This window comes from Arcicella gelida, from assembly GCF_034931025.1.
Taxonomy (GTDB): domain Bacteria; phylum Bacteroidota; class Bacteroidia; order Cytophagales; family Spirosomataceae; genus Arcicella; species Arcicella gelida.
The window spans coordinates 1-115,343 of the sequence record NZ_JAYGIL010000012.1 but is presented as its reverse complement, the minus strand read 5'-3'; the positions used below and the strand labels follow the sequence as shown (position 1 = coordinate 115,343).

The following is a 115,343-nucleotide window of genomic DNA, read 5'->3' as shown; positions in this document are numbered from 1 at the left end:
TTACCTTTCGACTGAGTATAATCGAATTTTTGTTTTTTATCGAAATCATACAAAGCCGTCAGAGCTTTATCAATCTGTATTTCTGCATCCGATAATTGGCAACCGATACCATCGGCTTCATCTCCACCCAGAATTAACCGCCATTTTTTGAGTTGTGTTTCGTTTTCCATTATATCCCCATTAACATTTCCAACACAGGCAAAACCATTGCTGCTCGTTTTTCGTCTAATTCTTCTGCTGTATTTGAAGTACTTGAATAATCATCTGTAATAATTCCTTCTTTGGCTTTTTCGCCAATTTGGCGACGTTCGGCGTATTCAAATTTGGAAAATGTTCTGCGTAAAATGGGTAATAATTCCATGAAAACATCTTCTTGAATTTGGGCTACCCAACGGTAAATCAGGTTCCAGAGTTTATGGTCATAAATCAAAATCATTCCACTGCCTTTCAAAAATCCTTCAACCCAAGCGGCTACTTCAATCGGGTCATTATTCACGGATAATGAATAATATAATTGTTTGTCTGTTTCTTCTTCTGAAAGATATTGTGCATCCAACAATAAGCGACAAGTACAGCCTTTTATGAGCTGATTTACGCCTGATTTTGCTAATAATTTACTCAAAGCGTCCATCCATAGTTGGTCAATTTCGGGTTTGTCGCTCAATTGTACAGCTTCGTTTACTTGTCCAATTTTTTGAAACATCTTCTCGGCATTGGCTTCGTCTAATCCATAACAAGCATTTGGTAAACCAATCGCTATTTTGGTAATGAGGCTTTCAACAATTCCTTGAATCATTGAAAGGTCTGTTTTACGAACATTCCCATAACGACTTACTTGCACCAAAGGCGGGTAAGCAAACATCAAATCCATGATGTCGGCTGAAATCGTAGCGAGGTCGTTTACTTTTTGTAGCAGTTTTTCGATGATGTCGAATAATTCAGCAGGAATGGTTTTTTGAATTAATTCGGATACTTTTCCAACAGAAGTTTCATCTACTAATTGATAAAGAATTGTTTGTTGAGTCGCCAATTGTATTGTATTGCCAAAAAATGCTTTGTCAATCAATGAAATCATCATTTCAGGCTCCCACTCCAACTTCCAAGATTCTTTGAAAGTACCTTTACTATTGCTTCCTATTCGTTTTGCCCAAGTAATTTGTAGTATTTCCAGACGATGCAAGAAAACACTTCTTTTTAAATCATTTTCATTGCGTAAATCCAAGTCATATTGTTTGGCATTGGCAGTAAGGGGTAAACGAAGCGATTTGATGGTTCGCTCAAAATCTTCTTGTAAAGGTACTTTTGGAATATCTGAAGGTACTTTCCCTAATTTTTTTCCTATAATTAATTCCTCACGAACTAAATTTAGCATGATGGCATCGCCCATGCACATAACAGCCAAGACGGCTTCATTGAGTTCGTCTAAACTGACTTTAGGCGAATTGCGGAGAGCAGCCAAACTTTCTGCCAAACGAACGGCTTCAATAATATGAGCCGTAGAAATATCTACATTTTTATTTCTGAAAATTGCTGCTACTTTGGTCAGCCAATGTAAATCATACTCTTGAGGTGTTTGCCAGAGATGTTCAAACCATCCCGGCGAATAAATACCTGCTCCATAACCCGACTGTATCGAAAGACGCTGATTTGTCCACGGAATCCAAGTTGCCAATACTTTGATTTTTGTTTTGGGTAAAGCCTTTAAAATCTTGGTATCAGCTTTAGCCGATTTATCTAACTCTTGAAGAACAGGTGCGTGCCAAGCCCCACAAATCACGACGATATTGCTAAATAATTCATTTTGTGCTTTCCGAATAATTTCACGCATATAGGCTTCACGATAGACGTTCTCTTCGTCTAAAGAGGATAAAATACCTTGTTCTCTGAGTGAACACATCGCTAAAACAACAGCTTCAAAATGTTCTATTTCAGCATCTTTGAGGTAGTTTTTTTCAAAATGATGTTCCCAAAAAGCTTCTCCAGAACTAAAGCCAGATACTTCGGCTAAATAGCTAAGTGGGTCACGTGGGGAAACCTTATGAGGAATATCTGGCACATTAGCCTCTTCTGTTTCATTAATTTGTTCAGTAATTGCCTGAGCTTCCTCTTGTTTCAAATTATCTATCTGAAACCCAATGGCAGCGGGTAAATCCATTGCCCGTAAAGGAATGTTATTTTTATTGGCATAAACGGCGGCAACCCATTCTGGAGAATAAGCAGCAAAAGGATAAAAGGATGACTGTCTGGGGTTTTCGGTATTATAAATCATTACCGACACAGGCGGTTTCAAATCAGGATGTCCAATTTGTGCTAAAGCGGTTGAAATTTCAGGTGGACCTTCAATCAAAATCATATCAGGACGCAATTGTTCCAAGCGTTCAGCCACATTTTTTGCCGAACCCACCCCATGATGACGAATACCGAGGATTGTTAGAGGCATAGTTTAAGTAGCTTGAATGAGTTTATCAATATCAGCAATTACTTCTGAATAAAATATAGGAGGAATATCTTTGAGTGTAATTTTGTCTTGCCAATCTTTTCCCATAAAATAAATATCCCTTACAGTAGCGGTTGCTGTTCCGCCTTGATACCAAGCATATAAACCTTCAATATTTACAGATGCCTTAACATCATGTTGTTTGAATTTCTTTGTAAGTTCCGTTCGTCCGCCATCACCATTTGATTTAATCCAGCCATATTTTTCGATCGTAGAGGCAACAAAATCTGCTCCCTTTGGAATATCCATATTAGCAAGCATCCGAGTATAGCTTTTATCTTTCTCTTCGTCGAGGATACGAAAAACTTTCCTTTCGAGCTGTGGGAATATACCATTGAAACCCATTTTGTAAATTTTATCTTTCCAAGCAATTAATTGGTCTGTAGTTAGATAAATTGGGTGTAAAATTCTAATGGTATCGGTCTGATTTAATGTTATTTCTTCATCATTTTCATCATAAAGGGAAGTATCATCTGAGCAATAAAAGACATTTTTTAAGGTGTCATTTTCATCAAATACACCCCAAAGAAGTTTCATTGCATAGACAAACATAATTGGATTCTGTAAGAAAAACGTTTGCCATTGCTCAACATCCCAAAATCTTGCTTCTGTCAAGTATTTTTCTAAGCGACCACTCTGTGATTTTACTATGTCTCTAATTTCCTTTTCAATTTCTTTAAACTCTTTTTTTAAATCAGAAGGTGTATCTTTTGGAATAGACTTCCGCATTTTATTATCCTCATCGAAAAAGCAAAGGTTAAAATCTGCATTGATAAAAGCACGGTATTCATCTCCTCCAACCTCAAATAATTTAAATAAGCCATCAAAGCCAAAGTCTGGAACTATTCTATCTGCTAACTCATCGGCAGTTATATTTAATTCCTGTGCGGCAGCCTCCAGTGCTTGTGTTGCACTATCACTTACGGAAGGACGTTTACTTGCAAACTTCCTCGAAATCACCTCAACGCTTCGTAGTGCTTTATTCGTACCAACCATTGCCATTGCTTCCACGGAATATTCAGCCATTTTATAGCGTTTTTCTTCCATACTTTTCCTAAAAATGGTATTCAATATGGGTAAAATTTCATTTCCCCCCATTTGACCTCCAGTAGTGAGATAATACTTTAATTTTGTATTAGAGCCACTTTCAGAGAAAGCCTGAACCAATTTCTTAGCAAATTCACCACATTTACTTTTATCCAACGCATTGATTACTTGGCGAGCTTCAATATCAGAATTTAGCCCTTTGCTTCGAGCCATCCGATAAAAGAGAAATCTAATTTGTGATTGATTTAGTTCTGTGCCATTTTCCTCCCAAAAGAGTTTGGGTAATGTACTTTCATCAACCCATTTTTCGGTAAACTTGCCAAGTTTACCTCGCTTTTCTGCTTTTTGTATTAGTTCTTGAAGTTGCGGAAGTGTTAGTTTTTCCCCGTAAAGTTGTTCTGAAAGTGTATCTAAAATTATATCACGAGTATCATCATTTTTCTCTGTGTCAATAACATCTTTGAGTGCATTTAAAGCGGTATTCGTATTCAAGTACGATAATACTAATGCTCCTGTGATACGGCTGTCGGCAGTTTTTGCATTTAATAATCCTTTAGCTCTTTCAAAAACAACATCACCTAATTTACTAAGCGTTTGAGCGGCTAATATTCGATTGGCTTTAATAATATGATTTTCAGCAAAATCCCAAACCTTATCTTCGATAGATTGGAAATTATACTTTTCTAATTCAACCAAAATTCTTGAAAAGTATTCTTTTCTTACGTACTTGGCTGATTTTTGTAATGCATTTCCTAAATATTCTAAGCTATTTTCTTTAAATTCTATACTTAAAAATTGTATAAACTCTGGATATAAAAAATCTGAAGTTAGAACGTATTTATGTATTTTATCGTGGGCATTTTCAGTATCATATTTCAATAAAAATTTTGTCATAGCGACACTCAAACTGTAATATGTTTGTTCATAAGTGGTATGACTATCGTACATCATATTCCATGTTTTATCACCATAAAAAGTAGATTTAGCTCTTGTATTCATGTATTCCTCAATGAGTCTAAGTGCATTCGCTTGATATTTGTCTGGAAAACTTTCGTTCAGTTTAGCATAAATTGAAAACCGCTCATGAAATCGAGACTTGGCTTTGAACATGGTATTTAAAACTATCTCTTCATGTTTTTGAGCATCTTTATTAAGGATAAAAAGGGCATTTTGTAAATTAAATTGAAGTATTGTCTTATTATCATAAGTTTGGGAATGAGATATATACTTCTCATATTTACCTTCCAGCCCTTGAGGGTAATATTCGTATAAAAATTCAAGTGTAGTATCCCTCAATGAACTTGAATTGTAGTCATCAAATACTGCTTTATCCACTAAATCTATATAATTTTCCCCAAAAGAAATCCCAAGAATATTATTGTTTTCCTTTAGAAGTTTGAGTAAGAATTTAGCAAAAGAGGTTAATTTTCTTTCCGACTTTCCATCATTATTATATATATCCCTAAAATATGTATTATGATATTGATACTGAAGTACATAATCCACAATTTGTTTTTTTGAGAATCCTTGTTTTTGCAAAAAAACTAAAAAATCATCAGAATTATCGGTTTCAGAATATACTAGTTTATAAAAAATGAATGCTTTTACTAGCCAAAATACTCGTGAGTTTTGGTTAGCAGGTCTTATTAGGCTTTCAATGATAGGGTCTTTATAATCCCAAAATTGATAATTTTGAGAAACAGCACTATTTAAAAAGTCAACTAGGTTATGATTATCAAAGCCAATAATCATATCTCTAAAATTGGCTGGTACAGGTACTTCACCCAACAAAATAGATTTTAAATTATCCAATAATTTTGATAGCTCCTTAGCTTCATTTGGGTTGCTGTGTTCAATTTGCCAAAGAGTTCTATCATAAGCTTGTTGAATAGCGTGTTCTTTCGTGTTCATAAGGTTAAAATTAATATGGCAAATAAGTGATATATGGTTACGACAACTCCCTACAAGCCCGATAAATATCTTTCCATTCTTCTCTGCTTTTTATGACTGTTTCTAAATATTCTTTCCAAACGATTTTATCTTGAACTGGGTCTTTTACAATTGCACCCATGATGCCTGCGGCTAAGTCTTGGGCATTCATATTTCCATCGCCAAAATGAGCGGCTAAAGCCAAGCCATTATTCACTACCGAAATGGCTTCGGCAGTACTGAGCGAACCTGTCGGCGATTTTAGTTTGGTTTTTCCGTCTTCGGTTACTCCATTTCTTAATTCTCTGAAAATCTTCACAATACGCTGAATTTCCTGTAAAGCAGGAGCTTGTACTGGTAAATCTAAACTTTTAGCAAGGCTGGCTACTCGCCTACGCACAATATCAACTTCTTCTTTGGCACTTTCTGGAAGGGGCAAAATAACGGTATTGAAACGTCGCTTTAATGCTCCCGAAAGTTCATTTACGCCTTTGTCTCGGTTATTGGCAGTAGCTATGACGTTGAAACCTTTAATCGCTTGTACTTCTATACTCAGCTCAGGAATCGGCATTGTTTTCTCTGAAAGTACCGTAATCAAAGTGTCCTGTACATCAGCGGAAATACGGGTTAATTCCTCGATTCTAGCAATTTTTCCATCTTTCATAGCGGTCATCATGGGTGTTGTGACCAATGCTCTTTCGGTTGGTCCTTCTGCCAAAAGGCGAGCATAATTCCAGCCGTAACGAATGGATTCTTCGCCTGTGCCTGCCGTTCCTTGAATTAATAAAGTAGAATCGCCTGAGATGGCGGCGGCTATATGTTCTGAAACCCAAGACTTAGCTGTGCCGGGCAAACCGTAAAGTAATAAAGCTCTGTCTGTGGTAAGTGTTGCCACGGCAATTTCCATTAAACGACGGTCGCCAATATATTTTGGAGAAACCTCAAAGCCATTTTTGAGCTTCCCACCCATTAAATACGTCACTACTGCCTGTGGCGTTAATAACCAGTTGGCAGGGAAATGTCCAGTATCTTGTTTTTTTAGTTCGGCTAATTCTTCCGAAAATTGTACTTCTGCGTGTTGGCGTAAAAGATTCATGCGATGATTGTTTTAAGATAAAGACCTTGCTCGGAACGTCCTAACTGGTTTAAAATATGTCCTATAAATCTATTCTTTGTTTTATTTTTAAGGCTGTTACGATAGCTTCTACAAAATGTTTTTCCCAATGTTTGATGTAATAAGGGTTTGTAGAGGAAGGATAAACATTTTCCTTGAGTAGAAAAATACTGGCTGATGGATGCAAGTGTTTTACCATAAAAACAGCAAGTTGCTCAGGAATATAAGTATTCCGCTCGATGATGGTAGCATAGCATTCTCTAACGATTGTATTTGAAAAATCAGCAGACCAAGTACCATTAAAATTACCAAAACAAGCTTCTAAAGCTTGAAGAGAAGTTAATTGTTTGCTTGAAAGAATATACTCTTCCCGCTCATTTTCAGTCAATAAAGCCAAAAGCGGAAGCTGGTCGTTCAAAGAAGTAATTTTCAAAAGGGCTTTTGCTAAAACTATATTTTTGTGGTGAAGTGCATTATTGATAAGTGCATTTAAAAAAACGGCTAATTTTTTCCCTGATAATTTTACCGTAAATGCTTCTGAAATAAAGTACTTTACCGTTGCTTCAATGTCTTTTTCTAAATGCTGAGTCCAAAAATCAAAAGGTAAATATTCCAGAAAACAAGCAAACCAATAATACTGATTTGTTGTAAAAATGGCAATGTCTGGAGATTTTTCAAAGCCATATTCAGAGTCCATCGTGCTGATATTCAAAAAGCTATCATCTTGTTCTGGCAATAATAATACTTTATTTTCTTTGCCAATCCACCCCATCATCCCTTTGGCTTTTTCATGGCTGAAATATCCTTCTAAGGCTTTTGTCGTGCGTGCATAAGTATCTGTATTCACAATGCCCATCAGCAAGCCTTTTAGCATTTGTCTGATTTCTTTTTGTGTCTTACGTTCTTTTGCTTTAAAAGTAAATTCAGGGATAAGACTTTCGATAAAAACGATATCCGACGATTCAAAAGTTGTTTTTATGACCTCAATAAAAGCTTTTTTATCATTGAGTGATTCTTCTTTCCAAGTATTTTCTAATAAGGTTAAAGCTTTCTGAGGATGCTCTTTTCTAAGCTCAATAAACAATTCACGTCGTTCTGCAAGTTTTCCTTCTTGCCAAATTTGTTCTGCGGAAAGTTGCTCTTTTTGTGTAATACTTGTTTTGAAAGCCAATAAATCTAAACCATTTTTACTAAGTACTTTAATGATTTTAGGATGAAACTTTTTAGGTAAACTCTCTGCCAAACTCAACAGCGATACTGTGTTTTTAGCTGTACAAATCTGTTTTCGCTCTATCAATTTATCAAGCCAAAGGGCTAATAAATCATTTCTAAAGTAGTATTGTATTTCCAGAATGTCATTTAAAATAGTAGCAAACTTTTGTGGTGCTACCTCAGCAAACTCATCGTGGATTTCTATCGGAAGTTCCCCTACAAAACGCTTTGGTTTTTGTCCTGATACTTCATAAAATGCCAAGAGTGCTGCTGTTTTAAAAAACCGTGCTTCTTTGTCTGTCTCTGGCATTTTTTCAATGATATTACGGATACTTTCTGGCAATAGTTTTTCATCAAATACCATTTTATCTGTGCCAAGTAGTGCCGTATTAATAAGTTGTTGTAACATATTTATAACATTAAGTATGTGTCTCCATTAAAAACCCCCAAAGGCAAAAAGCCGTCATGTCTAAAAACGCCTGCTAAATTCACAGGTGTATTTCCAGCATAAGCATAAAGAGTTAGCATTTTATCTTCTGCCCAAGAAAGACTAATTTCATGATAGTGCATGGTGCTGTCGCAGAGAATAGGTTGTTTTTTGCCTAAAACAAAACGTAAATCTTTGATTATCATCGGAATATCATTCACAAATGGATACTTACTTAGCTGTTCTGAACGGAATTGAAAAGCCGCTGTCCAATCATTGAGCATTTCGGGGAGGATTTCTAATGTTTCCACAAACCCTTTTTGTAGATTAATAATAGCCCGATGTGGCAATACAGAGGGGAAAAAAGCCAATTCTGCTTCTATCAAAGCTCCTGGCAAAACGGCATTTTCGAGTGGAGAAAAGGGTGTTCCAAAATTGAGAATTAAGGCAGAACGATTGGTTTTTGTAGCCCCAAGCCAATTTCGCTGTACAATAATGCCTTCAGTTTCTTGTTGTTCTTGTCCCAACACAATCCAAATATCTTTTACTTTTTCTGCCTCATGATTTTGCAATAAATCCTTTGATGATTGATTCCAGCCTACTAAATTTTTAAGACTTTGTTGCCATTCAAGAGATAGCTTTGAGGCATTTTTAAAGGCTTCAATCAACAAAAACAATTCGGCAGCAATCCGAAGCGATTCTTGTTGCCAATCATTATTTTGCTGATAATTTAAGGCTTTAAAAGCCCGAACTCGTCCTGCCAAACCTGTTGCTTTTGCATCGACCATACGAGCTGCAATTTGTTCAAAGAAACGAGAATCTTTATTTGGTAAAGCTAAAAAACCTGCTCTTAACAAATCTTTAAGCCATAACTCCAACTCAGCTACACCGCCTTCTACTTGTAAAAGGCGTTCTGTTTGGCGTTTTTCTTTACTCTTTTGGGCTTTTTCATCGGTGTTTGATGAAGACTCAGACTCAATCTTTACTTCTATTTTTTCGGCTTTGGAGATTCTTTTATCAATCCATTCCTTTACCCAATCTGGTTCGAGGTCTGATTTTGAAAACAGCGTTGGTTGTTTCGCAAAAGCCAACATCAAGCCAATACCATGTTTACAAGGGAACTTGAATGAAGGACAAGAACACTTATAAGCGATATTTTGTAAATCAATTTGAGTACGGTAGGGTTTTGAACCACTTCCTTTGATTTCGCCCCAAAGTACACGGTCACTAAATTGTTTTGCCAACCACTGATTGGCATTAGATAATGCTCTGCCTGCTTTTAAAGAAGCGGCATCTGGAGCAAGGATTTCTACTTGTTGTTCTGAAAAGTTCAAGGTGAGGGTTTTAGTAGGTTTTATAGGTTCAAATAAAGGAATTGTTCTATATATTTCCAAATTGGAACAAAAAAAGATATTTTCTTCAAATGGTCAAAATGACCATTTGAAGAATTAGGGTTTTCCCAACCATAAAAGTCCATCAAGTATCAATTGGCTTTGTATTTTATTCTGAAAAGTATTTGATAAATCTGCGTTTGTTTTGTGTTCATAATCAATATCGTTATGACCCATATTGACGTAAATCATTTTGTACTTTTTATTCGTCCAAACCACAGGATAGTCGCCACTGTGCCAAATTTCATGCGCTTTTGGACCTGTTCCCAATGGAAAACTATCAGGATGAATAGCAATTAATACTTCGATAGAAGGATTTTTTCGCAAATCATTCGTCCAACGATACCACTCATTTGGTGCGGAAGCGAAGGTTTTTGGCAAATGTTTTGCAATTGGATGCTTTGGGTTTTCTACTTTTAGTATTGCCGAAGTTGGTCGCCAAGTGTTGCTTTTGTATTCGCCTGAACCCAAGAAATTTTCGTGATACCAATCCCAATTTTGCGGATAAGTAGAATTATTGAGGGCAAAACCTGCAAAATGAAAACCCATCCAAGCTCCTCCATTTTCCATGTATTGCTGGAAAGCGATTCTTTGTTCAGGTGTTTCGGGACGAGTGTCCAAAAAGAGTACAACTTGATATTTTGAAAGAAAATCAGGATTCAGGTTTTGCCAATTATTAGTAGAATCATAACTGAAATGATGTTTTTTCGCCATTTCAGCAAACCATTTATTGGCTTCGTGTACATAACTAATATGGGCTTGGTCGTTCTTGGCAGTGTAAAAACCTATCACGTTAAAATTGGAATGTGTTTTTTGAGCAGTAATTCCTGAAAAAGTGAAAATGTTTAATAGCAAAAAGAGTAAAAATGAAAGTTTGTGCTGAAACATTTGAATGCCGTTTATGAAGATTAATTGTCTAAATTTAAACGTATTCATTACTCTTTTCTATCCTCTTTTAATTGGTGTAAAACAAAAAAGTCAATCAAGGTTTCCCTTAATTGACTTTCTATCTCTAAAAATAAAAGTATTAAACAGCTACTTGTAATTGTAGAGCTTCTGCTGTTTGCATTCTTATATTTTCGCTTAATTCAGCATTTTTGCTCAAAGATTCACCGAATGAAGGAATCATTTGCTTTAGTTTTTCTTGCCATTCTCCTGATTTTAATTGTTCTGGATAACAACGTTCTAACAAAGTAAGCATAATTGAAACGGCAGTTGATGCACCCGGAGAAGCACCTAATAAAGCTGCAATCGAACCATCGGCAGCACTTACTACTTCTGTTCCGAATTCAAGAATTCCACCATGTTTTGGATCTTTCTTAATTACTTGTACACGCTGACCAGCCGTTTCTAATTCCCAATCTTCCATTTTGGCATTTGGCAAATAGTCTCTAAGTGCTACCAAACGGTCTTCTGGCGATTGACGAACTTGGTCAATTAAATATTTTGTCAAAGGAATATTATCTAAACCAGCCGAAATCATCGGGTAAATATTATTTGGTTTGATAGACAAAGGTAAATCTAACAAAGAACCATTTTTCAAGAAACGAGTCGAGAAACCAGCGTAAGGACCAAAAAGTAATGCTTTTTTACCATCAATCATACGAGTATCCAAGTGAGGAACCGACATTGGCGGAGAACCAACGGCAGCTTTTCCATATACTTTAGCGTTGTGACGCTCGATAATTTCTGGATTTACACATTTCAACCATTGTCCACTTACAGGGAAACCGCCAAAACCTTTTCCTTCTGGAATTGCAGCTTTTTCTAATAATGGTAAAGAACCACCACCAGCACCGATAAAGACGAACTTCGCTCTAACAACTCTTTTATCGCCAGTTGTCAAATCTTTTACTTTGATTTTCCAAAAACCGTCTTTTTTCTTCAGCTTTCTTACTTCATGATTGAAATGAATCGAAACATTTTGATTATGTTGTAAGTCTTCAAACATAATTCTGGTTAAAGCACCAAAGTTTACATCTGTACCCAAATCCATTCTGGTTGCAGCCACTTTTTCCTCTGGATTTCTACCTTCCATTACCAAAGGCATCCATTCCGAAAGCTCTTGTGGGTCTTCAGAATAAATCATTCCGTTGAATAAATGAGATTCCTGTAAGCGAGTAAAACGCTTATGTAAATAATCTACATTTTTTTCGCCCCAAACAAAACTCATGTGCGGAGTACTTTTGATAAAAGCCTCTGGCGACACATCATTTCTTTTCTGTACAAGATAAGACCAAAACTGTTTTGATACTTCAAAAGACTCTGCAATTGCAATTGCCTTAGAAATTTCAACAGAACCATCAGCTAATTGAGGCGTATAGTTTAATTCACAAAAAGCCGAGTGCCCAGTTCCCGCATTATTCCAAGCATCCGAACTTTCGGCTGCAGCAATGTCTAAGCGTTCAAACACTTCTATACTTAAATCTGGTTGCAGTTCTTTGAGTAATGCCCCTAAAGTGGCACTCATAATTCCTGCTCCAATCAATACTACATCAAGAACTTCGTCTGAATTATTATTTTTACTAGTCATAAATCAATTAATTTTTGGACAATTCTAAAAGAAGAAAAAATGGATTTTGCCAGTTTGAAAATTGGAGATTCATAATAGGATTTATCCAATATTTAGTTCACCAAACAAAGTTATTACCTCAAATATCCTAAACAAACAGCTAAGGGTAATCTTATAAGTTATGTCCAATTACTCATTAGAATTAATCTATAATTTGCGGAAAAACTTTACAATGCCTTTACAGTTTTTATAAAAATTTTACTTTGAAGAAAAATGAGAGGAATATAGATTGTACTTGTTTAGCTCTTTGTGAATCAGCAATTAAGCGGAGACTGAATTTTATCAAATACCGATTGCCATCAGCAATAATGGTAGAAATAACAGGAATTTGTATAACAACATCTTCTAAAAAAGGTAAGAACTTTGTTTTCAAGGTTTCGTCAATCTCAAATTTGCTGAAATTTGAGGGAGGTTTATAATGTATTGGAAGCCATTTCTAATGCTTAGTATCTCATAATTCAACATGTAGTAATAAACTCTTTTGAAGAGTAAGCATTGATGTAGAACGTATTTTTTAGAAAGAAAAGATGCTATCAATAAAGTGCAAAAATCCTATTTTATAAAAAATAGACAACAAAATTGACTATTTTTTTCAATTCATGAACGAATATCATTTTTTATAGGTTATAAAGTCATGTTATTATCCAAAAAAATCAGTAAACCCGTTTATATTTATTCAAAACAATTTATTTTACCTATCAAATTCATGCGTCAGACTAGAAAAATACTATCAATGATGTTGCTGACAACGTTATTGGTTTTAAAAATTCCCTCGAATCTATACTCCCAAACGGTTGTTCAAGAAAATTCGTCGGAAAAGCTTGTGGCAACGCCCAAATTAGATGATGCCACGCTTGAGAATGTAGTACAATATGCGATTAAAAATCATCCACAAATTCAGCAGTCATTTATCGACCAGCGAATCGTTGAAAATACCATCAAGAGTAAGTTAGCCGATTGGTATCCGCAAATCAATTTCAATTACAATCTACAGCATAACTTTTTGGTTCAGACAAGTATTATCGGCGGAAACCCTGTAAAATTGGGCGTTGATAATACTTCGGCAGCACAGTTTTCGCTTTCACAAAACCTTTTTAATCGTGATGCACTTTTAGCCAATAAAAGTCAAAATGATGTGCGTTTGCAAGCGAGCCAAACAACAGCGAATGCTAAAATCAATTTAGCGGCGAATGTTTCCAAAGCATTTTATGCAGTATTGGCAACGAAACAACAAATAAAAGTAACCGAAGGCGACATTATTCGTTTACAGAGAAGTTTGAAAGATGCTAAAAATCAATACAATGCAGGAACGACTGATAAAATCGACTACAAAAGAGTAAGCATTACTTTGAACAATACTTTGGCTTTGAAGAAAAGTAACGAAGAATTATTGAAAGCAAGATTACAAAACTTGAAATCGTTGATGGCATATCCTGAAAATGAAGAATTGGTGATTGTATATGATACTTTACAGTTAGACAGAGACATCGTGATTGATACTTTACAACAATCAGATTTTACTTCACGCATCGAATACAAGCAATTGGCTACGTTAAAAAACCTTCGTGAAGCGGAATTGAAGTATAATAAATGGAGTTATTTACCTTCGGTTTCTTTCAACGGAGCGTACAATCTTAACTTTTTGAATAACTCGTTTACAGATTTATATTCAAATAATTATCCGAACTCTTTCGCCAACATAACGCTTTCTTTACCGATTTTTCAAGGAGGAAAACGAAAGGCAAATATCAATTCTGCTGAATGGCAACTCAAGCGTGTAGATTTAGACGTTAAAAATCTGAAATTGAGCGTCAACTCAGAATATCAACAAGCTTTGGCTACTTATAAAAGTAATTTGGCTGTGTTTTTTTCACAAAAAGAAAACATGGAGTTGGCAAAAGAAGTCTATGATTTAATTCAATTGCAATATCGTTCGGGCATTAAAACGTATTTGGAAGTAATTACTTCTGAAACGGATCTTCGGACGGCAAGAATCAATTATTATAATTCATTGTACTTGGTATTATCTAGCAAAGTAGATGTACAAAAATCATTAGGACAACTTACATATTAATGCTGAGTTTTGAGTGTGGATTGCGGAATAAATATGCCTATACTCATTGTAAACGAATTAAAATCTTCTGGTAAAACAGCAACGAATAACAGACAAATAAATGAACAGAATCAATATGTTTTTCGATAAATCAACACAATTATCAATCATTGCCGCTTTGTTTTTATTAAGCTCATGCGGTGATAAAAAGGCAGGACAAATGCCAGCGTTGCCTCCCGTTCCTGTAACGATTGAAGCAGTACAAGTAACAGATGCTTCGTATCATGATGAATATCCTGCTACCGTAACGGCTTTGGATGTGGTAGAATTACGACCACAAGTAAGCGGTTTTATTACGGGCGTACATTTTAGCGATGGTTCAAGAGTACGCAAAGGACAATTGTTGTATTCAATTGATACACAATTATATGAAGCCAATTACGACCAAGCCGTTGCAAATTTGAGTGTACAAGAAGCCAATTTAGCAAAAGCACAAAAAGATGCGAACCGTTTTCAAGAATTAGCAAAAAATGATGCCGTAGCCAAACAATTGGTTGATAATGCAGATGCGGCTTTGGAAGTAGCCAAAAAACAAGTGGAAGCTTCAAAAGCAAATATCAAAGGCGTACAAACCAATGTGCGTTATACCAAAGTATATGCACCTTTTGATGGAACAATTGGTATTTCTTTAGTGAAAAAAGGAGCAGCTGTAACGGCAGGACAAACGATTTTGAATACGGTTTCTACGGATAATCAATTAGCAGTTGATTTTAACGTTGACCAAAAAGATATTTACTACTTCAGCAACTTAATCCAAAAAGGGAAAGCCAACAATGATTCTACTTTTACACTTGCATTTGGGGGAGATATTTATCCACACACAGGAAAAATCCTTTTAATGGATAGAGCCGTTGACCCACAAACTGGAACGATAAAAACTAGACTGGCTTTCCCTAATCCTAAAAATTTACTTCGTTCGGGGATGACAGGAACTGTTAGAGTATTGAGTACTTCAAGCAAAGCCGTTGTGATTCCTTACAAAGCAATTTCTGAACAATTAGGAGAATTCTTTGTGTACGTACCGGGCGATAGCAGTAAAGTAACGCAAAAAAGAGTACAACTAGGTACAGCTTTGGGTACGAATATCATCGTAAAAGATGGTTTGAAAGAAGGCGATAAAATTATCGTTGAAGGAATTCAAAATTTACGTGAAGGTGCTGTTTATACAACAGAAGTTCCTTCGGCTACACCAGCGAAAAAATAAGCTTATTGAGAGTGCATGAGGTTGAGGTTTATGAGTACAAAGTCTATGAGTTCAAAATCATAAACATGTCTTATAAACTTTAAACTCATGAACTCAGCACTCATAAACTTATCAATATAAAGACTCAAAAAAATTAAAAAATATAGAAATGATAGCAGATGTTTTTATAAAAAGGCCAATCACCGCAATTGTTACCTCATTGGTGCTTGTCATCGTAGGAATCATTGCCTTGACTACATTGCCTATCTCACAATATCCAGATATTACGCCTCCAACCGTTACTGTTTCAGGTAACTTTACAGGAGCAGATGCCCAGACGGTGGAGCAAACCACCACCACACCGATTGAAACGCAAATCAACGGTACGCCGGGCATGACGTATATGTCGAGTAACAGTACCAGTAGCGGACAAAGTAGTATTAACGTTACTTTCGATATTGGTACAGACGTAAACATTGCTGCACTGGATGTGCAGAACCGTGTAAGTGTGGCACAACCAACTTTACCAGATGCGGTAAAACGTTTAGGATTAACGGTTCGTAAGCGTAATCCAAGTATCATGATGGCATTGGCTTTGTACTCGCCAAATGGCACGCATGATGCAAAATTCATCGGAAACTTCGCTAATATCTACGTAAAAGATGCTCTTCAAAGAGTAAAAGGAGTAGGAGATATTGTATCAAGAGCGGATGATTTTGGGATGAGAATCTGGTTGAATCCAGAAAAATTGGCAGCCATGCGTATGACTCCAAGTGATATTACAGCGGCTTTAGCAGAACAAAACCTACAGATTGCAGCAGGTACAGTTGGTGGAAATCCACAACCGTCAACGCAAGCTTTTGAATATAGCGTTTTGACAAACAGTCGTTTAAACACAAAAGACCAGTTTGAAAATATTATCGTTCGTACTGTACCAGCTACAGGAAGTATTGTGTATTTGAAAGATGTTGCCAGGGTAGAATTAGGAAGATTTGATTATGGTGTAAATGCCTTTGTTTCGGGTAAACCAGCAGCTTTTGTAATTATCTACCTAGCACCAGGAGGAAATACCTTGAAAACATACGAGGGAGTTGTAGCGGCTTTGACAGAAATGAAAAAGACTTTCCCGAAAGATATTGACTACGTTGTGCCTTTAGAGTCTGCTTCAGTGGTAAAAGTTTCTATTGAAGAAGTAATTCATACTTTGGTTGAAGCTTTGATTTTGGTAATTCTGGTTGTATTCTTATTCCTTCAAAACTGGAGAGCTACTTTGATTCCAATCTTGGCGATTCCAGTTTCATTAATCGGAACGTTTATTTTCTTTATTCCATTTGGGTTTACGATTAATACTTTAACGTTGTTTGCCTTTGTATTGGCAATTGGTATTGTGGTGGATGATGCCATTGTAGTGGTAGAAGCCGTACAGCATAATATGGATGAATACGGAATGACGCCAAAACAAGCAACGAAGAAAGCCATGAAAGACATTTCTGGTCCAGTAATCGCTATTGCTTTAATTCTTGCTGCGGTGTTTGTACCGGTAAGTTTTGTGCCGGGTATCGTTGGTAGATTATATCAACAATTTGCTATTACTATTGCGGTTTCAGTAATTCTTTCAGCATTTGTAGCACTTTCTTTAACGCCAGCATTGTGTACAATTATGCTGAAACCATCAAAAGATAAAAATGCACAAAAAAATGCTTTAGAAAAATTCTTCGCTTGGTTCAATACTAAATTCGATAGCCTTTCTCATTCTTATACAAGAGGTGTGGCGAAGTGGATTAAAGCAACGCCAATGGTTTTGGTGATGATGGTTTGCTTATTTGTTGGTTTAGGATATTTGTTCAAAACAAAGCCAACAGGCTTTATTCCTACTGAAGATGAAGGACGTTTGTATGTAACTTACGAAATGCCAGAAGCTACTTCTACCAGCCGAAACGTGGCTTTGTTTCAAACTATTATGAAACGTTTGGAAGTATTGCCAGAAGTAAGAGTAGTCGGTGGTATTGCTGGTTTGAACATCGTAAGTTTCTCTAACAAAACAAACGTTGGTACTTTCTTTGTGAACTTAAAACCTTGGTCGGATAGAGAAGGGAAGGAGCATCAAGTACAAGCAGTGATTGAAAAAATTAAAAAGAGTACGGCTGATATTAAAGAAGCCAGAGTCCTTGCAATTGCACCGCCAGCAATTCCTGGATTAGGGCAAACGGCAGGTTTTACTTTTGAACTTTTACAGACAACCAGTCCCGATAATGTTCAACAATTTGAAAAAGTAGCTCGTAAATTTTTGGCGGCAGTCAATCAGCGTCCAGAAATTGGTATGGCGTTTACTTTCTTTAGTTCACGCACGCCAAGTTATCAGATTGATGTAGATCGTGACCAAGCCAAAAAACAAGGTGTACAAGTATCTGATGTTTTTGGTACGCTTTCTACTTTATTGGGTAGTTCGTATATCAACGACTTTACTTTATATGGTAGAAACTTTAGAGTAATGGTGCAAGCGGATAGTAGCTACCGTTCTTCTTTAGAGAAAATCGAAAAGTTTTATGTAAGAAATAACGTTGGAAACATGGTGCCATTGAAAGCTTTAGTAAAAGCAAAAGTGGTGGAAAATGCTGCCTTGATTTCGCATTATAACGTTTATCGTTCTATTGAAATCAACGGTTCGCCAAAACCTGGTTTTAGTAGCGGACAAGCCATTACGGCTTTGAAAGAAGTCGCTGCAACTACTTTACCAACAGGTTATTCGTATGAATTTTCAGGAATGAGTAGTGAAGAATTAAAGGCAGGCGATAGCACAACATTAATTTTTGGAATTTCTATCGTGTTCGTATTCTTGTTTTTGGCTGCTTTGTATGAAAGCTGGTCTATTCCATTCTCAGTATTGTTTGCCGTGCCGATTGGGGCTTTTGGTTCAATCTTAACGCTTACTTTCTTACCGAATCTTTCGAATAATATTTATGCCCAAATCGGTTTGATTACCCTGATTGGTTTGGCAGCGAAAAACGCTATTTTGATTGTAGAGTTTGCCAAAGAACGTGTTGACAAAGGAATGGAATTAATTCCTGCTACTTTAGAAGCCGTACAATTACGTTTACGACCAATTATTATGACTTCCCTAGCCTTTATTCTTGGCGTTTTACCTTTGGCATTTGCCAGTGGTGCAGCGGCTGAATCTCGTAAAACCATTGGTTGGACAGTATTTGGTGGAATGTTGGCCGCAACCTCTTTAGCGATTTTCGTCGTACCAGTACTTTTTGTATTGATTGAAAAAATAGCAGGAGGAAAGAAAAAGAAGGAATCAGCAACTGATTTAGCAATAGAGTAAAATAATATTTTGAATTGAAAAAGGCTTCACCGTGAAATTGTTTCACCGTGAAGCCTTTTTTGTTTTTTGGGATTCAAAAATGCAATAGCATAGATTACATGTAGTTGAAACCTTTATTGTTACCGTTTCTTATCTCAATTAATTGTCAATCGGTAACTGCAAGAGTTACCGCTACATCATACTTTATCCTAGGAGAAAATACCTTAAAACTTTTGTACACCTACTTAATCTTTACAAGGTTATTTTACTTCTCTACAACAATTTTTCATTACAAAGAGTATTAAATCAAAAAATCGTTCTATTTAAGGAATATAGTATTTGTAAATGGCAATTAGTCAGGATTAGTTTACCCCCTAATTTTGACGAAAAACCAGACAGCATTATGCTTTCTACTTTATAAATTTGTATTATTCAATACAATTGTTGAATAATCACTTTGTCTGTAGAGGTGCTAAATCTTTGTATTCTATTATTTAATTAATAAACACTCAATGTCTATTACTTTCGCTAAATACAGTTTATATCTAGGAGCATTTCTAGGTTTAAGCTCTCTTACCCATGACGCTACGACCACGCAAGTAAAAGCCGAGAAGGCTCAGGTGTGGGCTGATACGCTAAACCGACCTGAAGAAAATCGCTTTACAAAAAGCGTACTTTCTAATGACCTCAACGAACCGATGGAATTGGCAGTTGCACCCGACGGTCGTGTTTTTTTTGTAGAAAGAGCTGGAAAATTTTATGTGTATGACCCCGTACAGAAAAAAACAAGATTATTGTACGATTTCCCTGTAAAAGCGGTTGATAAATATTTGAATGGTTTATTAGGGATGACAATTGACCCTAATTTTGCCCAAAATCATTATCTCTATTTTTTCTATACGATAGAAGACAAAGGACAAACCAAACAGAGAATCGGAAGATTTAAAGTAAATGACGATAGTACGCTTGATATTGAAAGTGAAAAATCTATCATTGAATTTCCACTTGATTTAGAAGTAAGTGCGCATACAGGTGGTTCTATGGCTTGGGATGCTCACGGTAATTTGTTTATTTCAACAGGTGATAATACAGTGCCTTTTGAATCAAACGGACATGCACCTATCGACGAAAGAGAAAAAAGACCAATTTTTGATGCACAACGCTCGGCTGGAAATCCGAATGATTTACGTGGAAAAATTCTTCGTATTCATGTAGAATCAGATGGTTCATATACGATTCCAGAAGGTAATTTATTCCCGAAAGGAATGGAAGGTACTCGTCCTGAAATTTATGTAATGGGATGTCGTAATCCATACCGTATTTCAGTTGACCCAGCTACTTCAATTTTATATTGGGGTGAAATCGGTCCTGATGCTGGAACAGATGGCGTACAAGGCCCACGTGGTTATGACGAATTCAACCAAGCGAAAAAAGCAGGGAATTATGGTTGGCCATATTTTGTAGGCGACAACAAAGCGTACAATCAATATGATTTTGCGACTAAAAAAGTAGGGACTCCTTTCGATGCCAATGCTCCAGTGAACAATTCTCCTTATAATACAGGGATGAAAAATTTGCCTCCAGCACAAAAAGCAATGATTTGGTATCCATATAATCAATCTGCTGAATTTCCAAAATTAGGAGTAGGTGGTAGATGTGCGATGGGTGGTCCAGTTTATCATTATGATGCTTCTGTGGCAAACCCAAGTAAATTGCCTGCTTATTATGATAAAGCTTTATTTGTGTATGACTGGATGCGTAACTGGATTTATGCAGTACGTTTAGACGAACAACAAAATTACCAATCAATGGAAGCATTTATGCCAACTACAGGTGATTTCCGTCGCCCAGTAGATATGGAAATTGGTCCAGATGGTAGCGTTTATTTATTAGAATATGGCTCAGTTTATGGGATTGATAATGAAGATGCTCGTTTAGTGAAAGTTGATTTCAATAGCGGTAACCGCACGCCAGTAGCACAAGCAATTGCTGCGGATACCATCGGACTAGCACCTTTTAAAGTAGCGTTTACAGGAGATAAAAGCCATGATTTTGATAAAGGAGATAAATTAAGTTACCAATGGAAATTTGAAGGAAAGGCAATTTCTAACGAAGTAAATCCAACTTATACTTTCAGTAAAAATGGTATTTATAAAGTTTCGCTTACTGTAAAAGACCAATTAGGAGCAAGTAGCACAAGTACTATTAATATTAAAGTGGGCAATACCGTACCAGAAGTAGCCATCGCTACAACCGACAACAGTACTTTCTTCATTCCAACACAAACGCCTTTTAAATATGCCGTAAGTGTGAAAGACAAAGAAGATAAATTGATTGACCCGAAACGTGTAAAAGTAGTATTGAATTATATTCCAAAAGTGAGCAAAGAACCATTGATGGGACATCAACAATTGACTTCTACTTTCAGTTTAGGAAAAACATTAATTGCAGGTTCAGACTGTAAGGCTTGTCACCAAGTAAATGCAAAATCGGTTGGTCCATCATTTACCGAAGTTTCTAAAAGATATAGAGACGATAAAACGGCGATTGCTAAATTGGCAAATAAAATTATCATTGGTGGTGGTGGCGTTTGGGACGAACGTGAAATGAGTGCTCACCCACAACTTTCTCGTGAAGAAACCACTGAAATGGTGAAGTATATTCTGTCATTAGGCAACGAACCTATTGAAAACAGAATTCCTCAAAAAGGTTCGATAACGCTTAAAGAACATGTTGGAAAAGAACAAGAAGGACGTTACGTGCTGACGGCTTCATATACTGATAAAGGTTCTTTAGTTGCACCACAAGGCAAAACAAAGACGGTATTATCCTTGAATAAAACAGATGTGTTGGTATTGCGTCCAACAAAGGTTTATGGTAGCGAAGCAGATGAGTTGAACAACGTTAGCAGACAAGGAAAACGTTTGGGAAGTATTCATAATGGTTCATACTTTGTGTTGAAAAATATCGACTTGAAAAATATAGAACAATTAACTTACCGTTATTCTTCAAGAGATAAAGGAGCAACAATTGAGGTACATGCAGATTCACCAACGGGTGCTTTGCTAAGTACTTTAAACTATGAACCAACAGGAAACTGGAATACTTATGTTGAAAAAAGTGCTACATTACAAGCAACGAATGGTAAGCACGATTTGTATTTTGTATTTGTAAAAACAACAATGCCAAACAAAGATTTATTCAGTTTAGAATGGATAGATTTTGTACCAACTGCTGCCCAGAACCAATCACCAAAAGCAACGGTTGGAAAGTAAACCTTAGAATGTTTTGGTAGAAAAAGATAACTCATTTTTCATTAGGGCTGGACTTAAGTCCAGCCCTAATGAAAAATGAGTTTTAATCCTTCTTAATCTTCACCTCCGAGCCTTCTCTCACTTCTTCGGTCGCTACTTTTACCAATTGGTCGCCTTCTGATAAATCACCGTAGATTTCTACTTTTCCATCGGCTTCTCTGCCTTTTCTTACTTCTACCCATTCAGCTTTTCCATTGACTATTTTTACGACAAATACTTTTTCTGGGGCATTCGCAACGGCAGCTTTTGGCACAACAAAAGTTTTTTCAGTAGCTGGAAATGTAATTTTTACTTCGGCAACCATGCCCGGCAATAATTTCTTTTGACTATTATCAATGTCCATTTCAATGCGTTCTGAGCGAAATTTTGTGTCTAAAGCACCCGCCAAACGATTAATTTTAGCTTTGAATACTTCGCTCGGAAAAGCTTTTACCGTAAAAGTAATCTCATTTTTTTCGCCTAAATACGAAGTATAAGCTTCTGGAATCAAGACGATTAAACGAAGTTTTTTCTGGTCTTGTAAAGTGAACATCGGAAATTCAGAACCTTTTCCAGAAGGGCCAACATAAGCCCCAACACTGATATTACGAGCCGTAATAAAACCACTGAATGGCGCTCTGATTGCCAAGTAATTCTTATTGTCGGCAATTTCTTTATAGCTTGATTTGGCGGCTTCTAATTGTGCCAAATCCGCATTTTTACGTGCCAAAGCTTGGTCTAACTCATTGGACGAAATCGTTCCTGCGGTTTTGCTGGTTTGTAAAAGCCTGTCGTACAAAGCTTTACTTGCCGAATACATCGCTTCTTGCGATTGTAATCTTGAAGCCGATGCCGATAATTGCGAGGAAAGTTCGGGTGCTTCCATCGTTACCAACAATTGTCCTTCTTTTACTTCTGAGCCAACGTCAACATTCATTTTTTGTACAAAACTGTTTACTTTGGCATAAATATCTACGCTGTGTTTGGCAATTAATTCCCCCGGAATTTGAATTTTGGTGGACATCATGCCTTTTTCCAACGAAAATACTTCAACACTGTGTACGGTTGCTGCGGTTGATTTTTCTTCTTTTTTCGCTTCCGAATGTCCGCAACTATTGAATAATATCGTGGCAGAAAATAAGCCAGCGACAGTTAAAATTGATTTGATAGCTTTTGATTTCATGGTTGTATTTAGCTTTTAGCTAATAGCTGTGAGCTAACAGCTATTTATATTTTTTTAATTCATCATTCAAAACTTATTACTAATAATTAGTCGAGTACGAAAGTTTTAAGGCTATTTGGGATTTCTGATTTCGGAAATTTTATAAAACTTTTCTAAGAAAAGCGTTTTGCAAATCGGAAATCAACAATTTTATAAAGACTAATTCCTAATTCAAAACTCCTCACTCAAAACTCAAGACTCCTCACTCACTCATTCCACTCTCATAAATCGTAGGAATATAATGTTTGCTTTCCTTGTCTTCTGGGTCGAGCGAAACAGATTCTGTGGACGTTTTTTCTTGAAACCAAGCGAAAACCAAAGGAAGTATAATTAAAGCGGCAAAAGTTGAGGCAATCAATCCGCCAATCACGGCACGAGCCAGCGGTGAAGTTTGGTCGCCACCTTCGCCCAAACCCGAAGCCATCGGAATCATCCCCACGACCATCGCCACAGAGGTCATTAAAATCGGACGAATACGCAAGGCTGCTGCTTCTTTGGCGGCTTCTAAAGCATTTCCTGTTATTTTTCGGAGTTGCTCGGCATTCGTAATCAGCAAAACCGCATTGGCAATGGATACTCCAACAGACATGATAATGCCCATGTACGATTGTAAATTCAAAGTAGAATTCGTTAATTTCAGCATCAATAAAGCCCCTAAAATTACGGCTGGAATGGTGGTAAGAATAACGATAGAAACTTTAAATGATTGAAAATTAGCCGCTAACATCAAGAAAATCACCACAATGGCAACTAATAAACCAGCTTGTAAACTATCTAAAGTTTCTGTCAATACTTTGCTTAAACCGATAGGTTCAATGGTTAAACCTCTCGGTAATTCGCCCAGCGAAGCAATGGCTTTTTGTACATCTTCTGTTGCCGTTCCTAAATCTTGTTTGTATAAATTGGCAGTTACTGAAAGCGTTGGTAAAGCCCCCAAATTATCATTTTCACCATAAATTGTATCGCTTTGAATCGTTGCTACGTCGCTCAGAACAGGTCTTATCGCATTTCTTTGTAAAGAAATTTCGCCGATATCGCCAATGCTGGTCATTTTATTTTCAGGAATTTGTACTTGCACACTGTATGTCAAACCTGATTTTTCATCGACCCAAACACTTTTATCAGTATAACGAGACGAAGAAGTTGAGGCAGTAAGGGTGCGAGAAATTTCACCCATATCTACTCCCAATTGCGAAGCCCGTACTCGGTCGATATTAATATTAATCGCTGGATATTTGATGGATTGCCCCAATTGTACGTCTCTCAAATAATTGATTTCACTTAATTTGGCAATCAATTTTTTGGCATATTCTTCATTGTTTTTCTTACTTCTTCCTATCAAACGTACTTCAATTGGCGTTGGCGAACCTTGGCTCAGGATTTTATCTGTCAATTCAATTGGTTCAAAAGAAAGCTTCAAATCTGGCATGGTTGCTTTGATTCTCTTTCTGAAATCATCTTTTAGCTCTTCTAAATCTACTTTAAAATGTTCGTTGAGTTGCACTTGTAAAACGGCTTCTTGTGGACCACTCATAAACAAGTAAATCGGACTGGTAGAGAAAAGTCCGGGGTGTTGCCCGACGAAAGCAGAAGTAATTTCTACGTTTTCTTTGCCAACCATTTTTTCAAGAATGGCGATAGATTGAATCAGTTTTTGTTCGGTTCGTTCAATTCTTGTTCCTTCTTTGGCTCTTAAACGTACTTGAAATTGTCCGCCATTGGTTTTCGGTAAAACGTCTCGTCCAATAGTACTTAACAGTAAAAAAGCAAAGCCAGAAATCACGACTAAATAGGCTACAACCAATGCTTTACGATAAGGAAAAATCTTTTCAAGCATTGATAAAAATGAATTTTTGAAGCGGTCGAAAATACTGATTTTTTTAGGAGGATGTTCTACAAAATCCTTTTTCTGAGTAATCTGATTGAATTCAGAAGCGACACTTATTTTAGAAGCAATGAAATCTTCATTATCGGGTAAATTTGTACTGTGTGGGCGTTCGTGCGTTTTCATCAACCAGTTTGCCATAATTGGCACAAAGGTTTGTGACAAAAGGAATGAAACCAACATCGAAAACCCAATCGCTAAAGCTAAGGGTAAAAACAAAGCTCCTGGAATGCCCGTCATCGTAAAGGCTGGGGCAAAAACTGCCAAAATACAGAAGAGAATCAACAATTTAGGAAAGGCAATTTCCTTACAGGCATCCCAAATGGCTAAAGCTTTGGGCTTGCCCAAATCTAAATGTTGGTGAATATTTTCTATCGTTACGGTGGATTCATCAACCAAAATACCAATCGCTAATGAAAGTCCACTTAGCGTCATGATATTAATTGTTTGCCCGCATAACTGTAAAAAAAGTACACCCGCAATAATAGAAGTCGGAATCGTCAGGATGACAATCAAAGCCCCTCTGGCATCGCCCAAAAAGAGTAAAACCATTAAACCTGTTAAAATTGCCCCGATTGCTCCTTCGGAGAGTAAACTTTTTACGGCATTGATTACGTAAACAGATTGGTCGAATTCATAAGAAAGCGTAACGTCTTCGGGTAATTGACTTTGCAGTTTAGGTAAAGCTTTTTTCAGATTCTGGACTACTTCCCAAGTAGAAGCATTGGCAGATTTGGTAATTGCCAAGTAAACCGAACGTTTGCCATTGATTAAAGCATAACTTCCTGTAATATCGGCGGCATCTTCCACCACGGCGACATCTCTCAGAAAAAGGTTTTGTACGCCACCTTTAAACAAAGGGATTTTTTCAAAATCTTTGATGCCTTTTATCGTCGTGTTGGCTGGCGTCATATAATTATAATCGCCCACTCGCACATTTCCAGAAGGAGAAGTTTGGTTATTGAGACGAATGGCTTCTACAATTTGATCGACCGTCATATTATGCGAACGCATCAATTCTGGGTCGGCTTTTATTACTACTGTTCGAACGTTTCCACCAAATGGAGCTGGCGAAATCAATCCCGGAATCGAACTAAAAGACGAACGAACATAAGTATTGGCAAGGTCTGATAATTCATTATTTGAACGGATGGGGCTACTCAAAACCAGTTGCCCAACGGGTAAAGTAGAAGCATCAAAGCGTATAATAAACGGCGGTTGTGAACCAGGCGGGAAAATAGCCTGCGCTCGATTACTAAAAGCAGATACTTCTGCCGCTGCCTGAGCCATGTTTGTGCCTTGATAAAAAGTAAGTTTCATTAAGGTCAAACCTTGTATATTTTTGGTTTCTATGCTTTTAACACCCGAAACATAGAGTAAAAGATTAACGTATTGTCGCCCAAAAAAAGACTCCATTTGTGTAGGCGTATAACCACCAAATGGGTGTGAAATATAAATCACGGGCATATTCATATCAGGGAAAATATCAATTTTGATATTCCTGATGGCATTGATACCAAAGAACAACAAACCCGCCACCAATACAAGTATCGTGATAGGTTTGCGTAGGGCTGTTTTGATTAAATTCATTATTATCTAGCTTGTTTGATGAGTAAATCGATGTCTCCGTTGCTGGCAGCTTTCAAAACTAAAGCTTGCCAAACGTTGGCATAGGCAACGCTGATATTGGTTTCTGCCCTGTTCAAAACGAATAGTGCTTGGGTAAGGTCGATGATATTTGAAAGTCCGTTTTTATACAGTACTGCTTTTTGTTCATAAGCATTACGGGCAGCTTCTAATTGTATCGGCGATTCCTTGTAGCTCAATAAAGCATTTTCAATGCGTTGGTCGGCTAAAATCATTTGGTTTTGTAATTGATTTTCTATTAAATCATATTCATTTTTCAAGCCTTCACGCATAAATTGTTGTGCTTGAATCTGATGATTGATTTTGGTGGGAGACATAAAATTCCAGAACATTCCAGCTCCAATAATAAAATTACTTCTGGAAGGAGCAATGCCAGAAAAGTAATTTTTATCAACATGATTATTGGTTGGAGAGTAGTCGTAGTCGAAACCCGAAGCTTTCGATTGAAATGAACCAAATACACTAATTACGGGTAATTTATTTCTGCTTAGGAGTTTTTGGGTATTTTCAGCAATGTTAATGCGTGATTTTACCAATTGAAGTGTCGGATTATTTTCTATTGCTAAAGTAGAACCCAATTGCTCAGGAATTTTACTGAAATACAAAGTATCTAATTGAAAATGCTTTGTTGGCGTATTCAATAAAATTGCCAATTGGTTGGTCGCCTGTAATTCAATATTTTGTGCTTCAATTTCGCCCAGCTTCGCATTAGAAACCTCTGCGTTAGTAATAGAAGAATCCACGCCAGCATTCAAACCATTCGCTGTTCTTGCTTTGATTACATCACGCAAAGCCGATACTCTTTTATGGTTTTGTTTGCTAATTTCTACGAATTTTTGTGCTGTTAAAAGGCTGAAATATGCTGCGGTGATTTTGATAGCATGAGCAAATTTTTCTTGTTGCAAATCCAATGAATCTCTTGAAACTTGTGAACGGGCAATGTCCACACTCGCTTTTAAACGACCAAAAGTATATATATCCCAATTGACGTTCGAGGCGTACAAAGCCCCAAAAGCAGTATTCCAATTTTGGCTTGCGGAACTTGGTCCAGCCGCTGCCATCCCAACGCCCCTGTAAGGATACAAAGAACCAAATTGTCCGTTGGCTGTGCCATAATTGTTTTGTATTGCCGCAGTTACATCTGGCAAAAATTGTTTCTGAGCATTTATCACCAATGCTTCCGAAGCCTTTAGGTAATTCTTTTTGGCTTTGATAGAATTGTAATTTTCTAAGCCAAGCTGAATGGCATCCGATAATTTCAAGAAAGGCTCTTGTGCCAGAGAAGACCCAGACGCCAATATGCAGGATAAAAACACTAAAATGCGTCGGTATTTTTGGAACATCATCATATTAAAATTTGCTATTGAATTGAAGCGCACACTTATTAGTCTATTGAGTTGACCAAATATATTCAAACATTTTGGTTTGTTTTATAGGCTATTGTACCATTTTGATATATTTATGCTTACGCTGAATGATAAATCAATAAGACAATTTGTTCAATTGAATTATTAGTAGAAAAAATAAAAAAATATAAATAAACCAAGAATTTGAATTTTAGAAATTTCTGAAAAATCTTTAGTCTTTTAACATGGCTCGGCTCATTGATTAATTTTCTGGTAATAATTCCCTAACATGGCAAGGATACTTTTGCATTTTTAAAACCATTTCTTTTGTCAACAACATGAAAAAACATTTTTTCCTTTTTCTTGCAATGCTTTTAGGAACAAAAGCCTTGGCTCAGCCAGCGGCTTATTCCATGAAAAATACTCATGCTCACAATGATTACTTACACGATTTACCTTTTTATGAAGCCTATTCTTTACATTTTGGGATGATTGAAGCTGACCTTTTTAAACAAGGGGAAGAATTGGTCGTTGCACATGAAAAAGAATCCATCCGTTTGAATCGTACTTTCAAAACTTTATACCTTGAACCATTGCTCAAACAAATTGCACTGAATGATGGAAAATCATATAAAGATGGGCAACGCCTACAATTATTAATTGACATTAAAGAAGATGGCGAACAAGCTTTGAAGCTTTTAGAAAAGCAATTAAAGCCTTATCGTAATTATTTTGATGTTAAAAATAACCAAAATGCCGTTCAAATCGTCATCAGTGGCGATATGCCCCAAAGTACTGATTTTGATAAATTTGATGAGATTTTTTACTTCGATGGTCGCCGAAACCAAAATTATTCTTCTAAAAGCTTCGAACGTGTCGCTTTGCTAAGTACAAGTATCACAGATTTTACTCGTTGGAATGGCAAGGGACTTATCACCGCATCACAATATTTAAAAGTGAAAAACTTTGTGGATTCCGTCCATCGTATTGGTAAACCTGTTCGTTTTTGGGCAGTTCCTAATTCGTTGACGGCATATAAAGCTTTGATGAAATTGGGGGTTGATTATATCGGTACGGATAATTTATCGGAATTGGCAAATTATATCAAAAATTTGGAGGCTTTTTCTGCTAAACCAATTGCTCAACACATTCCGTATTTACCGACCTATCAAACTGATGGTATTCAAAAGAAATCAAAAAATATCATTTTCTTGATTGGCGATGGCATGGGATTAGCCCAAATTTACAGCGGCATTGCAGCCAATGGTGGAAAACTTAATTGGACGAATTTTAAACATATTGGTTTTTCGAAAACCAATTCGGCGGACAGTTTCTGCACGGATTCTGCGGCGGGAGCGACGGCTTTTTCTACAGGGGAAAAAACGAACAATCGTTACATCGGCATGAATACGAAACAGCAAGCTTTAGAAAATATTTCAGAAATACTGGACAAGAAGAATATTAAAGTTGGCTTGGTGGTTTCCGAAGAAATTACGGGAGCTACGCCAGCTTCTTTTTACGCTCATCAGCCAGAAAGAGATTGGTTTCAATTGATTGCAGATGATTTACCGAATAGCCCGATTGCCTTAACAATTGGGGCTGGCAAAGAATCATTCAGAAAAGAAACGCTTGAAAAGCTCAGTAAAAAAGGTAAAATCTTCACAACAATTGAAGCCTTGAAAGAAGCCAAAACGAAAGAAAAAGCTTATGTTTTTGTCGATAAAAACGAAGTACGCCCCAAACACGAAGGGAGAGGAGAGTATCTTTCAGAGGCTTTTGAAGCTGCAGTAAAACAATTGGAAAGTACTTCGCCAAACGGTTTTTTCTTGATGTTGGAAGGTTCAAAAATTGATTGGGGCGGACACGCCAACCAGTTGAATTATGTAACAAACGAAATGTTGGATTTTGATAAAGTAATCGGAAAGGCTTTGGAATATGCCGATAAAAATGGCGAAACCACCATTATCGTTACTGCCGACCACGAAACAGGCGGTTTGTCATTATTGGAAGGTGATTTCAAATCAGGGAAATTAGAAGGGAATTTTAGTACCAACGACCACTCAGGCATTGCCGTTCCAGTAGTAGCTTATGGCCCAAATGCACAACTATTCACGGGTTTTTATGAAAATAATACTATTTTTGAGAAGTTGCTTAAATGTTTGAACTTGAAGCGATAGGCTTTAGGCTATAAGCATTAGGCGATTTAAAAAGCTTAAAGCCTAATGCTTACAGCCTAAAGCCCCATACAATGTTTCCTCGTCAACTAACATATACTTTTGAAAATCTTCAACTTTCAAATCTTACTTACCTTACGATTTTAAAGCATAGTTCATCACTTGTTTCAACGGATGAAAAAGGTTTTTTTGAGCTTCAGCCCGAAAAAATCGACTTGAATTATGTAGAAATGCCCGTTTATTTGAATCGACAAGATTTTTTAACGGTCACCGTCAAGCAAGAAAATGATAGGCTCGACATCGCTTGTGAATGCAATGCCGCCATTAAAAACCTCTGCGAACACCAAGTACAAGTACTCCTCAATCTAACCGAACGCCAACATTTACGCATTTTTTTTGATGATGCTTTACGCCACAACAAAATGTTGGCTGTTGCCAAAGACTATGGTTTAGAAAACGAAAAAGCTTTAGACGAGTACTTTCAAGTAGAATATCATCCTTTTAAAATTCAGATAAAACCCAAACTCAAAGAACTGATAGCGGTCAATCAAGCTGCGAATGAGTATTTGAGTACCAATTTATTGCCAAAAATGACTTCGCCAAATGGTTATTTTGACCATTTGGGAGAAAGTCAAAAAATGTTGATTGTAATCGCCAAACATCGCTATTACGACCACCTGATGGTTGAACTTTACCAAGCTCCTTTTACGAAAGAAGGTAAACTCAAAAATCCTCTAAAAACGCTTAATCCATTAGATTTTATCTGGAAAACTACTGAAATAGAAGAAGTTAAGTTTTTTTCAAGTGTGCTAAAATTTCAGCAACCCAATGGCGAAAAGGCTTCAAAATTACTTTTTGAAGGACTAAAAGCTTTGGCAAAAAATCCGCTGAATCTTGAAGTATTTTACCATGAACCTAAAATTTCAGAGAAAGTAAATGCCAGTTCTGTTTTGCCAATTCATTTGAAATCACTGAAAATGGACATGAAAATGCAAATTGATTACAAAGATATTTTTCATGAAGTTTCGGCTGAATTATTGATAAATGATAGGGCTTATTCATTAGAAAACCTTGCGGTTAAATTCGATTATTTTGTTCAAATCACCGATACTTTGTACTTGATTGAAAATCAAGATTTTCTGAAAGTCATTACTTTCTTCAAGCAACATAACCATAAAATGTTGGTGCATCGCTCTAAATTTGAAGAATTTCAAAAGAATATTTTATACAAATTGGAGAACAAAATTCGAGTACATTATTCCTACATTCGCCCCGCTACGCCTGCTCAAATTGAGGAAAATACTTTTGATGTAAATCAGCAAAAAATCATTTATTTGTCTGATTCAGAGGATTATATCTTGATTACGCCCGTGATAAAGTACGGGAAAATTGAAGTGCCGATTCTGTCAAAAAAACAGATTTATGTTTCGGATTTTAATGGAAATGTTTTTTCATTAGACAGAGACGAAAAGGCAGAAATTCAATTTACGGCAGATTTAATCCGGCAACATCCAGATTTTGAAGACCAGCTCGACCTTGATTATTTCTATTTGCATCGAGGTCAGCTTTTAGATGAAGACTGGTTTTTAGAGGCTTTTGATACTTGGCAAAAGCAAGGCATTACCATTTTGGGCTTCAACGAATTGAAAGAAAATAAGCGAAATTATCATAAAGCAGTCGTAAACGTCAGCGTAACCAGTGGCATTCGTTGGTTTGAAACAGAGCTTTCGGTTTTGTTTGGCAAGCAGAAAGTTCCTTTAAAACAATTGCAAAAATCGCTCAAGCACAGAAGTAAATATGTGCAATTGGGCGATGGTACTTTGGGAATTTTGCCGACAGAATGGCTACAAAAATTCACGGAATATTTTGAAGCTGGCGAAATTGTTGAGCAAAAAATCAGGATTCCGAAGAGTAATTTTTCGGAAGTAAGAAAACTATTTAAAGAAGAGTTTTTAGCAGATGAAGTAAAACAAGATTTGAAAATTTATGCTGAAAAACTGAAAAATTTCGAGCAAATCGAAAACGTAGCAATTCCCGAAGGTCTGAATGCGACTTTGCGAGATTATCAAAAACAGGGCTTAAACTGGCTTAATTTCTTAGATGAATTTGGCTTCGGCGGTTGTTTGGCGGATGATATGGGCTTGGGGAAAACGATACAAATTATTGCTTTTATTTTATCGCAAAGAAGTAAAAAAGTACAAAATACAAATCTGGTAGTAGTTCCTACTTCCTTGATTTTCAATTGGGAAGCAGAAGTTGCCAAATTTGCCCCTTCTATCAAAATACTAAGCGTTTATGGCGTAAACCGAGAAAAAAGTACTGCCAATTTTGATGAGTACGAAATCATTTTAACGTCTTATGGAACACTTTTGTCGGACATTACTTTCTTGAAAAAGTATCATTTCAATTATGTTTTTCTGGATGAATCTCAAGCCATTAAAAACCCTAATTCTCAGCGTTATCAGGCGGCTCGTTTGTTGTCGGCTCGCAATAAAATTGTGCTGACAGGTACGCCCATCGAAAACAATACTTTTGATTTGTACGGTCAGTTGTCTTTTGCTTGTCCGGGTTTGCTTGGCGGTCTTCAACACTTCAAAGACCATTATTCAATGCCGATTGATAAGTTTAAAGACTTAAAAAAAGCGAAGCAATTACAAGAAAAAGTAAGTCCTTTTATTTTACGAAGAACCAAAAAACAAGTAGCCAAAGAATTGCCCGATAAAACCGAAGTAGTAATTTATTGTGAAATGGGCGAGCAACAAAGAAAAGTGTATGATGCTTACGAAAAGGAATTTAGAGACTTTTTGAATCATAAAATTGAAGGCGATATTCCCAAAGAAAGCATGCACATTTTGTCGGGTCTGACGAAGCTCCGACAAATCTGTGATTCGCCTGCTTTGTTGAACGACGAAGAGTTTTATGGCGGAGAATCGTCTAAAATTGAGGCTTTGATGGAAGAAATTGAAATGAAATCTTCCGAACATAAAATCTTAGTTTTTTCACAATTCGTCACCATGTTGGATTTGATAAAAAAAGAACTGATAAAGCGAGGCATTTCATTTGAATACTTGACAGGACAAACCAAAAACCGTGAAGAAAAAGTAAATGAATTTCAAGGTAACGAAGCAGTAAGAGTATTTTTAATCAGTTTAAAAGCAGGCGGAACAGGTTTGAATTTGACCGAAGCCGATTACGTGTATTTGGTTGACCCGTGGTGGAATCCTTCGGTTGAAAATCAGGCAATTGACCGCTGTTATCGTATCGGACAACAAAAAAATGTAGTGGCGGTAAGGTTGATTTGTCCGAATACACTTGAAGAAAAAATCATGCGTTTACAGGAATCCAAAAAAGATTTAGTTGGCGATTTAATCAAGACAGATACCTTGATGTTGAAGTCGTTCACCAAAGAAGATTTATTGGCATTAGTAGGAGGTAAGCCGTAAAACGGGATTTCATCCCGTTAAAAATTGAGTGAGTGAAGGAAGGAATGAGTGATTTAATGATTATTTTAGTAAAAAATATAAACACTTCTGCTTATGAAAACACCAACCATCAATCTTGATGAAATTGAAATCAAACCGATTACCAATCAAGCTGATTTTGAGCGTGCTTCAGCTTTAATTGATGCTTTGGTTGATGCTGATTTAATAGAAGATGAAGCAACAAGGAATAAAGCTTTAGATATTTTAGAAGCCATTACAATTCTGGCGATAGATTATGAGAAGAAACACTTTCCAATTGAAAAGCTTGATATAATTGAATCAATTAAGCAAAGAATAGAAATGCTGAATCTTTCTCAAAAAGAAGTAGCAGAGTATTTTGGAGGCGAGAATCGAGTTTCAGAAGTACTCAATAGAAAAAGACCACTTACATTGAAAATGGTAAAAAATCTTTATCATGGTTTAGGGATTCCAGCTGAAGTACTTTTAGCCTAAAAACAAATAAGGCGAGATGGAATCTCGCCCTACGGTTTTTAACAAACACCCTCTTTTACTTTTTCTCTTAGAAGCTCTGTCGCTTTAATCATATTTTTCAAAGCTAATTCTGTTTCAGCCCAACGGCGAGTTTTCAAGCCACAATCTGGGTTTACCCATAAATTTCGGGCTGGAATATTCACCAAAGCTTTCTCTAATAAAGCTAACATTTCTTCGGTTTCGGGTACTCTTGGCGAGTGAATATCATACACGCCTGGCCCGATTTCATTTGGATATTTAAAATCAACAAAAGCATCCAATAATTCCATTTGCGAACGAGAAGTTTCAATTGTAATCACGTCGGCATCCATGTCGGCAATGTGTTTGATGATGTCATTAAATTCAGAATAACACATGTGCGTATGAATTTGCGTTTCGTCTTTCACGCCTGAAGCACTCAAACGAAAAGCCTCAACAGCCCATTGCAAGTAATTTTCCCAATCGGCACGACGTAGCGGCAAGCCTTCACGAATGGCAGGTTCATCAATTTGAATTACTCTAATGCCCGCTTTTTCTAAGTCTAATACTTCATCCCGAATCGCCATCGCAATTTGGAAAGCCGTGGTTTTGCGAGCTTGGTCGTCTCTTACAAATGACCATTGCAAAATCGTAATGGGGCCAGTAAGCATACCCTTCATCAACTTTTCTGTTTTAGACTGTGCAAATTCCGACCAGCGAACCGTCATCGCCGTAGGGCGTTCCACGTCACCGTAAATAATGGGTGGTTTCACACAGCGACTTCCATAACTTTGTACCCAACCATTCTGAGAAAATACATAGCCAGATAATTGTTCACCAAAATACTCTACCATATCGTTGCGTTCAAATTCGCCATGTACCAATACATCCAAGCCGATTTGTTCTTGCCAATGGATAGATTTTTCAATTGCTATCGCAATTTGTGCATCGTATTCTTCTTGAGAAATTACTCCTTTTTTAAGGTTCGCTCTCAATACTCGTACATCATCCGTTTGTGGAAACGAACCAATGGTTGTAGTCGGGAAAAGTGGCAATTTTAAGGTTTCTAATTGTAAAGCTTGGCGAACGGCAAACGGACTTGGGCGATGTGAATCCTTTGCCGTCAAAGCGGCTACTCTTGCTTTTACTTGTGGCTTATGAATCAGATTTGAATCTTTTCTACTTTGAATCGCCTTTTGATTTTCAGTAAATTGTTGAGCAAACAATGGAGCAGATGTTGGTTCTGCAAGCTTTCTTAGTACGTTTACTTCATTCAATTTTTGCTTGGCAAAAGCCATCCAATTTTTGATTGTTGGTGTAAGTACTTGTCCGTTTTGCTCTAAATCCAAATCGCAAGGCGAATGTAATAATGAACACGAAGGAGCAATCATTACTCTTTCGTGTCCTAAAACATCAATCGCTTTCTGAATGATTTTCAGAGATTTAGCATAATCGTTCTTCCAAATATTTCTACCATCGACGACACCTAGCGATAATATTTTTTTGGTTTTGGCAAAATCTGTTTGCTCAAAAATATCGTCTAATTGCGAAGGACAACGCACCAAATCAAGGTGCAGGACATCAATGTCTAAAGTAGTGGCTACATAAATATTTTCCCCAGTACATTCAAAATAAGTAGCGACCAAAATATTTAAGTTTGGAACTGCCTTTTTGATTTTTTGATACGCTTGTTGGAAAGCAATTTGCTCGTTTTCGGTTAAATCCAAAGTCAAACAAGGTTCATCTAATTGAATCCATTTTGCCCCACGAGCCGCCAATTCTTGTAAAATATCAATATAAATTGGCAACAGTTTCTCTAATAAATCAATGCGATGAAAACCTGATTCTTTTTCTTTTCCAAGCAAAAGAAATGAAACTGGACCAACCAAAACAGGTTTGGTAATGATTCCCATTTGTTTGGCATCTTCAAAATCAATGATTATTTTATCGGAATATCTTTTAAAGTGTTTATTTTTAGTGAATTCAGGAACGATATAATGGTAATTTGTATCAAACCATTTGGTCATTTCCATGGCTGGAATATCAAGTCCGTCACGCTGTACACCCCTCGCCATCGCAAAATAAATATCTAATTCACGGTTGGTTTGTCCGTCCACCAAAGCATGATAACGCTCAGGAATCGCTCCGACCAACATGGCAGTATCCAGAATGTGGTCGTAAAGTGAAAAATCATTAGAAGGAATCAAGTCAATGCCAGCCTCTTGTTGAAGTTGCCAGTTTTGTCTTTTGATTTGGCGACCAATCCAAAGTAATTCATCTTTGGTACTTTTTCCAGCCCAAAACTGCTCGCAAGCACGTTTTAATTCTCTTTTGCTACCGATACGTGGGTAACCCAAATTGTGTGTAAACATCGTAATTGTTGTTTTAAGGTTCGTACTTTGTCGATTTTCGATAAAGTATTTTGGTGCGTTTTATCAGCACCGATGAAACTTGAAAACACCACAGCCGCCATGCGAAAAGCATAAGTACACGCTATTTCAGGGAAAGAAATAGACAATATTCGACAAGTATTTGTAAAAAATCAATGCGTGAACTAAGCCCTAATCGTGAGGGAATAGTCATTGAGAAGGTAGGCAAGTCTCCTGACTTATAACATTTTCTTCGTCCTTCTCATTCTTAGAAAAGAACAATGGACACAAATAGAAGAAAACTCGTTTCTGAACGAAACCGTTACTTACAGTAGCACGTCTGTTCGTGATTTTCACACGATTCCTTTTTAATCTTCGGTAAAAACAAAATACTTCTACCTAAAACCAACCTTCTGATTGACGGGTGTTTGCTGTTACGAAGCAAAGGTATCAATGAATAATCTATCATAGATATATTAACCTAAAACAATATTAAAATATAGATATTTTGTCTATATTTTAATATTTTATAAGACAAAATTGTTTGTGAATATTGATTTTTATGATATATTATCTTTTACAATCTTGTTCAGATTATTTCATGCTATTTAAAAATAGATAAGTATAAATTAAGACTATGTTAAGAAAAAATCATGTTTTGATAACACTGGCTTTACTTTCCAGAAATCTTGCATGAATAACTTGCGCCCTCAATTAAAAACCTAATCCTTATTTTTCTTTTTTGTTTGCAATTTAATTATATTGTGATAAAATAAGAATATTCCAATTTACAACACAACAACAATGAACAAAAAACCTTTTTTTAAGACTCAATCGAAGCTTATCCTTGGAGTCTTAGTTGGGGCAACGGTTGGCGTTTCTGCTAATCCAACTTTTGCCGGTCATGTTACTCTTCTTTCAACAACCAAATCTTATGCTTATGAACAAACAGTACTTAATAAAGCAGTAAAAGAAATTACTGTAAAAGGAAGAGTAATAGATGCGAAAACCAAAGAGCCTTTGGCGGGTTGTAACATCCTTGTAAAAGACAGCAAACGTGGCGTAAATGCTGATGCCAATGGAAATTTTAGCATCATGGCAGATGAAAAAGCAACATTGGTATTTTCATTTATTGGATATGAAAAACAAGAAATTGCGATTGCAGGGAAAAGTACGATAGAAGTAGCACTTGTTTCAAGTGCTTCAGATTTAGAGCAAGTGGTAGTAGTTGGTTACGGAAGTTCAACGAAAAAAGATATTACAGGTTCAGTAAAATCATTAAAACCTGCTGAGTTCAACCAAGGGATTATCAACTCGCCAGAACAACTTTTACAAGGTAAAGTATCGGGTGTGAATGTTACTTCGGCAAGTGGTGAACCGGGTGGTATTCAGAATATTAGCGTGCGTGGACCAGGCGGAGTAAGAACAGGAAGTACACCACTTTTTGTAGTTGACGGTTTGGCTTTGGATAACTCAAGTAGCGGTGGTGCAACAAATCCATTGAACTTTTTGAATCCACAAGATATAGAATCAATTGATGTATTGAAAGATGCTTCGGCAACAGCCATTTATGGTTCAAGAGGAGCGAATGGGGTTATTTTAATCACGACTAAAAAAGGAAAAACAGGTTTTTCTTCTTTCAATTACTCTACAAGTTATGGTTTTTCAACGATGGCGAGAGCATTACCTGTTTTCTCTGCGGATGAATACCGTAAACAAGTACCAGCTTTAGGAGGTGTTTTAGAAGATTTGAAAGCTTCAACGGATTGGCAGAAAGAAATTTCAAGAACAGCTCTTACTAAAAATCATAATATTTCATTGGGTGGTGGTGCTGAAAAATTGACTTACTATGCTTCTTTCGGAATTCAAAACCAAGAAGGTATTCTGAAAAATAATCAATTAGACCGTTACACGGGTCGTATTAACGTAACGCAAAAATTATTAGAAGACCGTGTGACGGTCGATGTAAATTTGAATGCAACTAATACAAACAATGTACGCCCGCCAATTGCAGGAATTATCGGAACGGCTATTTCTACGAACCCAACTTATCCCGCTTATGACGACAAAGGACAGCCGTACTCATATGTAAACGGTGTGAATCCTTTGACTACTTTGAAGTTGGAAAAAGATGCTACTTCAATTACTCGTATCATCGGAAATATTTCTCCTTCTATCAAAATCATTGATGGTTTAGTGTATAAATTGAATTTCGGGATTGATAATTCAAGCTCTACTCGTGATTTACAATCGTTGGCAAGTGCAGTGCCTTTGCAAGATGGTCGTTTAGAAACAATCAATATTACCAATACTAACCGATTGATTGAAAACTATTTGACTTATACCAAAGCAATCAAAGACCATAGTTTTTCAGCTTTAGTTGGACATTCGTATCAGAAATTCATGTTTCGTGGACGTGCTTACAGTATCAACAAATTCCCGATTTCTGATATTGAACCAATTTATAACCCAGGTTTAGGACAAGACCTTACTTTGGCGAATAACAAACCATCAGGTTATGCCACAAACGATGAATTACAATCGTTTTTCTCAAGAGTAAATTATCAGTTCAAAGACAAGTATTTGTTGACAGCTACTTTAAGAGTTGATGGTTCTTCAAAATTTGGAGCAAATAATAAATACGGTGTTTTCCCTTCTTTCTCGGCAGGTTGGAGAATCTCTGAAGAAGAATTCTTGAAAGGTTCTGCTTTGAGTAATTTAAAAGTAAGAGCAGGCTGGGGACGTACTGGTAACCAAGAAATTCCTTCAAAAATCACGCAGGCAAGATTTACTTCTGTTGTTTCAGCAAGTACTTCTTATCCATTATCAGAAACTGGTGCATTTCCAGCAGGTACTTCTTATACAAGATTGGCGAACCCAAATATTCAGTGGGAACAGTCAACACAAACAGATTTAGGGATTGATTTTGGTTTCTTAAATGGTGCTTTAACAGGTACAATTGATGTATTTAATAAAGTATCAGGCGATATTTTATTAGAAGTAATTCCTGCCGACCCAGTGCAACCAGCAGGTACTTTCTGGACGAATGTAAAAGACATGACGATTACTAACAAAGGTTTAGAATTAGAATTAAACTATCGTCATGCGGCTACAGATGGCTTTACTTATGAAGTAGGCGGAAACGTTACTTTTATTGATAACGTTGTTAAAAATTCTCCTTACTCAGTAATTCCTTCGGGTTCAGCTTCGGGTTCTGGTTTGACTTCAGCAACAATCAATGGTTATGTGAGCGGACAACCAATCGGGACTTTCTTCTTGAAAGAATTCACAGGATTTGATGACAAAGGAATCAGTACTTTCCGTGATGTAGATGGCGATGGAATTGTAACGGATAAAGACCGTATCGCTGCGGGAAGTGCTTTACCAACGAAACAGTTTAACTTCTTTGGTCGTGCTAACTACAAAGGATTTGATTTGTCAGTCAATTTCAATGGCGTTTCTGGTAACAAAATCTATGACAATACTGCTAACGCAAACTTCTATAAGTTAAGATTATCAAAAGGTATCAACACAACGGCAGAAGCCATTGCTTCAAGTAACGAATCAGTAAATAACTCTGCACCAGTATCGACACGATATTTGAAAGACGGTGCTTTCCTTCGTTTGAATAACTTGACTTTAGGCTATAATGTAAATACCAAAGCTTTAGGAATCAGCAAATGGGTTTCTACTTTAAGACTTTCGGTAACAGGACAAAACTTAGCAGTATTTACAAAATACGATGGTTTTGATCCAGAAGTAAATACTGATAGAACGGTTAATGGTATTACTTCTTACGGAATCGATTACCTAAGTTATCCAAAAGCTAGATCTGTCATTTTTGGCTTAAATATTTCATTTTAATTGACTGTACTGTTATCTGAAAGCAGTTAACCGTTATCTGTTCAATCTTTGGTTGATGCGATGATTGAGAAAAAATCATTTTCAAATCTTCAAATTACCAAATTTTCAAATTACAAATCATCGAAATCATGAAAAAGAAAATATATGTTTTATTCGCCCTGCTGGGCATATTATCCATTGAAAGTTGTACCAATCTTGAAGAAGTAGTATTGGATGAATCTTTCACTTCAAACCTTTCTGAAAAACAAGCTGCCGACGGTATTATGGCGCCAGTCTATGCAAGGCTTCCAGATATTTTTACACATACCAATTACTTTGCGATTCAAGAAATCTCTACGGATGAGGCAATTTTACCTTACCGTGGTGGAACAGACTGGGGCGATAATGGTATTTATTTGGCTTTGCATGCACACACACAAACAAGTACTGACCCGAATTTAAGAAATACTTGGAATTTGATTTTGCAAGGAATGTCAAGATCAATCACGGCAATCAATACTTTGCCAAGTTCTAAAGACCCAATTGCAAAAACTTATTTAGCAGAGGCAAGAGGAATGAGAGCTTATTATTCGATGCTGACTTTAGACCTTTTCGGTTTAGTGTTTGTGAAAAATGACATTGGTGAAACGTCTTCTATTCTGAGAGGTGATAAAGCTGTTGAGTACATCAAAAGTGAATTATTAGCAGTTGAACCAAATTTAGAAACAACTGTTGGTCCAGGAAGATTAACAAAAGGAGCCGTTTGGGGTTTGTTAGCAAGATTATATTTGAATGCAGCGGTTTATCGTGACCCTTATGCAACAGCAACTACTTTCAAAAATGAAGATTTAGACAAAGTAATTGAATATACTGATAAAATTATTGCTTCTGGACAGTATCAATTATCAAGAGATTATTTCTCAATTTTCAATTCTGATAATCATACGAACAAAGAATTGATTTTTGCGGTTGATCAACGTGCTGAATTGAATGGGCATAACCGTTTGGCGTACTTCTCGCTTTCGGGTGACCAATTTCCTTTGCCAGCTTATCCAAATGCAAACGGTACTGATGGCCCAGGGATTACTTCTGATTATTATCGTACTTGGGTAAATGCTTATGCACCACAAGACCCAACGGTTGACCCAAGATTCTATAAGCAAAACTTGTCGATTTATTCAAACCCTGCGGATTCTTGTGTAGCGGCTGAAAACTTCAACATCAACCGTGGAATTTTGAGAGGTCAGCAATATGGTTTGATTCGTAAAAATGGTGTTTTTGTAAAATGTGCTGATGGTAAAATGAAGGTTGGAAAACTATTCTATGATACTAGAAACAAGCCAACCTTAGCCGTAGATTTCACTGAAAAAATTGATTACTCGGTAGAAGGAAGTAATTATAACACTGGTTACAGAGTAGAAAAATATGAATTCAGTAAGAAATCAGTAAGTGGTAGAAATTTTGGAGAAGCAGACATCGTAATCTTGCGTTTGGCAGATATTTACTTGATGAGAGCGGAAGCAAAATTGCGTAAAAGTAACGATATAGCAAGTGCTTTGGCAGATGTAAATACGGTAAGAGCTTCAAGAACGGCAAGTACGCCAGCACCAGCTTTGACTGCTATGTCTTTAGATATATTATACCGTGAAAGAGGTTTTGAATTTTATTGGGAAATGTTACGCCGTACAGACATGATTCGTTTTGGAAAGTTCGAAGATAAATGGACGGAAAAAACAAATACCGATAAAAACAAAAGAATCTTCCCAATTCCACAAACAGCCATTGACGGAGCATCTAATATTCCGGGATATTTAGTGCAGAATGCTGGGTATTAATTAACAAGAGTCTTCTTGAATTTTAAATCATAAAAAAAGCGGTTGGAAAATTAATTCTGACCGCTTTTTTATTATTTTTCTTTCGCCATTTTAGCTCTTACTTTACTAAGGAATTCTGCTGAAATACCAAGGTATGAAGCAATATAATGTTGTGCTACTCTCTGCGGAATTTTCGGGTATTTTTTCAAAAAATCAGCGTATCGTTCATGAGCAGTTTGAGCGATAGAGTTAATCAACCTACTTTGTGTTGCCGAAAGATTTTTTTGTACCAATAACCTAAATTGTCTTTCAAATTTGGGTGCTTTGGCGAGTAAATCTTCTTTTCTGTCGGGCGTCAAAACTAAAATCTCACAGTCTTCTAATGCTTCAATAAACAAGTCTGAAGGTTTTTGGTCATGAAAACTAGCAATGTCACTTACCCACCAATCTTCAATGGCGAATTGTAAAATTACTTCAAAGCCATTTTTGTCGATATAATACTTTCGCATACAGCCTTTTATGATGAAGGCTTCGAAATTACAGATTTCACCTTCCTGCAATAAAAAGGTTTTTTTCTTGATGGTTTTGTATTGAAGATGTTCGTTGAAAATGCGTAATTCTTCTTCCGAAAAAGCTACATTTTTACAAACATTTTTATTGATTTGGTCGAAATAAGTACTTAAAGGAGCGTTTGAGTTCATTGTAAGATGACAACTTTTACGTTGCAAAAGATTCAGGTTCTCCTCAAAAATACAAATAATTTCCAATTATCTTAACCAAAACGCTCTACATCAAAAGCCTTTATATCAATACTTGTTGGTTGTTCGTTCACCAATTCTGAAACTAATTTTCCTGTTCCCGGACCAAGGCTTAAACCCATCATCGAGTGTCCAGTGGCAATTACAACGTTTTTATGTTTCTTCGTTTTGCCAATATAAGGCAAGCCATCGGCAGAGCAAGGACGATAACCATACCAAATTTTATCATTACTTGGTCGCTGAATATCAAATGCTGGGAAAAAGTCTTTTACCGATTTTAAAATACCTTCTACTCTATGATATTGTGGTGGTGTTTTGGTAGAAACCACTTCCATCGTACCACCAAAGCGGATTTTACTACCATCCATTGGCGTTACGGCTACTCGTCCTTCCGCCAAAATAATAGGATGATTTACTTGATAAGGAGAATCTTCTAAAGTAATAGAATAACCTCTTCCCGGCATTAAAGGTAAATTTACGGCGACCATTTCTGCCAATTCTCTAGTCCATGAACCTGTCGCAATTACAAAATCGTCGGCTTCATAAGCTTGTTTTGGCGTAATTACTTTTGTGATTTTTCCATTATTTTTTTCAAAACGAATTACTTCTTCGTTCGCTTTCAACACAACACCTTTGCTTGCGAGGTCTTTCAACAATACTCGCATTAATTTATCTGGATAAAGATGTGCGTCACATTTAAAGAATAATGCACCCAATCCGTTAATTTGTGCTTGAGGTTCTAGTGCCTGAAGTTCTTCGTAATTCAATAAAGTAACGTCTAGTCCTAATTCTTGTGCTTTTTCAACGGTATGATGTGCGTGTGCTTGTACGGCTTCTGTTTGAAATACTTCTAGCATTCCTTTGTGTTCGTAGGCGAAATCGAAATGGGGTAAACATGCCCATTCTGCAAATTCATGCTGGCTGAGTAGCGAAATATCTCTTAATGGAATGGCTGAATTGGCTACATTTTTTTCGGTAGCACTTTTCATAAATTTCAAACCCCAATCCATCAAAGCAGGATTCAAAGAAGGTTTTACATAGAATGGACTTTTAGGATTCAGCATCCATTTCAAACCTTGCCAAATAATGCCAGGAGCTGCCAAAGGAATAAAGTGACTCGGACAAACATAGCCCGCATTTCCGTAAGAACAGTTATCTGAAAAATCGCCTTTATCGATTACTGTTACCTGATTACCAGCTTTTTGTAAATAATATGCGGTACTTAACCCAATAATTCCACCACCTATAACTACTACACTTTTCATATCTTGAATAATTAATTGCTTATTTGAATTTGTAAAAACGCCAATTTGTCTTAAAGTCTTTTTCTAAAGATTGCTTCGTTAAAATAGCCCTAATCATCTCAATCGGTAAGGAATTTTCTTGCATTACAGCATCATGAAATTGTTTGTAGGACATTTTTCCAGTATCAACCAATTCATTTTTTAAGGCTCTGAATTGTAAACCGCCAATCATGTATGCAATTTGATAAAGTGGATCATAACCACCCACAAACGAACGTCTTACTTCTCCTTCGGCATTGGCTTTTTCATGCCCAACTCGGTCGATTAAGAAATCAATACATTGTTGTGGTGTCCAGTTTTTTGTATGATAATTGAGCGAGAAAATAATTCTAGCACAACGGTGCATTCGCCAAAAAAGCATTCCGATTTTATCTTCTGGCGATTGCGGGAACTTCATATCATACAATAATAATTCCCAATACAATGCCCAACCTTCCATCCAAAACGGTGTGTCGAATTGGCGATATACTTTGTTTCTATTCAGCATAAAATACTGTAAAGAATGTCCTGCAATTAATTCATGGTGAACGGTCGCTCTTGAAAAATGTGGATTGTTGCCACGCATACTCATCAACTTCTGGTCTTCCGTCATGGTATTGGTTGGGTACGAAATGATAAATTCTTCTCCACCCAAGAAAAAGGGATTAACCAATTGCCTTTCTGGCGACATCATATTCATTCGCCAACCTTCTTCTGTCAAAGCGGGAATCGTTATTAATTGATTTTTCTTGAGGAAATCAAGCGATTCATTGTAAAGCCTCATCATTTCTTGCGGTTGTTTCGATGGCTCTACATACTTCGTTTTAACGTATTCAAGGGCGGCTTTCCAATCGCTTCCAAAACCTAATTCTTTACTTGCCTTTAGCATTTCGGCATCACACCAAGCAAATTCTTTATTGGCAATATCCACCAATTCTTCAGGAGAATAGGGAATCATTTCAAGCTGTAAGCGACGAGTAATTTCCTCTTTTCCAATCGGATTACCAACAATTCCGCTAGCATCTGGTTTCTGAGTAGAAAGATTTTTACCTTTTCCCTGAAAATTATTGGCATATATTTTCAACAAAGAATCCAAACGATTGTAAGGTTGTGGCATCCACCAAGTAAACAGCGGGTCGTAGCCATTATAAAAGCCATAAACTGATTTAATGGCTTTTTGTAAACTCCTAGAAAGATTTGCACCACGTTTGCCTAAATTTTCGGTAATGCTGCTGTCTTTGCTTAATTTACTGTTTAATGAAGTAATTTGTTTTGCCATTTCATTGAATTGAAAAGCCCATTTTGGAGCGTCCAATGGCGTTCCTCTTCTTCTTATTTTTTCTACAGCATACAAACTATCGGCAAAAGGAAACCATTTTTTAATGGCTTCATACTCTTTTTCTTCTATAGTAAATTGATACAATTCTTCGCTTAAATTTCTTTTGAAAAGTGTATAATCCACTTTTGCACCAATATTTAACTGATTGAAATTGAGTTTTGTTAACTGGTTTTGATAGTCGAGAATCAATTTTTTTAAGCGTTCTCGTCTTTCTGGCGAATGTTCAACGAAGTAAAATCTAGTCAATATTCCTTTGTCGGCATAATATTGCGTCATGATATTGTTTACTTCGCTCGTTTGTAAGTACAAATCTGTTGCAGCAACTTGTGCAAAATTGACTGAACGACAAGCGATTAGGCAAAAAACAATCAATAAAAACTTTTTGAAGAGTGGTCGATATTTTTTCATTTGTTGCTGAAATTGTGGCTACTGAATTGTAGCAAGTAAAAGTATAAAATTGTAGTCTTCATCAGTTCATACATTTTATCTATACCTACTTTAAAATTAACTTGAATGTTATGTAGAAAAAAAGAAAGGTACTTTTTCATGATCTTTGCACGAAAAAGTACCTCAAATATTTTTTGAAAAGCATTAGAAACTAATCCCAACCGTAGCTTTCAAGAAAAATGGAAAGCCTGGAGTAAAGTGAATTTCTTCAACAGGATTTACTTCATTTTGTAATCTGGATTCGGTGGCGAATTGTGTTTCGTTCCATTCCACATCGAAAAGGTTTTCGGCAACTAAGCCAAAATTTACTTTCTTGAATTTATAATTTACGTTGGCATCTGTAACGGTATAACCTTTGGCAACGATAGAGTAATCTTCATTTGCTGCACGATTGCCCAAATGTCTCACTCGCAAACCGCCAGAAAAACCAGAAGGATGTGTTACGCTCAAACCGCCTGTTAAAGTAAAATCTGGAGCGAGCGGAATATAATTTGCTCCTTCGGGTTCGTCGATGCTTCGGGCCAAAGTATTAGTCATGTCGGCATTGAAAAATAACCAATTATTGATTTGATAACGAACGCCTAAATCCAAACCTTTTCTTACTGATTTTCCACTGGCTTCAATCACGGCTTCGTCGCCAACATAAACAAATTCTTGGTCGAGATGCAAGTACCACAATGCCATATTCAGAATTAAACGTGATTGTGGTTTCCAAATCATGCCCAAATCTGCTCCATAAGCGGCTGGCAATACTTCTTTGCTATTGCTGGCTAAACTACTGACACGAGTATCGTTGGAATGAAAACCTTTGCCTGCTTTAAAGAACAATTGAATGTCGTGGTCGGGATTATAAATGATATTTAACTTCGGACTGACAATTGCTTTTGCTACCGATTGCACTTGATTATTGTTGAGTTTATCAAGATAATTGAAGTTGAAATAATCTAATCTCAAAGCTGGATTAATCAACCAATTACCACGGTGATACTCTATGCCCGTAAAGCCAAAAGCATTGGTTTCTTTCACATTGCCAAATTTGAGTCTTTCCAAAATCGTTGTACGGTTGAGTGTATGCGAAAGTTCAATATCATTTACGGCATCGTATCTAAAACCTACGCCCGACTGCCAAGAGAGACTTCCCGACGAAAGTGAATAATATTTATGAATTTCAGACTGCATCCCCAAAATATCTCTGGATTCTTTCTGCTTGATTTGGTCGCCATTGATAGAATCATTCAAGAAAAAAGTAAAGTTGGAATACAGTTCAAAATTATAATGACTGTAATAAGCTGTATTTTTAATCAAAAGTGATTCACCAACCTTTTTTGTATGCTGAAAATTCACATTGGTTCTACTGGTATTTCCGCCTTCTTTGTCGTCGATTGCCCCAAAACGAGTAATCAAACCTTCGTCAATGGCACGTTGTGGTACTTGTCCCGAAGCATTCCATTTACTACTAAAATGTGCAGCCGAAAAGTTGATTTTATGCTGATTGGGCAATTCCAAAGCGTATTTTCCCATCACATTTACACGATTGAATTTTTGTGGAGAAATAAAAGGGCCATCAGAATACAAAAATTCACTGGCGATATAAGCAGATTGTTTTTCTTGCTGTCCTAATAAATTCACCAAAGCCATTGTTCTGAAAGTATTGAACATTCCAGCATTTACCGAAACCTGACTTTCTTTGATTCGCTCTTTGGTCTGAAATTCAACATAACCAGCGGTAGTTAAATTGCCTTTATTGGCAAAGTACGGGCCTTTTCCATAATCTATTTTTTCAATGGTTTCAGGAATCAAAAAATGTAAATCGGCATAGCCTTGCCCGTGTGCGTGCGAAACCATATTGACAGGCATTCCATCAACAGAAATATTAATGTCTGTCCCGTGGTCTAAATCAAATCCACGCAGAAATAGCTGCTCAGCTTTGCCACCGCCAGCATGCTGACCGATAAACAAACCCGGTACTTTTCGTAAAATTTCTTGGGAAGAATTGACAGGATAAGTCTTTAAATCAATTTTTGAAATGATACTTTGGGCATTTACTTCGGGGCTAATCGTTACTTCGTTCAACTGAAATACACTTTCTTCCAAAACGATTTTCAAGAACTTTTGAGTTGGTTGATAGACAATCTTTTGGGTTTTGAAACCTATGCAAGAGATTTCCAACGTATCGCCTGTGCTAACTTTTTCCAGTACAAAATATCCCAATTTGTTAGAATGTGAATGTTTATCAATCCGTTTGTTTAAGACAAAACCGCCTTCGATTGGGTTTTTGTTACTGTCTGTAATTGTGCCTTCAAGTTTTTGGGAAAAGGAATAAAATGATAGAAATAAGAGAATGAGCGTAATGATGTTTTTCATAAAATTGTGATGAATGTATGGGTAAAGTTCAGATTATTTGACAAAGTTAGCTTAAAATTCAATAGGGTTGGACTTAAGTACAACCCTATTGAATTTGATAAAAATTTGAAGGAAATATCCTGTAAAACGAAAAAAAATTACTTCAACGAAATGATACTTTGATAAATTTCTTCAAAACTTGGACGAGCCAAAACTACTTCGTTCATGCAACTTTTTACTATATTTTGAAGTGTAATTACTGTGTCTTGGTCGGTTTCATCGGCTTGAATGTGTCTTAATAAATCATCCAACAAGCAAGCAAAAGCTCTTACTTCTAAACGCTGAATGGCAGCGGCTTTACTTGAATGTACATGATAAGTACTTCCTGCTCCGAAATCACCAAATAAAGTGTTGGCTTTTTCATCCACCAAAGTATTATGGGCATAGAGGTCGCCATGCGAAACACCCAATGCGTGCAAATGTTTTCCCACACTGGCGATTGAGGCTGAAATTTTTATTACTTCTGCCAAAGTAAAAACCGTTTCAGGCGGATAAGTATCTCTGGTACAGGTTTCAAAACTTGGCGGGCCACCCAAATTTCTGAAATTCGCAGGAATCAATTCCATCAATAAACCATGTTTATCGGCTGGATGTTCTTTGATTTTACCCAGTACTTTTACCAAATTCGGATGATTCCCTGCCGAAATACAAGCGTTCATTTCGTCGCTTGGTAGTCCGTCGCTGGTTACTTCTCCTTTATATATTTTTACGGCAATGGTTTTATCTTGCGTAGTCCATTCGGCTTTAGCAATATTACCAGAAGCTCCTTCGCCCAATTGTTCTTTGATCTCCAATTCATGCCAAGCAATTTCTTCTAAAGCAATTTGTTCTTCGGTACTTTCCGAAAATGGATTTCCTGCAAAAGCCAACCATGAAAGTTGAGGAAATGAAAGTAATTCTTCAGGAAATACGTCGATTTGATTCGCTGAAATACGAAGTAATTGTAAATTCTTACAAACTGATAATTCTTTGGGTAAAGCTTTTAGGCGATTTCCTGCCAACATTAACTTTTGCATTCGAGTACATTTACCGATTGAAGCAGGAATACTTTCGATAGCATTGTTGGTCAGAATCAGCCAACGAGTAGTAGAAGGAATGGCATTTTCGGGAATGGTTTTGATAATATTCGCTTTAAAACCAATCATTTCAAGATTTTGACATTCACCCAAAACTGCTGGAAATTCAGTGAATAGATTATCAGAAAAGAAAGTGATTTTTAGATTTGTTAAAATTCCAAAATCATCAGGAAGAGCTGAAAGTTCATTCCCTGATAAATCTAAAATTTCTAAAGTATCAGCCAGTTGATAGATTTCTTTGGGAAAGCTTTTTAAGCCACAAGATAATTTTAAACGAGTTGTTCCTAATAGTTCTCCTGAGTACAATTGTTGGAGTGTCTGCATGAATGGCAAAGGTTTATTTTTTCAAAGATAGCTTGTGAGCTTTTAGCTTTGAGTCATGAGCTTTGTTTTTCTTTTAAAAACAATAGGGTTGAGAATGATCCCAACCCTATTGATAAGAAAATAAGCTATATAATTATTCGTCGTACTCAGTAGTCTAATTTTACATTCTTGCTTTTTCCAATAAAGCCTTCGTTGCTCTGATGCCAGCATCTTCGTCCAGATAATTTTCTTTCGCCCCCATCATTTTCATAAAGCCTCCTTCATATTCTATTCCGACAAAACCTTTAAAGTTTTTGCTCAAACCTTTGTTGACAATCGGCATCATTTTGGCAAAATCGGTATCTGTACAAGCTCCACTTTCATCAAAGAAATGCGTTTTGGCACTTACTCCTTTGGCAAAAGGCATGAGTTTTTTTACGCCATCATATTTGTCGTATTCATGAATTACTTTGGCATCTCTGAAACCTTCCATCGTCATGGCTTTTGGTTTTTCTCTTTGGATAAAATTACCAAAATCAGGCAAACAACCAGCATAAGGATTATTTACTTGTTTCAATAAAGCCACTAACCAATCTGGATTCGTAGAAATGGTAATATGATTTTCGATAATTACTCCAATACCCGCTTTTTGTCCGTAATCTACCAATTTTCCGTAGCCATCTACACCTGCTTTCATGATTTCTTCGGGCGTGCCGTCGCCATCCATGTTGACACGGATAGAGTGACAACCCAAAAATTTAGCAGCATCCACCCATTTATAATGATTTTCAACAGCTTTCTGACGAGCTGCTGCATCACTTGCTCCTAAGTCGCCTTCGGCATCCACCATAATTAGTACGTTTCGAATTCCTAAATCAGATGTTCTTTGTTTTAATTCATTGAGATAGGCTTGGTCTTTGGCTTTGTCTGCCCAAAACATCGAAACATATTCAACCGCATTGATACCAAAATCATTTTTAGCTTTGGCTGGAAAATCCATATTTTTCAATTTCCCACTAAATAATGAACCTGCTAAAGAGAATTCGGCTAAAGAAATTTCAAAATGTGGTTTGGCTGCACCAAAAACGGTTGCAGGAAGAAAACTCGCCGCTGTTAATAAGCCCAATTGACCCATGAACTCACGACGACTTGTATGATTTTGTGCTAAGTTTTCCATTGATTTTGAAATAAAACCTCATCCCCCAGCCCCTTCTCCTGTAGAGAAGGGGAGAAGGCTTTTTGATTAAAAGCTCTCCTCTCTGACGGAGAGGGGTTGGGGCGACCGTCGCTACGGGTGAGGTATGTTATACTTATTCTTTTTTTCCATCAAAAGCCATTCCCATCGCTTCTAACTTCATTGTAGCAACATTACCAGTATCATTTTTTATAAAACTAACTGTTCCTTTACCACCTGCATCAAATTTATCTGGCGTATCAGTCGCTGTTAATTCACCAACATTTCCACCAGCATCAATGATTAACTTACCGTCTTTTACCGAAATCGAAATAGATTCAAATGGTAAACCTGTCATTTTATATTTACCTGCATAAATATTCAAATCTGTCTTCGCTTCAGGTGCTGTAACGGCTATTGGAGCTGAATCACCAATTTCTGATTTAAACTCTACACCCATTACGACCATTAATGATTGTCCTTCAGCTTTTGGATTTTGGAAAACTACATACAAATCATGTGTTCCTTCCGTTGGTGTAACCGTAATAGCAACAGGTTTTCCTGCAAAACTCATTTCTTCTGTTGGTGCAAGGAAAGGAGATGCTCCAATTACTTTACCCGTTGGCGAATCAATACGAATTTCAATTACGCCACCTTGAGCATTCAATTGCGGTTTTGGCGTAATGGCTAAGAATGCTATTTGCTTAATTTCACTTAAATCAATTTTAGAAAGTGAAACATAAGAGCCAGATTTTGAAGGAATTGCTAATTCATTTCCTCCGAATGACATTTTTGAAACTGACTCATATTTGTCAAATTTGTGTGGACTCATTTTAGCATTACGCAAAGTAAATGTTTGTTCAGAAGCCAATGAAGGAATTCCTTTTGCACCTTGATCTTGGTAAGAAGCACGTAAAATATATACGCCTTGTCCTTTATCATTCGCAGGCAATTTCGCTGTGTAAGTACCTTTTATTGGTAAAGAATTTACTTTAGCTTTTTCTTGAGACAAGCTCAAAATATACTTCACCATATCCGAAGCATCCGAAGCTGAAAGTTGTGGATGACCACTCATTGGTACTTCTCCCCAAACGCCACTTCCGCCAGAGATTACTTTCTTCGTTAATCTTTCTAAAGCACCTGCATCATTTTTGTATTTCGCTGCAACTTCTTTGTACATCGGACCAACTGATTTTTTATCAACACTGTGACAAGCCTTACAGTCGCTCGCTTCCATCAATTTTTTACCCGATGCAAAACTTGCCGAAGCATCTGCCGAACGGTGTCCTTGTGCAATAGCGATTTTATCAAAGCCTTCTGCTAAATAATCAATACTTACTGCTACTTGCTCTGGTTTGATTTTTCCATTTGCCAAGCTACCATCTTCTTTATCGTTTACTTTTACTTCATAATCAAATGGTTTATTCGGGAAGTAAAACGTTTTGTTACTTTTCGGTAAATCAAAAGCCAAGGTTGGCGGTTCGTTTCCTGCCGTCAATTCCATTGATTGGCTATTGCTTTCACCTTTTCCATCTGAAACCGTTAACGTAGCTTTATAAACTCCAGCTTTTGTTAAAGTCAAACTAGCTTCTGGCGTATTGATTACTTTTACAAAACCTTTTTTATCGGTAATTTTCCAAGAATATTTCAAAATGTCGCCATCTGCATCTACTGTTCCTTTTGAGCTAAGTGTTACTTTAAAAGGAATAGCTCCGCCCATTTTATCCGCTGCAATTTGTACAATTGGCTTACGGTTTCCGCCATTGTATTCGATACGAATTAAACGAGCATCATCATTGGCAGTAAACCAACCCGAACCGTATTCTAACATGTATAAATCGCCATTTTCAGCAAATTCCATATCCATCGGATTACTGAATTTATAGCTTGGCATAAAGCGTTCCATCGAAACATAATTTCCTTCTTTATCCAAAGTAACTGCCATAATCCAACCACGCATCCATTCGTAAATCAATACTTTTCCATCATAATATTTCGGGAAAGCATGATTCGCATTTTTGAAAGCATCACTGTAGAAAACAGGGCCAGCCATGGCATTTCTGCCGCCACTACCTACTAATGGGAATTCTGGAGATTCTCCATAAGGATACCATATAAATGCTTTTTGTGCTGGTGGTAATAATTTTAAACCTGTATTGTTTGGCGAAGTATTCGTTGGTGCATTGGCATCCCACAATTCCAATGATTTGTTATTCACAAAATCAAATTTATTATAAGCCTTATTATCGCCTACAAAATGTGGCCAACCATAATTACCTGCTTTGCGTGCTTGTCCTACTTCATCATGTCCAGCTGGGCCACGGTCAGCTGCTGGTTTGTTAGCATCTGGACCAACTTCTCCCCAATAAAGATTACCATTTTTCTGGTCAACTGAAATACGGAAAGGATTACGGTGTCCCATTGTATAAATTTCAGGACGAGTATTTGGCGTACCTTTTGCGAATAAATTTCCTTCTGGAATAGTGTAAGAACCATCAGCAGTAGGTTTAATTCGGATGATTTTACCTCTTAAATCGTTGGTATTGGCAGAAGATTTCTGAGCATCCCAAGCACTGCGGTCTGGGCGTTCGTCACTTGGACTATAACCACTTGAACCGTGTGGGTTTGTATTATCACCTGTTGAAAGGAAAAGGTTGCCCATTTTATCCCAAGCGATAGAGCCACCCGTATGGCAACATTGTTCTCTTTGCGTTGGAATTTCTAACAATACTTTTTTAGAATCTAAAACCAATTCATCTCCACGCAACTCATAACGTGTCAGGATATTTTTCGCTTCGTCACCTGCTGGAGAATAATATAAATAAATCCAGTGGTTTTGAGCAAAGTTCGGGTCTTTACTTAAACCCAATAAACCATCTTCCGCCTCTGAAATTTTACCTTCTTTATCTTTATATTTTGTACTTACTGGAATGGAAGCAATCGTTTTCAACTGTTTAGTTTTAGTATTATACAAACGAACATCTCCACGGCGTTCGATGAATAATATACGACCATCGTTTAATACGCTCAATTCCATTGGTTCGCTTAATTTTTCTTCTAAAACTACTTTCGCAAAGCGGTTTTCTTCAGGACGAGCCTTTGTATAATCTAAGGGTTTTGGTGCATCTCCACCAATTACATAATTCAAACCAGCCCAAAGGTGTGCTAAGAAAAGTGGTTCAGAAAAAGTTTGGTCGGTATGTCCCATCGCTGTATAAAACGAGCGACCGCCATCAAATTCATGATACCAACTAATTGGGTGATTGTCCCCATTTTTTCCACCTTGATAAGTTTTCTCATCCAATTTCACCACAACATTGATTGTCGGATTAATGTTTTTAAAACTGTAAAATTCATCTTCACGCTCAAATTCATCAGGTAACATTTTAGTTGCCCAGTGATTTTTTTGTGACACATAAAATTTACCTTTTTGTACATTGTTTGGCATTGGATGATCTAAGAAGTACGCACCCGCCAAACGACCATACCAAGGCCAATCATATTCTGTGTCCGTCGCAGCGTGAATTCCTAAGTAACCACCACCCGCTTGGATATAGCGTTCAAATTCTACTTGCTGTTCAGGATTCAATACATCACCTGTTGTGCTTAAAAACACTACTGCATTATAGCGTTTCAGATTGAGTGCATTAAAAGCAGTAGCATCTTCCGTTAAATCCACAACAAAGCCTTTTTCTTTTGCCATTTTCTGGAAAGCAGCTTGCCCTGCTTCGATAGATTGATGGCGAAAAGCTGCCGTTTTACTAAAGACCAATACTCTTGGCGCATTTGTTTGCCCAATAAGTACCCTTGAACTCAATAAAAAAATACCCAATATCAAGAAAAGAGTATTCATCAAGCTGGGAAATTGGTAATGTTTTTTGTTCATCTTGAATGATTGTTTTGAAATAGATAATAAATTAAATGATTGAAAATGAATGCTGTTATTTATTTTTTACTTTAAAAATGAGTAAAAAATTAAATAATTAATTGATTAAGTCTTATCATTGTTTCATGATGGAACAATGATAATTCATTTTCTTGAATCCACCAAGTATTTGTACTATTTTTGTAAAATGTTGAATCTAAAAGGAAGATGATGGAGTCCGAAAAAATAATTATTGACGAAGGGAAATTCATCCCACATTTATCCGTTGACTGTGTAATTTTTGGGTTTCATGGCGAGCAATTAAAAGTATTATTACCTAAAGTAAAGAATTTGAATCTGTGGTCGTTGCCGGGTGGCTATGTCATGAAAGATGAGGATATTGAAGCAGCAGCACAAAGAATTTTAGAAGAAAGAACAGGCGTAACAGATATTTATCTTGAGCAGTTTTACATCTTTGGCAAAGCTAATCGTTCAACGGGTGAAACCCTCAAGCAAGTATTTTTGGCAAATAACTTTGCGATTGATGAAAAAAGTTGGGTTTTTGAACGTTTCGTTTCAGTAGGCTATTATGCTTTGGTAGATTTTTCGAAAGTGAATACTAAAATCGGTATTTATGACGAAGCTTGCGAATGGCACGATATTCATCAATTACCAAACTTGGCTTTTGATCATGCTGAAATTACGTTGAAAGCTTTGGAAACACTTCGATTTATGTTAGATGATAAACTAATTGGACTTAATTTATTGCCTGATACGTTTACCATGAAAGAACTCCAAATGTTGTACGAAACTATTTTGGATAAACCTTTAAGAAGAGATAATTTTCAAAGAAAAATATTGTCGATGGGCATTTTGGAAAGAATAGAAAAGAAATTTACAGGTGCTGCGCACAAAGCTCCTTATCTTTATAAATTCAAAAAGTAATAATTTATTGATTTTAGTTGTTGTTCTATAAGTAATTTACCTCTTAATTTCCCTTATTTATTAAATATGTAGCACATTGATGAAAGTGCTGAAATCAATCACATGGATAATATCAACAAAATCATGCTTCAATCTGCTGAAGCATTTAAACAATACCGTAAGGTTTCTGGAAAACAAAAAGCTGTTTTTTTAAGAGCCATCGCCGAAGAAATTGAAGCGTTGGGCATGGAGCTTATTCACACCACGATGGAAGAAACCAACCTTCCTGAAGCTCGCTTATTAGGCGAACGTGGACGGACGATTTTTCAATTAAAAATGTTTGCTGACCTTTTGGAAGAAGGTTCATGGGTAGAAGCTCGTATTGATACTGCTCAACCAGACCGCAAACCTTTACCCAAAGTAGATATTCGTAAAATGTCTGTGCCTATTGGAACTGTAGTGGTTTTTGGGGCAAGTAATTTTCCTTATGCTTATTCAACCGCTGGTGGCGATACCGCTTCGGCTTTAGCTGCTGGTTGTCCAGTAGTTTTAAAAGGTCATCCCGCACACGCTCGTACTTCTGCCATGGTTGCGGATGCTGTCTTGCGTGCTGTAGAACGCACAGGAATGCCAGAAGGTACTTTTGCACACGTTGATGGAGGTAATGGTTTTGAAATTGGAAAAGCCTTAGTAATGCACCCAGTGACCAAAGCTGTTGGTTTTACGGGTTCATTTGCTGGTGGAAAGGCTTTGTTCGATATGGCGAATCAACGTCCTGAGCCGATTCCTGTATTTTCAGAAATGGGAAGTGTCAATCCAGTTGTGTTAATGCCAGAAAAATTATCAACAAGTTCAGAGAGTATTGCCAAAGATTATGCAGGTTCGATTACTTTGGGCGTTGGGCAATTTTGTACCAATCCTGGTTTGATTTTGGGAGTTGATAATGCTGACTTACAAAGCTTTATCAAAGTACTTGCTTCTGAAATTGAAAAAATCACACCTGCAAAAATGCTAAATGCAGGAATTTATCAAAACTATGAAGGCAAGAAAACAGTCGTTTTAGCACAAGATGATGTAACAACAGAAGCAGAATCGCTTGTTGAAAAAACAGATACTATTCAAGGTTTGGCGACGGTCGCTTCGGTAGATGCAGAGGCATTCTTGGCAAATCCTACTTTGCATCAAGAAGTATTTGGTCCTTTCTCTTTAGTGGTTAAATGTAAAGATTTAGCACAATTAGCAAGCGTTATTCAGCACTTGGAAGGACAGCTTACAGCTACTTTGATGGCGACAGAAACGGAATTACAAGCGAATGACGACATCGTAGAAGCACTTAGAAATATCAGTGGACGCTTAATTTTCAACGGAGTTCCGACAGGAGTAGAAGTATGTTATGCGATGCACCACGGCGGACCGTTCCCATCTTGTACGGATGCTCGTTTTACTTCAGTTGGACCAGATGCTATCAAACGTTTCGTTCGTCCAGCTAGTTATCAGAGTTTTCCTGATAGTCTTTTGCCAGCAGAATTACAGGATGCTAATCCTTTAAACATTTGGAGAATGTTTGATAACGAATGGATGAAATAATCAATATTTTTCATTAATCGGAAATATATTTCCAGACAAGTATATTTTACAATTTTATCAAAATTCCATCAAATCGGTTAAAATCTTTAATTTTAACCGATTTGATATTTTAAAGCTCTTCTTATCAATACTTCTTATTAGCTATCACGCTTCCTTTTCCCAATATTTCCTGTCTAAAAATATTCTAAATATTGTACTTTATCCTGTCAAAATAGACCTTATTTGCTTTTTTGTGCATTTTTTCAAAAAATCTATCTTTTATTTCCGATTTTTTTGGCTTGTGAAATCCCTCTTTTCACATTAACATTAGATATTTTTTAAAAAACGGTAATATATTTCATAAATAATTATTTTACTGTTTGTTGATTTTTTATTTTAAATATCATTAGGTACTATAATTCATTTGTCTTTAAGTTTGCATGTCTTATTTCAAAACTAAGAAATGTTTACTCAAAATTGTTATTAAAATGATTGAAGCAACTGAAGCCATAGAACTAGAAAAGGAAACCATCTCTCTGGAAAGAGTACCCACTAAAATTTATAAAGATGCCGCTGAAGCCTCAAAAGCAGTGGCACAAGAAATTGCCAAAATTATTCGCAAAAAAAATGCTTCAGGAAAACCAGCAGTTTTAGGGTTAGCTACTGGCTCAACACCTAAAAAAGTATATGCAGAACTTATCCGTCTTCATAAAAGTGAAGGATTGAGTTTTGAAAACGTAATTACCTTCAATTTGGATGAATATTATCCAATGCAACCTGATGCAGTACAGAGTTATCACCGTTTCATGAAAGAACAATTGTTTAATCATGTAAACATTGCTCCTGAAAACTGCCATATTCCAACTGGAACTTTACCTTTAGAAAAACTCGCTATCTTCTGCAAAGAGTACGAAGCACAAATTGAAGAATTGGGTGGCTTAGATATACAAATTTTGGGCATCGGTAGAAACGGACATATCGGTTTCAACGAGCCTGGTTCTTTGGTGAACTCAAGAACAAGATTAATGACGCTTGATATTACGACTCGTATGGACGCTTCTGGCGACTTTGGCTCTATGGTAAAAGTGCCACGCAGAGCAGTAACGATGGGCGTAAAAGCAATCATGGAGGCGAAAAGAGTAGTGCTTTTGGCTTTTGGAGAACATAAAGCACAAGTAATCAAAGAAGCGATTGAAGGACCAGTTTCTGAAAAAATTCCAGCTTCATATTTACAAGGTCACCAAAATGTACGATTCATTTTAGACGAAGCCAGTGCTTCTGAATTGAGTAGCCGTAAAAAACCATGGTTGTTTGACGAAGTAATTTGGGATAAAATGATGGTGAAAAAAGCCGTTACTAATTTGGCTTTAAGCTTAGATAAACCGATTCTGAAATTAACCAATCGTGATTATAATGAAAACGGATTAAGTGATTTACTTGCCAATTACGGTCAGGCTTACGATATTAATTTACAGGTTTTCCAAAATCTTCAACATACTATTACGGGTTGGCCGGGTGGAAAATCATTAGCAAGCGATGCCAACAGACCAGAAAGAGCTTTCCCTGCACAGAAAAGAGTATTGATTTTTAGTCCACATCCCGACGACGATATTATTTCGATGGGAGGAACATTCCAGCGTTTGGTTGACCAAGGGCATGATGTACACGTGGCTTATCAAACGTCAGGAAATATTGCCGTTGCTGATGACGAAGCTTTGCGTTTTATTGATTTTATTGATGATTTCAATGAAAAATTCGACATCGAAAGTAAAAAATACAATACTGTTTTTGAAGAAGCAAGAGAGTTTTTAAAAACCAAAAAAGACAGCGAAATTGATATTCCTGCGGTACGTTATGTAAAAGGAATTATTCGTCAGGGAGAAGCAAAAGCTACTTGCCGTTTTGTTGGAATTCCTGCTACCAATGTTCACTTTTTGGATATGCCTTTTTATGAAACAGGTGCCATCCAAAAAAGTCCATTAGGCGAAGCTGACATCAAAATTGTTTCTAATATTATTGCTGAAATAAAACCACATCAGATTTTTGCGGCAGGTGATTTAGCCGATCCACACGGAACACACAAAGTATGCTTAGATGCCATTTTCGAATCGTTAGAACGTTTGAAAAAAGAAGATTACATGAACGAGTGCTGGGTTTGGTTATACCGTGGAGCTTGGGCTGAGTGGGATATTCATGAAATTGAAATGGCGGTACCGATGAGCCCAACACAAGTATTGCAGAAACGTCACGGGATTTTCAAACATCAATCACAAAAAGATGGAGTGGTTTTCCAAGGAAACGATTCAAGAGAATTCTGGCAACGTGCAGAAGACAGAAACAGTGCCACAGCTGAACTATACAATAAACTAGGTTTTGCAGAATATGCAGCCATTGAGGCTTTTGTGCGATACCACTTTTAATATTATGCTTGGGGTCTTAAGATTCCAAGCATTACTTCATTCACAAACTTGAAAATTTAGTTAGAACTGGTTATATATTAATAATGCTTGAACATTAAAATTCACTACGGGCGATGCCTGTAGTGAATTTATTTAATATGAACCTTTCAAGAATTTGTTCCTTACTTTATTTATATATTTTGCCCCAAACCAACCACCATTATGACTAAAAGTAAATCATTTTTTTCTCCCATCGTGATTATCGGAATGTTATTTTTCATCTTCGGTTTTATCACTTGGCTCAACGGTACGCTTATTCCATTCCTCAAAATTGCTTGTGAACTTGAATATGCCCAAGCACTTTTGGTAACTTTTGCCTTTTACATTGCTTATGTTTTTCTAGCGATTCCTTCTTCAATGATTCTGACGAAAGTTGGTTTTAAAAACGGTATGGCTTGGGGCTTGGTGGTGATGGCGATTGGTGCCATTATTTTTGTGCCAGCGGCTCAATCTCGTTCATTTGTACTGTTTTTAACAGGATTATTTATTCAAGGTGCAGGAATTTCTTTACTCCAAACAGCCTCAAATCCTTATATCAGTATTTTAGGACCAATCGAAAGTGCAGCACAACGTATAAGTATCATGGGTGTTTGTAATAAAATTGCTGGAGCTTTGAGTCCACTGATTTTAGGAGCAATCATTTTAGACGGAGCGAGCGACATTGAAACACAATTAAAAACAAGCTTGGCTGCTGAAAAAGAAGTACTCTTGAACGAATTGGCGGGAAGAGTAATCGTTCCCTACATTGTGATGGCAATTGCTTTAGTGCTTTTGGCATTTTTGATTTATAAATCTAGCTTACCAGAAATTGACACAAGTAAGGATGAAAACGAAACGCTACAAGAAACAGGAGAGAAGAGTGTTTTACAACACGCCAATTTAGTATTTGGTATTTTAGCTATTTTCTGTTGTGTAGGTGTTGAAGTAATTGCAGGCGATACCATCGGACAATACGGAAGCTCGTTAGGCATTAGTTTAGATGTTTCTAAAAACTTTACTTCGCTAACGTTGATTGCTATGTTAGTTGGTTATTTTGTTGGGATTGTAGCGATTCCGAAATTCATTTCACAAAATAAGGCTTTGATGTATTGCGGAATTATTGGCTCAATTTTCACGCTTGGTATTGTGTTGACTGCTGGTTTTACTTCGGTAGCATTTGTAGCGATGCTTGGTTTAGCTAATGCTTTGATGTGGCCAGCGATTTTTCCGCTTGCGATTAAAGGTTTAGGAAAGAAAACAGAATTTGGTTCTGCTTTACTCATTATGGGTATCGGTGGCGGAGCGATTTTACCATACTTCTACGGAAAATTGGCAGAATCATTTGGCATTCAAGAAGCATATTTGATTTTGATTCCTTGTTACTTATATATTTTGTTCTTTGCGACGATAGGTCACAAAAGACAATCGTGGTAGAATGATATTGAGTGATTGAGTGAATTGTGAGTTAGTGATTAGCTATAGAGTAAAAATCACAATTCACTAAATCGCTAATTCACCAAATAAGTAAAAAGTACCATAGACAGCTTGTTAAATACCATTGTTTTGGGTAGTCCTTCTCTAGCTTTGTTGTATGATTATTAAATGATAAATGTCATTTACTTTCAATAAAACAATAACGTTATGAGCCAGTATCAGACCTTAAAATTAGACCATCATCCTTCTCGTTTTCAAGCCATTGCAGAGGGGAAATGCCCGCAATGTAGAGAAGGAAAAATGTTTAAATATCCATTTTTTCGAGTAGATAAGTTTGACGACATGCACACCAATTGTCCTGTTTGTAATTTACGTTATGAAGTAGAGCCAGGTTTTTGGTATGGAGCAATGTTTGTGAGTTATGCTTTTTCTATTTTAATTCTAGCAGTTTTGGGTGTGATATTATATTGGTTTTTCAATGATCCACCAATTATGGGTTACATCATTCCTATTACAGTCGTTTCTTTAATTTCTGTTCCTTTCAATTTCAGAATCTCAAGATCTGTCTTTTTACATCTCTTCGGTTTTGTGAAATACAAACCTGTGAGGTAGTAGTGATTTTTGATTTAGTGATTGAAAAGGCGATTAATCAAAATTGAGTTCCCAAAAATTCATTTATGTTCAATGTTTTCAAAAGAAATCACTCATTCACAACTCTCTCAATCACAACTATTTATATAACCTGCAATTTGCTATTTTGATAGGCAGATAATTCTGGTGAATTGGAGGGCAATTCAGTAATGAGGTAGTCGATTTCTTGTAAGTCGGCTACTTTCATTTTCATGACAGAATTCAATTTTTCTGAAATTGCCAACACAGCTACTTTATCGGAAGCTTTCATCATCGCCTTTTTCACCTGAACAGTTTCCCAGTCAGAATCCGTTACTCCTCCCTGAGCATCCAAAGCATTTGTTCCTAAAATACACAAATCGGCTTTCATTTCTGAAAGTCGGTGATGTACTTCTCCACCAATCGACATTTGGCTATATCGTGATACTTGTCCGCCAATCAGGATAATTTCAATATTAGGTTTGTCTAATAACTCTACAGCTGTCAAAGGATTGACCGTCATGAAAGTAGCTGAAAAATCTTCAGGAATCAGTTTCACAAATTCACGGATGGTTGTACCACCACCAATCAACACCAACATGCCTTCTTTCAATAAAGAAAATGCTTTTTGTCCGATTTCTACTTTATGAGAATGCGCATAGGTTTCCTTGAGATTTGAAGAATGATGATACGCTTTCGACATCGCACCGCCTCTAATCTTAATAATTTCACCTTCTTCGGCTAATTCATTAATATCTCTTCGAATGGTATCTTCCGATACATTCAATGATTCTACTAATTCCCCTAAAGATATTCTTGTATGAACATTGATTTCCTTCAAAATCAAATCTTTACGTTCTTTCTTTAATAAGCTAATCGACATTATAATAATTACATTTTTTCAAATTGAGTAGAACAAAGATATAGAAAAACTGCAAATTATCCGTGGTTTTTGCTGTAAATTATATTGCAAATTTTGCAATAATTGAGATAAAATACTCAATTTTATTACTTACTGATAATATTTTTTTAACAAAAGCCTTTTTTTCTACGAAAAGTTTATATGTTTGTGCAATAAATGCAATATTAATTTGCATTTATTGCAACAATCCAATTTACCATAAAAAACTTTTAAGCATGAAAAAAATTAGACTATTAAAAGGCTCTCAACGCTTATTATGGCTTTCTATCATCGGAAGTTTAGCAATAAGTGGCAATTCGCATGCTAATGTGAATAAAAATACCGCTACTTATCTGCCGAAATCAGCAAGATTGAGTATTGTGAAAGAGATTGGAGGGAAAGTTATTGCTGCAAAAGATGCAAGTCCAGTGATTGGTGCTGCGGTTTTTATCAAAGAAAATCCACGAGTTGGTACAACTACTGATGCAGAAGGAAATTTTAAATTGAATTTGCCAGAAAATTTTGCTTCTAAAAACATTACATTAGTTATTACAAGTATTGGTTTTGAAAAATTTGAAGCAGCAGTTGTAGCGGATCAAAGTTCAATTACTGTTACTTTAAAAGAAAATGTACAGCAACTTAATGAAGTTGTGGTAACGGCTTTGGGTGTAAAAAAAGATAAAAGAGCCTTAGCATATTCTGTATCAGAAATTAATGGTTCGGACTTTACCCAAGCACGTGAAAACAATGTTGCGAATGGTTTAACAGGTAAAATTGCAGGGGTAAATGCTACAGGTTTATCTACTGGTCCGGGTGGTTCAAGCCGTGTGGTAATTCGTGGTAATGGTTCATTAACGGGTAATAGTCAACCATTGTACGTAATCAACGGGATGCCAATTGATAACAGTGTTCCGGGCGGAAGCTCATTACCAAATGGTTTAGGAACGAAAGCTGGTACAGACCGTGGAGATGGTATTTCGGCAATCAATCCAGACGATATTGAATCAATGACTGTATTGAAAGGTGGTGCTGCCGCAGCATTATACGGGTCACGTGGGGCAAATGGCGTAATCTTGATTACAACGAAAAAAGGGAAAGCTCAAAAAGGCATCGGTCTTGAATACAACAGTACTTTTACTATGGAAAACGTATCTGTTTTTCCAGATTTCCAATATGAATACGGACAAGGTGATGGCGGTGTAATGCCTACAACTTTGGCTCAGGCTCAGGCTACGGGTCGTCGTTCGTTTGGAGCAAAAATCGATGGCTCTACTAATTATATGGCAGCCGACGGTAAAAATCACCCATATCTTGCTCAGAAAGATAATTTGAAAAATTTCTATCAGACAGGAACAACTTTTACGAACTCAGTTGCTTTGTCTGGTGGAAATGATGCCATTCTCTACCGTCTTTCTTTAGCCGATTTAAGTGCAAAAAGTGTATTGCCATCTAATACTTATAATCGTAAAACGGCTAGTTTGAATATTTCAGCTAAACTTAGTGAACGCCTTAGAGCAGAAGCAGTAGTACAATATAATCTTGAGGAAGGAAATAATCGTCCGATTGCTGGAGATGCTTTGGGCAATCCAAACTGGATGGCTTATGAGGTGGCTAATACTGTTGATGTTAGATGGTTAGCACCTGGACATGATGCAAACGGTAATGAGATTTTCTGGAACGATGCAGGTATCGTAACAAATGGTTATTTCTTCATTAATAAATTCAAACAAACAGATACAAAAGATCGCTTTATCGGTCAAGCATCTGTTTCTTATGATTTATTGAAAAATCTAACTTTAAAGGCTACCACTACTCGTGATTTTTATAATTATAATTTCACCAGTATTATGCCAACTGGCGGACAGTATATTCCTCAAGGTCAGTACGATGGCATTAAATCGGATGTGTCAGAAACCAACAGTATGATTACTGCTGCTTATAATACCAAATTTGCAGAAACAATAGGCTTATCGGTTTTGGGTGGTGCAAATACTCGCCAGTTTAAAAACAATCAATTTGATTTCTATGGACAAGGATACACCATTCCTTACTTCTATAGTTATGCAAACTTGGCTACTTCTACGGCAACGCCAGTATCAAGCAATATCAAAACAAACTCAGTTTTTGGTTCAGCAGATTTAGATTACAAAGGCATTTGGTTTCTAACTTTAACGGGTCGTCAGGACTGGTTTTCAACATTAAGTCCTAAAAACAATAATGTTTTCTATCCAAGTATTGGTACAAGCTTAATGCTTTCGGATGTGATAAGCATGCCACGAGTTATCGACTATTTAAAATTACGTGGTTCATGGGCACAAGTAGGTGGCGGTGGTCCTGACCCTTACGCTATCAACTTAGCATACAGCAATGTGCCAAGTGCAAGTGGTGTGCCATTACAAAACGTCAGTTCAGCTTCAATTACCAACGCAGGATTGAAACCATTTACTTCTACCACGCTTGAGCTTGGTTTAAGTACAAAATTATTCGGAGGACGTTTGAATTTTGATGTCGCTGTATATGACAAGAAATCATCTAATGATATTGTAAGTGTACCGATTTCAGGTGCATCAGGTTATACAAGTGCCATTCTGAATTCAGGTGAATTAAGTAACAAAGGAATAGAATTATTGCTAGAAGGTACTCCTATTAAATCTGCTAATTTTTCATGGAATACTAGCTTCAACTTTGCCTACAACAAAAGTGAAGTATTGAAATTAGCTGATGGTATTAATACTTTTTCAATTGGTAACTCTGCGAATGGTAACGCCTTCATTAACAACCAAGTAGGAATGCCATTCGGAGGTATTTATGGATACCGTATGAAAAGAGATGCTGCTGGGAATATCATTTATGATACCAACTCAAACCTGCCTTTACAAACTGACAACAATCAATATTTAGGCAATGGAGTTTCACCATATACTATGGGTTTGAATAATACTTTCAAATACAAAAACTTCTCTTTAGACATGTTGGTTGATGGTAAATTTGGCGGAAGTATTTTCTCAGTAATGGAAGTATATGCTACTCGTTTGGGTTTAATGAAATCTACTTTGCCAGGTCGTGAAAATGGCTTAGCACTGAAAGGAGTAACAGCCAGTGGAGATGCTTATTCTTATACTGTACCTGTGGCGAATTTGCGTAGTGCCTACTACAACAACCTTAACCGTTACACAGAATTATTTGTACATGATGCAAGTTTCGTAAAACTACGTCAGATTATTATTTCTTACCGTTTACCAGCAGGTTTCTTGAAATCTTTAGGCGTACAATCGGCAAGTGTTTCATTAGTTGGTCGTAACCTTCTGATTTTATACAAAAAGACCGACAATTTTGACCCTGAGCAAGGCTTGACCAACGGTGCAGCACAAGGAATTGAGTCGATTGGTTTGCCACGTACTCGTTCTTATGGTTTGAACTTGAATCTGAAATTCTAAAAAAGCAAGACAATGAAACAGTTATTTTCAAAATATACATTTCCTTTATTGGCAGCGTGTAGCATGACGCTATTTACGGCTTGCGATAAAGATTTCGCAGAAATCAATACCAATCCAAATGCCGTTTCGGTTCCAACTACTGCTTACATTTTTAGTAAAGCTTTGTACGATGGTGCAGCCAATAGTGGCAACAAGGGCAGTCTTTTGTTTGGTTTGATGCAATATACTACCAGCTACAACGATGTAGAAGGTTTCGGTTCTAAATATACGGCTTCACAAGTAAATGCCACAGGTGGTGTTTTTACCAATTCATATCCAAATCAGATTAATGAAATTGGAGAGGTAATAAAAGCTGTAAAAGACGACCCAACAAAAGTAAATTTGTACGCAACAGCTCGTATCTGGCGAGTGTATTGTTTCAGTCGTTTGACTGATTTGTATGGCGACATCCCTTATACTGAAGCAGGACAAGGCTATAATCTCTCAATTTTTCAACCTAAATACGATTCTCAAAGTGCAATTTATGCAGATATGCTAAAAGAATTAGAAGCATCTGCAACAGCTTTGACTACTGCTAATACGACAACTTTCGGTAATTCAGATTTAATTTATCAAGGAAATGTTACGCAATGGAAAAAGTTTGCCTACTCGTTGATGTTACGTTTGGGTATGCGTTTAACAAAAGTTGATGCGGCGGCAGCACAAAGCTGGGTAACTAAGGCCATCGCTGGCGGTGTCATCAGAGAGTATGCAGATATTGCTAAAATGGCTTATACTTCTGGTGGACAAAATATCAACAAAAATCCTGTGGCTTGGCAATTGTTGAACGATAATTATCTTCGTGCAGACGGTACCAACAATACAGAAGGTGGTAAGTATCAAGATGTTTTCATCAACTCTTTGAAAACCAATAACGACCCACGTTTGGGCGTACTTTCTGTGGTGTATGTAAACGGTGCAGCAAGTTCAGATGAAAGTATTCAGAAAGGTATGCCTGCAACAATCAATGGTACAAAACCTTCTGATTTCATTACTTATTCAGAACCAAAGCAAACAACAGTCTTGAAAGTTGATGCTCCTTTGTTATTATTCACAGCAGCAGAATCTAATTTCCTATTGGCAGAAGCTGCTTTGAGAGGTTGGTACAATGCAGAAACGGCTACGAATTTATATGAAACAGGCATCCGTGCTGCGATGAAACAATGGGATTTGATTAGCGGAACAACGAGTACAATCGCTCAGGCACGTATCGATAGTTATGTAGCCGCTCATGCCCTCAAAACCAGTAGCTCGGTAGCTGTTCAAACTGAACAAATTTACAATGAAGTTTGGGTTGGGCTTTTCCCTGATGCACAGGAAGTATATAATAATTACCGTCGCACGGGTTATCCAGCTTTAACGCCAAATGTATATCCTGGCAATGCTACAGGTGGTAAAATTTTCCGTAGATTCTTGTATCCTGTTTCAGAACAAACACTTAACAGGACTTCGTACAACGAAGCTGTACAAAGACAAGGTGTTGACGATTTACTAACTCGTGTTTGGTGGGATAAGTAAATGAATGCTGAATTGTGAGTTTTGAATGATGAGTACTTTCGCTACGTTTTTTTCATTTAAAAGCAGTCTCAATCCTAAAAGCTATTATCCAATTTTAAATTATAAAAGAAAGAACCTCATCCCCCAACCCCTTCTCCTGTTGAGAAGGGGAGCCCAAAAAGTGGAGTAAACTCCCCTTCTCAACAGGAGAAGGGGCTGGGGGATGAGGTTTTGTTTATTTCTCCAACAAAATTTGTAACTTCATAGATTGCTCAATAACAATCGTTTAACACAATCTCATGTTTTCAAAAAAGTTTTTAATACTCTTGATTTGTACTTGTTTTACGATACAAATTCAAGCACAAAAAGTACAAGTAAATAATAAACCCGAACGAGTAAACTGGTTTCAAGATTTAGCTTTCGGGATGTTTATTCACTGGAATGTAGATGTTTCTTTAGGTGCTGTAATTAGCCATTCAATGGCTGGAGCTTCAAATGAATACGTTGAAAAATACATTAACGAATTACCAAAATACTTTAATCCTAACAAATTTAACCCTACTGAATGGGCAAAAAGTGCCAAATTAGCAGGAATGAAGTATGTGGTTTTTACAACAAAACATCATTCTGGTTTTTGTATGTTCAATACGCAAACTACGCCTTTTAATGTAATGAATACTCCTTACGGAAAAGACATTACGAAAGAAATTATCGACGCTTTTCGTAAAGAAGGTGTTGCTATAGGAATTTACTTTTCGCCTGAAGACTTCAATTATTTTCATAAAAACAATATTCAAATCGGTCGTTTACAATTGCCTGAGCATTTTCCTGCAAACAATAAAGGTTTGATGGATTATGATAAAAGACAATTGAAAGAATTGTTGACGAACTACGGGAAAATAGACATTCTTTTCATCGACGGCCCCGGCGATGGCTTGCGTGAATATGCTTGGAGTTTGAACCCTGATTTGGTCATTACTCGCGATATTATGACTACTCCAGAACAAAACACACCCGACGAACCAATAGCTCGTCCGTGGGAAGCTTGCTACACGATGGGAACGGATTGGCAATATAAACCCACCAACGACCCACACAAATCTGGTACAGAAATTATCAATATGCTTACTGAAATCAGAGCCAAAGGAGGTAATTTTTTATTGAATGTTGGACCAAAACAAGACGGTGAATTACAGATTGAGCAACAATCACTTTTACAAGAAATTGCCCTTTGGAATTTTGCCAATGCTGAAGCCATTCACGAAGTAAAACCGCTTTCAGTAGTTCGTGAAGACAATATTTGGTTTACCCAGTCGAATGATGAAAAGTATATTTATGCCATCGTACAAAGAAGTGGCTACGAAGATTGGAAGTACGGAACACGCAAAAATTTTGTATTGACGCACATCGAAGGAAATGCCAATACCAAAGTGAGTATTTTGGGATATAAAAGTGAATTGGTAGAGTACAAAAAAGATTTTGATGCTAAAATTTATACCGCTCCAACCAACATTGGCTTGGTAGTCAGTGCTGTAAACGGACAACGTTTTTACACGAATAATCAATGGAAAAATGCGGTGGTTTTGAAAATCGAAAATGCTAAATTCAGAAAACTCAACACGCCCAAAGCGAGCCAAAGTAATATGGATGGAGCGAAGTAAAAGACGTTATCTGAAAACAGTTATCGGTTAATCGTTGGATTGATTACTGATAATTTCTTTTATAATTGTATATAATTGTAGCGGCAACCGCAAGGGTTGCCGCTACAACAAAAATAAGATTCGGTCAACTCAAAACTCATCATTAAAAAGGGTAACACTTTTTAGTAAATTTTAAACCTTGCCAATACGAAGAAAACCTTTGTTGTTTTCTTCATCATCAAAAACAATTTGAAACAAAAAACAAGAACAATTATGAACACACTTGAATTACTTTCACCTGAAATCTCTTTTGAAAGCCTTGGACTTTCTTTACCTCCTGCACCACTTCCTTTGGGTGTTTATAAACCATATTTGATTGATGGCAAATACTTATTCTTATCGGGTCATGGCCCAGTAAGAGACGATAAAAGCTTGATTATTGGTAGAATTGGTAAAGATTTAGACATTGAAGAAGGGAAATTGGCGGCTCGTCAGGTTGGTTTAACCATGCTTTCAACCATCAAAACACATTTGGGAAGTTTAGACAGAGTAAAGCGTGTGATTAAAATTTTGGGTATGGTAAACTGCGTTTCAGAATTTGAACGTCATCCTTATGTCATCAACGGTTGTAGCGAACTTTTTGCCCAAGTGTGGGGAACAGAAAACGGTATCGGCGTAAGAAGTGCGGTAGGTATGGGAACACTTCCAGACAATATTCCTGTGGAAATTGAAGCATTGTTTGAACTCCATGAAGACTGAGTTATGAGTAACAAAACGATTGAGTACAACATAAAAAATATTGAAACGCTTGATACGCCTGCTTTGGTGGTTTTTCCGAGTATCGTAAAACAGAATATTCAAAAATTACTGGCTTCAATTGATGACGTAAATCGCTTGCGACCACACATCAAAACGCATAAAACCAAAGACGTAACCAAGCTTTTGCAAGAAGTAGGCATTCAGAAATTCAAATGTGCGACGATTGCCGAAACCGAATTATTGGCGACTTGCGAAGTAGAAGACGTACTCTTAGCGTATCAGCCAGTGGGAGCGAAGCTCTTACGTTTGATTGATATCATCAAACATTTTCCAAAAACACATTTTGCTTGTTTGGTCGATTCTGTGGCAGTTGGCGAAGTAATGTCAAAAATTGCTTTGGAAAACCAGCTCACTTTATCGCTTTATATCGACTTAAATGTAGGTATGAACCGCACGGGAATTGTACCCGAAAAGGCTTTTGATTTGGCAATTGCTTTACAAAAATTGCCAACTATAAAGCTTGAAGGCTTACATATTTACGACGGACATATTCGTGATTTTGACCTTGAAATTCGTACTAAAAACTGTAACACAGCTTTCCAAGCCGTAGAAAATTTAGTAGAAAAGCTAAAAGAAGAAGGTATTCAAAACCTCAATATTGTAGCAGGTGGAACGCCAACTTTTCCAATTCATGCTCAAAGAACAACGGTAGAATGCAGTCCGGGCACTTTTGTGTATTGGGATAAAGGCTATCAGGATGCTTATCCAGAACAAGATTTTGAAACGGCCGCTTTGGTAATTAGCCGAGTAATTTCTTTGCCAGATAAAGATAAAATCTGTCTGGATTTAGGACACAAATCTGTGGCCGCCGAAAACCCTTTAGATAAAAGAATATTTTTCTTAAATGCTCCAGATGCAATTTTTATCGGACAAAGCGAAGAGCATTTGGTACTGGGTTTTCCCGAAAATCATACTTATCAGATTGGCGATGTATTTTATGGTTTACCCATTCATATTTGTCCGACTTGTGCTTTGTACGAAAGGGCGAATGTTATTGAAAATGAAGTATTAACAGGCGAACAATGGAAAACAATTGCAAGAGATAGATTCATTTCCATGTAGCCGTAAAACGGGTTCTCAACCCGTAAATTTATCTTTTCTGACGGGTTGAAAACCCGTGTTACAAAATATGTTTACAATAGACGCACATCTTGACCTGAGCATGAATGCGATGGAATGGAATCGTGATTTAAGATTATCGGTCGCAGAAATTCGTGCAAGAGAAAAAGGCATGACCGACAAGCCAGACCGTGCGAAAGGAACGGTTACTTTTCCTGCATTAAGAGCAGGAAATATCGGTTTGGTCGTTGCCACACAAATCGCTCGCTTTGTAAAACCAGACAGTACATTGCCGGGTTGGGCTTCACCCGAACAGGCTTGGGCTCAAACACAAGGACAAGTAGCATGGTATAAAAGCATGGAAGAATGTGGCGAAATGGTTCAAATCAATAATCTTGAATCTTTAGAAAAACATTTACTGCTTTGGAACGACGGCACGCCCAACGACAATAAACCCATTGGCTATATTTTAAGCTTGGAAGGAGCAGATTCACTCGTAACAATTAATCATGTTGAGAAAGCCTATCAATATGGTTTACGTGCTATCGGTCCAGCTCATTATGGCCCTGGGCGTTACGCTCAAGGAACAGATGCGACTGGTTTTATGGGAAAAGCTGGGCAAGATTTATTGAAAGAAATGGAAAGGCTAAACATCTTTTTAGATGCGACGCACCTTTGTGATGATAGTTTTTGGGAAGCCATGGATCATTTCAATGGAGCGGTTTGGGCGAGCCATAATCTTTGTAGAAGTTTAGTAAACCATAATCGCCAGTTTAGCGATGAGCAAATTAAGGAATTGATTAGCCGTGATGCTGTAATTGGCGGAGCATTAGACGCTTGGATGATGGTGCCAAATTGGGAAAGAGGAAAATCAACTCCAAAAGAAATGAACTGTAATTTGGCAGTGATGGTTGACCACCTCGACCATATTTGTCAATTGGCTGGAAATGCCTTGCACGTAGGCATTGGTTCGGATTTAGATGGAGCTTTTGGCACAGAACAAGGCCCTTTCGATTTAGATACCATCGCCGATTTACAAACGATTCCGTCTATTCTTGAAAAAAGAGGTTATACCCAAACCGACATCGAAAACATTATGCACGGCAACTGGCTGAGGTTTTTGAGAAAGAATTGGAGTAAGTAAAATCTGTAAAAACTCGTAGGGGCAATCCCTTGCGGTTGCCCTCGTGTACAATATTTACAGTGGGCAACCACAAGGGATTGCCCCTACATTTTTATTTTATTATTTTCTTCCAATGCCAAAGACAAAATTATTCTTCATATTCTCCTTGATGTATTTTTTTACATCAAACTATTCGTTTTCACAAAGTATTTCCATTATTCCTAAGCCTGTTTCTGTACAGCTTACGCAAGAAAAATTTACGTTAAATTCATCTACTTCAATACTTCAAACGTCGGCTTCTTTCAGTAAAAATGTACAATTTTTACAAGAAGCCTTGCATTCTTTAACGCCATTTTCTTTTCCAATCCTTGAAAATACTCCTTCTAATTTTATACAAATAAGTATTGATACCACTAAAGTCTCTCAAAAAGAAGGCTATCAATTAGTCATTTCAAAAAATTCTATTCAATTGACTGGACACGATGAAGTAGGTGTTTTTTATGGCATACAAAGCTTAATTCAAATCGTTTATCAATCTAAAAATCAAGGCTTTAACTTGTCTGGCTGTCGCATCGACGATTATCCGAGATTTACTTATCGTGGCTTGCATTTAGATGTTGGCAGAAATTTCTTTCCGCTTTCTTTTCTGAAAAAATACATTGATCTACTCGCTTTTTATAAAATCAATACTTTTCATTGGCATCTTACCGACGACCAAGGTTGGCGAATTGAAATCAAAAAATATCCACGTTTGCAAAGCGTTGCAGCTTTTCGTGATGAAACCATTATTGGACATAAAAAAGATTCTCCACACCGTTTTGATGGCAAAAAATATGGAGGATTTTACGGTCAAGATGAAGTAAAAGAATTGGTAAAATATGCTTCAGAAAAGTACGTAACCATCATCCCAGAAATAGAAATGCCAGGGCATGCTCAGGCAGCGTTATCGGCTTATCCGCATTTGGGCTGTGTGAGTGGCTCGTATAAAACAGCTACTTTTTGGGGTGTTTTTGATGACGTTTTTTGTGCAGGAAACGACAGTACTTTTACTTTTTTACAGGATGTTCTGGATGAAGTCATTCCACTTTTTCCTTCAAAATACATTCATATTGGTGGAGACGAATGCCCAAAAACTCGTTGGAAAGTTTGTCCAAAATGCCAAAAACGCATCAAAGATGAGCATTTAGCCGACGAACACGAATTACAAAGCTATTTTATCCAAAGAATGGAGAAATACTTAAACAGTAAAAACCGTGAATTAATTGGCTGGGATGAAATCTTGGAAGGTGGTTTAAGCCCGAAAGCAACAGTAATGAGTTGGCGAAGCGAAGCGGGAGGAATTGCAGCCGCCAAGCAGAAACATGAAGTAATCATGACACCCGAAAGTCATTTGTATTTAGATTATTATCAATCGCTTCATGCGGATGAACCAACGGCGGCGGCAAGCTTTACACCGCTTTCAAAAGTGTATAGTTACGAGCCTTTTTCTTCGGAATTAAATCAGGATGACGAGCAGTACATCAAAGGCGTGCAGGCAAATATCTGGACAGAATACACGCCTCAACCCGAACAGGTAGAATATATGGTTTTTCCAAGAGCCTTGGCTTTGTCGGAAATCGCTTGGTCGCCAAAAACGCATAAAAATTATGATGATTTTCTCAGTCGCTTACGTCAGCATCGCAATATTTTACAACAGAAAAAAGTAAACTTTTTCGACAGATTTGAAGAAATTACATACCATTTCTCAATGGAAAAATCAGGGAAAAGTATCGTTCATTTTTCGACCACTTTACCCAATGCCAAAATTCATTATACTGTCAATGGAAAAGCTCCTACATCGAATGATAAAGTATATCAAAATCAGCTTATTATAAATAAAAGTGGCATTTTGAAAGCTCAAATATTTGTCGGCAAAAAAGCTTATGGAAAAGTATTTGAACAAGCTTTTGAATACCATAAAGCCATTGCCAAAAACGTCATTTTGAAGCATCAGCCTAAAGCAAATTATAATCCTACCACGCCTTTTGCTTTGACCAACGGATTGACAGGAAACGCTCGTTACAACAATTCGCAATGGGTTGGTTTTAGTGGCGAAGATGTAGAAGCAACAATTGACTTGGGAAATATTCAAAGTATTTCAACCGTAGGATTAAACTTGCTGAAATACCATTGGCAAAGAATGTGGGAACCCAATGTATTGATTTTTTCTATTTCGGAAGATGGGAATTCTTATAAAGAAGTATATCGTACAAGTAATTTCCCTGCGAATGGTATCAATCAAATTCGGGCAAAAATTACGCCAGTGAAAGCCCGTTTTATCAAAGTACAAGCCGAAAACAAAGGCATCATTCCAGCAGGTGAATACGGTGCAGGAGGGAAAGCTTGGTTGTTGATTGATGAGATTTATGTGGATTAAGCAGTACGAATAATTAATTAAAAAGGTAAATGTAGCGGCAAACCCTTGCGGTTGCCGTTTCGGGTACGGCAACCGCAAGGGTTTGTCGCTACACAATAGGATTTGCGTTTTCGCTTTTACGCCGTTGGCGTAAACATTACAATTCAATTTTAAACCCAAGAACGATGAAAAAATACTCACTCATTTTATCAATCTTAATATTCTCATTTTCAGCAACAAATGCTCAAAATCTCAAGCGTTTTATTTCTTTTGATGGAATAAATATTGCTTATGAAGATACAGGCAGAGGCAAGGCTGTACTCTTGCTACACGGTTTTATCAATACGGGAGCAAATTGGCGAAAAACAGCTTTGTACAAAGATTTAATTGAAAAAGGTTTCAGGGTAATTGTCCCCGATATGCGTGGAAATGGAGCTTCAGATAAGCCACATGAAGACAAATTTTATGAAAAAGATGCCGAAGTAAAAGATTTGATGGGCTTGATTACTTCACTGAAAATCAAAGATTATACATTGGTTGGCTATTCCAGAGGAGCGATTGTTGCCGCCAAATTATTGACCAAAGACAAAAGAGTAACAAAAGCCATTTTAGGCGGTGTAGGTCAACATTTCACCAATCCTGATTGGGACAGAAGAAAAATGTTTGCGGACGCTTTTAGCGGAAAAGCTCATTTGCATCCTGAAACGGCTGGAGCTGTTACTTATGCCAAATCAATTGGTGCAGATACAATAGCTTTAGGTTTTCTGCAAAAGTACCAGCCTGTTGCTTTACCTGCGGAGTTGATGAAAATTAAAAATCCTGTTTTAATCATTTGTGGCGACGAAGACCTTGATAATGGCGACCCAAAAGTACTACAAAGCTATTTCAAAAATGCCCAATTGAAATTAGTGAAAGGCAATCATAACGGTACTTATCGCACGCAGGCTTTTGCAGATGCAATTATGGATTTTATCACAAAATAACCCAAACTTACTTGGCTTCTCGATTGAAATAACGCTCTACATATTCGCTAGGCGACTGATTTGTAATGCGTTTGAATACTCTGTTAAAATTCGTAATGCTGTTAAAACCACAGCTATAAGCCACGTTGGCAATGGTTTCGTTATTACTGTTTGTTAATTTTTTACAGGCTTCGTTGATTCGAACTTCGTTGAGAAATGACAAAAAAGTATGACGTGTATGTTTTTTAAAATACCGACAAAAAGCGTGTGGCGTCATGTGGGCTTTGTTGGCAGCATCTTCAAGCGTGATAGGCTTTTCGTATTCCTGCATGATAAAATTGTAAATATTGCTAATTCTCAAGCCTTCATTTTCGCTATAATTCTGTGGCTGCGTACTCATTGAAAGCGGTAAAAGCGAAGGAATTGCGGCAATACTTTTCAGTAAATCCATAAAATGAATCATCTGACTCACACCATTACTTTTATTGAGCAAAACAATTTTATTGGCTATTTCCGAAACATTTTCTTGCGGAATTTTGAATCCGTTGGAGTGTTGCTGTAAAAATCTTTTAAGTGTATTGATCTCTGGTAAATCAAAAAAAGAAGATAATTGTCCACTTGGATTAAAGAAAATAGCAATCGCTGATACTTTCTTTTTACTTTTTGGATGAAAATAAGAAGCTTCACTTTTGAAAAGATGAGGCTGATTCGCACCCAACCAATAAATTTCATTCGAACGAAAACGGTGCATATTGTTATCAGCAATCAAAGTGCCTTCTCCTTGCTGAATCCACATCAATTGAATTTCCTGATGTCTATGTAAATGCGGATAAAAGTGCGGTAGAACGTCTTTTTGAACAATAATCGTTTTATCGTGAGGAACTGGAATGGTAAATGGAAGTACTTTCATAAGACTTGGTATTGTGAATGAAGTAGAAAATTAATTTTCTATTTACATAAAAATAAAACATTAGCTTTATTTTAACAAATACCAACCTAAATATTTAGAAATAGTGTTAATTTTTGAGTAGTTATATTCATCCAATTGGATGAAAAATGATGAAGTAAGAACAAAACTTACCTCATCATTTTCAAGCACTTCTTATAAAGCTTTTACTTTCAATTTACGCCATTTTACTTTAATGCCACCGCCACTGTGAATCTGTAAAGCAATGATTCCTGCACGTCCGCCGATTTTTTCATCATTGAGCGTAATCATCTCTTGTCCGTTTACGAAAGTAGTTACTTGGTTACCTATCACTTTCACAACCATCGTATTCCATTCGCCCATTTTTAGGGCTTTGTCTTTATCATCAGTTGGTTTAATCAACCAACCTCTTCCATAAGACTCATAAATTCCGCCCGTCCAATGCCCTGGAGGAGCTACTTCTGCTTGCCAGCCAGTTATTTTTGTGCCATCAATACTTGAATGGAAAAACACGCCACTGTTGCCATCGGCCTCTTGTTTAAACTGAAGACTTAGCTCAAAATCTTGAAAACTTTGTTCTGTTCCTAAGTAACCGTATTCTTTATCAGGACCACTTTCGCAAATCAATTCCCCATTTTCAACGTACCATTTTTCAGTACCATAAATCTTCCAACCACTTAAATCTTTTTGATTAAAAAGACTAACCCATTTCCCTTTTTTAGGCGTTTGTGCTTGTGAAACAAAAACCAATAACAAGCTAAAAATCAATAAGTAAGCATTTATTTTTTTCATATTTTTTAATTTTAAATCCATAATATTTCTCTTCTATTTTTTATAATTACTCCTCATTCAAAACTCCCAACTCCACACTTTAAAGGTTTCCTTTTCTCAATTCTTTCACTGCATAATCTGCTGCACGAGCCGTAATTGCCATAAAAGTTAATGAAGGGTTTTGAGTTGAAGTAGAAGTCATACAAGCTCCATCCGTCACAAATACATTTTTACAAGTATGTAACTGATTCCACTTGTTTAATAACGACGTTTTAGGGTCTTTTCCCATACGCACGCCACCCATTTCATGAATATCCAAACCGGGAGCTTTATTCGGTTTATCATGCGTTTGAATATTTTTGAAACCAGCTTTCGTCAACATTTCAGCCATTTCTGTATGGAAATCCTGAATCATTTTTTCATCGTTATCATCATAAGCTACCGAAATTTTCAGTTGTGGAATTCCCCAAGGATCTAATAAGTTTTTATCCAAAGCTACATAATTGCTTTCTTTCGGAATGGTTTCGCCCATCATGTGCGAGCCTACTCGCCAATTACCATATTGCTGTTCATTCAAACTATTTTTCAAAGATTCACCGATGCCCGAAGTATCGTTTGAAGTAATTCTGCTTGAACCAAAACCAGCAGCGTAGCCTCTTAAAAAATCGGTTTCTTGCTTGAAAACATTTCTAAAACGTGGGATATAACTACTGTTCGGACGAATTCCTTCGGTTGTACTATTCAAAAATCCTTCATATTCTGCCGAAATCGTTGTACGGAAATTGTGAAAAGCAATGTATTTACCCAACAAACCATTATCGTTCCCCAAACCATTTTGAAAACGATTTGAAGTAGAATTTAGCAAAATCAAATTAGAATTTAAAGTAGCCGCATTCACAAAAATGATTTTTGCATAATACTCCGTCATTTCTTTGGTGTGTGCATCAATTACTCTTACGCCTGAAGCTTTGTTTTTCTTTTCATCAAAAATGATAGAATGCACAACAGAATCTGGCTTCAAAGTCATTTTACCAGTACGTGCCGCCCACGGAAGTGTAGAAGAATTACTGCTAAAATATCCACCATAAGGACAACCACGCTGGCACAAGGAACGATTTTGACATTGCCCTCTACCTTGCTGTAAATGAATTGGTTGTGGTTTTGTAAGATGCGCACAACGACCAATAATTACTGGACGAGTATTATTATAATGTTTAGCAGTTTGTTCGCTGAAGTGTTTTTCTACACAAGACATTTCGTGTGGTGGTAAAAATTCTCCGTCTGGCAAACTCGCCAATCCGTCTTTATTCCCCGAAATTCCTGCAAATTTTTCTACATAACTGTACCAAGGAGCAATGTCTGCATAACGAATGGGCCAATCTACCGCAAAACCATCACGAGCGGGACCATCAAAATCATGTTCGGACCAACGTTGGGTTCCTCTTGCCCACATTAGCGATTTTCCGCCTACTTGGTAACCACGAATCCAATCGAAAGGCTTTTCTTGCACATAAGGATGTTCAGCATCTTTCACGAAAAAATGTGCTGCATCTTCATTAAAAGCATAACATCTGCTAACGATTGGGTTGGCATCTTTGATGGCTTTAGGTAATTGCCCTAAATGTTCAAACTCCCAAGGTTGCATCATAGTCGTTGGATAATCCGTAATGTGTTGTACATCACGTCCACGTTCTAAAACAAGTGTTTTTAAACCTTTGCCCGTAAGTTCTTTGGCAGCCCAACCGCCACTGATTCCCGAACCAATTACGATGGCATCAAAAGTTCGGTCTTTTATAGCATTGATATTTAGATATGACATGTTTCGATAATTTAGTAATTGAGTGAATGAGTGAGTTGTGAATTGACATCACCCTAAAATCCAGAAGCTAAAAGCTGATGACCGAAGTCTGAAATCCGAAAGCCAAAACTATCTCGGAATCGGAACGCAGCCATGATAATATCCCGGTGCCATATTGAATTTCAACTGATTGACCATGTAATATTCAGAATTGGTATATCCTTGAATCGTCAACCTTTTTATCATCTCAGCAAATTGTTTTGCTACTGTATTTGACGAAGTACTCATTTTCAGAAAAGTATCAATGCGTTGTGGCTTGCTACTTTCTACAAAAGTTTTTTGGTGATTTTGTTGAGAAAGCTCGTTGATTAAAACCAAACCTTGCTTTAAAGTACTCTGTGCATTTTCGCCGTAACAATCATTTATCATTCGCATCGCAAATTGGTGTACTTTTAGCGATTTTGCTCCGGGCGTATTGGTTTCAGGAATAATTGTTTCTACAATTTCAGCAAGAAGTACTTCATCGTTGATACCTAAATTAGAAAATTGTCCTATACTTTGGCTCGTCCAACCCGAAGCCCAAGTAGGTAAACTTACCAAACCGCCCAATGCCATTGATAAGTTTTTTATTGCAGAGCGTCTTTTCATCGTTTTTTAGATTTATTAATGATATATCTGCACAAATCTATGTTTTTAAATTTATATCATTTACATTGATTTGACCTGTACGGAAATATGTTGCCGATTAAGAATCAATACTTTATGAAAAACTTAGCTAAAAAACCAAAAATGGATTCAAATCACAGATTTATCTCAAAAACAGGATAAAAGTATTCATTGAACTGCTTAGATTTGAAGACTGTTTTCAATCATATCATCATAATTTTCAAATCATGACACTTCAAAAACAATCCATAAAAGTACTTGTGGTTGGTTGCGGAAATATGGGAGCTTCCCATGCTATTGCTTATCAAAATACCGAAGGCTTTGAAATCTGCGGAATCGTTTCTACTGGCAAAAGCAAAGAAGTACTCAACGAGCGTTTGGGCGGTGGCTATCCACTTTTTAGCGATTATGCCGAAGCTTTGGCAAGCACAAAACCCGATGCTGTTTGTATTTCTACGTATCCAGACACTCACGAAGCTTTTGCAGTGATGGCACTCGAAGCTGATTGTCATGTTTTTATCGAAAAGCCTTTGGCTGATACCGTTGAAGGAGCAAAAAGAGTTGCTGATTTAGCAACTAAGAAAGGAAAAAAAGTAGCAGTTGGCTATATTCTACGACATCATCCTTCTTGGGAAAAATTTGTAGAAATTGCCCAAGAAATGGGAAAACCTTTGGTGATGCGTATGAATTTGAATCAGCAAAGTCATGGAGTAATGTGGAACGTACATCGAAATTTGATGAAAAGTTTAAGCCCAATTGTGGACTGTGGCGTGCATTATATCGACGTAATGTGCCAAATGACACGCTCGAAACCTATACAAGTAAATGCGATTGGAGCGAGATTGACAGATGATATTCCCGAAGGAAACTATAATTACGGACAATTACAGATTCGTTTTGAAGATGGTTCTGTGGGTTGGTACGAAGCTGGTTGGGGACCAATGATGAGCGAAACAGCTTTCTTTATCAAAGACGTAATCGGGCCAAAAGGTTGTGTTTCAATCGTGGCAAAAGAAGCTGGAGGAACGGGAAAATCTGACAATGTAGATTCACATACTAAAACGGAATCTTTAAGAGTACATTATTCGGATATTAATTCAGAAAATGCTTTTACAAGAGCTGATGAATGGATAAATCTCACCGATGAGCCTGACCATCAAGAACTTTGTAATCGTGAACAAAGATTTTTCTTAAAAGCCATTCAAGAAAATGTTGATTTAACTGACCATCTTGAAGATGCCGTAAACAGCCTAAGAATCGCTTTCGCCTGTGATGAATCGGTAAAAACTGGTTTGCCAGTGATGTTATAATTTTGTTTTCAACATGGAGGAAGTAGATTTCCTCCATGTTGAAAAATACTATTTCAAAGTTTCAACAAGATAGACTTTATCATTTGCTCCTAATATTTTCTGCTCGTTATCTACAAAATATGGACTTGTGATATTTTTCAAGGAATCCTGCAAAGGATATGTCAATCCACTCATACTAGGAAGTGTATGAATAATGTTTTCTGAAGAAATCTTCGAGTTTACATGTTTCATCAAATGGTTTATTTTATTCGGAAAGGTATTCTTCAAAATAGGCGAATACCAAACAAAGAAAGGAACGTGAGCAATATACTTTGATGGTACTGGATACGCATGCTGTGAAAGGTCTCTACTATCATCAAATAGATTCTCGCCATGATCTGACATATAAGTAATAGAAGCCAAAGCATTTTGCTTGGATACTAAACTGATAATACTATCAATCACAGCATCTGAATAGCGAATAGTATTATCATAACTATTAATCAAGACGTTTTTAAAGGCTTTATCTGCTGATTTTGAACGAATCGTTTTATTGCTAGGTTTAAAAAAATCAAATTCATCTGGATACCTAACACTGTAGTCATAATGGCTTCCTGCTGTATGTATTACAATAAATTTTTTAGTACTCGACTCAGCTAATACCTTTTTCAATACTCCCACCAATTCCATATCTCTATGTACATTTCTTGTCGCTTTTGAATCTGATAAATTAAGGTATTTATTATCTGCTTCATCAATATGAACTTTGATATGTCCTTGATCTACCTGATTACTAAGCCAATAAGTATGAAATCCTGCTTCTTTAAAAAGGCTTACAATACTTTTTTGTTGAAAGTGTTTATCAAAATTATCTGCACCAACGCCTGTTACCATCAGCGGAGCAGCAAATTCAGTGATAAAGCCTCCTGCTGCGGCATTGCTAAATGAGATAAAGCTTTCTCTTTTTGATAACTTAGGAGAAGTATTTCTTGAATAGCCATTAAGCGCCCAGTGATCATACCTAGAACTTTCTCCAATAATCAAAAGATGTACTTGTTTTCCGACAAGCGTAGTTTCTGGTTTAGCATGAAAAACATAATTTTCTCTTTGCTCTTTTGATGAATTCATTAATCGCTGTTGCTTAAAAACTGCATTGCCAGCATATAATACAGACGTTGGGAAAATGCTATAATACCTAGTTCTTAGTTTCATAAAGTAACTTCCCCCTTCAAAACTTACAAATGGCAACAATAGAAACACACTTACGCTAGCAATGGCTATTATTTTAGCATTCATTCCAGAAATTTTCGTTGGAATTCTTCGTATTAGTAGATATAATATCCCCCCATACAGTAAAAAACTAATGATTAAACTAGGAATATAACCTTTTAATAGTTCTACAGATTCGGATGGATTCGTATTGAGGATGAGTACAAGTGTTGCATCATTAATTGGTACATCAAATAAAATAATGGAGGCTAGATTGAGCGGCAAAAAAATAAAAACGGGTATTAAAAGGAATAGATAAAGCTTTATCTTATTCCTGAAAAAGTAAATAGGCAATAAGTGTAAGCTTAAACATGCCAATGCTCCGAGCATCGCCAAGAAATATTGCTGAGTACTCACAAAAAAAGTGAAGTCACAAATCGCAATCAGCCCAACTACTATTAGTAAATATAAAATTGAGGTTTTGGAAGAGTCAATTGTTTTGTCTGTTGTAGGCATCTTAATTATTTTTTATTATAAACATAATAAAAAATTAAAACAAGACAAGACAACTTCAGTATAAAAATGGGTATAAAATGAAAAAAATGGCTATAAGTAGCGAATGTTATTTTCTTGCTCTTTAATTTTTGCTTTTATTCTTTATCAAGTGCCTCCAAAATTTTACTATCAATGGCTTCATTAAATTTGCGGGCAAATAGTTTTCCTGAGTCTATTAAAGTTGGTAAATCGTCTATTTTAAAAGTTTTGGGACTAGCATTTCCTTCCGACCAATCAATGTAACGAAGGTTATCGTTTACCATATCTTTTTGATAAATAGAGTTATAAAGAATCGTTTGAAAAACGATTTCATCACTTCCCCAAGTAAGTTCAAAAAAACGTCTTACGTTTTTATTTTGCTGTAAATACATTACAATATATTCAACATGTGTACCTGTGATGGTAAACCACTGAGAACGCCCAACCGAAATCAAATCATTCGGCATTTTTCTTTTGGGCAAAATCATATTCATGTATTTTTCTACCAGATGTCTTCCTGAAAATTGGTAGTTCGATAAATGATATTTTGTGACTCTAGGAATAGCTTCTTGCCATTCAGTAGCTACAGAGAGCGTGTGCATGAAGGCTTTATCAGGATTTTGCTGAAAAAAAGTATGAATTTCTTCTGTACTTTTTAAGGGATAATCCTGTCCACTCAACAGGTTGATATAATCGTACTTGTTTGAGGAAATCAAAATTTCTTCAAAGCTATTCACGGTAGCTTGCACAATACTATAAGCTCCCCAATATACACTTACTCGATTTCTAATCAATTTTACATGTTTAGATGCTAAAAAAAGAAATGGGTTAATATCTGCTTTTAAATCAACATGTATATAAAAATCAGCATCCGGATGAGCCAGACGATTGATTAATCTTTGTAACTGAGATGGGTTTGCATGGACCAAAATTAAATGTGCAATCCTCATTATTTTGCGTTTTTATTTTTTTGTAAATATTCTTGAGCCATTGTTTTTATTTCTGTAAAACCCGCAGTGAAAAAGCCCACCAAAGTAAAGTCTAAATATTTTTTCAACCAATAATATCCAAAAAGTACTCCTGATAAAAAGGTGAAAAAGGTAGCTAAAGCTACTCCATTGATATTTCCGAAGAGGTGAATCCCTATAAAATCAAACGTAACATTTATCCCAAGCATTACTAATACTTTATAGAAATTTATTCTAGGTTGATGGATAATATCTAACGTTATTCCAAGGAATCTATCGATAGGATAAAACATAGCAAACGACATAAAAATACGATATACCGAAACTGCATGTGAACCAGAATACTGACTTCCACCTAGAATAACGATGGCAAAATCTGCTAAAATAACAGCCACTACCGAAACAGGAAAAAGTGCAAGAACAAGTGTTCCCGCATATTTTTGCATAATTCCTACCACTTCTTCTTTATTTCCTCTATTAAAAGCTGCTGACATCGAAGGCATTGCCGTTGATAAAAAGCTTCTTAAAGGTATTTCGATTACTTCCATCAAACGCATAGGCATTGTGTACATTGTTATGGCTGCGGGACCAGCAGTACCCAATACAAACATAATCACAAAAGTATCAGAGCTTCTCAGCAAATTGGTGCTAATGTTAGTTCCTACGCTATATTTACCAAAGTGAAACAATTCCAAAACCCATTCTTTTGTTCTTTTACTAAAAGTTTTCATACGTGTCCAACCTTGATAAATACAGAACAAACTTACTATTGCAGAACTCAAGGCATTGATTAATAGTACCAAATCAAGATCTAAACTTGTGAAGTAAATAGTAGCAAGCAACATTAAAATAAATGCACCTTGGCTAACTACACGAATTAATAAAAGACTATCAAATCGTTGGTCTGACTGTAAAGTCCAAGCGGCAACAGATGAAGGTAATGTAAATAAGAAAGTAATCCCAAACCATTTTATTACGGTTTCCATTCCAAAACTATCAATAAATGGAATCGCAAAGGCAGCTAAAATATTAAGTATAATCAACGTTCCTGTAATGAGGAGACTCAGATACCATACTGACCCCAAAACTGCATCTGCTATTACTTTCTCTGCACCCGAATAAAATTTTATCATGGCTGTTTGTAAGAAGCCAACTCTGAAAGTATCAATCAATGAAAATGTAGTTTGAAAAAAAAACCAGTAGCCAATATCTCCTGATGTCATATTACGGAGTAAAATACCAACTGTCACCATCGCCAAAACAGACATTGAGCCATTACCCACGAGCGACAAAAAGTGTTTATTCCTTAATTTAGAAATGATAACTTGTGTATTCATATCATCAGATTTGTATATTTTGAAATATCCCTAATTTAGGTTTCTCAAAAAGTGGTTTCTCATATTCAATTAATTACTATTCAATAGCTTATTCTGAATAGTATAAATTTGTTTTACACAAGCCTCCCAAGTATGCCCTTTGGCACATTCTATTGCGGCGCTTCTTGCTGATGGGTTTTGTGGTAACAATGCTTTTTCAATAGCTTGTTTATAGCCTTCTTTGCCAATTGCTAATTCAACATGTGGCAAAAACATTTTCATGGCTGGTGTATCAGTTGCCACCGTTGGCTTGCCCATTGCCAAATATTCATCTATTTTTCTAGGATAGTTACCAATGGTTAAAGCATTCAACAATTGTGGATTCATACATACATCTAAATACTGCATGTAAGCGGGTAATTGATTTGGTTTTTTAGCACCTAAAAAATGTACATTCTTGATAGAATGTAAACGACTATGTTCAAAAACTGTTTCTTCTGGTCCAATTAATACTATTTGCCAATCTGGGCTTGTCTCTGCAATATCTATGAGTAACTGTATGTCTAATCGTTCAGAAGTAAGCAATCCTGCATAGCCAATTCTTGGATGTGGTATTTTTGCCAAATCTTCAGGTTCTGTGTAAGTAAAGTCGGCTTGATAAATATCAGTTTCACAACCTTGACCAATGTCTAAGCTAATGTCATTATGGTTTCGAGCATAATCTGCGAGATAAGCAGAATTCGCAAAAACAGCATCCGCCATTTCAATGGCTTTGGGTTCTACTCTACTTCCGTGAAATTTAAAATATGGATGTTCTATCAGATTATCTCTGATATAATAAAAGCTCAATAAAGGCTGAAGATATTTTTTTGTAAACAATGCCGTAAACATCTGGCTATCATTTAACACAACTACTTTCTGAGGATTCCACCCTAAACTTTTTATTGCTTTCTTGAGGCTTGCAAAAAAACCTTTCCCATTGCGTTCATTTAAAGTATCATACAAGCTTAAATTGTTCAACCAGTTGATTGAATAGCTAATTGTTGCTGGGGTATGTACCCATAAATTTTCCCCCGCTTTGATGGTATTTTCGCCGATACCCAAGGCAAGCTTTATTCTCTGCTTTCCATGCGGAGTATTGATTTGCTTCAAAATAGAGTTGATGTCAATAGCGGGATTAACATACAGTACAGGTTTAGCTTTACTAAACTCTACCGCCAAGTTTCGGGCATTACTTCCCAAATTCAATGCCCATTCTTGTTGGGCAATGACGATGTATGCGTCAACGTTTTCTGACATATTTTCTATTTTTAACTTTCAATCCTTGTCTAAAACCCCAAATAAGGCAAATAATGACTGGAATCGCTATAATGTCCCAAGGCATAATTTTTACTACGTTTAATGTTCGCTATCTCCATGAGGAGTATGAATAAACTGTTTTCTAGCTTTTCCTATTTTTAACATTGCCTTCAACATCGAAATGATTGCTCCTGGTATTTGTAAAAAAGCCATTAATAGTTGTTTGTTATACCATTTTGAAGGAATACTCAATAACAACGAAAATGCTAAAGCCAAAAATAAACCAATACTGTAATTAAAATGTTCGCTTGCAAAAATGAAGGTAAATATCAACCATAGCACCATTACCGCAACCAACATTACTCTTGGAAATAAATAGGTTTGGAATACTTTATTAAAAAAAGCAATGTTCCCTTTCAACAACTGAACCCAACCTTCGATAAAGTACTTTTCAAGAAACTCTACTTGCATGGCTAACCATCTACTTCTTTGCTGGCTAAATACATCTGTTTTGGCCACTTTTTCATCTAAAACGTATTTCCCATCAAGAAATGCTACGTCTTTTTTATCTCGAACAATTCTGAATTCTAACTCTTTATCTTCGCCAGAAGTATCGCCAATATCTTTTAAATAACTTACAAACAGATTCCAGTCGAACGCCATACCACTACCAATTAATGCTGAAGGTAAACCCACTGCTACATGACCACGGCGGAAAATATTATTATTGATTTCTTCTGTACAAGCATCCAACAAAGCAAAAGGTGTTTTAAAATCTTTGGCAGTTCTATGTCCTTGAATTACTTGATAACCTTGTTCATAAGCATCGTTGACTGCATGTAAAAACCCTTGTGTCATGTGGTTATCAGCATCCAAAATCACTACAATATCCACGGGTGTAATAGCAGTCGCTTCAATGGCTTTTTGTAAGGCTTTTCCTTTCGTACTTTTTTCAAAGCTTACTTCTACCACTTTTATTGGCAGTGATTTTAATGTACTTAAAGTAGCTTCGCTAAATGAATCTGCAATAATGACCACTTCAAATAAATCCTGAGGATAATCTTGTTTAATCGCATCTCTGGCTGTTGCGATAATCACAGCGTCTTCTTTGTAACCGGGAATAAAAATGCGGATTTTTCTAAGCTTCTGAGCTTTAGGAAAATATTTTTTGATAGAAAACTTACCAGCTAAAGCAAAAAAAAGTAAATAGAATACCTGAATAGAAAGGTAAGCCAGTATTATTGTTTCAAAAATGGTAATTATTTGATTAATCATAGCGGAATAGTTATATCGAAAGCTGCATATTTCATTTTTAGATTTATAAAAGTTGCTGTTCCTCGCTATTCACAGCAATTGATACGGTTTTAACCTCTGGAATATCCCAACGAGGACTCAGCCAAATTAAAACCCAACTGATATAAACAATTGCAGAAGTAGGCATGGTATTCAATACTTCATTTCCATAACTACAGAGCAAAATCCCTGCTGTTCCCCCACACAAAGCGATTAATTGGTTTTTCAGTATGGGGTCTCTGGTTCTCCAAATAATTCCTGATGATTTCCCCAGAATATAAAGCATGATACCAAACCACATGATAAAACCAACGATACCATACATTCCCCATATTTTTACATAAAGGCTATCAGGCGGAATATGTGAAATATATTTATCCGAGTTAAATTTTTCGCCCCATTGTCCCATTGTACCCACTCCTGTACCAAATGGTTTACTTCCTAAGTAATCTCGTAAAATTGCTTGATTAATTAACCTTACCTGTAAAGAGGCATCCTTAGGGTCTAATGAACTTCTCAGACGAACAATCTCTGCATTACCACTTCCGATATTAGTGTACTTTAACATTCCTATGAATCCCCCCCCAACGATTGCACCAAGTAACAGAATCTTTGTCTGTTTGATTAATATCAAAAACATTAACCCGCCACCCACAATTGCGAAAAGTGCACCCCTTGTTCCTGAGATTAACATTCCGTAAAACAACAGTAAACCTGCAATAGCAAACCAAGCTTTTTTAAGTAATTTATAAGGCCCTGTTGCTAAAATAATACAAACAATTGCCAGATGTCCTTGTGATGCACCAAATTGTGCAGCATCAAAATAATATGAGAATATTCTTAACTTACCGAAAAGAATATGGGTTTTTTTTCCTCCTTCTTCCAACCATTTATGTTCTGCTTCATCAACCCCCAAGTAAAGTTGCTTCATCCCATAAAGAGCCCCGATGAAAGACATGATAATGATAATATTCAGAAACAAATCAATATCAGTTCTTTTATTAAGTATTAAAAATGTCAGTACTATCGTTAATACCCAATAAAGCGTAGCTGACCTCATTTCATAAACCCATCCTAGAATACTTGGTCTTTCTGGATTACCTATCTGCACAAATGTGAGAACCATCCACGAGATTGTAAGCCAAACTAAATCGTTATTTAAATGTCTTTTCCTAAATCGATTTCTCTGATAAAATATTACAGCAAATAAAGTACTAAAAAGGATTGCCTCAATACCCATACCTACTTGTAAACCAGAAATATGCTTACCGAGATAGGGCATAATGAAACAATAAACCAAAAAACTAATAATACCAACTCTTGGCTGATAAAAAATCCATATTACAAAACCTATTGCGAAAGGGAAAACTAAAAAGAGAATTCCAGTAGCGACTCCATTTTTAGCAATGGACATCCCCATGAAAACAGCCAGTGCAATTGCAACTAAAAGCCAGCCATTTCCCAGTTTGTTTCTAGAATTATAAAATAAATCTCCTCCCATTTCGATAATTTTAGCATTACTGCTCAAAATACACCCAAGTATTTTTACCGTATTTTCTATTGATTTGATTGGATTTATCCTTTGCTTCGCTTTCTGTTCCAAACGCATCGTAAGCTACTCTTACGGTAGAGCTGCTCTGGGTTGAATTGATTATCTGTGCATTCGCAAATCCACTTTTTTTCAGCTCATCCATGTACGTTTTGGCATTGACTTCAGAGCTAAATGCACCTGCTATTACAAAGAAATTCTTTGGCGAATCCAATCCTTTTTTGCGTTCTGAAACACTTTCAGAAGCAGTACTATCAACCATAGGAAAGCTATTATCAAAACCTGATGTTCTTATCGAAGACGAATCTATCGTTTGTTCCACCACATTGTCTTTTACAGGAATTTCTTTTCGCTGATTTTTATACAAATAAATGGCTACTGTAGAGAGAATCAATCCTGCTAGAATACCAAATAAAGTAACTCCGCTGACTTTATTTTTTTTAACTGGATTGATTAGATTATCGTCCTCGATAAAATTTTTATCCTTTGCATTTCTATTAATAGCATTTCTATTTCCAAATTCAAACTTAGCCACACGTTTAATGAAGGCTCTGATAAGGTTTCGTTTTTTAGGAACTTCGCCAATGTATTCTTCTGCAAAACTTATATCTACACCATTAAGAACAAACAAGGGTTTATTACCAGTTGTTTTGGTGAAAATATTAACCATCTCCTTGTCTATTTTTGTCCAGATTCTATTGGCACGACAAAGCATAATAGTACTATTCAATCGAGGGAATGATTCTGGTTTGATAATCATGTTATCTAATGGAGGGAATTCTATCAACGAAAAGTCTGCACTGAGGCTACCATTAAAATCATAATCATTATTCCAAGTATGTGTTTCTACGGTATAATCAAGAGCCGTCAATTCTTTGGCTAACAAATAAGCTAAAGTAGATTTTCCTTCGCTTTTTTGCGTACTAATTAAACCTATAGTGATGGGTTTAACGGAAAGGTCAACTGTTGCAAGCAATTGTTGCATTAACCTAAGATTTGACTTTAGTAAAAAGTAAGGATTTTCGTTCAATAAAGGATAGACCCCTAACAATGGTAAACCCACAATACTTTTAGCTCTTTGTGGTTCCATCAACGTTTTATTAATTAAAGCCTGAGTAATAATTAAGGCTAATACTAAAACAAAACCAACCATAAATCCTACTATTACCAAAACCAACCTTTTAGAAGCATTGGGTCTTAAAGGCAGATATGGCGGATCTACAACATTCAGTTTTGCTGTGATTTCTGTATTTTGTTGATTAAGTTTAGCGTCATTTAAACTACGAAGTAAATCCAAGTATTCTTGTTCTGAAACAGAAATTAAGCGTTCTATTTTTTTGAGCATTGCACCTAAAGGGGCAAATTTTCTATATTCTGATTCAAATTCTGCTTTACGTTTATCCATTACAGTTAAACGTGCTTTACTTTGTTCAAAAGCAATGGTATTCCTGAACCATTCATCTAATACTGTTTTAGTAGGGATGCCATTAGGTGTGTTTGAATCTGTATAAAGATTATCCAAAGAAACCTTGAGTTTTCTTTCAAGTTGGCTTGCCGTTTTCTTCAAGCTATCTATTTGATCTTTATTCTCTCCTTTTTTATCAAGTACTTCACTGAGTGCAATTTTATTATAAATCTCAGATAGTTTTCCTCTCTCTTTGATTACATCGCTCCCATATAAAGTTTGATAAGTTTTTCCTTTGATACTTTCATTCACTTTTGACAAAGATGAACTTAATGCCATTCTTTCCATTTCCAGGTTATGGTTCATCGCATATAAGCCTTCTCTTTCACCAGCTACAGCTTTGGTTTGTTCATAGTAGTTGATGATGTCATTATTTTTATTAAATTCCATGAAAAGCCTTTCTGCCGAATCTAATTTGGCAAAAGCCTTTTTGGTTTCTGTTTCAAAATAACCTAAAGCACTTACTGTTTGTCCTTCCTTGATTTCTCTGTTTTTGAGCATGAAAATCTCTTCCAACAATTCTATCGTTCGTTTACAGATATAAGGGTCGTTGGCTTCATAAGAAATCTTGATTAAATCACTACTACTAATTCTGGATGATTTTATTTTATTAAGTGCATTGATAGAATAATATCCATTATCTGAATTGATAAGCTTATAAATAGCATTCTCTTTATCTTTCACCATATAAGCTTTGACGGCCTTTTTGGTTTCTTCCAGAGTAGGTTTAACTAGCTCTTTTTTAAGAGCTTCTGGTATTATTTTTTGAAGTTCGTCATAAGAACCCCAAGTGAGTATCTCTGGAATATGTTTTTTAAGGATGAGGTGTTCGGATAATAAAGCTATAGCAACATCCATTTTGGTATCTCTTGAATCAATTACTGATAAAAGGTTATCAAAAGCATTGCTGGTCGCAAAGAAGTCTGATTTATTACTTCCATTCAAGTTATATCCAGAGGCAATCCCTGTATAAATATTTGATTCAGAAGAATATACCTTTTTTTCTTTACGAGTAAAATAGAAAATAGTAAATGCTAAAGCCGAAGGGATTAGAATCAACCACTTAATATTTTTTATAATTAACCTTATAAAATGTAAAAAGCTCATTTAATCTGCTGTAATAATGTTGATAAGTTCACCCCCACAAAAGCTTCTAGCTGCATAAAAACAGTCTGAAAAGTATTCAATGATGTTTCGTATTCTATTTTTGATTTATTGTAGGCTTCTAATACTGCCGAAAACTGGTCGATGCTATTCTGATTTTGTGCAAATTGCTTCTCTGCCATCACATAATTAGACTGAGCAGCCTGTAAGCTATTGCTATTCAGCATTAATATTTTCTTGGCTAATTTAAGTGCTTGAAATCGCCCAATTACTTCTTGTTTTATCGTTAAATTAACGTTTTCTTGTTCTGCCAATGCACTATTAATTTGTGCTTGACCAGCTTTGATAATGTGTTTTCTGTTAAGCACACTAATCAATGGAAGTTGAACGCCAATTCCTATATTATAAAATCCTGTTTGGGATGTCGTAAAACTATTAGCCCCAGGAATCACACCTGTTGGATTATTAACAGCAGAATAATTTGTACCGTAGTTGTATGAAGATGATGCTGAAATACCACTGTATAACGCATTTTTACTGACTTTCAAGTTCGCATTTGCCACTTCTACTGCGGCTAAGCCTTTTTTTGTCTGAGGGGAAAATTGAATAGCAGATTCTATCAATAAAACCAGAAAGTCTTCTGATTCTAACGCTTTTGCCATTAATATATCTGTTGAAACTGTTTGTGCATTTGCTTCAAGAGTACTCATTCCAATAATAAAGAACAAGATAATCCTAAACATATTTTTTTTTAGCCAAACCATAAAAAAACATTTTAAAAACTTCTAAAATATAACAATATCTTGCACACAAGCCAAAGCGAATCAAATTGTTATGTATTACCATATAGCAAATATACATTGATTTAAACAAGTATATTAAATCAGTATGTTAATACTATAAAGGATTTTGATTATATAAAAAAGCTAGATTCCCTCTTCGTCCATTCGTTTCAATTCTTCTATCACAATCTCTTTTACTTTAGCCACTTCAGGTGCAAGTTCGTTGTAACGTCGTATCAATTCTTCGCCTGTTGGGCTACCTTTTGCATAAAGTTCATATTCATGAATTTTAGGACTGATGTCTGGAAAGCCAATCATCGAGAAACAAGGCTTAAATTGATGTGCCAAACCACCTATTACAGCGAAGTTTTTTTGTTGTAATTTAGCCTGAATGTCATCCCAAATTGGTAAACTATCTTCTAAAAAAGACTCAAACATTATTTTGACAATCGTTACGTCATCACCGTAAATATTGTTTAAATGGCTAACATTAATTTGAGAATTAAAGCTGAACATATCTTTGGATTATTTCTAATAATTAGTTGACAAAAACTATACCACAAAAATGACTGAATTAAAAAAAACGTGATGTTTGAAGAATTACGTTAGAATCATCAAAAACAGTATTTTACTAAATGGTCATTTATAACTTTTAAAAGTACTGAAAAGCCCACAAAATTAAAATTTATCCCTAAGTATTTTGAAGATTTATTTGAGCGCTACGGGATAAAAAGCCTCTTATGAAAGAATTTATTGAGACAATCAATCAAAATGCGTTAATAATCAAGCATTTATAAAAAATTAGGCTGATGATATTGAGAAATATTCCCAATACCATCAGCCTAATTTAATATCCTGTAAAATGCCTACTTCTTGCCTGTCAGGTCTTTAATTACCTTTACTTCATCTTGTTTGTAAGGTGTTCCGTCTGGTCTGAAAATATCATGAAACCACAACTCTGGCTCATTTCCATTTGGCATTGGCTTATCCCAAGCATAAATGGTGTTGGTTTTTCCAGCAACTAATCCCCAATTATAAGCTGCAATATTTTCCTTTTTCAAAATTGGCATGATATTGCTGAATAGGCTATTTCTGCTTCTTGCCATGTATTCTGTACAAAGTAATGGTCGTTGAGAAAGCGATTTCAACTTTTCAATATCCTTGGTATGGTTTTCAGTATCACCATAATTATGATAAGTAGTTACGTCTGAATTTTTGATTTGGAAGTCAGATAATTCTTTCAATTTCCAATCCCAAACGCCCGCTGAAAGTGGTTGACTTGGATTTACTTCTCTTCCCCAAACGAATACTTTTTCTAATAATGGTAAACTTTTATTGCCATATCCAGAGTTTCCCGGTTCGTTATATAAATCCCACAATACTATTCTCTTATCGTTTTTAAAGCTTGTTAAAATATCTTTTACATAAGCTTCTAATTTTTCAATTACTTGTGGTTCGGTGAAAATCAATTCCCCTGGGTCACGTACCCAACCTGAGTTATGAACACCTGGTTTTGGTGCTGGCTGTTTTCCAACGCTATAAGTTGGATTCCAACAATCATCAAACAATACAAAAAGCGTAGAAATATGATGTTTGTCTGCTATTTTCAAATACTGATTCACACGATTTTTAAAGCCAGACGGGTCAACTTCCCAAGCCAAATGATGTAAATATACTCGCATTGAGTTCATTCCGATACTTTCGGCATAACCCAATTCTCGGTCGATTGTCGCAGGGTCAAAACTTTCTGCTTGCCACATTTCTAATTGGTTGATAGCAGTACTTGGGATAAAATCGCTGCCTCGTAACCAACCCTTTGTTTTGTACCAAGCATTGGCTTTTTCGACTGACCAAATTTCTCTCGCTTTCGTCTGAGCGACGATGCTCTGGGCTAATAAACTGAAAGCCAATAGGCTAAGTAATGTTTTGAAGATTTTCATCCGATTAACGTTTTTAATAATTATGTTGAGCGATTATTTTTCTGTTGGGATTTTGAGCGATTGATTTTCTTTTACTGGTAAACCAAAATTTGGTGTTCCATTTGCATTCCAAGTGAATTTCTGTGCTCTTGGCGAACGAAACCCACCACAACCTTGCCTAGGTTTTGAATTAGCATGATAAAGTATCCAATCTTCTTTTCCATCTGGTGATTTAAAAAATGAATTGTGTCCCGGTGCAAAAACGCCATTTTCTGGCGATTGCTTGAATACTGGTTCTGCCGATTTTTTCCAACTGTTTGGGTTCAACAAATCTGAATTTACATCAGTCGTCAGCATTCCTAAAGCATAAAAATCTGTCCAACAACCACTTGCCGAATAAATAATGAATAATTTATCACCATGTTTTAAAATCTGCGGTCCTTCATTCACATTTACGTGTGGAAGATTCGGGTCATTCAAATCACCATGTTTTTCCCAGTCGAAATCAGAACCTGATATTTTTGCACGATTTCCTTCAATCGTCCAAGGGTTTTTCATCTTGGCGATGTAAATATTCTGCTGACCATTTTTATCACCTTCCCAGCCCGACCAAATCATGTATAATTGTCCACGATGTTCAAACACGTCACCGTCAATCGCCCATTTATCGGCTGGGTCAGCTACTTTTCCTTTGAAAATCCATTCACCTTTCATTGGGTCGGCAGACGCATTTTCTAACACATACATTCGGTGATGATTATTATCGCCATCATCAGCCGCAAAGTACATATACCATTTCCCTTGAATAAAATGAATTTCAGGTGCCCATAATTCTTTAGAATACATCGTTCCTTGCGGTGGCGTCCAAATCGTTTTACTTTCTGCTGTTTTAAGGTTTGCTAAGTTTTTCGTTTTCCAAAGCATCAACCTGTTTTGAGCAGTATGTGTATAATAGTAATATCCGTCTTTATAAAAACTGTAAGGATCTGCCCCGGAAGGTAACAGCGGATTAGTAAAAAATGCTGGCGATTCTACTTGCGAAAGGCTGGAAGAGCAATTCCATAAAATCATAAAAAATATCCATTTGAAGTTTTTCATAGTATAATTATGAGACGATTTTTTGTATTTGTATTTGATTATTTTAGTGAATGAGTTCATTTTAAAATAAGACATCCTCTATAAACAATTATTTATACAATTTCTCACAAGAAGATTCATATTTTTTGACGATACAAAGTGACTAATTTTAATTTGATTTTATCGTTCAAATGTTATTCAAAATGTCTCATTTTATACTCATCAGTCTAAAACATTTAAGTATTTTACAAAAAAGGCATAAAAAAAAGGCTTCAGAAATACTCCGAAAGCCTTTTACATAATACAATCATATTATTATTTTACAGCACTCAATTCCAACAAATCTTTATCATAGTGGAATTTTTGAACGCATTGATTATCAAAAATCATCGTCGCTCCATTTTCAGCAGAGTACTTTTGCCAAGTTGGTAAACCTTTGTGGTTAGGGTTTCCAGATTTTGCAAAATTTATCCAAGCCTGACTCATTTTATTTGAAAGTGCATAAGCCGAAGCTCCACCGCCAGTCATTTCTTCGCAACGACCAATGTTATCAAAAATAAAAGGTATTTCGATGCAGTGAATCGCTTTGTACATTCCATCCATTACGGGCGACTGCCAATTAAACATATACATATAAACTGGAGCAGCATCAGCTGTTGCTTTCATATTAGCTTGTTTTACAGCACCTGGGCGGAAAGTTGTCAAATCAATATCAATCAAATCTGATGGTTTTTTTGTATTCGGATATGCTTTTTCTACTGCTTTTAAATAAGCTTCTGTTTTATCGCCATACTTTTTCTGTAAAAATGCTTTTGCATCATCCATTGAAAAACTTCTGATTGCAGGATTGATTAATGAAGCCATAAATTCATTTTTCGTCGAACCAATCAACAAAGGAATATCTTTAGAAATGGCTAAACCCGCTGGGTCAACTTGTTGGTAAGGCAAATAATTCCCGTCTTGACTTGGGCCCCAACTTAATCCAAAACCCACAAATGCTTTTCCTTCAGCTTTCATTTGAGCTTGTACTTTTTGTTGAGCTCTTTTGCCCGCAGCATTTAATTTTTCATAAGATATTTTCTGTAAAGAATCTACTTGGTTTGGTTTTAAACCTAATTCTTCTAATAAAGCTGCACCTACTCTTTTTGTATCTTCTTTCTCCATAAAGCTAGTTCTGTAGCTTCCACTCTGTATGATAGCCTTGTGAAAAAGTCCTTTTGCTGAAGGTGCATACATTAAAGTGGTTACTTTTGCTCCACCGCCCGACTGCCCGAAAATGGTTACATTATTTGGGTCACCACCAAAATTAGCAATATTGTCTCTCACCCAATGCAAAGCAGCTTCTAAATCCATGATGCCAACATTAGCAGAAGATTTATATTTTTCACCATAAGCTGATAAATCGCAAAAGCCCAAAACATTCAAACGATGATTGAGTGAAACCACCACAACATCTCCTTTTTTACTCAAATTTTCTCCATCATAAGAAGGTAATTCAATCGAAGAACCAGCCGTAAAACCACCACCATGAAGCCAAACCATTACAGGACGTTTCTTATTATCATTAATGCCCGAAGTCCAAACATTTAAGCTTTGGCAGTTTTCGTTCGTATAACCCCAGTTATGATTGAATGCAAATTCAATTACGTCATTCACGGAGGTTGTAGCATCCATTGGACAAACTGGTCCATAAGTCATCGAACTTCTTACATCCGACCAAGGTTTTGGTTTACTTGGAGGCATAAAACGCTCAGATTCCGCATAAGGAATACCTTTATAAGTAAAAGTGCCTTTGTGAATATAGCCTCTTACTTTTCCAGAGCCTGTTTGCACAACTGCCGTAGAAGAATTGGCAATAATGGCATCGACTGGAGCAGTACTCTTCTGACTAAAACTCGTCATTGGCGACAAACCAATAGCAGACAATAACAAGAGTGATAAAGTTTTCTTTTTCATGATAAATAGACGATTGATATAAAATTGAGTTTTAAAAGACAGAAGCCTCTATTGTCTCACTTTGAGACTTTATAAAACAAAAGTCTGAAAAAATATTTGAATTATTCAATATTTTTTCAGACTTAATGTTAAAAATGTATTTTTACCCGGTTATGAAACATGTTTATATCAAATTTAGCCAAACCGCTACATTAATAATTATTCCAATATTTAACCGTTTTATTTTGTAAAAGAGTAAATTTGATAAAAAACGAATGTATCTATGGAAGCCACTTTTAGAATTCCCGTGAACGCCTTACCAAATATTGTAAAATCTGTTAAAGCATTATTTGGCTCGACTGCAATAATAGATATTACAGTAAAAGAAAGTGAGCAAGATAATCATCCTGATTATTCAGAAATGTTTAAAAGAACAGAGCAAATGAGATTGAAAAATGAAAAAATATTTGTTCCTGAAATTTTAGATTTATCAGCTTTAGCAAATGAAGTAAACTTATAATATTATGCTTTATTTTGATACAGATGTACTAATCAATTATCAATTTAATCAAAACCAGATTAGCCATAATAAAGCCATTCAGATTTATGAGCAAGCAATAAAAGACAGTACATTTTTTACGTCACTCTTAACCTTACAAGAGTTTAGTTACGTTGCTCATCGAATCGGTTGTCCAGAATCAGATATTGAAATAATGGTTCAAGATTTTATGTTAGCAAAACCTGTTCCTTACACCATCACAGATTTTATCAGAGGAATACAGCTGGCTAAATTAATCGGTTTTCAAAATATCAATGACTGTTTACACACAGCCATTGCAGAGCATAATGGTTGTACTGAAATTTATACTTTCAACAAATCAGATTTCCAAAAATTACAACGCTTCACAAAAGTAAAAATCTCCATTTTGTAATTTTTTTTCAAAAATATACTTGTTCTTATTTTATCTTTTTACTTCCGATAATTAAACATTATCAAAACTAAAACTATATTTGTGCGATTAAAAACAAAAGCCAAATCATGCAGGAAATTTCGCCCATTGAGAATAATACTTTAACAAATCTTCAAACACTTGCCGAAAAAGTTGATACTTATGGTCGCAAAGGTTTGGAAGGTGCTGCAAATACTCAAAGAGCGTATCGGTCAGATTTAAAACATTTTCAAAATTGGTGCGAAAAAAATAATTTCACAGTGATGCCCGTTTCGGCTTCTACACTTTCAGGCTATGCGGCACATTTGGCGGATACGCATAAATGGTCAAGTATCAATCGTCGATTTGCCGCCATCAGCAAACTTCATCATCTGAACAATCTGGATACTCCAACACAAGACCGACAGTTAAGAGCGGTCATGGAAGGAATCAAAAGAATTAAAGGTATTCGACAAAAACAGGCACCTGCTTTTAATATTAAAGAAATTAAAAATGTGTTACGGAACATTGAAACAGACAACAATACTTTATTAAGAAATAAAGCGATTTTATTGTTGGGTTTTACGGGTGCTTTCAGGCGTTCGGAATTGGTCGCTTTGAATTTGGAAGATTTAACTTTTTCGGAAGACGGACTCATTGTTTCGATGGGAAATAGCAAAACCAACCAATATGGAAATTATGAGGAAAAAGCCATTTTTTATAGTCCAGAAACAGCACTTTGTCCCATACGAACTTTACAAAATTGGATTACTACTTTAGGAAGAAATTCTGGTCCATTATTTGTCAGAATCAGAAAAGGAGATTGTTTAACCGACGAAAGGCTGAACGATAAAACTGTAAATGATTTAGTAAAAAGCTATTTAGGCGAAAAATATTCTGCCCATTCGCTTAGAGCTTCTTTTATTACCATCGCCAAACTAAACGGAGCTGACGACAGCGAAGTAATGCGTCAAACTAAACATAAAACCTCAGCAATGATTATTCGCTATACTCGTTTAGAAAACATCAAACAACATAATGCTGCTATGAAATTGGGTTTATAAGCATTCATTTTAATATATTGTTAAAAAATCGGTCAGATGTCCAAACTTATCTGATTTCTATTAGCTTTAAACTTTCATTTTCTTCCCTTATTCATGCAAGCCTTTACCTTTTTCGACAGAGACATTAGCTGGTTATACTTTAACGAACGAGTATTAATTGAAGCGCAACGAAATGAAGTGCCTTTATTAGAAAGAATTAAATTTCTTTCTATCTATTCTTCTAATTTAGATGAATTTTATCGAGTAAGAGTTCCAGCTTTGATGGCACTGAAAAAGCTTTCAGAAAAAGAAGAAATGGATGATGCTCACAAAAACAAGGAAGTTTTAAATCAAATTAAAGAAATTGTAAGTCGTCAGCTACAAAGTTTTGGCAAAACGCTTTCAGAACAAATTCTTCCTGAACTCAAAACAAACAAGATTCATCTTGTTTATAATGAAGCAATTCCTGAAAGTATTTTAACCTCAACAAGAGCATATTTTTTCACACAAGTACTTGCATTTTTACAACCTATTTCATTTTTAAAAAGTGAAAAAATATGTTTTCCAGAGAATAATAAATTATACGCTTTAGTCGTGTTATCGTCTGTAAATCAAGAAGATGAACAGCTTCAAATTGTCAATATTCCTTCCAACAATTTACCAAGATTTTATACTGTTTCCCAAAACGGCACACAGTATATTGTATTTTTAGAAGATATTATCAAAGAACATCTTCACTTAGTTTATAAAAAAACAACCATTAAAGGATTCTATACTTTCAAAATCACTCGTGATGCTGATTTGTCTTTAGAAGATGAATACAAAGGTGATTTAGTGGAAAAATTAGAAAAGCAAATTGCCAAAAGAGATTTTGGTTTTGCCACTCGCTTTCTATTTGATGCTACTATGCCCAAAAATCATTTAGAGACTTTAACGAGTTATCTCAACCTTAAAAAGCAGAGTATTATTGAAGGCGGAAGTTATCATAATTTGAAAGATTTCTACGGAATTCCTATCAATAATCCTGAGATGAAGTACGATAATTGGCAAAAGATTACGCATGAAATTCCTGAAAATCAGACACTTTTTAGTCAAATCAAACAGCGAGACATGATTTTTCATCCGCCGTATCAATCTTATGATACCGTACTTCGTTTTTTTAACGAAGCCGCTATCGACCAAAATGTAGAAGAAATTTACGTAACACTTTATCGAGTTGCCAGCGATTCAAGGATTGTAAATGCTTTGATAAGTGCCGCTAAAAATGGTAAAAAAGTATCCGTTTTAGTAGAATTAAAAGCTCGTTTTGATGAAGAAAACAACATCAAATGGGCGAAAAAAATGAAATCAGAAGGCGTAAAAATTATTTATAGCGTCCCTTCTCTGAAAGTTCATGCCAAGATTGCTTTGGTGAAAAAGAAAGTCGGGAAGAAAATTTCTTACTTCGGTTTACTTGCTACCGGAAACCTGAACGAAAGTACTGCTAGGTTTTATACAGACCATATTTTATTGACGGCACACCAAGAAATGTTGGCTGAAATGGAATTGATTTTCAGGTTTTTAAGTAAAAAGAAACGAAAACCTAACATTTCGGACATTAGTAATTTCAAACATTTATTGGTTGCACAGTTCAATTTACAGCATCAATTTTTAGCTTTAATCGACCGAGAAATTACCAACGCCCAAAAAGGTTTACCTGCCAAAATCATTCTCAAGATGAATAATCTTGAAGAAAAAGTACTGATTAGTAAACTTTATGAAGCATCAAATGCTGGTGTAAAAATTGAGTTAATTATCAGAGGAATTTGTTGTTTGATTCCAGGAGTAAAAGACATGAGTGAAAATATTAGTGTTCGTAGAATCATTGATAAATATTTGGAACATGGTAGAATTTTCATCTTCCATAATCAGGGAAATCAGGAAATTTTCATGGGTTCTTCTGATTGGATGAATAGAAATATTTATCGAAGAATAGAAGTATGCTTTCCAATTTATGATGAAAACATCAAAAAAGAAATTCTTCAAATCATTGATTTACAGCTACATGATACTGAACAAGCGGTTTCAATCAATAGTGAATCGAATAATGTTTTCTTTCCAAAAACTGAAAACGCTTTACGTTCACAAGCCGCAATCTATCGTTTGCTGAATCAATAGTTTTTAAGCCTACATTTCAGTTTTAGATAAACAGAAATGTAGGCTTAAAATATTACTTCTTAAAATCAAATGCTTTCAACATTTTATCAAAAATCTGATTGTTGAAGTAAATTCCCGAAAAAGCTTCTGCACCAACGCCATAAGCATAAACTGGAATCATTACTCCTGTATGACTTTTCGTTGTGAATTTCCCTTCAATATGCCCTTCTTTATCTGCATCAATCAACGAAAAACCACCCGTTTCATGGTCGGCAGTAACGATAACCAAGGTATTTCCATCTTTATCGGCAAAATCAAAAGCTTCTCCAATGGCTTTATCAAAATCAATCATTTCGTTGATAATGTATTGCGTATCATTGGCATGTCCGCCCCAATCTATTTGCGAACCTTCAATCATCACAAAGAAACCTTTTTTATTTTGCTTCAAAATGTTGAGTGCTATTTTGGTAGATTTTAACAATTGTTCTCCACGTCCTTCAGAAATTTTTACTTGCTCTTCATCGGCTAAAAATCCCGCTAATTTCCCTGATTTTACGTTTTCTACTTCTTCAATGGTATTGGCAATTTGGTAATTTTTAGCTTTCAAACTATCTATCAAATTTCTGCCATCTTTGCGTTTGGCAAAGTGTTTTCTGCCACCGCCAATAAAAACATCAACATCGGTTTTCAAAAAATCATTAGCAATTTCTTCCACCATTGTTCTGGATGGTTGATGTGCAATAAACGAAGCTGGCGTAGCATGAGTAATGGAACAAGTAGCTAATAACCCCGTTGCTAAACCATTTTTCTCGGCAATTTCTAAAATTGTTGGCTGGGCTTTTTTCAAACTATCTACTCCGATTGAACCATTATATGATTTTTGTCCAATTGACAAAGCCGTTGCTCCCGCACCCGAATCCGTCACAAAATCATCTGTTGCTTGGTTTTTATGAAAACCAATAAACTGACTTCTTTCGATATTCAAATGCCCTTTGTTGGCTACAATTCCTGCATAAACTTGTGCCGCACCCATGCCATCGCCGATGAGTAAAATAATATTTTTAGGATGTTTTGAGGAAGATTTCTTCTGTGAAAACCCTGAAAATGAAAGCATTAATAATAAAAAATAAAGTATCTTTTTCATGAAATAAAAGGATTATGGTAGTGTTTTGTGAATAGAAACCAGCGTCGATTACTATTTAAAACTGCGATAATAAACAATTCTACTTTCTAAAAAACAAATCAGCTAAAAACATCATAAAAGCATAATACTATTTTTATATAAAGGAAGCTTAAATGGTTTTGAATTACATGAATTTTACGCATAAAAACCAACAGAATACACAAAACAAAGCCTTAACTTTAAAGGATTATCCAACATAAAAATTTATAAAAATGCTTAAACAATTTTTTCTCTGCTTATTTTTCATAGCAACCAACTTTGTTTCCATTGGTCAATCCAACGAACATCCCGTCGATTTTGTGAATACTTTGATGGGAACTGCCTCAAAACCAAGCTTATCTGCTGGTAATACTTATCCAGCCATTGCTTTGCCTTGGGGAATGAATTTTTGGATGCCACAAACTGGAAAAATGGGCGACGGCTGGGCTTATACTTATGATGCCGACAAAATCAGAGGTTTTAAACAGACACATCAACCAAGCCCTTGGATTAATGATTACGGTCAGTTCGTCATTATGCCAACTACTGGTAAAAAAGTTTTTAAAGAAGATGACCGTGCCAGTTGGTTTTCGCATAAAACCGAAGTAGCCAAACCGCATTATTACAGCGTTTATTTGGCCGACCACGACGTTACCACTGAAATCACGCCTACCGAAAGAGCAGCCGTTTTACGTTTTACTTTTCCTAAAACTGATAAAGCACACATCGTAATTGATGCTTTAGACAAAGGTTCTTATATCAAAATCATTCCCAATGAACGAAAAATCATTGGTTATACCACCAAAAATTCTGGCGGTGTTCCTGATAATTTCAAGAATTATTTCGTGATTCAATTCGATAAAGCTTTCGCCAACACAAGTACTTTTAATGGCAAAGAATTAGTTGATAATGTACTGGAAATCAAAGAAAATCACACAGGAGCAGTAATTGATTTTGCTACTGAAAAAGGCGAAAAAGTAAATGCAAAAGTAGCTTCTTCTTTCATCAGTTTTGAACAAGCTGAAATCAACCTGAAAGAAATTGGACAAGACAATTTCGACCAAGTAAAAGCAAAAGCTGAAAAAATCTGGAATACTTCATTAAATCGTTTGAAAGTAGAAGGAGGCTCCGACCAACAAACTCGTACGTTTTACTCTTGTTTGTACCGCACAATGTTATTCCCAAGAAAATTCTATGAGCTTGATAATCAAGGAAAAGTAATTCATTATAGTCCTTATAATGGTAAAGTATTACCCGGATATATGTTTACCGACAATGGTTTTTGGGATACTTTCAGAGCCGTTTTTCCTTTCTTTAATTTAATGTTCCCTTCGCTGAATGCACAAATTATGGAAGGTTTAGCCAATACTTATGACGAAAGTGGTTTCTTACCAGAGTGGGCAAGTCCGGGTCATCGTGATTGTATGGTGGGTTCAAATTCGGCTTCAATTATCGCCGATGCTTACTTGAAAGGTGGCAAAGGTTTCGACATCAATAAATTGTATCAAGCTTTAGTGAAAAACAGTGAAAACGAAGGGCCAATTAGTTCTGTCGGAAGGTTGGGCGTAAAGTATTATAATCAATTAGGATACGTTCCTTATGATGTAAAAATCAACGAAAATGTTGCCAGAACGTTAGAGTACGCCTATGATGATTTCTGTATTTACCAATTAGCCAAATCTTTAAAACGTCCACAAGAAGAAATTGACCGCTTCGCAAAACGTTCACAAAACTATAAAAACCTATTTGACCCAAGTACGAAATTGATGCGTGGAAAAAATCAAGACGGCACTTTCCAAACACCTTTCAATCCTTTTAAATGGGGCGATGCTTTTACAGAAGGTAATAGCTGGCATTATACTTGGAGTGTTTTTCATGACATCAACGGTCTTTCTAATTTGATGGGTGGAAGTAAAGGTTTTAGCAAAATGTTGGATTCTGTTTTTGTAGTTCCGCCAGTTTTTGATGATTCTTATTATGGTTTTGTGATTCACGAAATCCGTGAAATGCAGATTATGAACATGGGAAATTATGCCCACGGAAACCAACCAATTCAGCACATGATTTACTTGTATAATTATGCTGGCGAACCTTGGAAAACCCAATACTGGATTAGAGAAGTAATGAATAAAATGTATCAACCAACCCCAGATGGCTATTGTGGCGACGAAGACAACGGACAAACTTCCGCTTGGTATCTGTTTTCGGCTTTAGGGTTTTATCCTGTTACTCCAGCTACAGACCAATATGTTTTGGGTACTCCATTGTTCAAAAAAGTAACCTTATCGCTTGAAAATGGCAAAAAAATAACGATAAATGCTCCTGCGAACAATGAGCAAAACAAATATATTCAAACGGTAAAATTCAACGGTTTACCATATTCTAAAAACTGGTTGAGTCACCAAAAATTAACACAAGGAGCGACGATTGATTTTAAAATGTCGCCCACTCCTAACAAACAAAGAGGCGTAAATGCGGTAGATTTCCCTTTTTCATACTCTAAGTAAAATCAAACGCCCAAAACACGAATCATGTTTTGGGCGTTTTTTAGAAAAAACGAATCGTTAAATCAATAATTCTTTGCTTAAAATTGCTATAAGGTGGCATTAATAAATCTAAAGCACTAAAAGGCGACCACTGTTTCATCACAGCTCTAGCATTAGAAAAAGCTTCAAAACCATATTTCCCATGTGCTTTACCAATGCCACTATTGTTTGACCCACCAAATGGCAATTCGTTATTAAAGAAATGTAAAGTATTGTGATTGATAACCGTTCCACCAGCCCTTGTTTCACGAATTACTTTGTTGATTATCTCATCTTGCTTACTGAAAATATACAAAGCCAAAGGTTTTTCATACTGTTGAATGTGCAGAATTACTTCGTTTAAATCTTTGTAAACCATTAAAGGTAAAATCGGACCAAAGATTTCTTCTTGCATTATAGCACTTTTTAGATTGACGTTCGACAAAATTGTTGGTGCAACAAAACGCTCTTTTTCATTCGTTTCTCCTCCTATTTCTAACACTGCCCCTTCCAAAATCGCATCTTGTAAATATTTTTTCAAACGATTAAAATGCGTTTGATTTACAATCCGACTATAGTCTTTAGACTGCTCTGGTTCTTCGCTATAAAACCCTATGATTTGTGCTTTTAACAATGATAAAAACTCATCTTTTACCCTTTCATGCACATATACATAATCTGGAGCAATACATACTTGTCCGTTATTCAAGAACTTAGCCCATGCTATTCTCTTCGCAGATTTGCTTAAATCGGCTGATTCATCCACAATTACAGGCGATTTTCCTCCTAATTCTAAAGTAACCGAACACAGATTTTCGGCAGCGGCTTTCATTACTTTTTTTCCCAAAGCAGGGCTTCCTGTAAAGAAAATATGATTAAAAGGTAATTGCGTGATATACGCTGCCACTTCTGAATCTCCATCAAAAACCGCTACTTCGTTTACTGGGAATATTTCTGCCAACATTTTCTTCATCAAAGCAGTAGAATTTGGCGTATGTTCTGATGGTTTTATCATCACACAATTGCCCGCAGCGATGGCAGAAATTAACGGTCCAAAAGTTAAATTAAAAGGAAAGTTCCAAGGAGAAATAATCAAAACGATGCCCTTCGGCTCATAATGAATATAAGAAGATGTACCCAAAAGTGTAATCGGACTAGGCACATAATGAGCTTTCATCCAAGTACTTAAATGTTTAATAGCATGATTAATTTCGTTGGTTACTGTATAAATTTCGGTTAAATCTACTTCTGATGGAGATTTTTTGAAATCTTCAAACATCGCTTTTTGAATATCTTTTCTATACTGAAGTACCAAATTGAGTAAGCTTTTCAACTTGTTTTTTCTTTCAAAAGCATCGGTATTCCCAATGTTGTATTGATTTTTTAACTGTTCGGAAAAGATTGTATCAATCGTTTCCTCCCATTCTTTTTTTATCATCATTAATAAATTGTTAGCAAACAGAAACCTGAGTGATATTAAATGACAAGCTTAATAACTTTAGGCTATTTTTTTAGCAACATGCTGAAAGCAAACTATTTTTCGTCCAAAAAATCATAAATCAAAAGACTAAATAGGAAAGTAACAATATTATATCAATATATTTATATTTAAAAAGTAAGTAAATGTGGATAGCAGTATTCTTTATATAAGTGCAAAATTTTTGATGTCCCATTTTTTGTAGAATCTGATTTGGAGGGTTTAAAAGCACTAAAACATTTGTTTGGCAAGGTAATTGATATTAACTTTAAGAGAGAATATTGAAATAATAACATCTTGTACTTTATTGTGTTTCAATCATTTTTTTTTACGATATTTATTTAACTATTGATTTCAAATTGATTACTATTGTATAAAATAAACTAATACAAAAATGACTTCCTTTTATCTATTAATGATAAAAGAATCCCTAAGTAATTGTAGTCTCGTTTATTTTCGCAGTAAAGCTAAAAACTCAAGAACTAAGAATAATGAGCAACAGTAAATTGAAACTGCTAATCGTTGATGATGAAGCAAGTACTAGAAAAGTATTAGAGCATTTCTTGAACAAAGAATTTGATGTAACTGTCAAAAATGATGGAATGGAAGGAATGAACTGGTTAGATGCTGGAAACGATACAGATTTTATTATTGCTGACCTTAATATGCCCAATTTGGATGGGAAGGAATTTGTAAAAGTTGTTCGTGCAAGTAATTTATTCAGTAATTTACCTATCATTATTCTTTCTGGAACAGATGAAAGTAAAGAAAGAATAGAGTGTTTGAACCTTGGAGCTGACGATTTTATGTTAAAACCGTTTAATCCGATGGAGGTACACGCCAAAGTAAAAGCTATTTTACGCCGAGTAAAATAAGTAATACCATTAACCATTTTATGAAAATTATTTAAAGATTTACTCATCATCTGCTATCTCAAAACTTGACAAAAAGCAGTTCCAACAATCGTGTAAGTCTTGATATAGAATTATATAAATCACTAAAATATGAGTAGTATCCCACAGACTATATCATCACCAAAGGATGATTTTCCTATCAAAGTAATTCTGGTTGAAGATGAGGATTTTGTTGTGGTCAATTTTTTAAAAAAATTCGGTCAAAAACTTCATATCAAGGTTCTAAACAATGCCGACGAATGTTTGGAGTTTGTTAAAAATACTTATCCCCCAGATGCTATCATTATTGCAAGGAATCTAGGCGGGCTAAAGTTTTTAGAGACTATCCGAAAAGATAATTGGACAAAGAGTTTACCTGTAGTGCTTACCAGCGACCACGTTACTCCGGGGCTTATCAAAGAAGTCATCGAGAAAAAAGGTGATGATATTTATCCAAAAGACTTCAGTAATGGCGATTTAATTACTCGTTTAGAGTATTTTATCAAACGTCGCCACTATGTTGCTTCTCAGCAAACAAAGTCTAATATTTTAGAAGTAAAAATACCTTTTTGGAAACGTTTTATTGACGTTGCCTCAACGGGTTTTGCTTTATTATTACTTTCTCCGCTACTTATTATTATTTCCATTCTTATCAAATTAGATTCAAAAGGTCCTATCGTTTACAAATCTAAACGTGTTGGTGCTGGTTATAAAATCTTTGAAATCTATAAATTCAGAACCATGCGTACTGATGCAGATCAGTTGATTAAAAACATGGAATCGCTGAATATGTATACAAAAGGTGCTACTGAAAAGAAAAAAGATGGACTTTGTGATGAATGTGCTATCATTGGTACTTGTCAACAAAAACTCTATCTTGATGGTGAAGAAACTTGTGAAAAAATTTACTTAAACAAAAAGAAAGAGAAAGTTGCTTTCATGAAATTCCAAAATGACCCACGTATTACCAAATTGGGGCGTTTCTTGAGAAATAGTAGTATCGACGAATTACCTCAGTTATTTAATATTTTCTTGGGCGATATGTCATTGATTGGCAACAGACCATTACCATTGTACGAAGCAGAAAAATTAACGACTGACGATTATATCGAACGTTTTGCTGGGCCTGGTGGGCTTACTGGCCTTTGGCAAGTAACCAAAAGAGGTAAAGGCAAAAAAGATATGACAGAACAGGAAAGAATAGAACTAGACATCGAATATGCTCGCAATTTCTCTTTCAAATATGATTTAAAGATTTTCTTTATGACATTTCCTGCGCTCTTACAGTCAGAAAACGTATAGTTTAAAACAAGAAGAACTGCTTAAGCAAGTTGTCTTAATATTTTGATACCTTGTAAAACATCAAACTATGAAATTGCTATTTGAACTATGCTTTTGGATTTGTATAGGGCTTGTTTTCTATACTTATATCGGCTACGGTATCGTTGCTTGGATTTTTGTAAAAATCAGAAAAATACTTGGGCTTACCTTCAAGAAATATAATGACCCAAATTACTTACCAAAAGTAACCTTAGTAGTTCCTGCCTACAATGAAATGTCTTGCATTGAAGCAAAAGTAAAAAACACTTTTGGTTTAGATTATCCTTCTGATAAATTTGAAGTACTCTTTGTTACTGAAGGTTCAAATGATGGTACTTCAGAATATATAGAATCCCTTCAAAACCAATACTCAAACCTAAGAATGATTGGTGGAGATACTCGTAGAGGTAAAATTGAAGCGATGAATATGGCTATGAAGACTATTGATACGCCCATCGTAATTTTTACCGATGCCAATACTACGTTAAATCAACTCGTAATCAAAAATATTGTAAGGCATTTTCAAGATCCTGTTGTTGGTGCTGTTGCTGGTGAAAAACGCATTCAAACAGAAGGCTCAGAAGCAGCAGCGGGTGCTGGCGAAGGTTTATATTGGAAGTATGAATCTTTTCTGAAAAAACTAGATACCGAATTGTATTCAGTAGTTGGTGCTGCTGGAGAGTTATTTGCTGTAAGAACCAATTTATTTGAACACGTAGAAAAAGATACACTTCTTGATGATTTCATCATTTCTTTACGCATTGCAGCCAACGGTTTCAGAGTAATTTATGAACCTGATGCCTATGCTAGTGAAAGACCATCTTTCTCTATTCAAGATGAAATGAAACGTAAAATCAGGATTGCAGCTGGCGGTTTCCAAGCCATTGCTCGCCTTGGCTTCCTTTGGAATATTTTCAAATATGGTTTGCTTTCTTTTCAGTATGTTTCACATCGTGCCATGCGTTGGGCGGTTGCACCATTTTGCCTTCCTCTTTTAGTAGTGGTTAACGCTATTCTACTTTTCACAGGCTCTGAATTATTAGATATTTTTAGTTATCATCTTTTGATGATTGCTCAAATTGCCTTTTATGTTTTAGCACTCCTTGGCTATTATCTTGAAAACAAGAAAATTAGAGTAAAAATACTTTTTGTTCCTTTTTACTTCTCTTTCATGAATTATTGCGCCATTAAAGGTTATTTCAGATATAAAAACGGGTTAACTTCTGGCATTTGGGAAAAAGTGAAGAGAGCAGAATAAACCTCTTCCAATATTCATACAATTATTGCTCGAAAATAGATTTGCTATTTCATAAATTGAAAAGACTATGATTAATTTTTCTTTACCAACTTGGGTAACACAAATACTAAGCAAACCACTACGCATTAGCGAATACTCTGATGCTGAAGTTGAAGAACTTAAGAAAAAATTGTCTATATTTTCTAATGAAAACCCTGTCGTTTCAGTCGTAATTCCTGCTTGGAATGAAGAAGAAGGTATTTTGCATACACTCATTTCGCTTGCCAATACAAATACCAAATATCCTGTAGAGTTATTAGTCATTGATAATAATTCTACCGATGGAACAGCCGAATTATTAAAAAAATTAGGTGTAAAAACCATTTTAGAGACCAAACAAGGTGTTGGTCATGCAAGAACCAATGGTCTGCATTCAGCCAAAGGCACTTACATTCTTACAGGTGATAGCGATACTTTATATCCAGCAGGTTGGATTACAGCGATGACAGACACTTTGGTAAATGGTGCCAATATTCCTGTTTATTGTGTACATGGTAGTTACTCTTTCTTACCTGCTCCAAATACTCCACGTTGGCAATATGGTTTGTATGAAGTAATGAGTAGTTATGTTATCAAGAAGAAAGAAAAAACTCAGCCCTTTTTAAATGTTTTGGGTTATAATAGCGGTTTTATTCGCCAAAAAGGAATTGATGTAAATGGTTATGATATTGCTGTTCAAAGAACTTTCCGTGGTATTGCTGGTGACGATGCTGGGCATGCTGCTGAAGATGGAATGATGGCATTAAGACTACAAGAAGCTGGTGGAAAAATTGCAGCAGTAGATGGTGATGATGGACGAGTTTGGACAAGTGATCGTAGAATTCAAATAGATGGTGGACTGAAAAAAGCATTAATATTTCGTTTGAAAAAATATCTTTTTAAATAAAATTTAGACATAAATCATCTTAGTAAAAACGATGTCTATTTTTATCTATATCATTGTATATCAATAATATATAACCATAATCCATCCCTTATAATTCATCATTATTACTTATGTCTATCGTTCAAACCATAAAATCTAGCCCAGTTTTAAAAAAGTTTGTGCATTGGTGCTTGATTCCAAAATATCAAGCACGCCCAAGACTTTGGGTGAAGTGGTTTATCAATCCTTTCTTTCATAAAAAAGGAAAAGGCTCTGTCATTTGTCGAAGAACAAGAGTTGATGTTTTACCTTTTCAACCCTTTACTTTAGGCGATTTCAGTACCGTTGAAGATTTTGCAACAATTAATAATGGTGTTGGTCCAGTTTATATCGGAAATAATTCAAGAGTTGGTATTGGCAATGTAATTATCGGACCCGTTACAGTTGGAAATAATGTAATTTTTGCTCAAAATATTGTAATGAGTGGACTTAACCATGTTTATACAGATACAACAAAACCCATTCATTTACAGCCAGTTACAACTGCAACCATTACGATTGAAGATGATTGTTGGATTGGAGCAAATGCAGTTATTACTGCAGGAGTGACAATTGGAAAGCACAGTGTAATTGCAGGAGGTGCGGTTGTTACCAAAAATATACCTCCATTTAGTGTTGCAGTTGGAAATCCTGCCAAAGTAATTAAACAATATAATGCTGTAACACAACAGTGGGAAAAAGTAAGTTGAAAAGCAAATGACTGATTATGGCAAATCATCTACCAAAAGTTTCTATTATTACTATCAATTTTAACGGTACAGCTGTTACCTCCGATTTGTTACGTTCACTAGAAAAAATCACTTATCCTTCTATTGAAGTAATTGTTGTTGATAATAGTAACAAAGAATTAGGTCATCAGCTTCCTGTAGATTTTCCTTGGATAAAATATATTGAAACAGGTGAAAACCTTGGTTTTGCTGGTGGAAATAATCGTGGTATTGAAGCAGCAACAGGTGAGTACCTTTTTTTACTTAATAATGATACCGAAGTTGATCCTGGTTTCTTAGAGCCACTTATTGCTAGATTCCAAACAGACCCTAAAATTGGTGTTGTTTGTCCCAAAATTTTATACTTCGACGAACCAGATACTATCCAATTTGCAGGTTTTTCTCCTATTAATCCTATCACAGGACGAGGTTTTTCTATTGGATATTTAGAAAAAGATAAAGGTCAACACGACAAAGCCATGCCTACTTCCAGAGCTCATGGAGCAGCAATGCTATTTTCAAGAACGGCTTTCGAAAAAGTTGGTTTCATGGCTGTTTTATTCTTTTTATATTATGAAGAAATGGATTATTGTGAAAGATTCGTAAGGGCTGGGTATTCAATTTGGTATGAACCCGCAAGTAAAATTTGGCATAAAGAATCTATCAGTACAGGAAAAGGCTCAACATTAAAAACTTATTATTACAGCCGAAACCGTTTACTTTATTTAAGAAGAAATACTTTTGGTCCGCAACGTATATTAATGTTTCTATATTATTTCTTAGTCGCTGTTCCTAAAAACTTACTTGGCTATGTAACAAAAGGAGATTGGGAACATCTAAAAGCATTTTGGAAAGGTTTAATTTGGAACTTTAGTAATACTTCAAAAGACATTTACGATAAATAAGTAGCACGGAATTCCATACCGTAACACAAAATCATAAAATCATTAGGCAAATGCGAATAGGAATAGAAGCACAAAGAATTTTTCGTAAGAAAAAACATGGAATGGATATTGTTGTCCTTGAAGTACTACGTGAGCTTCAAAAAATGAATACTTCTGATGAATATTTCGTTTACGCACAGCCAGATGCCGATATGAATGCCCTGCTCCCAAGTGATAATATGAAGCTACAAATTTCAAAAGCCGCTTCTTACCCAGTATGGGAACAAAAAATTCTTCCAGAATCATACAAAAATGATAAAGTAGATTTACTTCATTGTACAAGTAATACTGCTCCAATTTCTACTAAAATCCCTTTAGTTGTAACTATTCACGATATTATCTACTTAGAAAAATGGATGATTACCGAAGGAACATATTACCAACGTTTCGGAAATTTATATCGCCGTTGGAATGTTCCAAGAATTGCTCAAAAAGCAGAAATGATAATTACAGTTAGTGATTATGAAAGAGAAAGGATTATTGAAGGGCTAAAAATTCCTGAAAGTCGTGTAAAAACAGTTTATAATGCCTGTGGAAAACATTTCACTCCTAATGCAACAGCCCAAGAATTAAAAGCTTTTAAAGAAAAAATGAATTTACCTGATAAATTTATTTTGTTCTTAGGTAATACTGACCCAAAGAAGAATCTTCCAAATGTATTAAAATCAATAGGAATACTTCATCAACGAGGTCAACTTGATTTTACATTAGTAATGCCTGACTTTGGGAAAGAACATTTACTTTCTATTTTGAAAACTCAAAACAATGAGCATTTGATGAACAATATAATGTTGACAGGCTATATTCCTAATCAAGAGCTTCCAAACCTTTACAGATTAGCTCAATTATTTCTATATCCATCCTTACGAGAAAGCTTTGGCATTCCAATTCTTGAAGCAATGGGTTGTGGAATACCTGTTATTACAAGTAATACTTCTGCCATGCCTGAAGTTGCAGGAAAAGATGCGATATTAATAGATCCAACTCAACCTGAAGAAATTGCTGATATGATTGTTTCTGTATTAAACAACACAGAATTAAGAGCTAAGACAATTGCTTATGGCATTGAAAGGGCAGCTCAATTTTCTTGGGAAAAAACAGCAAATCAAGTATTAGATATATATAGAGATGTTTTAAATAGATAACTATCTGATTTTCAGCCAATAGCCAAATAGTGAATATATTGAAAATAAAAGCAAATTCCAATGAAGCCATTAAATATAGTTGTTGCTAGTGATAATCATTATATCATATTATTGGCAGCACTCATAAAATCAATTGAAGCAAATCTTTCAGAAGGTCATACTATTACCATTTATATTATTGAAGATAATGTTAGTAGTAATAATAAATTGAAACTTCAAAAATCAATTGATACCAACATTACTACGCTCGTTTGGAAAGAAATGAATAGCGTAATTCCAGAAGGAATGAAGTTGCCATTAGACAGAAGCTCCTATCCTTTAAATATTTATATGCGTCTTTTCATCCCATATTTCATTCCAGAAGAAATAGAAAGAGTATTATATTTAGATGTTGATATGATTGTATTAAAAGATGTTGCGACCTTGTTTGAAAATGACCTCGAAAAATATGTAATTGCCTCAGTATTAGACCCTAGAATTATTACATTTGACAATAGCTGGGGAGGTGTTTTAAATCATGATGAGTTAGGCTTGTCTGGTAAGACTCGTTACTTTAATACAGGATTGATTCTGATGAATACAAAAAAATGGAGAGCCTTAAACATAACAGAAAAAATCATTGACTGCATAGATAGCAATAAAAAATTTGCAAATTATCCAGATCAATATGGATTAAATGTAATTTTAGCCAATCAATGGCTTGAATTAAGTCCTCTCTGGAATCATTTTTCGACGATTTCTCCTAATGAAACACCCTATTTAATACATTTTGTAGAAAGAAAACCCATTTACAAAGCCTATAATTACAGCGAAGAATTCAAGAAAATTTTCTATTTCTATTTGAAACAAACAGAATGGAAAAACTTTAAATCAATAGGAGAATCTAAAAGATACATAAAAAAAATTAAAAATATACTAAATAAGTTTAAGCCATCTTGGTTATAGAGAAATGAAGAATCTTAAAAGGTATATCTTTAGAAATACCTTTTAAGATTATCTTTCACATAATTTTAAAAGCAAAAAACCCTTAATAATTAATTATTAAGGGTTTTTCATTAATATTTTTGGGGTTTATTTACTTTCCCGCATGTGATTGCAGTATCATCAACGGAACTGGGCTTAACTTCTCT

75 protein-coding genes and 1 riboswitch (1 of these 76 running past the window's edge) are annotated in these 115,343 nt (G+C 36.0%); of the genes, 36 read left to right on the top strand and 39 right to left on the bottom strand.

The features are described 5' to 3' along the window. The 8 genes from VB776_RS11730 to VB776_RS11695 form a co-directional block, all read right to left on the bottom strand. Positions 1-170 carry the start of a VWA domain-containing protein gene (locus VB776_RS11730; RefSeq protein ID WP_323329205.1) on the bottom strand. Its footprint begins 1,012 nt before the window's first position, so 170 of the gene's 1,182 nt are visible here — the first part of the coding sequence; its start codon is at positions 168-170; the stop codon falls past the left edge of the window. Further along, positions 170-2,440 (bottom strand): DUF5682 family protein, encoded by a 2,271-nt coding sequence (locus tag VB776_RS11725; RefSeq protein WP_323329203.1) that lies wholly within the window; start codon positions 2,438-2,440, stop codon positions 170-172. Before VB776_RS11725 ends, VB776_RS11730 begins: the two co-directional genes overlap by 1 nt. A gap of 3 nt (positions 2,441-2,443) precedes the next feature. Continuing rightward, the gene (locus tag VB776_RS11720) at positions 2,444-5,455 is read right to left on the bottom strand and encodes a DUF4132 domain-containing protein (RefSeq protein WP_323329201.1); all 3,012 of its coding nucleotides are present in this window, start codon (positions 5,453-5,455) and stop codon (positions 2,444-2,446) included. A gap of 37 nt (positions 5,456-5,492) precedes the next feature. Then, entirely contained in the window at positions 5,493-6,569 is a 1,077-nt protein-coding gene (locus tag VB776_RS11715; protein WP_323329199.1) for an ATP-binding protein, read from the bottom strand. 61 nt (positions 6,570-6,630) lie between these two features. Then, positions 6,631-8,208, bottom strand: coding sequence for a DUF5691 domain-containing protein (locus tag VB776_RS11710; protein WP_323329197.1), 1,578 nt, complete (start codon positions 8,206-8,208; stop codon positions 6,631-6,633). A 2-nt stretch (positions 8,209-8,210) separates the two neighbouring features. Next, positions 8,211-9,560, bottom strand: coding sequence for an SWIM zinc finger family protein (locus VB776_RS11705; RefSeq protein ID WP_323329195.1), 1,350 nt, complete (start codon positions 9,558-9,560; stop codon positions 8,211-8,213). A 114-nt stretch (positions 9,561-9,674) separates the two neighbouring features. Further along, on the bottom strand, positions 9,675-10,505 hold the full coding sequence (locus VB776_RS11700; protein ID WP_323329193.1) for a ThuA domain-containing protein: 831 nt from the start codon (positions 10,503-10,505) through the stop codon (positions 9,675-9,677). A 139-nt stretch (positions 10,506-10,644) separates the two neighbouring features. Continuing rightward, positions 10,645-12,150, bottom strand: a complete 1,506-nt coding sequence (locus tag VB776_RS11695) for a malate:quinone oxidoreductase (RefSeq protein WP_323329191.1) — start codon at positions 12,148-12,150, stop codon at positions 10,645-10,647. Between the two features lie 673 nt (positions 12,151-12,823). Here VB776_RS11695 and VB776_RS11690 point away from each other — a divergent pair. The 4 genes from VB776_RS11690 to VB776_RS11675 all read left to right on the top strand — a co-directional run bounded on the left by VB776_RS11690 (position 12,824) and on the right by VB776_RS11675 (position 22,067). Further along, positions 12,824-14,263: a TolC family protein gene (locus tag VB776_RS11690; protein ID WP_323329190.1), complete on the top strand. Its 1,440-nt coding sequence runs from the start codon at positions 12,824-12,826 to the stop codon at positions 14,261-14,263. A 100-nt stretch (positions 14,264-14,363) separates the two neighbouring features. Next, positions 14,364-15,506 carry an efflux RND transporter periplasmic adaptor subunit gene (locus VB776_RS11685; RefSeq protein ID WP_323329189.1) on the top strand — a complete coding sequence of 381 codons (1,143 nt, stop codon included), beginning with the start codon at positions 14,364-14,366 and terminating at the stop codon, positions 15,504-15,506. A gap of 148 nt (positions 15,507-15,654) precedes the next feature. After that, positions 15,655-18,813: an efflux RND transporter permease subunit gene (locus VB776_RS11680; protein ID WP_323329188.1), complete on the top strand. Its 3,159-nt coding sequence runs from the start codon at positions 15,655-15,657 to the stop codon at positions 18,811-18,813. 491 nt (positions 18,814-19,304) lie between these two features. Further along, a complete protein-coding gene (locus VB776_RS11675; protein WP_323329187.1) occupies positions 19,305-22,067 on the top strand; it encodes a PQQ-dependent sugar dehydrogenase in 2,763 nt (920 codons plus the stop codon). An 82-nt stretch (positions 22,068-22,149) separates the two neighbouring features. Here VB776_RS11675 and VB776_RS11670 read toward each other — a convergent pair whose 3' ends face one another. The 3 genes from VB776_RS11670 to VB776_RS11660 all read right to left on the bottom strand — a co-directional run bounded on the left by VB776_RS11670 (position 22,150) and on the right by VB776_RS11660 (position 28,188). After that, positions 22,150-23,268 (bottom strand): efflux RND transporter periplasmic adaptor subunit, encoded by a 1,119-nt coding sequence (locus tag VB776_RS11670; RefSeq protein WP_323329186.1) that lies wholly within the window; start codon positions 23,266-23,268, stop codon positions 22,150-22,152. A 241-nt stretch (positions 23,269-23,509) separates the two neighbouring features. Then, on the bottom strand, positions 23,510-26,782 hold the full coding sequence (locus VB776_RS11665) for an efflux RND transporter permease subunit (RefSeq protein WP_323329185.1): 3,273 nt from the start codon (positions 26,780-26,782) through the stop codon (positions 23,510-23,512). Positions 26,783-26,784: 2 nt separating this feature from the next. Then, a complete protein-coding gene (locus VB776_RS11660; protein WP_323329184.1) occupies positions 26,785-28,188 on the bottom strand; it encodes a TolC family protein in 1,404 nt (467 codons plus the stop codon). A 335-nt stretch (positions 28,189-28,523) separates the two neighbouring features. On the opposite strand from VB776_RS11660, the gene VB776_RS11655 reads away from it, so the two are divergent. The 3 genes from VB776_RS11655 to VB776_RS11645 all read left to right on the top strand — a co-directional run bounded on the left by VB776_RS11655 (position 28,524) and on the right by VB776_RS11645 (position 34,294). Then, on the top strand, positions 28,524-30,362 hold the full coding sequence (locus VB776_RS11655) for an alkaline phosphatase (protein ID WP_323329183.1): 1,839 nt from the start codon (positions 28,524-28,526) through the stop codon (positions 30,360-30,362). A 71-nt stretch (positions 30,363-30,433) separates the two neighbouring features. Continuing rightward, positions 30,434-33,802, top strand: coding sequence for a DEAD/DEAH box helicase (locus VB776_RS11650; RefSeq protein WP_323329182.1), 3,369 nt, complete (start codon positions 30,434-30,436; stop codon positions 33,800-33,802). Between the two features lie 93 nt (positions 33,803-33,895). Next, positions 33,896-34,294: a helix-turn-helix domain-containing protein gene (locus tag VB776_RS11645; protein ID WP_323329181.1), complete on the top strand. Its 399-nt coding sequence runs from the start codon at positions 33,896-33,898 to the stop codon at positions 34,292-34,294. Between the two features lie 38 nt (positions 34,295-34,332). Here the strand turns inward: VB776_RS11645 and metE are convergent, their stop codons facing one another. Then, positions 34,333-36,663 (bottom strand): 5-methyltetrahydropteroyltriglutamate--homocysteine S-methyltransferase, encoded by a 2,331-nt coding sequence (metE, locus tag VB776_RS11640; protein ID WP_323329180.1) that lies wholly within the window; start codon positions 36,661-36,663, stop codon positions 34,333-34,335. Then, positions 36,612-36,809 carry a hypothetical protein gene (locus VB776_RS11635; protein WP_323329178.1) on the bottom strand — a complete coding sequence of 66 codons (198 nt, stop codon included), beginning with the start codon at positions 36,807-36,809 and terminating at the stop codon, positions 36,612-36,614. Before VB776_RS11635 ends, metE begins: the two co-directional genes overlap by 52 nt. Before the next feature lie 58 nt (positions 36,810-36,867). Further along, positions 36,868-37,085, bottom strand: a riboswitch (cobalamin riboswitch). 379 nt (positions 37,086-37,464) lie between these two features. Between VB776_RS11635 and VB776_RS11630 the strand changes: the two genes are divergently transcribed. Beyond that, on the top strand, positions 37,465-40,524 hold the full coding sequence (locus tag VB776_RS11630) for a SusC/RagA family TonB-linked outer membrane protein (RefSeq protein WP_323329176.1): 3,060 nt from the start codon (positions 37,465-37,467) through the stop codon (positions 40,522-40,524). A gap of 128 nt (positions 40,525-40,652) precedes the next feature. Next, positions 40,653-42,338 carry a RagB/SusD family nutrient uptake outer membrane protein gene (locus tag VB776_RS11625; protein ID WP_323329173.1) on the top strand — a complete coding sequence of 562 codons (1,686 nt, stop codon included), beginning with the start codon at positions 40,653-40,655 and terminating at the stop codon, positions 42,336-42,338. Positions 42,339-42,409: 71 nt separating this feature from the next. Here VB776_RS11625 and VB776_RS11620 read toward each other — a convergent pair whose 3' ends face one another. The 7 genes from VB776_RS11620 to VB776_RS11590 form a co-directional block, all read right to left on the bottom strand. Beyond that, entirely contained in the window at positions 42,410-43,018 is a 609-nt protein-coding gene (locus VB776_RS11620; RefSeq protein WP_323329171.1) for a Crp/Fnr family transcriptional regulator, read from the bottom strand. Between the two features lie 71 nt (positions 43,019-43,089). Next, entirely contained in the window at positions 43,090-44,340 is a 1,251-nt protein-coding gene (locus VB776_RS11615) for an NAD(P)/FAD-dependent oxidoreductase (RefSeq protein ID WP_323329169.1), read from the bottom strand. A gap of 19 nt (positions 44,341-44,359) precedes the next feature. Further along, complete coding sequence (locus VB776_RS11610; RefSeq protein WP_323329167.1) at positions 44,360-46,105, bottom strand: DUF885 family protein; 1,746 nt, start codon at positions 46,103-46,105, stop codon at positions 44,360-44,362. Positions 46,106-46,288: 183 nt separating this feature from the next. Further along, positions 46,289-48,508 carry a TonB-dependent receptor gene (locus VB776_RS11605; RefSeq protein WP_323329165.1) on the bottom strand — a complete coding sequence of 740 codons (2,220 nt, stop codon included), beginning with the start codon at positions 48,506-48,508 and terminating at the stop codon, positions 46,289-46,291. A gap of 137 nt (positions 48,509-48,645) precedes the next feature. After that, entirely contained in the window at positions 48,646-49,947 is a 1,302-nt protein-coding gene (locus VB776_RS11600) for a leucine-rich repeat-containing protein kinase family protein (RefSeq protein ID WP_323329163.1), read from the bottom strand. 160 nt (positions 49,948-50,107) lie between these two features. After that, positions 50,108-51,103 carry a sugar phosphate isomerase/epimerase family protein gene (locus VB776_RS11595; protein ID WP_323329161.1) on the bottom strand — a complete coding sequence of 332 codons (996 nt, stop codon included), beginning with the start codon at positions 51,101-51,103 and terminating at the stop codon, positions 50,108-50,110. 133 nt (positions 51,104-51,236) lie between these two features. Further along, a complete protein-coding gene (locus tag VB776_RS11590) occupies positions 51,237-54,986 on the bottom strand; it encodes a ThuA domain-containing protein (RefSeq protein WP_323329159.1) in 3,750 nt (1,249 codons plus the stop codon). A gap of 207 nt (positions 54,987-55,193) precedes the next feature. Here VB776_RS11590 and VB776_RS11585 point away from each other — a divergent pair, with 207 nt between their 5' ends. From VB776_RS11585 to VB776_RS11565, 5 genes are all read left to right on the top strand, one after another. Further along, positions 55,194-55,910, top strand: a complete 717-nt coding sequence (locus VB776_RS11585; RefSeq protein ID WP_323329155.1) for an NUDIX hydrolase — start codon at positions 55,194-55,196, stop codon at positions 55,908-55,910. 102 nt (positions 55,911-56,012) lie between these two features. After that, on the top strand, positions 56,013-57,476 hold the full coding sequence (locus VB776_RS11580; RefSeq protein WP_323329153.1) for an aldehyde dehydrogenase (NADP(+)): 1,464 nt from the start codon (positions 56,013-56,015) through the stop codon (positions 57,474-57,476). Between the two features lie 467 nt (positions 57,477-57,943). Continuing rightward, a complete protein-coding gene (gene nagB, locus VB776_RS11575) occupies positions 57,944-59,875 on the top strand; it encodes a glucosamine-6-phosphate deaminase (protein WP_323329151.1) in 1,932 nt (643 codons plus the stop codon). A 201-nt stretch (positions 59,876-60,076) separates the two neighbouring features. Beyond that, positions 60,077-61,327 carry a sugar MFS transporter gene (locus VB776_RS11570; RefSeq protein WP_323329150.1) on the top strand — a complete coding sequence of 417 codons (1,251 nt, stop codon included), beginning with the start codon at positions 60,077-60,079 and terminating at the stop codon, positions 61,325-61,327. 207 nt (positions 61,328-61,534) lie between these two features. After that, positions 61,535-61,939 (top strand): DUF983 domain-containing protein, encoded by a 405-nt coding sequence (locus tag VB776_RS11565; RefSeq protein WP_323329149.1) that lies wholly within the window; start codon positions 61,535-61,537, stop codon positions 61,937-61,939. Positions 61,940-62,060: 121 nt separating this feature from the next. Here the strand turns inward: VB776_RS11565 and VB776_RS11560 are convergent, their stop codons facing one another. Further along, positions 62,061-62,819, bottom strand: coding sequence for a DeoR/GlpR family DNA-binding transcription regulator (locus VB776_RS11560; RefSeq protein WP_323329148.1), 759 nt, complete (start codon positions 62,817-62,819; stop codon positions 62,061-62,063). Positions 62,820-63,073: 254 nt separating this feature from the next. Here VB776_RS11560 and VB776_RS11555 point away from each other — a divergent pair, with 254 nt between their 5' ends. The 8 genes from VB776_RS11555 to VB776_RS11520 all read left to right on the top strand — a co-directional run bounded on the left by VB776_RS11555 (position 63,074) and on the right by VB776_RS11520 (position 75,829). Beyond that, positions 63,074-66,274, top strand: a complete 3,201-nt coding sequence (locus VB776_RS11555; protein ID WP_323329146.1) for a SusC/RagA family TonB-linked outer membrane protein — start codon at positions 63,074-63,076, stop codon at positions 66,272-66,274. 12 nt (positions 66,275-66,286) lie between these two features. Continuing rightward, positions 66,287-67,831, top strand: coding sequence for a SusD/RagB family nutrient-binding outer membrane lipoprotein (locus VB776_RS11550; protein WP_323329144.1), 1,545 nt, complete (start codon positions 66,287-66,289; stop codon positions 67,829-67,831). 278 nt (positions 67,832-68,109) lie between these two features. After that, positions 68,110-69,471: an alpha-L-fucosidase gene (locus VB776_RS11545; RefSeq protein ID WP_323329142.1), complete on the top strand. Its 1,362-nt coding sequence runs from the start codon at positions 68,110-68,112 to the stop codon at positions 69,469-69,471. 252 nt (positions 69,472-69,723) lie between these two features. Then, the gene (locus VB776_RS11540) at positions 69,724-70,209 is read left to right on the top strand and encodes a RidA family protein (protein ID WP_323329140.1); all 486 of its coding nucleotides are present in this window, start codon (positions 69,724-69,726) and stop codon (positions 70,207-70,209) included. 3 nt (positions 70,210-70,212) lie between these two features. After that, positions 70,213-71,331 (top strand): D-TA family PLP-dependent enzyme, encoded by a 1,119-nt coding sequence (locus VB776_RS11535; RefSeq protein WP_323329139.1) that lies wholly within the window; start codon positions 70,213-70,215, stop codon positions 71,329-71,331. A 67-nt stretch (positions 71,332-71,398) separates the two neighbouring features. Continuing rightward, positions 71,399-72,472 (top strand): dipeptidase, encoded by a 1,074-nt coding sequence (locus VB776_RS11530; RefSeq protein ID WP_323329137.1) that lies wholly within the window; start codon positions 71,399-71,401, stop codon positions 72,470-72,472. Between the two features lie 112 nt (positions 72,473-72,584). Continuing rightward, positions 72,585-74,867, top strand: a complete 2,283-nt coding sequence (locus VB776_RS11525; RefSeq protein WP_323329135.1) for a glycoside hydrolase family 20 protein — start codon at positions 72,585-72,587, stop codon at positions 74,865-74,867. A gap of 164 nt (positions 74,868-75,031) precedes the next feature. Next, positions 75,032-75,829, top strand: coding sequence for an alpha/beta fold hydrolase (locus VB776_RS11520; protein WP_323329133.1), 798 nt, complete (start codon positions 75,032-75,034; stop codon positions 75,827-75,829). A gap of 7 nt (positions 75,830-75,836) precedes the next feature. On the opposite strand, the gene VB776_RS11515 is transcribed toward VB776_RS11520, so the two are convergent. From VB776_RS11515 to VB776_RS11500, 4 genes are all read right to left on the bottom strand, one after another. After that, on the bottom strand, positions 75,837-76,718 hold the full coding sequence (locus VB776_RS11515) for an AraC family transcriptional regulator (protein ID WP_323329131.1): 882 nt from the start codon (positions 76,716-76,718) through the stop codon (positions 75,837-75,839). A 192-nt stretch (positions 76,719-76,910) separates the two neighbouring features. Continuing rightward, complete coding sequence (locus tag VB776_RS11510) at positions 76,911-77,528, bottom strand: 3-keto-disaccharide hydrolase (protein ID WP_323329129.1); 618 nt, start codon at positions 77,526-77,528, stop codon at positions 76,911-76,913. A 79-nt stretch (positions 77,529-77,607) separates the two neighbouring features. Continuing rightward, complete coding sequence (locus VB776_RS11505) at positions 77,608-79,326, bottom strand: GMC family oxidoreductase (RefSeq protein WP_323329127.1); 1,719 nt, start codon at positions 79,324-79,326, stop codon at positions 77,608-77,610. Between the two features lie 108 nt (positions 79,327-79,434). Then, positions 79,435-79,953, bottom strand: a complete 519-nt coding sequence (locus VB776_RS11500; protein ID WP_323329125.1) for a gluconate 2-dehydrogenase subunit 3 family protein — start codon at positions 79,951-79,953, stop codon at positions 79,435-79,437. Positions 79,954-80,198: 245 nt separating this feature from the next. On the opposite strand from VB776_RS11500, the gene VB776_RS11495 reads away from it, so the two are divergent. Then, positions 80,199-81,281, top strand: coding sequence for a Gfo/Idh/MocA family protein (locus VB776_RS11495; RefSeq protein WP_323329123.1), 1,083 nt, complete (start codon positions 80,199-80,201; stop codon positions 81,279-81,281). Positions 81,282-81,329: 48 nt separating this feature from the next. Here VB776_RS11495 and VB776_RS11490 read toward each other — a convergent pair whose 3' ends face one another. The 12 genes from VB776_RS11490 to VB776_RS11435 all read right to left on the bottom strand — a co-directional run bounded on the left by VB776_RS11490 (position 81,330) and on the right by VB776_RS11435 (position 97,731). Continuing rightward, positions 81,330-82,985 (bottom strand): phosphoethanolamine transferase, encoded by a 1,656-nt coding sequence (locus VB776_RS11490; RefSeq protein ID WP_323329120.1) that lies wholly within the window; start codon positions 82,983-82,985, stop codon positions 81,330-81,332. 134 nt (positions 82,986-83,119) lie between these two features. Then, positions 83,120-83,953 carry a beta-1,6-N-acetylglucosaminyltransferase gene (locus VB776_RS11485; protein ID WP_323329118.1) on the bottom strand — a complete coding sequence of 278 codons (834 nt, stop codon included), beginning with the start codon at positions 83,951-83,953 and terminating at the stop codon, positions 83,120-83,122. After that, entirely contained in the window at positions 83,953-85,308 is a 1,356-nt protein-coding gene (locus VB776_RS11480) for an oligosaccharide flippase family protein (protein WP_323329116.1), read from the bottom strand. The genes VB776_RS11485 and VB776_RS11480 overlap by 1 nt, the downstream gene beginning before the upstream one ends. A 69-nt stretch (positions 85,309-85,377) precedes the next feature. After that, complete coding sequence (locus VB776_RS11475) at positions 85,378-86,586, bottom strand: glycosyltransferase (protein WP_323329114.1); 1,209 nt, start codon at positions 86,584-86,586, stop codon at positions 85,378-85,380. 99 nt (positions 86,587-86,685) lie between these two features. Further along, on the bottom strand, positions 86,686-87,861 hold the full coding sequence (locus tag VB776_RS11470) for a glycosyltransferase (RefSeq protein ID WP_323329112.1): 1,176 nt from the start codon (positions 87,859-87,861) through the stop codon (positions 86,686-86,688). Positions 87,862-87,904: 43 nt separating this feature from the next. Next, a complete protein-coding gene (locus VB776_RS11465; protein ID WP_323329110.1) occupies positions 87,905-89,380 on the bottom strand; it encodes an O-antigen ligase family protein in 1,476 nt (491 codons plus the stop codon). A 16-nt stretch (positions 89,381-89,396) separates the two neighbouring features. Continuing rightward, positions 89,397-91,952 carry an SPOR domain-containing protein gene (locus tag VB776_RS11460; RefSeq protein ID WP_323329108.1) on the bottom strand — a complete coding sequence of 852 codons (2,556 nt, stop codon included), beginning with the start codon at positions 91,950-91,952 and terminating at the stop codon, positions 89,397-89,399. A 44-nt stretch (positions 91,953-91,996) separates the two neighbouring features. Further along, entirely contained in the window at positions 91,997-92,761 is a 765-nt protein-coding gene (locus VB776_RS11455; RefSeq protein WP_323329106.1) for a TolC family protein, read from the bottom strand. A gap of 162 nt (positions 92,762-92,923) precedes the next feature. Further along, complete coding sequence (locus VB776_RS11450) at positions 92,924-93,295, bottom strand: Hpt domain-containing protein (protein WP_323329104.1); 372 nt, start codon at positions 93,293-93,295, stop codon at positions 92,924-92,926. A 350-nt stretch (positions 93,296-93,645) separates the two neighbouring features. Beyond that, a complete protein-coding gene (locus VB776_RS11445; RefSeq protein WP_323329102.1) occupies positions 93,646-94,719 on the bottom strand; it encodes a glycoside hydrolase family 2 TIM barrel-domain containing protein in 1,074 nt (357 codons plus the stop codon). 33 nt (positions 94,720-94,752) lie between these two features. Next, complete coding sequence (locus VB776_RS11440; RefSeq protein WP_323329100.1) at positions 94,753-95,769, bottom strand: glycoside hydrolase family 43 protein; 1,017 nt, start codon at positions 95,767-95,769, stop codon at positions 94,753-94,755. A gap of 321 nt (positions 95,770-96,090) precedes the next feature. Then, positions 96,091-97,731, bottom strand: a complete 1,641-nt coding sequence (locus VB776_RS11435; protein ID WP_323329098.1) for a carboxylesterase/lipase family protein — start codon at positions 97,729-97,731, stop codon at positions 96,091-96,093. 262 nt (positions 97,732-97,993) lie between these two features. On the opposite strand from VB776_RS11435, the gene VB776_RS11430 reads away from it, so the two are divergent. From VB776_RS11430 to ppk1, 4 genes are all read left to right on the top strand, one after another. After that, positions 97,994-98,230: a hypothetical protein gene (locus VB776_RS11430; protein WP_323329096.1), complete on the top strand. Its 237-nt coding sequence runs from the start codon at positions 97,994-97,996 to the stop codon at positions 98,228-98,230. A gap of 4 nt (positions 98,231-98,234) precedes the next feature. Beyond that, positions 98,235-98,642 carry a type II toxin-antitoxin system VapC family toxin gene (locus tag VB776_RS11425; protein WP_323329094.1) on the top strand — a complete coding sequence of 136 codons (408 nt, stop codon included), beginning with the start codon at positions 98,235-98,237 and terminating at the stop codon, positions 98,640-98,642. 107 nt (positions 98,643-98,749) lie between these two features. After that, positions 98,750-99,703: a site-specific integrase gene (locus VB776_RS11420; protein ID WP_323329092.1), complete on the top strand. Its 954-nt coding sequence runs from the start codon at positions 98,750-98,752 to the stop codon at positions 99,701-99,703. Positions 99,704-99,796: 93 nt separating this feature from the next. After that, positions 99,797-101,839 carry a polyphosphate kinase 1 gene (gene ppk1, locus VB776_RS11415; protein WP_323329090.1) on the top strand — a complete coding sequence of 681 codons (2,043 nt, stop codon included), beginning with the start codon at positions 99,797-99,799 and terminating at the stop codon, positions 101,837-101,839. Between the two features lie 52 nt (positions 101,840-101,891). On the opposite strand, the gene VB776_RS11410 is transcribed toward ppk1, so the two are convergent. Beyond that, the gene (locus tag VB776_RS11410; protein ID WP_323329088.1) at positions 101,892-102,962 is read right to left on the bottom strand and encodes an alkaline phosphatase; all 1,071 of its coding nucleotides are present in this window, start codon (positions 102,960-102,962) and stop codon (positions 101,892-101,894) included. 251 nt (positions 102,963-103,213) lie between these two features. Here VB776_RS11410 and VB776_RS11405 point away from each other — a divergent pair, with 251 nt between their 5' ends. Next, positions 103,214-105,487, top strand: a complete 2,274-nt coding sequence (locus VB776_RS11405; RefSeq protein ID WP_323329086.1) for a GH92 family glycosyl hydrolase — start codon at positions 103,214-103,216, stop codon at positions 105,485-105,487. A gap of 40 nt (positions 105,488-105,527) precedes the next feature. Here VB776_RS11405 and VB776_RS11400 read toward each other — a convergent pair whose 3' ends face one another. Beyond that, a complete protein-coding gene (locus tag VB776_RS11400) occupies positions 105,528-106,946 on the bottom strand; it encodes an aldehyde dehydrogenase family protein (protein ID WP_323329084.1) in 1,419 nt (472 codons plus the stop codon). A 527-nt stretch (positions 106,947-107,473) separates the two neighbouring features. Here VB776_RS11400 and VB776_RS11395 point away from each other — a divergent pair. From VB776_RS11395 to VB776_RS11360, 8 genes are all read left to right on the top strand, one after another. Next, positions 107,474-107,857 carry a response regulator transcription factor gene (locus tag VB776_RS11395; protein WP_184134146.1) on the top strand — a complete coding sequence of 128 codons (384 nt, stop codon included), beginning with the start codon at positions 107,474-107,476 and terminating at the stop codon, positions 107,855-107,857. A 129-nt stretch (positions 107,858-107,986) separates the two neighbouring features. Then, the gene (locus tag VB776_RS11390) at positions 107,987-109,177 is read left to right on the top strand and encodes a sugar transferase (protein WP_323329082.1); all 1,191 of its coding nucleotides are present in this window, start codon (positions 107,987-107,989) and stop codon (positions 109,175-109,177) included. 67 nt (positions 109,178-109,244) lie between these two features. Next, on the top strand, positions 109,245-110,453 hold the full coding sequence (locus VB776_RS11385) for a glycosyltransferase family 2 protein (protein WP_323329080.1): 1,209 nt from the start codon (positions 109,245-109,247) through the stop codon (positions 110,451-110,453). Positions 110,454-110,520: 67 nt separating this feature from the next. Then, positions 110,521-111,378, top strand: coding sequence for a glycosyltransferase family 2 protein (locus VB776_RS11380; protein WP_323329078.1), 858 nt, complete (start codon positions 110,521-110,523; stop codon positions 111,376-111,378). A gap of 110 nt (positions 111,379-111,488) precedes the next feature. Next, positions 111,489-112,106 carry an acyltransferase gene (locus VB776_RS11375; RefSeq protein WP_323329076.1) on the top strand — a complete coding sequence of 206 codons (618 nt, stop codon included), beginning with the start codon at positions 111,489-111,491 and terminating at the stop codon, positions 112,104-112,106. Positions 112,107-112,123: 17 nt separating this feature from the next. Beyond that, positions 112,124-113,029 carry a glycosyltransferase family 2 protein gene (locus VB776_RS11370; protein WP_323329074.1) on the top strand — a complete coding sequence of 302 codons (906 nt, stop codon included), beginning with the start codon at positions 112,124-112,126 and terminating at the stop codon, positions 113,027-113,029. 50 nt (positions 113,030-113,079) lie between these two features. Continuing rightward, positions 113,080-114,213 (top strand): glycosyltransferase family 4 protein, encoded by a 1,134-nt coding sequence (locus tag VB776_RS11365; protein ID WP_323329072.1) that lies wholly within the window; start codon positions 113,080-113,082, stop codon positions 114,211-114,213. Between the two features lie 60 nt (positions 114,214-114,273). Next, positions 114,274-115,158, top strand: a complete 885-nt coding sequence (locus tag VB776_RS11360) for a glycosyltransferase family 8 protein (protein ID WP_323329071.1) — start codon at positions 114,274-114,276, stop codon at positions 115,156-115,158. Positions 115,159-115,343: the final 185 nt, after the last annotated feature.

Excerpts from the sequence above, each read along its gene's own strand:
- VB776_RS11515 (WP_323329131.1), bottom strand. The coding sequence starts at position 76,718 with ATGAAAGTACTTCCATTTACCATTCCAGTTCCTCACGATAAAACGATT.
- VB776_RS11545 (WP_323329142.1), top strand. The coding sequence starts at position 68,110 with ATGTTTTCAAAAAAGTTTTTAATACTCTTGATTTGTACTTGTTTTACG.
- VB776_RS11560 (WP_323329148.1), bottom strand. The coding sequence starts at position 62,819 with ATGTCGATTAGCTTATTAAAGAAAGAACGTAAAGATTTGATTTTGAAG.
- VB776_RS11375 (WP_323329076.1), top strand. The coding sequence starts at position 111,489 with ATGTCTATCGTTCAAACCATAAAATCTAGCCCAGTTTTAAAAAAGTTT.
- VB776_RS11675 (WP_323329187.1), top strand. The coding sequence starts at position 19,305 with ATGTCTATTACTTTCGCTAAATACAGTTTATATCTAGGAGCATTTCTA.
- VB776_RS11490 (WP_323329120.1), bottom strand. The coding sequence starts at position 82,985 with ATGCCTACAACAGACAAAACAATTGACTCTTCCAAAACCTCAATTTTA.
- VB776_RS11700 (WP_323329193.1), bottom strand. The coding sequence starts at position 10,505 with ATGTTTCAGCACAAACTTTCATTTTTACTCTTTTTGCTATTAAACATT.
- VB776_RS11600 (WP_323329163.1), bottom strand. The coding sequence starts at position 49,947 with ATGCAGACACTCCAACAATTGTACTCAGGAGAACTATTAGGAACAACT.
- VB776_RS11430 (WP_323329096.1), top strand. The coding sequence starts at position 97,994 with ATGGAAGCCACTTTTAGAATTCCCGTGAACGCCTTACCAAATATTGTA.
- VB776_RS11520 (WP_323329133.1), top strand. The coding sequence starts at position 75,032 with ATGAAAAAATACTCACTCATTTTATCAATCTTAATATTCTCATTTTCA.
- VB776_RS11450 (WP_323329104.1), bottom strand. The coding sequence starts at position 93,295 with ATGTTCAGCTTTAATTCTCAAATTAATGTTAGCCATTTAAACAATATT.
- VB776_RS11445 (WP_323329102.1), bottom strand. The coding sequence starts at position 94,719 with ATGAAAATCTTCAAAACATTACTTAGCCTATTGGCTTTCAGTTTATTA.
- VB776_RS11550 (WP_323329144.1), top strand. The coding sequence starts at position 66,287 with ATGAAACAGTTATTTTCAAAATATACATTTCCTTTATTGGCAGCGTGT.
- VB776_RS11395 (WP_184134146.1), top strand. The coding sequence starts at position 107,474 with ATGAGCAACAGTAAATTGAAACTGCTAATCGTTGATGATGAAGCAAGT.
- VB776_RS11535 (WP_323329139.1), top strand. The coding sequence starts at position 70,213 with ATGAGTAACAAAACGATTGAGTACAACATAAAAAATATTGAAACGCTT.
- VB776_RS11555 (WP_323329146.1), top strand. The coding sequence starts at position 63,074 with ATGAAAAAAATTAGACTATTAAAAGGCTCTCAACGCTTATTATGGCTT.
- VB776_RS11410 (WP_323329088.1), bottom strand. The coding sequence starts at position 102,962 with ATGAAAAAGATACTTTATTTTTTATTATTAATGCTTTCATTTTCAGGG.
- VB776_RS11405 (WP_323329086.1), top strand. The coding sequence starts at position 103,214 with ATGCTTAAACAATTTTTTCTCTGCTTATTTTTCATAGCAACCAACTTT.
- VB776_RS11500 (WP_323329125.1), bottom strand. The coding sequence starts at position 79,953 with ATGAAAAGACGCTCTGCAATAAAAAACTTATCAATGGCATTGGGCGGT.
- VB776_RS11615 (WP_323329169.1), bottom strand. The coding sequence starts at position 44,340 with ATGAAAAGTGTAGTAGTTATAGGTGGTGGAATTATTGGGTTAAGTACC.
- VB776_RS11655 (WP_323329183.1), top strand. The coding sequence starts at position 28,524 with ATGAAAAAACATTTTTTCCTTTTTCTTGCAATGCTTTTAGGAACAAAA.
- VB776_RS11505 (WP_323329127.1), bottom strand. The coding sequence starts at position 79,326 with ATGTCATATCTAAATATCAATGCTATAAAAGACCGAACTTTTGATGCC.
- VB776_RS11365 (WP_323329072.1), top strand. The coding sequence starts at position 113,080 with ATGCGAATAGGAATAGAAGCACAAAGAATTTTTCGTAAGAAAAAACAT.
- VB776_RS11440 (WP_323329100.1), bottom strand. The coding sequence starts at position 95,769 with ATGATTTTATGGAATTGCTCTTCCAGCCTTTCGCAAGTAGAATCGCCA.
- VB776_RS11695 (WP_323329191.1), bottom strand. The coding sequence starts at position 12,150 with ATGACTAGTAAAAATAATAATTCAGACGAAGTTCTTGATGTAGTATTG.
- VB776_RS11495 (WP_323329123.1), top strand. The coding sequence starts at position 80,199 with ATGACACTTCAAAAACAATCCATAAAAGTACTTGTGGTTGGTTGCGGA.
- VB776_RS11580 (WP_323329153.1), top strand. The coding sequence starts at position 56,013 with ATGGATAATATCAACAAAATCATGCTTCAATCTGCTGAAGCATTTAAA.
- nagB (WP_323329151.1), top strand. The coding sequence starts at position 57,944 with ATGATTGAAGCAACTGAAGCCATAGAACTAGAAAAGGAAACCATCTCT.
- VB776_RS11720 (WP_323329201.1), bottom strand. The coding sequence starts at position 5,455 with ATGAACACGAAAGAACACGCTATTCAACAAGCTTATGATAGAACTCTT.
- VB776_RS11480 (WP_323329116.1), bottom strand. The coding sequence starts at position 85,308 with ATGAATACACAAGTTATCATTTCTAAATTAAGGAATAAACACTTTTTG.
- VB776_RS11595 (WP_323329161.1), bottom strand. The coding sequence starts at position 51,103 with ATGGAAAACTTAGCACAAAATCATACAAGTCGTCGTGAGTTCATGGGT.
- VB776_RS11525 (WP_323329135.1), top strand. The coding sequence starts at position 72,585 with ATGCCAAAGACAAAATTATTCTTCATATTCTCCTTGATGTATTTTTTT.
- VB776_RS11680 (WP_323329188.1), top strand. The coding sequence starts at position 15,655 with ATGATAGCAGATGTTTTTATAAAAAGGCCAATCACCGCAATTGTTACC.
- VB776_RS11385 (WP_323329080.1), top strand. The coding sequence starts at position 109,245 with ATGAAATTGCTATTTGAACTATGCTTTTGGATTTGTATAGGGCTTGTT.
- VB776_RS11685 (WP_323329189.1), top strand. The coding sequence starts at position 14,364 with ATGAACAGAATCAATATGTTTTTCGATAAATCAACACAATTATCAATC.
- VB776_RS11715 (WP_323329199.1), bottom strand. The coding sequence starts at position 6,569 with ATGAATCTTTTACGCCAACACGCAGAAGTACAATTTTCGGAAGAATTA.
- VB776_RS11625 (WP_323329173.1), top strand. The coding sequence starts at position 40,653 with ATGAAAAAGAAAATATATGTTTTATTCGCCCTGCTGGGCATATTATCC.
- VB776_RS11390 (WP_323329082.1), top strand. The coding sequence starts at position 107,987 with ATGAGTAGTATCCCACAGACTATATCATCACCAAAGGATGATTTTCCT.
- VB776_RS11585 (WP_323329155.1), top strand. The coding sequence starts at position 55,194 with ATGATGGAGTCCGAAAAAATAATTATTGACGAAGGGAAATTCATCCCA.
- VB776_RS11630 (WP_323329176.1), top strand. The coding sequence starts at position 37,465 with ATGAACAAAAAACCTTTTTTTAAGACTCAATCGAAGCTTATCCTTGGA.
- VB776_RS11660 (WP_323329184.1), bottom strand. The coding sequence starts at position 28,188 with ATGATGATGTTCCAAAAATACCGACGCATTTTAGTGTTTTTATCCTGC.
- VB776_RS11370 (WP_323329074.1), top strand. The coding sequence starts at position 112,124 with ATGGCAAATCATCTACCAAAAGTTTCTATTATTACTATCAATTTTAAC.
- VB776_RS11425 (WP_323329094.1), top strand. The coding sequence starts at position 98,235 with ATGCTTTATTTTGATACAGATGTACTAATCAATTATCAATTTAATCAA.
- VB776_RS11380 (WP_323329078.1), top strand. The coding sequence starts at position 110,521 with ATGATTAATTTTTCTTTACCAACTTGGGTAACACAAATACTAAGCAAA.
- VB776_RS11710 (WP_323329197.1), bottom strand. The coding sequence starts at position 8,208 with ATGTTACAACAACTTATTAATACGGCACTACTTGGCACAGATAAAATG.
- VB776_RS11690 (WP_323329190.1), top strand. The coding sequence starts at position 12,824 with ATGTTATTATCCAAAAAAATCAGTAAACCCGTTTATATTTATTCAAAA.
- VB776_RS11470 (WP_323329112.1), bottom strand. The coding sequence starts at position 87,861 with ATGATTAATCAAATAATTACCATTTTTGAAACAATAATACTGGCTTAC.
- VB776_RS11400 (WP_323329084.1), bottom strand. The coding sequence starts at position 106,946 with ATGATGATAAAAAAAGAATGGGAGGAAACGATTGATACAATCTTTTCC.
- VB776_RS11650 (WP_323329182.1), top strand. The coding sequence starts at position 30,434 with ATGTTTCCTCGTCAACTAACATATACTTTTGAAAATCTTCAACTTTCA.
- VB776_RS11565 (WP_323329149.1), top strand. The coding sequence starts at position 61,535 with ATGAGCCAGTATCAGACCTTAAAATTAGACCATCATCCTTCTCGTTTT.
- VB776_RS11475 (WP_323329114.1), bottom strand. The coding sequence starts at position 86,586 with ATGTCAGAAAACGTTGACGCATACATCGTCATTGCCCAACAAGAATGG.
- VB776_RS11465 (WP_323329110.1), bottom strand. The coding sequence starts at position 89,380 with ATGGGAGGAGATTTATTTTATAATTCTAGAAACAAACTGGGAAATGGC.
- VB776_RS11435 (WP_323329098.1), bottom strand. The coding sequence starts at position 97,731 with ATGAAAAAGAAAACTTTATCACTCTTGTTATTGTCTGCTATTGGTTTG.
- VB776_RS11530 (WP_323329137.1), top strand. The coding sequence starts at position 71,399 with ATGTTTACAATAGACGCACATCTTGACCTGAGCATGAATGCGATGGAA.
- VB776_RS11620 (WP_323329171.1), bottom strand. The coding sequence starts at position 43,018 with ATGAACTCAAACGCTCCTTTAAGTACTTATTTCGACCAAATCAATAAA.
- VB776_RS11725 (WP_323329203.1), bottom strand. The coding sequence starts at position 2,440 with ATGCCTCTAACAATCCTCGGTATTCGTCATCATGGGGTGGGTTCGGCA.
- VB776_RS11570 (WP_323329150.1), top strand. The coding sequence starts at position 60,077 with ATGACTAAAAGTAAATCATTTTTTTCTCCCATCGTGATTATCGGAATG.
- VB776_RS11590 (WP_323329159.1), bottom strand. The coding sequence starts at position 54,986 with ATGAACAAAAAACATTACCAATTTCCCAGCTTGATGAATACTCTTTTC.
- VB776_RS11485 (WP_323329118.1), bottom strand. The coding sequence starts at position 83,953 with ATGAGGATTGCACATTTAATTTTGGTCCATGCAAACCCATCTCAGTTA.
- VB776_RS11645 (WP_323329181.1), top strand. The coding sequence starts at position 33,896 with ATGAAAACACCAACCATCAATCTTGATGAAATTGAAATCAAACCGATT.
- VB776_RS11420 (WP_323329092.1), top strand. The coding sequence starts at position 98,750 with ATGCAGGAAATTTCGCCCATTGAGAATAATACTTTAACAAATCTTCAA.
- metE (WP_323329180.1), bottom strand. The coding sequence starts at position 36,663 with ATGTTTACACACAATTTGGGTTACCCACGTATCGGTAGCAAAAGAGAA.
- VB776_RS11610 (WP_323329167.1), bottom strand. The coding sequence starts at position 46,105 with ATGAAAAAATATCGACCACTCTTCAAAAAGTTTTTATTGATTGTTTTT.
- VB776_RS11455 (WP_323329106.1), bottom strand. The coding sequence starts at position 92,761 with ATGGTTTGGCTAAAAAAAAATATGTTTAGGATTATCTTGTTCTTTATT.
- VB776_RS11540 (WP_323329140.1), top strand. The coding sequence starts at position 69,724 with ATGAACACACTTGAATTACTTTCACCTGAAATCTCTTTTGAAAGCCTT.
- VB776_RS11510 (WP_323329129.1), bottom strand. The coding sequence starts at position 77,528 with ATGAAAAAAATAAATGCTTACTTATTGATTTTTAGCTTGTTATTGGTT.
- VB776_RS11605 (WP_323329165.1), bottom strand. The coding sequence starts at position 48,508 with ATGAAAAACATCATTACGCTCATTCTCTTATTTCTATCATTTTATTCC.
- VB776_RS11670 (WP_323329186.1), bottom strand. The coding sequence starts at position 23,268 with ATGAAATCAAAAGCTATCAAATCAATTTTAACTGTCGCTGGCTTATTT.
- VB776_RS11360 (WP_323329071.1), top strand. The coding sequence starts at position 114,274 with ATGAAGCCATTAAATATAGTTGTTGCTAGTGATAATCATTATATCATA.
- ppk1 (WP_323329090.1), top strand. The coding sequence starts at position 99,797 with ATGCAAGCCTTTACCTTTTTCGACAGAGACATTAGCTGGTTATACTTT.
- VB776_RS11665 (WP_323329185.1), bottom strand. The coding sequence starts at position 26,782 with ATGAATTTAATCAAAACAGCCCTACGCAAACCTATCACGATACTTGTA.